This is a genomic window from Alphaproteobacteria bacterium US3C007 (assembly GCA_034423775.1).
GTDB classification, from domain to species: domain Bacteria; phylum Pseudomonadota; class Alphaproteobacteria; order Rhodobacterales; family Rhodobacteraceae; genus Thalassovivens; species Thalassovivens spotae.
The window spans coordinates 57672-173014 of sequence record CP139918.1 but is presented as its reverse complement, the minus strand read 5'-3'; the positions used below and the strand labels follow the sequence as shown (position 1 = coordinate 173014).

The window sequence follows — 115343 nt, the reverse complement described above, 5'->3', positions numbered from 1 at the left end:
AATATAGAAGTAATTACAACAAGAAGAAATCCCAATATAAGATTTCTCGCACCAATAACTTGTAATATTATGTTCACTAAAATACCAGTTTCTGATTATCTTCAAGCCAACGTAGAGTTTTTTCAAAATCTTGCTCACTGTGAACATCAATGGATGATGCCACATGGACTGGCAAACATTTATTTCCAAGGAACGTCCAGGGCTGAGCAATATTACTTACAGGGAGATTTCCGTCCTCAGTAAGCCTAATAGTCCAAAATGTGTGAGTCAAAAAATAGTTTTTTGGCAATTGTTGGCGATTAGTGCTGATTACGGTATCAAAGTTGAAATAGCTTGTAAGAGCGCCATCGACTAATTTCTTCGCTCGGAACGGATGATGGTCTTGCTCTTCAATCACAGGAACAGCGCTCGTAGCATATTGGTCATCATCTAATAAGTTATTGGCCTGTATTAAGTCCGCTGGGGAAATGGTTGCGCTATTCGCCATTAATACAGTGATCCGGCTCGGTTTTAGGCCATCATTTAACAACTCCTTTAAAAAATGGTCGATGACATCACGGTGCTGGGCTGTGGACGTCGCAAACTCATCTGGCCTGATTACAGCCTTGAAGCCATAAGCGGATGCGATATCCAATATTATTTTGTCATTTGATGAACAGTAAGTTTCATCAAATATACCAGACATGTTTGCCGCAGCACAGGGATAAGCACACATGGGTCGGCCATTAATAATCCTGTAATTTTTATCCTGTATCGTCGATCCTGCACGACCAGTTAATAAAGCTACATGCAAGTTAATTCTCCTTTTGCCCATTCTATAAACTCATTCAATCCAAAATTCGACAAAGATATTGGACCTTTGATTACTGGATCAAGGCATCTTATTGTGTCAACATCTTCACGAAATCCAGTTTCGTAAATTATTGGAATTGTATTTGGCTTTAAAATGTTTTGTATCATAGAAACCAATTGCTCTACAGAAGTACTTTTGCCAGTGCCTACGTTTGAAATCTGTGCAAAATTTTGCCCGCTTATCCAATGATCAACAACATCACTCACGTGAATGAAATCTCTAGTTCGAGCCTTTGAACCTTTCACAGTGATTGCATTTTGACTAATCGCCATGGCGGAAAAGATAGAAAGCATACCTTGATTTAGATTTTGTAGGTCTTGGCCCGGCCCATACACGTTAAATAAACGACTAATTCTATATCTGCCGGACGCAGAGAAAAATTTTCTAACAAGTTGTTCCGCTGCTAACTTGGTTATCCCATATGTCGATTTTGGCGAAGGCGGTGTTTCTACGTGTACGTTTCCATTACCATAAATAGCCATAGATGAAGCAAACGTTATTAGGCTATCAGAGCGTAGCGCGTACTCACAAATGTTCAAAGTGCCTAAAATGTTCGTTGTTATATCATCTTGGGGGTCTTGTTCAGATAATATGGACGAAGTTTGTGCGGCCAAATGGTAAACCTCATCTACTTTTACCAGATCGCGAAATGTACTTGAGTTTCGTATGTCTGCTTGAACATTCGTGACCTTGTTAGAATAGTCGAATAGGGCCGGCTTAATATCAATATTAATGATTTCATTTTCGCTATCAGTAACTAATTTCTTAATTAGATGCTGCCCTATAAAACCGTTTCCACCAGTTATCAAAATTCTAGGCACCGTTTAACCACCCCATGACTTGTTGTAATGCAGAATCCATATCGGCGCTGTAAGACTCATCTAATTCACCGTATCCCCAATCTGCTTGTATTAGTTTAGTTGCATACTTCTCGAAAGGATATAAGTGAGAGCACAGATCATCAACATAAAGACAATCAGATAAAGCTAGTCCCCGTTCCTGAAGCGCTTGAACTTTACTACCAGCCGCTGAATATACCGCCTGCCCGAAAATGTTCTCAGGTTTAAATTGAACATAACTTTTTAAAGTTGCTTTAATTGAGTCCTCATCTCGTGTCGATAATACATAAAAAATATCAGGATTTTCAGTAATTAGTTCTCGAATATCATACATAAACTTATACGGGGGAAAGTTTTCTTTTACGTAATTTTTTGTCAGACTTATTATTTTACGCTGTGCATAAAATGTAGCCTTGAATTGTTTTTTAAGCTCTTGATCAATGACTGTATTACCCACGTAATATGGTAGAAAATCAGTACTAGTATTAATATGCTTACGAAACTTCATAAACTCAGGAAATGAAAAAGTTTTTAACGAAAGATTATTCCAATTTTTGGGTATACTTTCGCACACTGCGTGCGCTTCGACTGCTGAGTCGAACAACACACCATCGAAATCTAAAATCACCTTACGCATGTTGAAGAAGCCTTTCTATATACATTTTTATATTTCATCTACATGACTTTCTTTCACAGAAAGCGTTAGCATTCAGTTTCAATTTGAAATTCACAGGCTGAGTGAGCTGAGAACACAGTCTATTAATGATTTTCCTAAGATTATAATTGAACAAAGTCTTACTATTACAACGTATGTACCTCACAATAGTATCCTTTAATCGATGTGCAGTATAGATTTCATAATTCCATGCATCTCAGTTTCGGCATATCCAAATTCCTGCCTTCAAAAATCTCTAAATCACTGATATAATTACAGAGCTGTGTCTGCGATGTAATTCATGATTTGAAGCCTGTAGATAACCATCCACCGATCCACAATCAAACCTCCGACCATTCAGGCGCACGGTTTCAACCAAGCCCTGCTGTGCATGGATATTAATTGCATCTGCCAATTGTATTTCCCCGCCTGATCCCGCCTTGAGGCCCCGCAAAGTTTCAAAAATATCAGGCGTTAGAACATAACGTCCGATCGAGGCCAGGTTTGAGGGTGCATCAGTCGCATCAGGTTTTTCAACCAAACCCACAATACCCGCACCCGCTCCATTTGGCACAACAACGCCGTATTTTGAGATATTAGGCCCATCAACCTCCATCACCGAAAGTTGTGATTTGCCACTGTTTGCATATGCTTGCGCCAGATCTGCCGTCACACCGGGTTCATAGTCCGCAAGAAAATCATCAGCCAGTAGCACTGCAAACGGATCCCCGCCAACCGCACGTTCCGCACATAGAACAGCATGGCCCAGACCCAGTTGTTCGGCCTGACGCACAAATATGCATTCCACACCTGCGGGAATGATATTACGCACCATATCGGCCTGCGCATCTTTTCCCTTGGCGCGCAACATGGTTTCCAATTCATTATTCGCATCAAAGTGATCTTCTATCGCGCGCTTATTTCGGCCAGTCACAAATATCAGGGTGTCGATACCTGCGGCAATCGCCTCTTCCGCGGCGTATTGGATCAAAGGTTTATCAACGATTGGCAGCAGCTCTTTCGGCATCGCCTTGGTTGCAGGTAGAAAGCGAGTACCAAAACCGGCAACGGGAAAGACAGCTTTCTTAATTTTTCTTGCATACATCATTCTGTGAAAAACACTTCACTATTTGGATCAGGATTTAAAAATTCACTCTGTAATGTGCACTCTAATCCTTGACTTAGTGAAAAAGGAGCTTGGAAGTTCTCCAAGCTCGCCTTTGCGCTTTTGAATTCAGTGGACGAAGTGAACTTCTTCACTCGGATTGCACTAACCGGCAAATGTTTACGGCTTAACATTGCGACTAAATCCGCAGTGTATCCCAAAATTAGACCCAACCAATAGGGTAACTGCGGACCGACACCAGGCTTGCCCGTTAAAGTAGCTCTTACTTGTGAAACAAGCTCATGCATCGTCAAGTCGGGTGTATCCACATAATTGTAAACACCATACTTCTGATCTGTTGCGATACACGTCTCCAAAAAAGCAACGATATTGCCAATATAAGCCATGGACTTTCTGTTTTCGCCTTTTCCAACCATAAGAAATTTCCCAGAGGCGATTTGATTTAGTAGATTAAATACATTCCCGCGGTTACCCTCTCCAAAAATCACAGTTGGGCGAACAATGATCAGCGAATTATTACCTCTAGCGCTCCACTGCCGAAATTTCTCCTCGGCTTGAAATTTCGTGCGACCGTATTCATTGTAAGGATTAATAGCACCGTTCTCATCCGTCCCAGGTTCCGTGAAACCGTAAACAGCGACGGTACTGGTAAAGACGATCTTATTGATACCCTTTTCCTTACATACTATTGCAACGTTTTCTGCGCCATCCACATTAGTGCGAAAATATGCAGACTTATCTCGTACATCATCCCGATGTACTGCTGCCAAATTAACTACCACATCACCGGTGATTGTTTTACGTAATGCCTCAACATCGCGCACATCCCCAATCTTACACTTCTCGGGGAACTGATTGCTCATCTTGAGGTCAATAATTTCGAAATCCTGTTGCTTCAATGCAAGCTGCCGGCACAAGTTCGTTCCGACAAAACCCGAACCGCCAATGACTGTAATTTTTTTTGAGGTCATTTTATTTATACTTCTTTTTTACGGCGTTTGAAAATTTTCATTTCCCCTCTGATTAAACCGTCTGGAATAATTTGTAAGTTTGCATAATACCAGATTTAACCTACACGGCCGCCTTCAGCGCATCGATCAAATCGGTGCGCTCCCAGCTGAAGCCACCATCAGCGTCGGGCGCGCGGCCAAAGTGGCCGTAGGCAGCTGTGCGTTGATAAATCGGTTTGTTCAGGCCCAGATGCGTGCGAATGCCGCGTGGGGTAAGGTCCATACAGTCTGACGCAGCCTTTTCTATCTGCTCTTCGCTGACCTGACCTGTGCCAAATGTATCTGCATAAATCGACAAGGGACGCGCAACACCAATCGCATAGCTCAGCTAGATCGTGCATTTCTCGGCCAAACCTGCTGCCACCACGTTCTTTGCCAGATAGCGCGCCGCATAGGCCGCGGAGCGGTCAACCTTTGTCGGGTCTTTCCCAGAAAATGCGCCGCCACCATGGGGGGCTGCACCGCCGTATGTGTCCACGATGATTTTACGCCCCGTCAGGCCCGCATCCCCATCAGGTCCGCCAATCACGAATTTCCCAGTTGGGTTCACGTGCCATGCAGTTTCTGCGCCAATCCATTCCTCGGGTAGGGTTTCGCGGATATAGGGTTCGACTACCAGACGCACATCATCGGATGTCATCGCTTCATCCAAGTGTTGTGTTGATAAAACGATGGATGTCACGCCCACGGGTTTGCCGTTTTCATAGCGCACAGTCAGCTGGGATTTTGCATCCGGTCCCAATGTGGGTTCTGTGCCATCTTTGCGCACCTCTGCCAAACGGCGCAGGATCGCATGCGAATACTAAATGGGGGCTGGCATCAACTCTTCGGTTTCATTGGTGGCATAGCCAAACATGATCCCCTGATCGCCTGCGCCTTCGTCTTTGTTATCTGCGGCATCCACACCTTGAGCGATATGCGCCGATTGTTCGTGCAGCAGGTTTGTCACCTCGACGGTTTCGTGGTGAAATTTATCTTGTTCATATCCAATATCTTTGATGCAAGCGCGCGCAATCTCATCAATGCGACCCATATAACTTGATAATTTCTCTTTGTTGGACAGGCCAACTTCGCCACCGATGACAACCCGGTTTGTTGTAGCAAATGTTTCTGCGGCCACCCGTGCCTCCGGCTCTTCCGCCAAAAAGGCGTCCAAAACCGCATCAGAAATGCGATCGCAGACCTTATCGGGGTGTCCCTCAGAAACAGACTCCGACGTAAATACATATGTGCTTCTTGTCATGTAAAATGCTCTCTTAATATCTGTAGTGTTCGGGCTTGAATGGGCCTTCTGGTATGACGCCGATGTAGTCTGCTTGATCTTTGGCGAGTGTTGTAAGCTTCACACCAATGCGATCTAAATGCAGGCGGGCAACCTTTTCGTCCAAATGCTTTGGTAGAATGTAAACATCATTGTTATATTCATCACCCTTAGTCCAAAGTTCAATCTGCGCCAAAACCTGATTTGTGAACGAAGCTGACATCACAAAAGACGGGTGACCAGTGGCGTTACCAAGGTTCAGCAGGCGACCCTCTGACAGCAGAATGATACGGTTGCCTGATGGCATTTCGATCATATCCACCTGATCCTTGATGTTGGTCCATTTGTGGTTCTTTAGGTGTGCAACTTGGATTTCATTGTCAAAGTGACCGATGTTTCCAACAATCGCCATGTCCTTCATCGCGCGCATATGTTCGATGCGAATGACGTCTTTGTTGCCTGTTGTGGTGATAAAGATGTCTGCCGTTGCAACTGCGTCTTCGAGTGTTAGAACCTCAAATCCATCCATCGCGGCCTGAAGCGCACAGATCGGATCAACCTCGGTTACTTTAACCCGCGCACCCGCACCGCGAAGTGACGCGGCAGAGCCTTTGCCCACGTCGCCGTATCCACAGACAACTGTGGTCTTACCCGCCATCATCGTGTCAGTTGCGCGACGAATGCCGTCGACGAGGGATTCTTTACACCCATACTTGTTGTCGAACTTTGATTTCGTAACCGAGTCATTCACGTTGATCGCAGGGAACGGTAGCTGGCCGGTTTTCACCAATTCATACAGGCGGTGCACACCCGTTGTTGTTTCCTCTGACACGCCTTTGATCGCATCGCGGGTTTTCGTGAACCAACCTGGCGATTGTTCCATGCGCTTTTTGATCTGCGCCTTAATCACGGCCTCTTCTTCGGACTGTGGCACGGGAATGATATCTTCGCCCGCTTCTGCACGTGCGCCCAATAGAACGTATAATGTCGCATCACCGCCATCGTCCAAGATCATGTTTGGGCCTTCTGGGAACATGAATGATTTATCCAAGTAATCCCAATGCTCTTCCAACGACTGGCCTTTGATCGCAAAGACAGGAACGTTCGCGGCGGCAATGGCTGCCGCTGCGTGGTCCTGTGTTGAAAAGATGTTGCAAGACGCCCAGCGCACATCAGCACCCAGTGCCACCAATGTTTCAATCAAAACCGCTGTCTGGATCGTCATGTGAAGCGAGCCGACGATGCGTGCGCCTTTTAGTGGCTTGCTTTCGCTGTATTCAGAGCGCAGCGCCATCAACCCAGGCATTTCAGTTTCCGCAATGTCCAATTCCTTGCGGCCAAAATCCGCTAAAGCTATGTCCTTAACAACATAATCACTCATCTGCTTTCCTGACTAATATCTGCTTTTGACCTACCCATAACACCCCATTATAGGTAGCCTTAGCCACGCGCCCCACCAAGCGAATCCGCAATTGCGCTCACATGCGCTTGAAGAGCATTTACTTCCCCCTTGCCCTCAACATTCAAGCGCACGAGCGGCTCAGTATTGGAGCGCCGCAAATTAAACCGCCAATTGTTAAAGGCCAGACTTACACCATCTGTTTCATCCAAGGAAAAAGCATCCGCCCGATAGGCTGACAAAACATTCTTAATAGCTTTACCCGCGTCATCAACTTTGAAATTCATTTCACCGGAACTTGGGAAAGCGGCAAATCGGTCTTTCACCCAATCACCCAGTGAGCGCTCGGAGCGGGACACAAGCTCTGCAATCAAAAGCCAAGGGATCATGCCACTGTCACAATAGGCGAAGTCACGGAAATAATGGTGCGCCGACATCTCACCACCGTAGATTGCACGTTCGGCCCGCATGGTTTGTTTAATGAATGCGTGCCCTGTCTTTGACTGAATGGCCACGCCGCCCTTGTGCGCGACAATGTCTTGCGTATTCCAAATCACTCTAGGATCATGCACAATCTTGGCACCCGCCTCTTTTTCCAAGAAAATGGATGCCAACAGGCCCACCACATATTCCCCCGGAACAAATCGACCCGCCCCATCAAAGAAGAAGCAGCGGTCGAAGTCCCCATCAAAGGCCACGCCCATGTCCGCACCCTCGCGCAGCACCACATCCGCCGTGGCGGCGTGGTTTTCGGGCAGCAGGGGGTTGGGGATGCCATTTGGGAATGTGCTGTCGGGCTCGTGGTGGACGCGGATCACGTCAAGTGGCGCGCCCTGCGCGGCCAACCGATTGATGATTGCGTCCACCGTTGGGCCCGCCGCGCCATTGCCGGAATTGATCACGATTTTCAGGGGCGACAGCGTCGCCACGTCGACGAACCCCAGGATGCGGTCCACGTATTTGTCACGCGCGGCGCCTGCCAGGTCGCGGGTTTCGCCCATGCGCGCGGGGCTGGCCCAATCTTGCGCACTGGCCAGCGCCTTGATCACCTGAAAATCGGCTGCGTCGTCCAGTGGCTGCGACGCCGATTTCACGATTTTCATCCCATTGTAATTGATAGGGTTGTGTGACGCGGTCACCTCAATTCCAGAGCAGGCGCTAAATTCTGTCACCGCCCAATACATTTCCTCGGTCCCAGCCATGCCGATGTCCAAAACATCCGCGCCGGCGTCCATTGCCCCCCGCGCCGCCGCCGCGGCAAAGGCGGGGCTGGTTTCGCGCGCATCAAATCCAATCACCACAGATTTTGCACTGAAATGCTGTGCTACAGCCCGCCCAATGCGATAGGCAATGCCTTCATCAATATTCACGCCGATTTCGCCGCGAATGTCATAGGCCTTGAAGCAGGTCAGTTCACTCACTGCTTACCACCCCTTGGCGCAGGTGTTGCCTCAGCGGCAAGACCCGCCTCCTCTTCAAGCGCTTTAATTTCCGCCTTTAGCACCTCAAATTCTTCGCGCTTGCGCTCGATAAAACTGTGCGTGAGGAGTGACTTTTCGCGAATGCCTTTTGGCGTCAGCAAATAGGCATACTGCCCCTTGCGTGGGTTTTTCTTGAAATTCCCTAGCTTCACGAAACCCTTTTCCACAAGGGCGGTGAGCACATAATAGGCTGACCCGTTTGAAATCCCAACCTCATCGGCCACTTGCCGCGTGGACATCTCGGGGTTCTGCGAAATCAACCGCATGACCTTTAAACGGGTCTCTGCCTGCTGCTCTTCGCGCCGACTAGCCAAGATGGGCCCTTATAACGGCTACCGCACCAAGCCTCGCGCAAATTGCAAGCTTAGCCGAAAAAAAATAACGATGTAGGTCAAGATTATACATGACTGTTCAAATTTGGGTCGTAGACCAAAACGTTCAATACTACAATATGGCAATCTCAAAAAGACATCAAATTTTGTATGCGAAAAAATCCATCAAGGTGAAACAGGTTTATAAATTGTTTATTTTTAATGATTTGAAGAGAAACCTCTCAACTACAGGTCATTCAGGTTAAGGCAAGTTAAAGAATACCCCTATTCAAAATACAGGTTTATCAATCTTCAGAAAACTGCTAGTATCGCTCAATAATGAACGATTAATCAACCTTGGTGGCGCGATGAAGCATTGGTACTTGATACAATTCAAACCAAACAGCTATCGCTTGGCCGAACGCAACTTGCACCGGCAAGGGTTTGAGACGTTTCTACCCATGCAAAAGATCACGCGCAGAAAAGCCTCTCGCTTTGTAAGTGATCTTAAGCCTCTGTTCCCGGGATACATGTTTGTCAGAGTAAACTCTGACTTGGCCCCTTGGCGCACAATCAACAGTACGATTGGGGTCTCAAAGCTTGTGAGCTTTGAGGGCAAACCAAAGCCGCTTCCACTTCAATTGATTTCTGGTTTGATGCTGAGATGCGATGCCTCTGGTACACTTCTCCCACCCAAAAGTTTGAGCGAGGGAGACAGCGTGGAAATGCTCACCGGACCTTTTGCTAATTTTATTACAACAGTCGACACAATTGATCCTGAGCAGCGCATTTGGGTTCTACTAGACTTCATGGGTCAAAAAACACGCATGCAGGTCAGTGCTGATCAATTACAACTCGCTACGTAAGCTCTTTCCTAATTTCCGAGCCTTTTCAAATCATTGAGATCTTTTCGGTCGTCCAACTGCGCGTCAGACCATACGCTTTTTATGTAAACACATAAGGAGCGCATTATGGCACCACTTTCTAAACTTACATTCACGTCCCATCGACGCACGCAGCCTAATCGGGATTCTGTTGACGAACGGCGCAGTAAAATTTGGAAGCGATCGAAAAGCAGTGGCAGTTAGTCCGCCAAGGCTAAGCCTAATCTATTTAAAACATAAGAAGGCCGGAATAGCTCTTACGTAAAAATCAGTATTTTTTGCGATCAGCAACATGCATTATGGCATCCAAATAGCCTTGCACACTTCCACAATCAAAACGACGCCCATTGAGGCTGACCGCTTCAACAGCATTATTGGCGGCTTGCGTATTAATCGCATCTGCCAGTTGGATTTCCCCACCGGCTCCCGCAGGTTGATTGCGCAGGATATCAAAGATGTCCGGAGTAAGAACATATCTGCCAATGCTGGCTAAGTTTGAGGGCGCTTTATCAGCATCAGGCTTTTCGACAAGGCCTGTAACTGATCCTGATTTACCATTTGGAACCACAACGCCATAATTGGAGATATCTGGTCCGTTGACTTCCATGACGCTGAGCTGCGTTTTGCCAATGGCGTTAAATGCCCGAGCGAGATCTGCGGTAACACCGGCACCCTCATAGGTGAGAAAGTCATCAGCCAGCAGCACTGCAAAGGGATCACTCCCTACTGCGCGTTCGGCACAGAGCACAGCATGACCAAGCCCAAGTTGCTCGGGCTGACGCACAAAGATGCATTCCACACCCTCAGGCAGGATGTTCTTGACCATGTCGGCCTGTTCATTTTTGCCTTTGGCTCGCAGAGCCATTTCGAGCTCTTGGTTGTTGTCAAAATGGTCCTCAATGGCGCGCTTGTTGCGACCCGTGACAAAGATCAGCGTATCAACGCCAGCCGCAATGGCTTCCTCAGCCGCATATTGGATCAGAGGCTTGTCGACGATTGGCAACAGCTCTTTGGGCATGGCTTTGGTGGCTGGTAAAAACCGTGTCCCAAAACCTGCGACGGGGAAGACGGCTTTGCGGAGTTTGGTCATAAAAAATACTCGATGTTGATGTAAACTTTAAAAGCTGCCTGACGGTAGGTCGTTACAGCTACAATTACGTACAAGGACTTACAACATAATTTTATTGGAGGCGGGTACCGGAATCGAACCGGTGTACACGGATTTGCAATCCGCTGCATAACCACTCTACCAACCCGCCTCGGTTGCCGTTGCGTGTTACACAAAGGGAAGAAGATGTGCAAGCGGTGTCGTGCTAGACGGGGTGCGATGATTACCTGCGCCTTGCGTATGCCACGGTTTGTCAAACTTATATTTAAACATTGATTTTATACGGTTACCTCCTGAAGCGTGTTTCTTTGTAACGTATTTATGCGCGCACAAACCCAGCAATCCAAAAAAGACTTTATTTAAAAATTGTTCAATATTATTGACGCTATAAAGGCGAGGATCTTATTAAAAAAATTTGAACCACGCAAATTTGGCCGTAGATTTTGAAAGTGGCTCAATTCTCTCCAAATAAGTCGCGCGTGTAGGTTTTATCAGCTACATCCTTTAGCTCGGAAGACATGCGGTTTGTCAAAATCACGTCGCAAGCCGCTTTAAAGGCCTCTAAGTCTCGCATAACCGGCGAGTTGAAAAACTGCTCTTGCGCGAGCGCAGGCTCATATATCACAACCTCAATTCCTTTGGCCTTAATCCGTTTCATAAGGCCCTGTATTGAGGATTGTCGAAAGTTATCGCTGTTCGATTTCATGGTAAGGCGAAAAATTCCAACTTTGCGAGGTGACCGCTTTAAGATATCTTCGGCCAGAAAGTCTTTACGCGTTGTGTTCGCATCTACAATTGCGCGGATGATGTTCTGCGGAACGCTGTCGTAATTTGCGAGCAATTGCCTTGTGTCTTTGGGCAGGCAGTATCCACCATAGCCGAAAGAGGGGTTATTATAATGCGTTCCGATCCGCGGATCAAAAGAAACACCTTCAATTATTTCTCGGCTATCTAAGCCTCGCGACATCGCGTAACTGTCTAATTCGTTGAAAAAAGCCACCCGCATTGCGAGATATGTGTTTGAAAAAAGCTTGATCGCTTCCGCTTCGCGGGTGCCCGTTAGCAGCAAGGTAGGGTCTTTTGAATCTGCGGCTGACTTGAGCAATTCTGCAAATATTTTTGCCTTTTCCGACTGGTCCCCCACAATAATACGGCTTGGGTTTAAGTTATCGTGTAGCGCAGAGCCTTCGCGTAAAAACTCTGGTGAGAAAAAAATATTTTGGCTCTGCAATTTGCTGCGCAATCCATCCACAAAGCCAACTGGAATTGTTGACTTTATCACCAAGCAGGCCTCGGGTGCGTGTTCCATGCACTCAGCAGCCACGTCTTCAACGGACCGCGTGTCGAAAAAATTCAGCTTCTCATCATAATTGGTGGGGGTTGCAATGATAACATAATCACTGCCAGGTAAAGCCTCGAGCAGATTTGTTGTCGCGCTTAGATTTAGATCACCCGCAGCAAGGAAATCGGGCAAGTCTTGATCCCCGATGGGAGATTTTCGGGCATTTAAAAGAGCCACCCGCTGGGGTGAAACATCCACGCCTATCACCTCACACTGTTGCGCCAGAACGGCCGCATTGGCGACCCCCACATATCCCAAGCCCACAACAACTATTTTCATTTCTTAAACCTTTCGAGTGCCGCGGCGTGTCACGCTTTGGATTGCACCTTTGATAATCGCGCAACTGAACGGTGTAAAGAAACGCATTGAGGGCAGGGCACGTGCAAGCTTTGCTGATAGAAGGAATGGCCCCAGCATTATCTGTCAGGCGCTTTCTTTAAGGAGGAAAGCTTTAAGCGCAACTGGCTTTTTTGTTTATCTTTTATGGCTTGCGCTGGGATCATGATGCTCAGCGTACGCCGCTCTAAAGCAAAAGAAACATCTGAGCTTATATCTTGGCCACCCGTTAAAAGGTGAACCAACCATGCAGCATGATATTGAGATTATACCGGGCACATCGGGCACTATGGGCCATGAACTGGGCTTGGTGTTGAATTACAAAATACCTGCCTCTGGCAAGCCGGTTGATTTATCGGGTGCAAAATTGGTGTTTATCGCCAGCGCGGGGGGCAGCGCGGTTCTCAGCAAAGCCACCCCAGATATCACCTGGGCCTCTGAGACAGGGCAGATCGTGGTGCCCTTTAGCGTTGAGAATACGCGGGCGCTGGGCGCGCATTCTTATTTGAAATACACGCTTGAACGGCGCGAGGGCGCGGCGCAACGGCTTATTCTGCACGGTCAGATCAACGTGACCAAAGTGTATAATGATGACTGACGCGGTTGTTGAGGTGATCGCGGCGCGGCGCGTGATCGAGATTGCGCAGCACCTCTCGACCAGCCTTGAGGTCTTTGCGCCCAAAGCCGAGCTGGTTGAGCTGCTGCTTGCGCCCGCAGCCGTGATCGAGTTGCAGCCACAAAAAGATGTACTGCTGGAAATTGTGACCTCTGGCCCGCAGGGACCACGCGGCGATAGCGGCGCAAAAGCCAGCCTGTCAGATCACCCCGATAACGCTTTGAGCGCAACAGCAGAGGGAACGCTGTTTGCGCCCTATTTGGAATATTCAACAATAGATTGGTAAACCCTATGGCCCGATTTCAAATTCACAAAGTCACTGCATTGCCATCGCCACTGGAAGCGCATGCGATCTATCTTGTGACCTCTGGCACGGATTACGTTGAAATCTATGTCACAGGGGCCAGCGCTTCAACGGTGCGCCGCCATATCAACGAAGCGGATGTGCAAAGCCTGATTGATGCAGCCGTTGGCGGGTTGGGCGCGATGGATATCGTGGATGATATTGCGGCCCGCGATGCGCTGGATCTCAGCGAGAATGCCATTGTGCTGGTGCTGGATGCCAGCGCCGATGCCACGATATCCAGCGGCGCGGCCACCTATGCCTATCGCGCCAGCCCCGATCTTTGGGTTAAAATAAGCGAGGCTGAAAGCATGGATCTGGCGCTGACATGGGCCAGCCTAAGCGGCAAGCCGAGCAGCGCGGTGGCCGAGATTGATGATGCTGTGGCCAAAAAGCACAGCCATGCCAATAAAACCCAGCTGGATAAAATCGATGAGGTGGAGGGCCGTCTGACCTATGCAGGATCGGCTGTCAGCACCGATTGGGCAACGATAGGCTGGTGAGCGCGTTTCGGGCGCATAAGCTGGTTGCCGCCTTGCCTGATCCGCTAGAACCCAACGCGCTATATCTGCTGCGCACGGGCGCAGGGTTTGATCTTTATGCGAGCGATCAAACCGGCAGCGCGGCGCATAAGCTGAACGCGGGTGACGGGGGCGGCACCGGCGGCGGCTTTACGCCCGCCCGCCAAAGCGCGGCCCATGCGGCGTATATTTATTTTGATCTGGGCAATCGGATCAATCGCTGGGATCGCGCTGCAGAAACCATGACAAGCGCGGCGGGGCTTTGGGCAGATCGGGAAGGGTTGAGCTACGCATGAGTATTCGCACGCATCTTACACAAACGCTGGGCGCAACGCATTTGCTGATGCTGGATAATGCCACCGCCTTGGGTGATGGTTTGCCGATTGCCTTTGATCCTTTGGGCGGCAGCTTTGAGGGCGCAAAGATTTGTGAAGGCATCAGCGCCAGCTATCGCGCCAGCGCCGATAAGTTTCAACGCGGCACCATCCCGCGCTGCGATGATATCAACAATAAAAAAGACCTCTATCAGCATCGCACGCTCTGTATTTGGTTTGCCAGCACCCGCGTGGATGCCCCAACGGGGATTTATGCCCAAGGCGGCGGGGGCAATAACTTCGCCATTCTGGTCGGGATTGCCCGCGCCATTACGGTGCAAGCAGCCGATGACGGACAACCGTTTTTGATCGCGCAATCAGCGTTTCTGGCTGAGGTGGATCGGCCCTATTTTATCTGTTTCATCTGGCAGCGCCCCAGGGAGCATGAGGGGGCGGGCACGCGGATTTTGCTTTATATCAACGGTGTGCACCAACACACGGTGGAACAGGATGGCACCGAGCCCTTTCCGGGGCATAACGCGGATATTGGCATTGGAAACTGTAAGGTTGGGCTAAAAAGCTATAACGGCGCGCAAATGCAAATGGGCGGGGTGATCAAAGATGTTGCCATGCTGGGCATGTTCAATGATCGCTCCTTCAACGCAGCTGAGTGCCGCGATCTGTTCGAGCGCAGCGTTGTGCCGCTTCACGTGATTGAAGGCAATGTGGCGCAGCAACAAGCGGCGCTGGATGCGCTTTCTGGTACAGAATTTGCCGGGCAGAATTGCGCCATTCGGATTGTTCAGGCAACCAATGCCACCGATTACCGGCTGATCCTTGATGATCTGCGCTTCATGCAAGATCCCAATTTGCGCGATATCGCAGTGCAATATGTTGGGCCGCATGAATTGACCTTACTCAACGCCAATGGATCAAACGCAGTTGAGATCTGCGCCCCGCCCGCGGTGGATTTGGATGGCATCACGGTTTTAGAGGGCGGTGGATCGGTGGCGCTGGTGGAAAAGGTGATCCGCGCCGCAACGCCGGGGCCCGTGACAGGCGATGGCGATTTGCTGATTATCACCAGCCCCGGCGCTTATGTTTTGAATGCCACGCGGATTCCGGTTGTGGAAAATATCAGCGGCGGGGCGGTGCAGCTTTCAGCGATCAACGGAGCGCAATCGCCAACAAGTTTGCTGGAAAGTTTTGGCAGCATCAGCTTGTCTTCTGCGATGCGTGTGCAGGATTTTGGCGGCGCAGCCACCAAATTGATCGTTTGGAATGCCGCAGATGTGGCGCAGGGCAAAGAGCTTTACCCCTATCAAGAGGCGATCAGCCACCGGTTTGACACCTCTGGGCTGACGCGGCTGCGGGTGGCGATTGCCAAGCCTGGGCATTATGCGCAGGTTAAAGAGATCAATGTGCGCGAGATTGATCAGCTTGAATTCATGGCGCTGAACGCAACGCCAAATATGGATGTAAACACCGATATCTCGGCGCTGATCACCGCGTCAGATATGGCGATCATTGCCGATCCTTACGGGGCAGGGTTTGATGTGCTGCGCGCCACGATTAGCGGCGATCATTTTAATATCACCACGCAGCAATGGCTGCGTTTTACCGATTATGCGGCGGGCACAAAGGAAGGGCTGACCGCCTTGGGGCTTTATGGCTTAAGCGGCGAGGATGTTTATCAGGCCACGCCATCGGGCTTGGCGGTGCTGCGCCCTGTGATCGAGGCGCGGGCCCGCGCCACCAATCGGGTTGAGGTTAAAGCCTATATCGATGCAAGCGGCGCAAAAGCGCTGTTCGCGGGCTATGAGTATGCGCCGCGCAACGCCGAGAATGTGGCCATTCAAACCACCAATGCCGAGCCTTTGGTGGATTACAATCAGATGCAGGCGATCATGCAGGGCGCGATTGCGCTGACCGAAGATTACGCGCAGATCGCCGCGCAAAATACCCAAAAATAAGAAGGAGCGGATATGGTTGACCGAATGATAAATGCAGGGACATGGAGCGGGGCGTTTATCTCGGCCTTTGGCGCTTTAACGATTAATCAATGGCTGGCGATTGGCGGCTTTTGCCTCGCTGCAGCCGGGTTTTTGGTAAACTTCTGGTTTAAATACTCGTTGCTGAAAATTGAGCGCGCGAAGCTGATCAAACAAAAATAGAAGCGCAAGTTGTAGATACAAAAACCCTTGTTGCCTTTATTAATAAAACCCCTTGATTATTGGCAGTTAGATCAACCAAAAGTAAATTATTTTTCACTCGGTTAAACCTAAATCATTGCGCATAGTGGTCACCATGGTGAAATAGGCACGCTCCTTTTCCTCATGGCTTGTCACTTTCGGATTCAAAACATCTTGTATTGCTTGGCGTACTTCTTAAGAACTGACCAAGTCGCAGCGGAAACGCCAGTGGTGAAATTCCATTTATGTTTCACGTGTGTAGAGAGCTCGGACATCGGATTGTGCTTTCAAAAATCCGACAAACGCGTCACGTTTTTCGGCAAACTGGCGCGCCTTAAAATCTCTTCGCGTTGAATACCATATTTGAATGAAAGTTGTGACCATGGATCCAAGTCCAAACGCAACTGTAAACTCAATTAAATTTTGCATCTTTGTGTTGCCTGCCTGCTTTCCGAAACTTACAATCGAAATGAAAATTAAATAGCCCTTTAGTATATATTTATATTCGTTATTATAATTTTGAGTAAGCTTTCAAAAATGCAGTAGACTTTTGATATAAAGGCTATTGGCTTGCGCTTGGGCATTTAAAAGCGAACATGTTTCATAGAGCGGTCAGGCCTGCCAAGTCCTCGGATTGTTGGATGTCATGCTTGCACGAGTGAAGATTTCTATATCTGGGGTGATATTGGCCGTTCTTGATTAAGCGCTTGAATGCTTTACTTGGGGATGAGGAAGGGGATCGGCTCTTTCCTATGTCAGTCGGCTTACGCTCTACTCTTGTCACAAAAGGCAAACCACATGAACATCTCGTTACCAAAGCTTTTGGATCAGGCATGGGGCCTTCTGGAGGAAGGGCAGGCGGATGGGCAGTCGCCCTTTCGGCTGATGTCCTTGGCCACGGTGGATAGAGAGGGCCAACCACAGGCGCGCCATGTGGTGCTGCGCGGCGTTGATCGTGCGGGCGAAAATTTGGAATTTCACACCGATATTGGCAGTTCGAAATGCGCCGAGTTGCAGGCCAATCCACAGGCTCAATTATTGTTTTGGGACCCTGATCGCGCCATCCAATTGCGGCTTCACGCCCGCATCGCGCTCCGCCAAGATGCCCATCGCGATGCGCAATGGCAAAACGTACCCGGACCCAGTCAAATTGCTTATGGCAAAACCCCGCGCACCGGCCTTGCGATCCGTGACGCCTTTGCCTATGCGCTCACTCCGTCGAAATCGCAGTTTATGGTTTGCAGTTGTGCGGTTCAAAAGCTTGAGGTTCTTTCGCTCAAAGAGCAACATTTCCGGGCGGTGTTTCAAGCTGACGACCGCTGGGCCGGAACATGGCTTTCGCCCTAATGTAATCGGTTAAAGCGATGTTTGAGGCGGCAATCCCGCAAAAAAATGGTAAGCGCCATTCTGGGATATAGAGGGTGGTTTTGTAAAACCTGAATGCGCCTGTATATAGCATCTGCACAAAGTTGGGCAGGGCCGCCAGAAAACCTTGTTAGATCGACGCTTCAGCCGCGTGAAATCCTGAGTATAAAAGCCCAGTAGACCAAGAGATAAGACAGAAAGCAGGGGTTAGAGCAGCAGCAATAATATCGCCTTAAGCGTTGTTTTCATTTATATGTTTAGAAGTGTCATTCTTTGCCCCAATGCGCAAACATATGGTGGGGTTGATCTGCGCCATCAGGCTGTAAAGCCTGCGAGAGCTGCCGTTAAATTTGTGCCCAATTCTGGGCAAATATACCCGCCTTCTTGAACCAAAAGGATCGGGCAGCCCAAAGCGCTGATGGCCTGTCCAATTCGGGTGAAGCCCTCGCTGCTCACTGCAAGGCCCTGAAAGGGATCGCCTTTATAAGCGTCAAGGCCCAGGGCAACCACCAAACAATCGGTGCCATAGGCTTGAATTTGCTCTAAAGCTTGCGCAAGGGCGGTTAAATAATCGGCATCATCGCTGCGGCGGGGAAGCGGCAGGTTCAGGTTATAGCCTGCGCCCAAACCAGCTCCGGTTTCAGCGCTGTGCCCCCAATAAAAAGGATAAAACCGCGCCGGATCTGCATGAAGTGACACTGTGAAAACATCGTTTCGGTGGTAAAAAATATTCTGCGTTCCGTTTCCGTGATGCACGTCTATGTCCAAAACGCTGACGCGCCGGCCGGCTTTGCTTAAAAGATCCGCAGCAATAGCGGCATTGTTCAAAAAGCAAAACCCGCCAGCCAATTCGCTCATGGCGTGATGGCCAGGGGGGCGGCATAGCACATAGGCGTGGCTGCCACCCTGCAGCATATATTCTGCCCCAGCGATCGCTGATTGAGCCGACCAATAAGCCGCCTCCCATGTATTGGCTGAAATCGGGCAGGCTGTATCGGCTTGATGAAACCCCGCCTGTCCCACCGCAGAGGCCGGATAAGAATCCACTCGGTTGGCGGGGTGGATATTTGGTATCACCTCATCACCACCGTCTTTCATTCGCGCCCACCGGGTGTAAATATTTTGCAAAAACGTCAAATAACGCGGAGAATGGATGGCGCCGATTGGGCCAAGCCCGTAATCTCTTGGGGCCTCAAACGCACAGCCGGCGGCTTCAGCGCCTGCCTTTAAAATTTCGATACGTGCGGGGGTTTCGGGGTTCTCTGCTTGGCGGCCATTAAACATGAAATGCGCTGGATTGTGCAAAGTTTGCCTTGGGTCTAAAAAACTTTTCATACGCATCCTCTTTTGGGCTGGGCCAAGCCTAACAGGCCCAACGCGGTGGGGATATCAAAAAATCGCAGATCGCTTTGATGCCTCCGTTTTGGCTGATACGTTCCTATCAGAGGCCACCATCTTTATTTAATAAAACCCAATTTCATCTATCCAAAGATCTGCTTGATGATCTTTTCCGTAGGCGACGATACCCAAGCTTGAAATGCTTGCGGGGTCGATTTCCGCCCCCAAGACCCAGCCGGATCGTTCAAAGCTGGAAAACGGTATGGAAAAGCTTTGCCAGTCTGAACTGCTGTCAAAGCTGGCCTGATAATAATGCCAGGGAAGCCGCGTTTGTTTTGTCCGCAGATGCAGGTAATAGCGTTCTCCATTGCCTTTAATTTTGAGCGTCACGCCTTTTGCATCAGGGTAGTTGGAGCCGTTGATCTCGCGGCGTATTTGGATGAATCCACCATTATTCTGCGTCGTGACCCAACCCGATAAATGCGCGCTAAAGCGGGCATCGGTTTTAACAAAATTTGCTTGGCCTTGTGATAAACCGCCCATCACTTGATCGGAAAAATAACGCCAGCGGCGTTCTGGCTGCTGTTCAAAGGCGTCGATCATGTTCGTATCGCTCCAGCTGGGGCTGATGAGCAGGCTAAAAACCAACCCGTAGATCCATTTTGTCATCTGCAATTCCCGTCACTTTCAGAACCTTAACGTGAGAGATCTAGCGCGCCCGATACGATCGCCAAGTCTGGGCGCCGCGCCGAGTTAGGCATCTGCGACGCGGTTTTCAAGCGATAGCTGCGCGCCAACTTGAACCTCAACAAGGTCACCCGGGCGTAAAAACGCTTTTGGATTGCGCGCGCCGCCCGTCCCATCTGGAGAGCCGGTTGCAATAACATCTCCCGCTTCAAGCGGAAAAAGATGCGAGAGATAGGCGATTTGCGCGGCGACTGAAAATACCATTTCTTTGGCGCGGCAGCTTTGGCGCAATTCGCCATTCACAAAGGTTTTGAGGCGCAATTCATCCGGATCATCCAGCTGATCTTTCGTAAGAATTGCCGGTCCCCAAGATCCAGACTGATAAAAGTTCTTGCCGGCATAAATGCTGTGCTTTTGCCAATCGCGCACCGAGCCATCATTCAAGGCGGAATAGCCTAATACATGGTCCAAAGCCGTTTCTGCGCTGATTTGAAACGCACGCTTGCCGATCACCACGGCAATCTCGCCTTCATAATCAAAGCTTTGGCCGGCCATGCCAGCGGGGGGCTGCAGCGGCTCGTGATGGGCTACCATGCTGCTTTGTTCTTTTCCAAAAAGAATAATATGCTCCGGGTCTGGCGGCGCGACCCCGTCAACCGGATAGGGCTTTCGATAATTGAGCCCAACGCAGATGATTTTTGAAGCATTGGGGATCGGTTGGCGCAATGTTACCGCTTCTAAATCGATGCCCGCCTCCAGTTGCGCTTTTAAAACATCCAGCGCATCATCGGCGATCAGGTCTTTTAGGCTGGGCCAGCGCCCTAGAACATTCGCAGTCGCAGGAAAAAACAAGCTTGGCCCAAGCACGCCATAAACAGGGGTATTCTTTACGAAAGCAGAGGCAAGCAGCATAGCGTTAACCTTTAAAACTGGCTTCTTTAAGTCGGACTTTGGCGACCAAATCATCATTCACAGGGGTGGGAAGGCCCAGTTCTTTGCTCAACACAGGAACCATACCATTAATCGCGTCGAGCTCAGAGGGTTTTTGGGCTAGGAAATCCAATAACATTGAGGGGCGCGCATCGGGCATCTGCGCCCCAAAAGCGGTTACATAGGCCACCGGATCTTCGAAGCTAAACGCAATATTTTTGGCTTGCCCCAACTGATAGGCCTCTTGCATTGCAGCCAGCGCAACCATCCAATGATCCTGATCCTCCATCAAAGCGCCAACGGTTTGCTCATAGACAGTGCAGGGCGCGCTGAAGGTGACGTTGCACAAAAACTTTTCCCAAATCAGTGTGTTAATGTTTTCAAAGGCTTTTGCGTTGAACCCGGCGTTTTGAAACAGCGCTTCCAGCGCGCTGAGGCGGGGGCTTATGCCGCCCGTGATTTCACCGATACGGATAAGCTTCATCGCATTGTGATGCGCGTGTCCGGGGCCTTTCATCGATGCACCAAAGCCATCAGCCACCCCGAGCAGCACGTTATGCATCGGCATATGCTGGGCAAGGCGCCGATCTGCACCCAAGCCATTTTGAATGGTTAAAACCAGACAATCGGGCCCGATGACAGGGGCAATGGCTTTCGCGGCCGCAGCAACGCCGGAGGCTTTCGTGGCAATCACGCAGATATCGCATTGTCCGACTTGCGATATATCAACGCTGGCCCGCAGCGCGTTTATAACCCGATCACCGCTTGCCCCTGACAAGCGCAAGCCGTCAGCGTTGATCGCCGCCACATGCGCCGCCCAGGGATCAATGGCCCATACCTCATGCCCGGCTTCGCTAAGCATACCGGCATAAATTGATCCCATCGCCCCCACACCAATAATCGCAATTTTCATATTTGGCGCCCCCGGCCTTTTTGTTCGCTTGATGGCGGCTGCCTGGGCAAGCCGCGTCATCTCGGGAGGTGAAGGTAACGGTCGTGATTTCTTTGTCCAGTTGCTTTTCAACTCTAACCGATAAAGATGCGATTTTTATGTTGGGTTTCGGCTCAAGGCAATATCTCGGGCAAAGGCTATATGAAATCTACAGTGCTGGCCGGAAAGCGTGATTTTTCAAACTCAAAATCAATGTGGCCGTTGCCCCTGCGCGTGCTTTATGTCAAAACGCCGGCAAATGTAGATTGATAGAGCGCCAATATGAGTGATTTTGCAGCCCGCCGTTTGATGATGGTTGATACCCAGGTCCGCCCTTCGGATGTAACCAAATTTCCGATCATCGATGCCATGTTAACCGTTCAGCGGGAATTATTTGTACCGCGGGACAAACGCGAAGCCGCCTATATTGGTGAAAATGTTGGTTTAGGCGATGGCCGCGTTTTATTAGAAGCGCGCAGTTTGGCAAAAATGTTGGATGCTTTGGACCTTCAAAAAACAGATTTGGTGCTCGATATCGGCGCTGGGCTTGGATATTCCGCCGCGGTGATGGCGCGGATGTCTGAGGCGGTTGTGGCGCTCGAAGATACCCCCGAGCGCATTGCAGAGGCGCAAGATGCCCTCACCGAAGCTGAGGCCGATAACGTTATTTTACAGCTTGGACACCTGGTTGAGGGGGCGGCGCAGCACGGTCCTTACGATGTGATCGTTATTGAGGGGGCGGTTGAGATGGTACCGCCAGGACTTGTAGCGCAGCTAAAAGAAGGTGGACGGATCGCGTGTATTTTCTCGGATGCTGCGTTGGGCACGGCCAAAATTGGGTATAAATTGAACGGTCGGGTGACGTGGCGTGCGCTATTTAACGCGGGCGCTCCACTCTTGCCGGGCTTTCAGGCCGCGCGTGATTTTGCCTTGTAAAGCGCGCGTCTTGGGCTAAACTTTTCTCAGGCAGGGTCGCTATGTATTGTAAGGGTCGATGTGCACGATGAAAGTTTTCAAAACACTAAGCTTGGTTATTTTATCGGTTGTGCTGGCGGCACCTGTAGGGGCTGGAAGCCTGCAACAAACCCTCGTGGATGCCTATAATAACAAGGGCCTTCTCACGCAAAACCGCGCTCTGCTGCGCGCGGCAGATGAAGATGTAGCGGTGGCGGCTGCGGCCTTAAAGCCAGTGCTGAGCTGGAGTTCGAGCTTGCAACGACAGTTTGGTTCCAGAAACACCGCGCCTCTAAATACCACGTCGGGTATATCCACGAATTCCGCAAACCTTGATGTGACAGCGGCGTTGACAGTCTATGATGGTGGGCAAAATAAACTTGCTATAGACGCCGCGAAGGAAGCGGTGCTTTCAACGCGCCAGTCGCTTATTTTGGTTGAACAACAAGTGTTGTTTTCAGCGATTGAGGCTTTTGTAAAAGTGCGCCGCGATATTGAAATCGTGGGCCTGCGTAAAAATAATATGCGCGTGATTAAAGAGGAATTGAGGGCTGCGCAGGATCGGTTTGACGTGGGTGAAATTACCAAGACGGATGTCGCTTTTGCCGAAGCACGCTTGGCTGCGTCAACCAGCGCTCTGGCCGCTGCGCAGGCAAATTTGGTTCAGGCAAAAGAATCTTATAAACAAGCTGTCGGCGCGGCGCCGGGAAAATTATCGGCGCCCAAAAAGGCGCCTAATCTTCCGCGCAAAGCCTCTGAGGTAAAAGCAAAGGCGTTGCGGGCGCATCCCGAACTGATCGCGCTGCAGCATGATATCAAGCAAGCCGAGTTAAACGTGCTGCGCGCAGAAGCAGGCACGGGCATGACGGTAAAGCTTTCAGGCTCGCTGGGCTATTCAGACAGCGAAGGGGATAATTTTTCAAATTCAAATTCTTTTGGCGTCTCTGCTTCTGGTCCGATTTACTCTGGTGGAAGGTTGTCGGCTTTGGTGCGCCAAGCCAAAGCGCGGCGTGATGCGCAGCGGGCCGGTCTTTACGTGACAAAAGCCAAGATTGAGCAACAGGCGGGAAGTGCGTTTGCTCTGTTGCAGATGGCCCGTGCGAGCCGCGCGGCAACCGATGAGCAAATTCGTGCCGCGGTGGTGGCGTTTGAAGGCGTGCGTGAAGAGGCTGCTGTGGGCGCGCGCACCACGCTGGATGTGTTGAATGCAGAACAAGAATTATTAGATGCCAAAGCAGACCGTGTGACCTCACTTACCGATGAGGTGATCGCCGGATACCGTGTGTTGATGCGTATGGGTCAGCTCACGGCAGAATCGTTAAATCTTCCAGTGCAAAAATTTGATCCGGCCGAATATTATAATTTGGTGAAATCTGCCCCTACCAAACGCAGCGCGCGGGGCAGCAAACTGGATCGTGTTTTAAAGGCGCTTTCGCCCTGAATTAAATACGCAGCGCGCCTTGCGTAGGGTGATTATGCGGCAGTTTCTGCCTTTCACTTGTGCGTAAACTCTATCAACGTTATATTTTTGTGAAGACTGGTAAAGGCGATCTGGATGGACGGACCTGTTTCACAAGCGAATCTGAGCGACCTGTTGGTATCGCTTAAGCAACTGATTGCGGATGAAGAAAGTGAAGCTGCGGATCCGGTTCTGCAGAAAAAAGCCGAAAGGTTGTTTTTAGACCCGTCCCTGCGGATCAATGCAGGCGGACATGAGCCGGCTGTCGAGCGCATTGTGCGCACGCTAAGTTTAAAAGATAAAGTCGCAAAACTGGAAGATTTAATCGATTTGGGTGCTGGCTCAGAGCCCGAGGTACAAAAAAGTATTCTGGCTGATGACGGCCCCGAGATTTCAACCTTTTCTTCTGCCATGCCACTGCATGCGCGCGATCACAGACGAAGAACACCGGAAAATTCAAGCGCGACACAGAGCACGGATAGCCTGTTGCAAATGGATAACGAAGATCTTGAACTGATGATTTCTGAAATCATTCGGCGTGAGTTGCGGGGTGTGCTGGGCGAAAAAATTACTAAGAATGTGCGCAACTTGGTTCAGCATGAGGTGCGCGCCGCGTTGAAAGCCAGTGACGGATAAGAGCACGCGGATAAAAACCCGGGGGTCATTTATAAAAAAAGGCGCCAGATCCGCAGACCTAACGCCTAAAATCTAATTCATGCCAGTAGTGTTTAGGCGGCTTCTGCTTGCTCGGCTGCGTTGCGGCGTTCGCTTTCTTCGCGTGATAGCGCAACAGAGGTTCTGACGCCTTTGCCGACAAATTCCATCAAACCGCTCACCACGCGCTCATTCGGGTCAATCCCAGCGCATGACAGTACTTCGCGCCCATCGCGCGAACGGGCCCAACGGGCAATCTGCTCTGGACCATTGCCATATTTCTTATCATCGGCAATCGCATCATCGAGAGCAGCCAAAACCACAGCTGCAAATAATTTGCGGGCCCGGTTGCCTTGCTCGCTGTTAAACGCTGTTGCGTCCACAAAATCTTTCATTTCGCGTCCTTTATTCTTGCTCTTGTATTTTTGACGTGGCGTTGCTTATGACCTATTTGAACCGATTCGGGTAGCTTTATTTTGCATATCTCCCATGCGCTCTGTGCATGCCTTGCGATTCAATACCGTCTCTTTGAATAGGTTGCCAAGCCCCTGTACCGTGGATATAGGGGGGCAAAGCTTAAATTCAACTTCTTTATATCAGGTGTGTGATGCCCAAAATAAATGGTAATGAAATTCGCCCAGGTAATGTTTTAGAGCATGAGGGGGGGCTATGGGCCGCCGTAAAAGTCGATCATGTGAAGCCGGGCAAAGGCGGTGCATTTGCTCAGGTTGAAATGCGCAATTTGCGCAACGGCTCAAAACTTAACGAGCGTTTTCGCAGCGCTGACAAGGTTGAAAAGGTCCGGCTTGAGCAAAAAGACCAGCAGTTTCTCTATGAAAGCGATGGCATGCTTGTGTTTATGGATGCCGAAACCTTTGACCAGATCGAACTTCCCGCCGAGCTTTTGGGTGAGCGGCGGCCGTTTTTGCAAGATGGCATGACAATCGTGGTTGAATTTTACGAAGAAGAAGCGCTAAATGCTTCGCTACCGCAAAAAGTGGTGTGCCAAGTCGCTGAAACAGAACCGGTGGTCAAAGGTCAAACAGCGGCAAATAGTTTCAAACCTGCTATCTTGGATAATGGCGTGAAAGTGATGGTACCGCCGTTTATTGCACAGGATGAAAATATCGTGGTGAATACAGAGCTGATGGAATATTCCGAACGCGCCTAAGCCGCTGTCATTTACGCTGCCTGAAGAGATGCGATAGCACGCTGAGACAGAATGCGATCGCCGGACCGATGCCAAAGGCAAAAAACAGCGTTCCAAGGCCAAGCGTGCCGCCAAGGGCAAAGCCTGCAAGAACCACCGTCATCTCTAAGGCGCTGCGCACCAAGGCCAAAGGGCGGCCACTTAGCGCTTGGAGCCCGGTCATTAAACCGTCGCGGGGGCCGGGGCCTAAATTTGCAATAAGATAGATGGCGCCCCCTAGCCCAGTGGTGAAGACACCCAGAAGTGCTAGAAAAATCTGCGGTAGAAAATCTTCAGACCTTGGCAGATACGGCAATAAAAAATCCAACATAAAGGCGACTATCAAGGCATTGAGCAGCGTGCCAAGGCCGGGTGTTTGGCGCAGCGGAACCCATAAAATTAAAACGCTGAGACTGATCAGGAAGGTTGTGATGCCAAGGCTGAGGCCAGCGGTTTTGGCGACCCCCTCGGCCAAAACCGTCCAAGGGCTGACGCCGATTCCCGCCGCCACCAAAAGCGCCTCTCCCAAGCCAAAAAGGATCAATCCGAAGACCAGACCCAGAAATGATCTGAAGGGCGGGCGCAAGGTTAAGGCGCGCGGGGCGCTCCACCACAAGCGCGGAATCGATTTTACGGTTAAAAATTTGAAGGTGATCGGCATGATATACAGCCTATCTCTTCAGGCGATCTGGAGGTAGCGGCTGCATCTGTTCGGATAGAGGCTTGTGACGCGGGCGCCAGCACATCGGGCGGTCGCGCAGATGGTAATTGAGATGTGTATAAAACACTAAATCTTCACTCCTCTGAGCGATCTAAAACCATGACGGGCACGCCGGCCGCGGTCATTTCATCGCTGATGCGGTCAAAGCGCAGATAGGCTAAGGCCTCAGTGCCGCTTTGGGCTCCGATAAACCCGACCTCTTTGCCTTTGGAAAGAATTGGGGTGTGAGGTGCAACCGCTTCGGCGCAGGTGACGCGGCGCAATCCTTTGCGCAATTGGGTTTTATGTTTCATTCTTGCGATGATTTCTTGTCCGACATAACAGCCCTTTTTGAAATCAACGCCGTTCATCTGTTCGAACCCCATTTCCAAAATATAGCTATCGGGTGTTAATTCGCTGGGGGCTTGGGGAATGCCCAAGCGAATGCGATGGGCCTGCCAATCAAATGGCATTTCTGGGGGCAAGTCTTGACCGTAAAGCCGCCAGCCCATCTTGGGGTGGCGCGGGTCTTGCAGCGCGCCCTCAGGCGCCCTCTCCACGCCGCGCACCACGCTCAAATCTGTTTTCTCAAGGTGAACGTCAGCGCGTAAGCGGTATAGCATCAACTTTTTTTGCAACGCGCCCGCCATCTCTTCATCAATATCCATCATCACATCTTCGCCATCCGCGAATAGAAAGAAATCATATTGAAATTTCCCTTGGGCGCTGAGCAATGCCGCATAGACCAGACCGTGGTCGGTTTTATGGATGTCATTGGTGATCAATCCCTGCAAGAAGCTGCGATTGTCTTTTCCCGAAATCCGAATAATGCAACGCGCATCGAGGTGTTTTTCTGCTAGCATGGTAGGGCCTCCAAATTGGTTGCAATATAAGGCGCCGCGTCGGAAAGCGAAACCAGGTTTTGCCTGATGTTACCGGGCGTAAAAGAGCCCTGATTGCCTTCATGTTGTTTTTAGCGGCACAGGCATAACTGATTTTTTGAACACCGTTTAAAACATATCCATGACGACAAGCCGGCCACATCTACTTTTTCTGGCATCGCATTAATTCGATACCAATTGTGAAGGGGAGTAAGGCTTAGCGCCATCAGTTTTAGCCCCGCAACCGCCCCTGTTCCAAAGTGATGGTGCGATCCATGCGCGATGCCAGCGCTGGGTTATGCGTTGCGATCAGCGCTGATAGCCCGGTTTGGCGCACGATGCTTAATAATGCGTCAAATACTTGCTCAGATGTGGCTTGATCCAGATTTCCGGTTGGCTCATCGGCCAATAACAATTTTGGGTTATTTGCCAAAGCTCGGCAAAACGCAACGCGCTGTTGCTCGCCCCCTGACAATTCGGCGGGCCGATGTTGGGCGCGGTTTAGCAATCCTACGGCCTCTAATAAGTGCAAAGCGCGGGTTTTGGCCGCAGATTTTCGCTGTCCATCCGCCATTTGTGGCAACATAATATTCTCGGCTGCGGAAAATTCAGGCAGCAAATGGTGGAATTGGTAAATAAATCCAATATCGCGGCGGCGAATGATCGTGCGGCGGCGATCCGATACGCCCGCCAGATTTTGCCCCGCCACCAGCACATCCCCAGTATCGGCTTGATCCAAAAGCCCTGCGATATGCAGCAATGTGGATTTTCCCGCCCCTGAAGGTGCGGTCAGCGCCACAACTTCGCCCTTTTTGAGCAGCAGATTGGCCCCCAAAAGCACGTCAATCTGATTGGATTTATTTTGGTTATAGGATTTCTTCAAATCCTTTAATTCCAATATTGCATCACTCATAGCGAAGCGCTTCCACAGGGTTTAAACGCGCCGCTCTGCGGGCGGGAAACAGGGTGATGAAAAAGCTAAGGCCCAAAGAAAGCCCGATGGCCGATAAAACATCCGAAAGGTATAATTCCGCGGGGATCGTGTAAAGGCCGCGGATGCTTGGATCCCAAACGCCGCCGCCAGCCAGATAGTTGACCAGAGAAAAAATCGTGTCGATATAGATCGCAAACAGGCATCCTAAAATCACGCCAAAGCCCGTGCCGATCAACCCGGTTCCGGCGCCGCAAATGAAGAAGATGCGCATGATCGCCCCTTCACTTAGCCCCATCGTACGCAATATTCCGATATCACGGCCTTTGTTTTTTACCAGCATCACAAGGCCAGAGATAATATTCATTGCTGCAATCAACACCAAGATCGACATAATAATGAACATCACATTATCTTCAATTTGCAAGGCGCGCAGGAAATTGCCCGATGCCTCCTTCCAGCTCCAAAGCTGCGCGCGGGGGCCTGCGGCGTGCAACAAATCGGGGATCAAGGCTTCTATCTGTTCTGGATTTGTGACCATCACCTCGATTTCATCTGCCGCGCCTTCCGTATTGAAATAGGCTTGAGCCTCTGAAAACGGCATATAAAGGCGCGTCTTATCAATATCATAGCGTCCTGCCGTGAAGATATAGGTGATCGGATAGCTTTTGACCCGCGGGCTGGTTCCAAAGGCCGTTTTGACACCATCGGGCGAAATAAGCTTTACGCTATCGCCCAAGCGGGCGTTTAAAAGCCGCGCGACGCCTGATCCAATCGCGATGCCGCGGTCAAAATCTTCTATCGTGCCTTGAAAGTTTTCGGGGGCCGCGATGCGGGGCAAGGTGTTCAGATCCTTTGGGGATAAGCCAAACACTTGAACACCGGTGTTCTTGCCGCCAAAGCTTGCCATCACTTGGCCTTTGACCAATGGCGCGGCGCGCGACACGCTTGCAAGCGCGCGCAATCGATCGGCCATGTCTTGATAGTCGTAAATTTTACGGTCCAACTGGCCCGCTTCATTGGCAATGGGAAGCTGATACACCGTGATATGGGCATTGGCGCCTAAAATAGTATCGACCAGCTCGCTGCGAAAGCCGGAGCGCACCGCCAATGTGGCGATCAGCGCAAATACGGCTAGCGTGATACCGATCAGGCTGATCCAAGTCATAACGCTTACACCGCCCTCGGCGCGGCGCGCGCGCAAAAAGCGCCAAGCGATCATCCATTCAAAAGCGGCAAACGGGGCGGGGTTGCGTGACACTTAAGCCTCTTTTTTGGTTTCCTCAGCAGTACACGGCTTGGCAAAAGATCACAAACCTTTGCTGCTGCTTTCGCAAAAAATATATCACTGGCGCAGAAAATCTAATTTTGCGGTGTGGCGGGTCATTGTGCTCTTGATGCTTGGGACAAAATATTCCTAAACTGCCCGTATGACCCATGCGCGTTTCACCCCCCTGCTATCGCAATTGCCGGCAAGCGTTCCTTTCGTTGGCCCCGAAACCCAAGAACGTGCGCGTGGAAGTGCGTTCGATGCGCGCCTTGGCGCCAATGAAAGCGTGTTTGGGCCATCTCCGAAGGCCATCGCCGCGCTGCAAAGCGCGAGCGCCGAGATTTGGAAATATGGAGATCCGACCAGTTTTGAATTGCGGCGGGCTTTGGCGCGCCATCATAAAGTCAGCCCTGAGAATATTGTGGTGGGTGAAGGGATAGATGGGCTTTTGGGTTATCTAGCGCGTATGGTGATCGGCCCGGGCGATGCTGTGGTGACCTCGGATGGTGCTTATCCAACTTTTAATTACCACGTCAGCGGGTTCGGCGGGGTTTTGCATAAAGTGCCTTATAAAGAGGATGCTGAAGATCTGCCGGCGTTGTTGGAAGAAGCTGGCCGCGTTGGGGCTAAATTGGTGTATTTTGCCAATCCGGACAATCCGATGGGCACATGGCATAGCGGCGCTTTCATTATGGAATGTTTGGCCCGCCTTCCGATGGAAACATTGCTGATCTTGGATGAAGCGTATATCGAGTTTGCTCCTGATGGTACGGCGGTGCAGGTCGCGATAGACGATCCGCGTATCATCCGCATGCGCACCTTTTCAAAAGGCTATGGTTTGGCGGGCGCGCGGGTCGGCTATGCGCTTGGTGCGCAAGACTTGATTGGTCAATTTGAAAAAATCCGCAATCATTTTGGCATGAACCGCGCGGCGCAAAGCGCCGCCGAGGCGGCGTTGAACGATCAGGCTTGGCTGCTTTCTGTACGCGACAAAGTCGAGGCGTCGAAACAAGAAATTGCGCGTATTGCTGACGAAAATGGGCTGAGCACCGTTGAATCAGCCACCAATTTCATGGCCATTGATTGCGGGCGCGACGGGGTGTTTGCCCAGGCTGTTTTGGCGCATTTGGTGCAGGCCGGCCTGTTCGTGCGCATGCCATTTGTCGCCCCGCAAAACCGTTGCATTCGCGTTAGTGCAGGCCGGTCAGAAGATATGGATTTGCTGCGCCGCGCGCTGCCTAAAGCTTTGGCCGCCGCTGCTTCAGCGGGCTGAGCCAATCACCCGGGCAGCAGCCTCTAGCGCCCCTGCTCCATGCGGCAGAGACAGGGCGCATAACCCTGCTTCAACGCTGCCCAAGAGCGCCATAATCATTTGTGCATTGACATGGCCCATATGGCCAAAGCGGAAAAACCCCTTTCCGTCTGGATCCGTGGGCGTTGACATGCCCAAACCGATGCCCACCGTAACCCCTGCGTTTTGTTCAAGCCATTGCCGAAGATTTTGCGTGGCGGGCACCCCCAGATGCATGGCCGTGACAGCATGGCTGCGCTGCGCGGGATCTGCGATATTCAGGGCCATCGTTCCCCCCGCTTGCCCCCAAATATCAACCGCGCTCCAAATCGCTTGCGCCAAGGTTTCATGGCGCGCCCAAATATGCGGCAGACCTTCAGCTTTCAACATATCAAGCGCGATGCGCAATCCGAATAGATGATGGGTGGGCGCTGTGCCGCAGAAATATTCGTAGAATAATTGCGGGGCAACGCGCGGTGCCCAATCCCAATAAGAACTGACTTGGCGCAAAGCCTTTTGACGTTTTGCGGCTTGATCGCTGAAAAACACGAAAGACAGGCCCGGCGGCACCATCAATCCTTTTTGGCAGCCCGCCACCATCACATCAACGCCCCAAGCATCAAATTCAAATCTATCACAGGCCAAAGACGCGATACAATCCACCGCCAATAGGGCAGGGTGGTCTACCGCATCCATCGCTTGTCGTATCTGCAAAATATCATTGCGCACGGAAGTTGAAGTATCGACATGGCAGATCAACACGGCTTTGATCTGCCGGTCGCGATCGTCTTTGAGAGCCTGCGCAATTTGGGCTGGCTCTGCCATGCTTTGCATTCCGAAATCGATCAACTCTACGCCAATTCCCATGCGGCGCGCCATCTCGGCCCAACCATGCCCGAAACGGCCCGTTGCCGCCACCAGCACCTTATCCCCAGGCTCGGCGATATTGGCCAAAGCCGCCTCCCATGCGCCATGGCCATTGGCAATATAAATCGCCACATGCTGGGTGCTGCAGGCCGCCCATTTCAGATCCTCAACAATGCTTTTTGTCAGATCGATTAGAGGTCCTTCGTAAATATTAGGCGCGGCTTGATGCATCGCTTGAAGCACCGCATCGGGGATCACGGAGGGCCCTGGAATTGCAAGATAGCCGCGGCCTTGGGATAATGTCATTGGTTTCATCTCATCGTTTTCTTCATAGGTAATTGTTTGACGGATAAGGTCAATCCATGGTTTGACTTGTCACTCTGGCGCAGACGATCTACACCTCGGCAACTTGCGTGAAAAGGGACCTTAATGCTGAAAAAGATTGCTCAGCGGCTGAAAGCCTCGCATCAGCGGTTGCGCCGCGCCTATGCGGCCAATTTATCTCCAACGCAGGATAACTTTTGGGCGCGGGTTGATTACTATTGGTTTGACCATGCCATATTGCGTACGTTTTGGACCAATTTTTTTGAAGTTGCACCCGGTGTTTACCGATCCAATCAACCCACTGAACGACGTTTGGAAGACTTCAAGAAAATGGGTGGTAAATCTGTTTTAAACCTGCGCGGTGAAGATAGTTATGCCCATTTTCTTTATGAATTATGGGCCTGCGAGAAATTGGACCTGACATTGGTCTCTCGAAAGCTTTGGGCGCGTGATGCACCCGCGCGCGAGGCGATTCTGGCTGCCATTGACGCGTTTAAAACGCTGCCCAAACCGCTTTTATTTCATTGTAAATCTGGTGCAGATCGCGCCGGGTTTACGGCGGCAATGTATTTGATGGTCTGCGAGGGGCGCCCGGTTGCAGATGCAAAAAAGCAGCTGGGGTTACGTTATATTCACCTGGATTTCACAGCCACCGGTGTGCTTGATTACATTTTGGCGGTTTATGAAGCGCGGGTTGAACAGCATCCTATTGATTTTGAAGATTGGATCCGAAGAGAATATCATCAAAAGCTGCTTCAACAGGGGTTTAATCTGCGGCGGCCGCTTTCAGAAACGCTGGACCTTATTGCGCAGTCACCATAACGCAATCTCAGCACGAAAAGACTAGGAGGCTTTATGCCAAAAATATCGATTGATGACATTGCAACCACGGCCAAAACTGCCTTGATCAAACATGGGGCGGATGAATCGATTGCGCTGCATGTTGCGCGCGCTGTGGCGCAAGCGGAAAGCGTGGGCAACCGTATATGTGGCCTCTATTATCTTGAAAGTTATTGCGTCCAGCTACAAAGCGGCCGCGTGCGCGGCGATGTGACCCCCGCGGTTAGCCAGCCAAAACCTGGCGTGGTGCATGTGGATGCGAAATTCGGCTTTGCGCAGCCTGCTTTTGCCGCCGGATTGCCCGCGGCGCTTGCGGCAGCGAGGCAAAACGGCGTGGTCAGCTTGGGGATAGGTCATGCGCATACATGTACGTCTTTGGGCTATTTTACCCAGCAAATTGCCGAGCATGGGATGATTGGTCTTGGGTTTACAAATGCCTCGCCCATCGTCGCCCCCCCCGGTGGTAAGGCCCGCACCATTGGCACCAACCCAATTGCGTTTTCTGTGCCCGATGGCCAAGGCGGTGTGGCCTTGCAATTTGACCAATCAACCACGGTTGTGGCTTTGGGCAAGATCACCATGGCAAAGGCGGCGGGTGAAAAAATTCCATTGGGTTGGGCCTTGGATAGCGACGGGCATCCGACAACGGATCCGGATGCCGCATTGGCGGGATCTTTGGTGTCTATTGGCGGCTATAAGGGCTGGGGCTTTGGCGTAATGGGCGAATTATTGGCCGCTGGCATGGCAGGCGGAATTTTGTCGCGCGATGTAAAGCCGCTTAAGGCTGCTGATGGCGCGCCGCATGATTTGGGTCAATATTATATTGTGATTGATCCGGGCCAAGGCCATGCGTTTTCCGAACGGCTAGAGGCGTTGGCCGAGATTGTGGCCCAAGAGCCGGGAACGCGCTTGCCCGGGCAGAATAAAAAGCCAAACCAGACGGTCGATATTCCCGAGGCACTCTGGGCTTTGAGCCTTGGATTGGCCGCAGGTTAGCTGTTTTTGGGATCCGCACGGATGGGGAATGCCCTTGGCCTTTTTTAGGGGTTCCTTTCGGTTTGGATTTCATGGCTTTTACAGATAGCTTCTAAGAAATAAGAAAGGCGATTGTTTTTGGCACGCGATAAAACCCAGCAAAACCTGAAGTATTTGATTTATGCATCAAAGCCATTTGGCTTTGATCAAAGCGTTTTAAACGGAATCTTGGTGACCGCCAAAACCAATAATCAACGGTTTCAAATCACTGGCGCGCTGATTTGCCGATCAGACTTATATTTACAGTTTTTAGAGGGCCCTGCTTCTGAAATTGATCGTATTTATCAAAATATCCGCCGCGATGATCGGCATGTTGAGATCACGCTTTTGGCCGAAGGTGGAGCGCAAGCGCGGCTTTTTCCTGATTGGGCGATGCGCGATGACCCAGTGCGTAGCTGGATGTGGAGCCGCGAAGAAATCGCGGATGGGGCTTTGGAAAACGTCTCTGCCAGCGAGGCGTTTGCACTTTTTTTGCGCCATGCAAAAGAATTGCTCTGACCGGTGACGTGACGCTGGCTGCTTTGCATTTGGAATTTGAACAATTGGATGCGCTTGGGCTGTTATGATTGGCCCGGGGAGATCCTTTCGTTAAACGTCAAGCTCTTCTACAAATTTTGCATTTTCTTGGATATATTGAAACCGCAATTCAGGCTTTTTGCCCATCAATTGTTCCACCAAATTGCCCGTTTCGCCAGGTTCATCTTCATCAATATTGACGCGGATCAATTTCCGGCTTTTGGGGTCCATCGTGGTTTCTTTGAGGTCTTTGGCATCCATTTCACCAAGCCCCTTAAAGCGGCTCACGTCAATTTTGCCTTTGCCGCCAAGGCCCTTTTCAAGCCAATGATTGCGTTCAACTTCATCCTCGCAATATACGCGCACCGCCCCTTGCGTTAGGCGGTAAAGCGGCGGGCAGGCCAGATAAAGATGGCCACTGTCGATCATCGGACGCATTTGCGTGAAGAAAAACGTCATCAACAGGGCCGCGATATGGGCTCCATCTACATCTGCATCGGTCATGATAATCACTTTATCATACCGCAGATCGTCCAGATTAAAGCGGGTGCCCAGCCCCACCCCCAGCGCTTGGGAAAGATCGTTAATCTCTTGGTTTGTGCCAATTTTATTGCTGGCGGCCCCCAGAACATTCAGAATTTTACCGCGCAATGGCAGCAGGGCTTGGGTTTTGCGGTCGCGGGCCATTTTGGCCGATCCGCCGGCGCTGTCCCCTTCGACCAAGAACAGCTCGGTGCCGGCCCGGTTGGTCGCAGAACAATCCACCAACTTGCCCGGTAGCCGCAGTTTTTTGGTGGCGGTTTTGCGCTGCGTTTCTTTTTCTTGCCGGCGGCGCATACGCTCTTCGGCGCGCAAGACCAGAAAATCCAGAATTGCACCGGCCGATTTGGTATCGGCCGCCAACCAATTGTCAAAATGATCGCGGACTGAATTTTCAACCAGCCGCTGGGCTTCATTGGTGGCAAGGCGATCTTTGGTTTGGCCAACAAATTCGGGCTCGCGGATAAAGCAGCTGACCAAGGCGCAGCCGCCGGTGATCAGATCTTCGCGGGTGATCTCTTTGGCTTTCCGGTTATTGGTCAATTCGCCATAGGCGCGAATGCCTTTCAAAACCGCAGCCCAGAAACCGGCTTCATGGGTGCCGCCCTCTGGTGTTGGCACTGTGTTACAATAAGATTGGATGAACCCGTCGCGCGATGGGGTCCAATTGATGGCCCATTCTACTTTACCGGGAACTCCGAAGCGCTCTTGAAAATCAACCGTTCCGGCGAACGGGTTTTCGGCATAGGTTGAAGCGCCGTTCAACGTTTCTGAGAGGTAATCGGCCAATCCGCCGGGGAAATGAAAATTGGCTTCGGTGGGCGTATCGCCATCTTCAATGGCTGATTTCCATCGAATTTGAACGCCGCTGAACAAATAAGCCTTTGAGCGCATCGACTTGAACAAACGCGCAGGTTTAAATTTTAGGCTGCCAAAAATCTCTGGGTCTGCGTGGAAGGTTACATTGGTTCCGCGCCGGTTTGGCGCAGCTCCAATTTTTTGAATGGGGCCTAAGGGAAGGCCGCGGCTAAATTTTTGCTCATACAGTTCTTTGTTGCGCGCCACTTGCACAACCATCCTGTCTGAAAGCGCATTCACAACAGATGCACCAACGCCGTGTAGACCACCCGAGGTTTGATAGGCTTTGCCGCTGAATTTACCGCCCGCGTGCAATGTGCATAAGATCACCTCAAGCGCTGATTTATCGGGGAATTTGGGGTGTGGATCAATCGGGATGCCGCGGCCATTATCCCGAATGGTGATCGAATAATCCGCGTGTAATTCAACATCTATGCGATTGGCATAGCCCGCGACCGCCTCATCCATTGAATTGTCGAGTACCTCGGCCACCAGATGGTGCAAAGCGCGCTCATCCGTGCCGCCAATATACATGCCGGGCCTTTTTCGAACGGGCTCTAAACCTTCTAAAACCTCGATCGAACTGGCGTTATAATCCTCGCCTTGGGCTTGGTTTAATAGATCACTCATCTGACTGCTCATTATTCTTTTTTAAACACTATGTCATTTCGACGGGTCTAGGGAAAGAGCTCATGCAGATAATTGAGTCGGCTTTTCCGTGCATAGGGGTTTAGGGAAGCTGCACGGAAAGCTGGGTTTGGTAAAAATCTGTATCGTTACAGTTTTGGCATAATACGGTTTTGTGACATGATTGTGCGGGTTGTAGCGACCCTGACGCTACTTTGCGTCAAAACGTTTTTTATTGATCATTAAAGTTTAAATATTTTGAGGATTTTATTCTTTATTCACTGGTATTTTTATAATAATTTGTCAGGATAAAGTTAAATAATGAGAAATATTTTGAGGTTTCAAACAAAAGACAAATGTGCCTTTTAACAGATGGTAAAGGTATATAACTACTCAGCTTTGTGGCGCATTCTGATTAATCCTCCCTCAATATTTGAATGAGAGAGCATATTGGTGTTGCAGGCTCTTCATGGCGGGAAGAGCAAGGCAGGGCGAGTAATGGCGGCCGGTATTTCGCTCACCTTGCCGGTTGTGTCGTGGCCCAAACAGAGAATAAATACAAATTGTCTCCCTGTTTGGGCTACATCGGCCTTGCAAATTTGACCTGTCTTGAGAATCTGCCTTGAAAACTTGCCTGGTGAAATATTTCAGAAATTTTGCGTCATAGCTTTGGGTATTGTTCTTTTACAAGCGGGCAATCGCTGCGTCTGAAGGCTGCCTGACGCGGGTGGCGATTTAAAGCTTGCTGCTGCGGCCCTATGGCCTATCAAGGTGCAGGAGGTTGACTTGACCCGCTATCAACATTTCCGAGCCATTTGTTCGTTGGGATTGCCGCTTATCCTTGGCAATATTGCGCAGATTTCTATCGGCGTCGTCGATACCGTGATGACTGGATGGTATTCTGTTGAGGCGCTGGCAGCCTTAGTTTTGGGCAGCTCTTTTTTCTTCGTTGTGTTCATATTAGGCGCAGGGTTTGGGCATGCTCTTTTGCCGCTGGTGGCAAGCGCAGCAGCGCGCGAGGATGCGGTTCAAATTCGCCGCGTAACCCGCATGGGATTGTGGTTGTCCATCATTTATTCCGCAGGGGTATTTTCGCTTTTTTGGTGTTCGGAATTTGTTTTTGTGGCGCTGGGGCAAGATCCAATGCTGGCAGACTTGGCGCAGAATTATCTGCGGATTTTAAGTTTTGGGTTGATCCCGGCTTTGGTGGTTTTGGTGCTGAAAAATTATCTTGCGGCCCTTGAGCTTACGCAAGTGGTGTTGGCGATTACGGTCGCGGCGCTTTTGCTCAATATTCCGCTGAACTATTTGCTTATCTTTGGCAAATATGGAGCGCCCGAACTTGGCGTAGGCGGCGCGGCGTGGGCGTCACTGGCCGTGCATCTGCTCAGCGCGCTGGCCATCGCGCTTTATGCGTGGCGGCGCTTGCCAGAGCATAAATTATTCCTACGGTTTTGGCGGCCTGATTGGAGCATCTTTTCAAAACTGTTCAAAATAGGAATGCCGATTGGATTGACGCATTTGGCGGAAGCGGGATTGTTTTACGCCTCTTCGGTTATGATGGGCTGGTTGGGGGTGATTGCGCTGGCGGCGCATGGCATTGCGCTCCAAATTTCAAGCGTTACGTTTGTGGTACATCTAGGCTTGGCTGCGGCGGCGACGGTGCGGGCGGGAAACGCTTATGGCCGCAAAGATTTTGTCGGTTTACGCGACGGCGCCGTGGTTGCAACTTTGGCCTCAATCGGTCTTTCTTTACTGACATTGATCCTGTTTGTAACCTTTCCAACGGCTTTGGTGGGGCTTTTCATCGATGCGCATGATCCTGCCCGCGATCAAATTCTTGCGCTGGGCGCGGTTTTACTTGTGGTGTCTGGGTTGTTTCAATTCGTTGATGGTGGCCAAGTGATGGCGTTAAGCCTTTTGCGCGGCATTCAAGACACGTCAGTGCCACTGCTGATTGCGGTGATTGGATATTGGGCTATCGGCCTTCCGGTTGGGTATGTTTTGGGGTTCTGGCTGGGGTTTGATGGCGTCGGTATTTGGGCGGGTATCGCCGTAGGGCTGGCGATCGTGGCCCTGACCCTAGGCCACCGATTTGTTAAGCTGTTGGGCCAGATGCTGCGCCGTGACGTTTTGCGCTCAAACTCTGATGCTGGTTCAGATTAGGCGATCGCAAAATTGTGCAATCCGGGCACAGGCTTCGCTCAGCTGGCTTTCCGAAGTTGCATAACTGATCCGGAAATTGGGCGATAAGCCAAAAGCGGCACCAAAAACCGCTGCAACGCCCGTATCCTCCAATAAGGCGATCGCAAAATCTTCGTCAGTCGCAATAACTTTTCCACTGGGCGTGGTTTTACCGATCAAACCGGCGATTGACGGATAGACGTAAAAAGCGCCCTCGGGGATCGGGCATGTGATACCTTCAATCGCGTTTAATCCGGCAACAACCAAATCGCGCCGACCTTTGAACAGGGTTTGGTTGTCTTGCAGAAATGCTTGCGGTCCCTCCAACGCTTCCAGCGCGGCCCATTGGCTGATCGAACAGGGGTTTGATGTTGTTTGGCTTTGTACTTTGCGCATCGCGGCGATCAAAGCCTCGGGGCCTGCGGCATAGCCAATGCGCCAGCCGGTCATGGCGTAGGCTTTTGAAACCCCATTGCAGGTTAAGGTGCGCGCGTAAAGTCGCGGTTCGACTTGCGCAGGCGAAACAAATTTGAAGCCGTCATAGGTAAGATGTTCATACATATCATCCGACATCACCATAACATCAGGGAAATCCAGCAAGACATCCGTCAACGCCTTTAATTCGGGTGCCGTATAGCCCGCGCCGGTTGGGTTTGAGGGCGAATTGAAAATAAACCATTTTGTATTTTCGGTGATGGCGGCGCGCAGCGCTTTTGCGGTCAACTTATAATTGTCTTTCACATCGGTGGCGACAACCACCGGGGTGCCGCCGGCGAGAAGCACCATATCAGGATAGCTGACCCAATAGGGCGCAGGGATAATCACCTCATCTTCTGCATTTAATGTGGCCATAAAGGCATTAAACAAGGTTTGCTTGCCACCGGTTCCGACCGAGATTTGGCTTGGACTATACTCTAAAGCGTTTTCACGGGAAAATTTCTTACAAATTGCCTGCTTGAGTTCGGGCATGCCGTCGGGTGCGGTATATTTTGTTTTGCCCGCTGCAATTGCTGCGGCTGCGGCCCGTTTTATATGCTCGGGCGTGTCGAAATCGGGTTCGCCAGCGCTGAGGCTGATAATATCCCTTCCTTGGGCTTTCAGCTCTTGCGCCAAAGTGGTCATGGCGATTGTGGGCGATGGTTTGACACGTTTTAACGAGAGCGATTGCATGGGCTGCGCCTATTTGAACTTAAGATTGATATACCATAGGGTGCCGCTGCGAGGCCTTCAAGCGCCCATCAAAATGTTAGGAAAACCTATGACGGATTTGGCAACAGACTGGTATGGTGGCCATATCGCCACGTTTGGCGATCGGCTGGCGGCAGCGCGTGATGCGGCGCAACTGAGCCAGCAGCAGTTGAGCAAACATCTTGGTGTTAGGTTGAAAACGCTAAAAAGCTGGGAAAATGACAGCTCAGAGCCGCGCTCAAATAAGCTGTCGATGATCGCTGGGGTTTTAAACGTGTCTTTGATTTGGCTTTTAACCGGCGAGGGGGAGGGGGTTCTGGCCCCGGATGATATGCCCCAACCCGCCCCAGAACTGGCCCAAGTAATGAGTGATATAAAAGATTTAAAAGAAATTTTGGCAGGCGCGGTAGAGCGTTTGGAGCAGTTGGAAAAACGGCTTCCAACGGTGTTGGGGACGCCGCGATGAGCGAATTGCCAGCCATTCGCTTAAAGCGATTGCAGATGCGATCGATGCGCCGTGGTATCAAAGAAATGGATTTGATTTTGTCGCGTTATGCGCAGGCAAAATTGGCTGTTTTTGACGCAGCGAGCCTGGATTGTTACGAAGATTTGTTAAATGAAAATGATCAGGATTTGTATCAATGGGTCTCTGGGCAAGCGCCTAGCCCCCCCCGTATTTCAGAAATGATTGAAGATATTCAAGCGTTTATCGCGCAGGCCCGCGGTTAGAGTCATCCCTTTAACGGATTGTTTGGACTTAGCGGCCAGACTGGCAGTGATTTTGATTTGAAGGCGGAGTTTTTTCATGAACAGTCCAACCCCGGTTGAGGCCAGCAAACAAGCGCTGTTTATGAGCAATTATCTTGACACATTATGTTTGGTTGAGCGCTTGCACCGCTTGCTGCTCGATGTGATCAAGGATGAATTTGAACGATTAGATATTTTTGACATCAACGCTGTTCAAGGCCTTTTGCTGTTCAATATCGGTGAAAATGAAGTGTCCGCCGGCGAGTTGAAATCGCGCGGCTATTATCAAGGTAGCAATGTCAGTTACAATCTGAAAAAACTGGTTGATATTGGCTATATGCATCACCAGCGTTGCCGGATTGATCGGCGGGCGGTCCGCGTCGGCCTGACGCAACGCGGCCAAAATATCCGCGATATCATTGCGCGTTTATTTGCCCGTCATGCGCAAGGCTTGATTGAAGGCAATACGCTTGAGGCGCAATCAGTGATGGATATTTCTCATATTTTAAAGCGGGTTGAGCGCTTTTGGAAAGATCAAATCCGTTATATTTATTGACCCTGTGGCCCCCCCCAAATGAGGGGCGCACCGAATATGATTTTGCTCCAGCACCGTAGAATTTGGTTCCGTTATTTTGTTGGATGAGCGGCGTTTACCAATGGCCGGTATTGCCCATAGACACCCACGGCTCGGCGGGCGGCAGCGCATCGCCCTTTTGCAGCAGTTCCACCGAGATATTATCGGGCGAGCGCACAAAGGCCATATGGCCATCCCGCGGGGGCCGGTTGATCACAACGCCATTCTCCTGCAAATACTGGCACATGTCATAAATATTATCCACCAAATACGCCAAATGGCCAAAATGCCTGCTGTCGCTTGGCAATCCTTCATCGCCATCCCAATTATAAGTCAACTCGACCGGGCAATCTTCTTGGCCCTCGGGCGCCATGAAGACTAAGGAAAACCGACCCTTCTCATAATCCGAGCGCCGCGTTTGAACCAACCCCAGTAATTTGAAAAATGCGATTGATTTATCAAGGTCTTTGACCCGAACCATCGTATGTAAATACCGCGTGCCCATGCGTAACTCCTTTATTTGATTAATCCTTTAACGCTATCATGACAACGGCCTCTGTCTAGAGGCAATCGCCGTGTTTAAGGCAGAAGTCATTTAAATTTTCCAATGCGAGGCCCACGCAAGCGGCTGTCAGCTGATTTTTTGACCATTTCCGCAGTGTTTTTCTGAAATCTCCTTCATATCGCGGTTTTTTGTTTGCTAACCTCAAGATATAGTAGGATCACTCGAGCAGTAAAAAGGATTCGTCAAATGCCCCTTTCACCCGATCAGCAGGCGGAAATCGCGGAACAGCGCCGCCATACGCAGCCGACTTTAAGGGCTGTCAGTCAGGGGATGGAGGATCACCTATACACTGCCTATCCCGTGCTAGATCACGGGTTTGTGCGCGTGATTGATTACATGGGCGATGATGCGGCGATTTGCCAAGCGGCGCGGGTGAGCTACGGCAAAGGCACCAAATCGGTTCAAAATGATGAAGGGCTTGTGCGCTATTTGATGCGGCATTGGCACTCAACGCCTTTTGAAATGTGCGAGGTGAAGCTGCATGTGAAGCTGCCGGTTTTTGTGGCGCGTCAATGGATCCGACATCGCACGGCCAATGTGAACGAATATTCGGCCCGCTATTCTATTTTGGACCGCGAATTTTACATTCCTGCGCCCGAATCCCTTGCATCGCAATCGGTGGTGAACAATCAGGGGCGCGGCGCGGCGCTCACTGGGCAAGAAGCCGAGCGGGTACTGCGCTATCTGCGCGATGATGCGATGCGCGCCTATGATCATTATGAAGAAATGATTTCTCAGGATGGTCAGGATGGCTTGGCCAGAGAATTGGCGCGTATGAATTTGCCTGCGAATATTTATACGCAATGGTATTGGAAGGTGGATTTGCACAACCTTTTGCACTTTTTACGTCTGCGCGCTGATGCGCATGCGCAATATGAAATCCGCGTCTATGCGGATGAAATTTGTAAACTGGTGGCCGATTGGGTGCCCTTCGCCTATCGGGCGTTTGAAGATTATCGTATGGGCGGTGCAACGCTCTCAAGCACTGCGCTGGATTGCGTGCGGCGGATGCTCAGAGGCGAGGCGGTCACGCAGGAAAATTCTGGGATGAGCGCTGGTGAATGGCGCGAGTTTCAAACAGCGCTGGCAGATTAGCCGAAGCAGACGCGCTACTGGGTGATCTCAACGGTTTGGAACAGTTTGCCTTTGGGTGTGAAAAGTAAGATTTTATTCTCTTGCGTCACCACAGCATACCAGTCGCGGGTTTGCGTGAACGCAATTGGTGTGACGCCGCTGGGCAGCGTAATTTCTGGGGGAACGTTCAGTATATCTTGCTGAAAACGAATGACAAACAAGATGATTAAGATTATCATTCCGCCAATCATCGTGGCGCTTAGCAGCGTCACCAGACGCCGCAAATAATCGAGATGCGGCACCGTATTTTCAGGCTCTGTAGGTTGCTCCATGACGACTACCCTTATTGAATTTCAGATCGCAGCGGACCCTCCTCAGCGCCTTGATAAAGCGCTTTTTCGCGATGCACCAGCGCAGGCTGAACTTTCCCGTACATATTTAACGCGTTTGATCCTGGCAGGTGCGGTTCGGATCAATCTGGCGCCACAAAACAATCCAAAAGCCAAAGTTGTGGAAGGGGCGCAGGTTCAGATTGAACTTCCCTGTGCTGCCGAGCTTAATTTAACGCCCGAAAATATTCCTTTGCGCGTGGTCTATGAAGATGACGCGCTGATCGTGATTGATAAACCCGCTGGGATGGTCGTTCATCCCGCGCCCGGATCGCCAACCGGTACGCTGGTGCATGCTTTGTTGCATCACTGCGCCGATAGCCTGTCGGGCATTGGCGGTGAAAAGCGCCCGGGCATCGTGCATCGCATTGATAAGGATACATCCGGGCTTTTGGTGGTTGCGAAATCGGATAAGGCGCATCACGGTTTGGCCAAACAATTTGAATTGCACAAAGTAGAGCGGGCTTATCGCGCGATTTGTTACGGGGTGCCAGATGCCAATGAGCCCCGGTTAAGAGGGGTGCGCGGGGTAAATTTTGAAGCGGGAAATGTGATGAAAATCACCACGCATCTGGCCCGCCATCGCACCGACCGCCAGCGTCAAGCGGTGTTTTTTGAAGGCGGCCGCCATGCCGTAACCCGGTCGCGATTGCTGGCAAGCTATGGATGCCCTGCGACCCTTTCGTTGATTGAATGCCGGCTTGAAACCGGGCGCACGCATCAAATTCGTGTGCATCTGGCGCATACTGGCCACGGCCTATTGGGGGATCCGGTTTATGGTGGCCGGCGAAAGATTGGGAAAAAAGCCTTGTCTGAGGCCAGCTTGGCCCTGGTCAGTGGTTTTTCACGGCAGGCTTTGCATGCGGCTGTTTTGGGTTTTGAACACCCGGTTTCCGGCGAGAATATGCGTTTTGAAGCGCCATATCCCACCGATTTCAAAACCCTTCTAGAGGCGTTGGAAAAGGATGGCTAAAGGCGCGGGGTCGCCAGCGCGACTGGCTTGGCTTTGCCGTTATTTTTTTCTGTAAACTTTTCCAGAAGCGCTGGCCCTGATCTTGAAATGCCAAAGCCCGGCTCTTATCTCTTACGCATAAGATGCGTGTATGAGGTAACCGATGGCAAATTATTCTAACCTTCCCGCCCCAACCCCAGAAGGGGGTTTGAGCCGATATTTGCAAGAGATCCGTAAATTTCCAATGCTTGAGCATGAAGAAGAATATATGCTGGGCAAACGTTGGGTGGAAAAACAGGATACACAAGCTGCGCATAAAATGGTGACCTCGCATTTGCGGCTGGCGGCAAAAATTGCCATGGGCTACCGCGGCTATGGGTTGCCGCAGGCAGAAGTGATTTCAGAGGCCAATGTTGGTTTGATGCAGGCCGTAAAGCGCTTTGATCCTGAAAAGGGGTTTCGCCTTGCCACCTACGCCATGTGGTGGATAAGGGCGAGCATTCAAGAATATATTTTGCGCAGCTGGTCTTTGGTAAAAATGGGCACCACAAGCGCGCAAAAGAAGTTGTTCTTTAACCTTCGCAAAGCCAAGTCGCGTATCGGCGCGCTGGAAGATGGGGATATGCATCCCGATAAAGTGCATAAAATTGCAACAGATTTGGGCGTCAGCGAAGAGGAGGTGGTGAATATGAACCGCCGTCTGTCCGGCGGGGATGCCTCTTTGAACGTACAAATCGGGGCTGATGGCGAAGGCTCGATGCAATGGCAGGATTGGCTGGAAGATGAAGACGCGGATCAAGCGGGCGATTATGAGGCCAAAGATGAGCTAGAGCTGCGTCGCGCCATGCTTGAACAAGCGATGGAAGTGTTAAACCCGCGTGAGAAAGATATTTTGATCAAACGCCGGCTTGATGAACAATCAATCACTTTGGAAGATTTGAGCGAAGAATATAGCGTAAGCCGAGAACGCATTCGCCAGATTGAAGTGCGCGCATTTGAAAAGTTGCAACAGGAAATGCGACGGCTTGCCCATGACAAAGGCATGCTCAGCGCCGTCTAGGGCTTTTGTGCATTGCTAAAACCCGCTAGCCTGAAGGAAAAGGCAATCGGGAGAATATGTAATGACGAAGACAGTGCGCTGGGGAATATTGGGGGCGGCTCATTTCGCCAAACAGCATATGGCGCCGGCGATGCAATTGGCCCGCAACACAGAATTGGTGGCGCTTGGCACGTCGGATGGTGCAAAAGCGGCGCCTTTCAAAGCGCTGGCCCCTGGCCTGAAAGTGCATAGCAGCTACGACGCCGTTTTGAACGACCCTGATATTGATGCGGTATATATTCCTTTGCCCAACCATCTGCATGTGGCATGGGTCAAAAAAGCCATTGCCGCTGGCAAGCATGTTTTATGCGAGAAACCAATCGCGATGCAGGCGTCGGATATTGATGAGCTTATTGCGCTGCGCGATAGCGCGGGTTTGATGCTGGTCGAAGCCTATATGATCGTTCATCATCCACAATGGCAATACGCAAAGGCACTTTTTGAAAGCGGTGTGATCGGGGATCTGGTACAGGTCGATGGCGTATTTTCGTACAATAATGCAGAAGATGTGGCTAATATTCGCAACCGCCCGGATACGGGTGGTGGCAGTTTGCCCGATATCGGCGTTTATACATTTGGCAGTGCGCGCTATGTCACGGGACAAGAGCCTGAGGCGATTTTGGATGCCACGATAACGTGGGAAAACGGGGTAGATGTTTGGGCTGGCGTCACTGCGCAATTTCCCGGCTTTCGGTTTATGGGCGTGACATCAATGCGTATGGATGCGCGGCAGGAAATGAACTTTCATGGAACCAGTGGGTTTATTCGCCTTACGGCGCCTTTCAATCCGCAGGTTTTTGGACAGGCAGAGGTTGAACTACACAAAGGGGGCGAGGCGAAACACGTGAAGCGCTTTCCAAATGAGAATCATTATACGCGCCAGCTTGAAGCGTTTCAGGCCAGCCTTCATGAGGGGAAAGATTATCCTTGTCCGTTAGAGTTTTCACAAGGCACGCAACGGATGATTGATCAGGTTTTCCGAAAAGCCCGCGGCTAAACCTTGGGCTGATTTGCTTTTTTTGAGCGCGTTTCTAGACGCCGTTTGCTGTTCGCATCGATAAATTCGAGCACCAAGGGGCGAATGTTGTTGCGCCAACTTTTGCCAGCAAAAATACCGTAATGTCCGGCATCGGGTTCTAAATGGCTGGCTTTCTTATCCGCTGACAGCCCCGTGCAAAGCGCCAACGCTGCGACGCATTGGCCCGGCGCTGAGATATCATCTTTGGCACCTTCTACGGTTTTGATGGCTACATCCGTTATCGCGCCAAAATCAATCGCCTTACCCGCGATGCTAAACGTGTTTTGCGCGATCTCGCGCGATTTGAAAATGCGTTCAACGGTGCTCAGATAAAATTCAGCGGTCATGTCCATAACTGCAAGATATTCGTCATAGAACTTGTTATGCGGATCGTGATCCGATGCCTCGCCGCGGATCACTTTCAAAACTTGATCGCGAAAGGCCAGCGTGTGGCGCTCGGCATTCATCGACATAAATGAGGATAATTGAAGTAACCCGGGATAAACTTTTCGGCCAACGCCAGCATATTTAAACCCAACGCGCTGGATCAGGGTCTGTTCAAGCTGCCCCATTGTGACGCGATGGCCAAAATCAGTGACATCGGTTGGGTTTGCATCCGGATCAATTGGCCCCCCGATTAAGGTCAGGCTGAGGGGCTGCGCCTTTGGATCTTCTTGCGCCAGATAGGCTGTGGCGGCCAGCGCCAAGGGCACGGGTTGGCACACGGCGATTACATGCGTGTCGGGTCCCAGATGGCGCAAATAATCCACCAAATAAAGCGTATAATCTTCAATATCGAATTTACCATCCGATACAGGAATGTCCCGCGCATTATGCCAATCGGTGATATAAACTTCACAATCGGGGATCAGGCTTTTCACTGTCGAGCGCAGCAAGGTCGCATAATGGCCCGACATGGGCGCCACCAACAACACTTTTCGCGGCGCGGTGGGCCGATCTTGTACGTCAAAATGCACCAAGTCGCCAAAGGGGGCTTTCAAAACGGCTTTTGGCTCTACCACATGATCCCGCCCATCTGCACCGGGCATGCTATCAATTCCCCAATCAGGCTTTACGCTCATCCGTTGAAAACTGCGCTCGGTCACTTGCCCCCAGGCGGCCATCCATTCAAGCGCAGGGTTGGGCATCATTGCGAAACCGGGATTTGAGGCAAAGGCTTGCGCGCTTGCGCCAATCCATTGGTTGGTATTGCGCATGGTTTCCATGAAATCATAATTCGCCATAAACCGCATTTTCTGCTCCAAACTTAACCATTTTGCCGCTTTGCATCGCCGCTTGGAATTTTTATCCGGCGCTGTTATGCTGCATAGCAGAAATATTAACTGAAAAATGCAAAAATGACAAGAAAAGACAATGCAGTTGCAGAAAAAGCTGACCAAATGAGTGACAATTTGGTCAAGCTGGAAGAGCTGTCGCAGCGCTTTTTAACTCTTGTGCAGAACAAACAGGCCGTAGCCCCGGCTTTGAGCGGCCCCGGCCCGGATTTGATGGTCAAAGCTTCGCATGCTTATTGGGAAGAGGCGGTGAAGAACCCGGCGCGATTAATGGCGCAGCAGGTTGAATATTGGGGGAAATCTTTAAGCCATTTTACAACGCTGCAGCAAAACCTTGGTGGAATGCAAAGCGTGGGTGGGGAATCATCAGCCACTAACTCGGATCCTCGGTTTTCCAATCCGATGTGGCAGAGCCACCCTTATTTTAGTTTTGTAAAAGACCAATATTTGCAGAATGCGGCAGCTTTGCGCAGCGCGGCGCGCAGCATGGATGGCTTAGCGGCCGTTGAACAAAAACGCCTGTCATTTTTTACCGATCAAATCATTGATATGATGGCGCCCACAAATTTTCTAGGCACCAATCCAGATGCGCTGGAGCGCGCGATCGAAACAGATGGCCAATCTTTGATTGATGGGTTGGAGAACCTAATCTCAGATTTAGAGGATAACCAGGGTGAACTGGTTGTGAAGCTGGCAAATGACAAAGTGTTCGAATTGGGGGTCAATATTGCCAATAGCCCGGGCAAGGTTGTTTTTGAAAACCGGATGTTTGAATTGCTGCAATACAGCCCCTCCAGCGAAGTTGTGCACGCGATTCCTCTTCTCATTTTTCCGCCTTGGATCAATAAATTTTACGTTTTGGATTTAAAAGCCCAGAACAGTCTTATCAAATGGCTGACAGAGCAGGGCTTTAGCGTGTTTGTGGTGTCTTGGGTCAATCCTGATGACAGTTACCGTGATGTTGGGTTGGAAACATATATCGAAGATGGGTTTTTGACCGCTATCCGTGAAGTGAAGGCGCGCAGCGCGCAGAGCCAAGTGAACGCAGTTGGCTATTGTATTGGCGGCACAACATTGGCGCTGACTTTGGCCTTGCTAAAAAAACGCGGAGATTCTTCGGTGAATTCGGCAAGTTTTTTCACCACGCTAACGGATTTTTCACAACAGGGCGAATTCACCCCATTCCTGCAAAATGATTTTATCGATGGGATTGAACAAGAAGTTGCGCAGCGCGGTATGCTGAAAAGCTTTGTTATGGCGCGCACGTTTAGCTTTTTGCGCGCCAATGATCTGATATATAAGCCAGCGATAAAAAGTTATATGATGGGCGAAGCGCCGCCGGCGTTTGATCTGCTGTTTTGGAATGGAGATGGTACCAACCTTCCCGGGCGGATGGCCGTGCAATATTTGCGCGAATTATGCCAAAGTGATGCTTTCGCCACGCAGGGCATAACGTTGTTGGGAGAGCGTTTACACTTAAAAGATGTCAAAGTTCCCGTGTGCGCAATTGGCTGCGAGACCGATCATATCGCGGCCTGGAAAGACAGTTACCGGGGCGTGCAGGGAATGGGCAGTCGCTCAAAACAGTTTATTTTATCCCAGTCAGGCCATATCGCAGGCATTATCAACCCTCCCAGTAAAAAGAAATATGGCCATTTCACGAATCAAGATTTAACCCTCTCTAGTGATCAGTGGCAGAAAACAGCAGATTTTAATTCTGGCAGCTGGTGGCCCAGTTGGAGCGCATGGCTGACCCGTCGGTCCGGTAAAAAAATCGCCGCGCGCCATTTTTCCGAAGCTGAGCGTGAAAACCTTCCCGATGCACCCGGGCGTTATGTGCGGCTCTAGCCGCTTTCAGCGGTGGTTGCGCAGCTTTTAACATTTTTATGCTGCACTGCAGAAAAAACTTGCAATGCTGCATTGCAGCATCTATATGTTGCTTAAGTGATCGCGGATATCGCCGCTCAGCTGAGGAAAGTAGAATGACAAATTTGAACGATATGACGGGTTTTTTCAAAGATATGATGGGTGCATTTCCTGTTGATACAAAGTCTTTCGAAGAAGCGATGAAAGGCACGACAGCCCTGAATGAGAAATTTGCCAGCGTGGCAGTGGAAGCTGCGGAAAAAAGCGCTGAAATCTCAAACAAATGGACAAAAGAGACATTGTCGCGCTTAAGCACAATTTCAAAAGCAAAAACAGATCCAGCCGATTACGTAAAAGTGATGACAGAGTTTGCCTCTGCGCAGGCTGAAGTTGCGGCCGAAAATATGGCAGCCTTTGCCGAAGTGGCAAAGAAAGTTCAAACTGACACGGTTGATTTGATGATGACCGCGGGTAAGGATTTTAGCGAAGATGCATCTGCTGCGGTTAAGAAAGCCACTAAAAAAGCGGCCGCCTAAGCAAATAGGACCACATGATAGTTTTGCCTTTCCTCCCAGAGGCAATTCACAGTAAAGGGTGTGCTTCGGCGCACCCTTTCTTTTCTTTTCGCAAGCGCGTAATGTTTTTCTGCACTGCTGCATTTTTGGGAGGTCTGCGTGTCTACAGCCAATAAACCTTTGTTGATCAAGCGCTATGCGAGCCGGCGCTTATACAATACGGAAACCAGCGATTATGTGACGCTTGAAGATATTGCAGGTTTCGTGCGTGACGGGCGCGACGTTCAAATCGTTGATTTGAAGTCCGGGGATGATTTAACCCGCCAATATTTATTGCAAATTATCGCCGAGCATGAAAGCCGCGGTGAAAGCGTTCTTCCAATCAATGTGTTGAATGATTTGGTGCGCAGTTACACGACGCAGGCATCGAGTATCGTGCCGCAGGTCTTGGCCATGTCTTTTGATATGATGCGCGATGGTCAAGCGAAAATTTTTGAAAATATGGGCGGGGGTAACGCTTTGTCGCAGGTACCCGGTTTTGATGCTTTGCGCGCGCAGCAAGAGGCGTTTGTGAAAGCGATGACATCGGGCTTCGCGGCCTGGCCAGGTGCGGCCGAGGATAATCCCGCAGCGGCAAGCCCTGCGCCACAGGCCGCGCCTACAACGTCAAGCGCGGCTGATGAAGATTTGCAGCAAATCAAAAGCCAATTGGCGGATCTTCAAGAAAAGCTGAGCAAGCTGGGATCTTAATGGTCTCAGCGAGGGGTAGCAGCCTGTCAGCAGCGCGGCAAAGGCCCTGTTAAAGTCCCAATCGGTCGCGCAGACTGTACCATGTCATGGCCAGTACAAGCAGCGGCAGGCGTGCGTAGCGGCCCCCCGGGAATGGAAGCTGAGGGATCTGCGACATCGTATCAAATCCGTTGGCTTGGCCCATAATTGCTTGTCCGATCAATTTTCCGGCATGCGTAGCGGTGCCCACACCATGGCCCGAATATCCCGAAGCTGTGATGATGTTTTTTGACATCCTTGCAAAATAGGGCGTTCGGCGCATAGTGATGCCAAGCGTGCCGCCCCATGCATATTCAAGTTTAACATCTTTGAGATGCGGAAAAATTTTCAACATCGGTGTGCGGACTTTGGCTGCAATGTCGGTGGGGAAGCGATAGCCGTAGCTTTCACCTCCGCCAAAGAGCAGCCTTCCATCATGCGACAATCGGAAATAATTCACCACGAACTTGGTATCTGCCACCGCCACATCTTGGGTTAACACGCGTGTGGTTGCCGGGCCCAGCGGTTCTGTTGCAGCAATGAAATTATTAATAGGCATCACGTGCCGGGCTATTTTTGGGTGGAGCTTGCCCAAATAGCCATTGCAGGCCAGAATTACCTGCGCGCAGGTGATCTGCCCGTTTGAAGTTGTAATGGTTGGCTTAACCCCATCTTTTAGATCGATGACGCGGGTATTTTCATAGATGCGAACGCCCGCGGCTGCGGCTGCTTTTGCCAATCCCAAAACATAGCGCAAAGGATGCAGATGCGCGCTTCCGTGATCCAAAACCCCGCCTTTATACAGCGCAGAAGGGCAGAGCGCTTGGCTTGCCGCTTCATCGAGCAGCGTGATTTTATCATAGCCATAGCGTTTTTGTAAAAACGCTGCACTACGATGAAGGTTTTGCCTGTCTGCGTTTGAAAACCCAAGCTCGGCGATGCCGGGTTTTAAAAAGCAATCAATTTTGTGCTGCTTAATCAAGGATTTGCTACAATCAATAGCCTCTTCCGCCAGATCCCAAAGGGCATCCGCCGATTGTGGCCCCAGCCAGTGCAGCAAGGTTTCTTGATCCAGCCTTTGCCCTGACCCTAATTGGCCACCATTGCGCCCCGACGCGCCAAACCCGACGCGCTGCGCCTCTAAAAGCGTGACTGCACAGCCCTGATTGGCCAAATGCAGCGCCGCTGATAAGCCGGTATATCCGGCTCCGATAATGCAAATATCCGTATTATCCGTTCCGTCAAAGCTGGGAAAGGGCGGTAAAAATTGCGTTGTCGCAGCATACCAACTGGGCGGGTATTGCCCGGGTTGATCATTGGCGTCGAGCAGGTTCATACGTTTAAAAGAAGATGTTCGCGTTCCCAAGGGCTAATGACCTGTAAAAACTCGTCATATTCGGCGCGTTTTACAATAGAATACACCCGCGTAAATTCGGATCCTAAAATTTCATGCAATTCGGACGCGTCTTCAAAAAGCCCAAGCGCTTCGCCCATGCCGCGGGGCAGGTCTTCGCGCCCCTCATATGCATCGCCGCGATATTGTTTCGAGGGCCGCAATTCATTTTTTATTCCCAAATATCCGCATGCCAAAGACACAGCGATCCCCAAATAGGGGTTGCAATCCATCCCCGCGATCCTGTTCTCAACCCGCCTTGCCTGAGGCTCAGAAATCGGAATGCGGATCCCCGCTGTCCGATTGTCACGCGCCCAAGATAGGTTAATTGGGGCGGCATGGTCTTTGACATAGCGGCGATAGGAATTCACATAGGGCGCCAGAACCGCAATCGCTGATGGCAAATGCGTTTGCAGCCCTGCGATGAAGTTATAAAACAAATCTGTTTCGCCACCTTGGGGGCCGGAAAACACATTTGCCCCCGTTTCGATATCGATGATCGAATGATGAAGATGCATCGCGCTGCCGGGTTCTTCGGCGATCGGTTTGGCCATAAAGGTGGCAAAGCAATCATGGCGCAGCGCCGCTTCGCGTATCAAACGCTTGAAATAGAATACTTCATCTGCAAGCCGCACCGGATCTCCATGGCGGAGATTGATTTCCAGCTGACCGGCGCCGCCTTCTTGGGTGATCCCGTCAATCTCAAACCCTTGGGCTTCCGCAAAATCATAAATATCGTCGATCACTGGACCGAATTCATCTACCGCAGTCATAGAATAGGACTGGCGCGCGGCGGCCGGACGCCCCGAACGCCCCATCATGGCTTCGATGGGTTTGGCCGGATCAATATTGCGGGCGACCAGAAAAAACTCCATCTCCGGAGCGACAACCGGTTCCCAACCTTCTTTTCTGTAAAGCTCGACAACCCGCTTTAGCACGTTGCGGGGAGAAAATAAGATTGGCTCATCTTTGCGATCATAAGCATCATGGATCACTTGCAGCGTAAAATCACCCGTCCATGGCGCGGCAGTTGCGGTGGAATAATCCGGTTTCAACAGCATATCGCGTTCGATAAACCCGCCTTCCCCCGCGGCTTCACCCCAGCCGCCCGTGATGGTTTGATAAAAGATTGAATCGGGTAAATAAAACGTGTTTTGCCGAGCAAACTTGGTTGCTGGCACAGCTTTTCCGCGCGCGATTCCGGGTAAATCAGCGATCACGCATTCGATCTCATCCAGCTTTTGATCTTTTAAATAGGCCAAAGCGGCGTTGGGCATTTGCTTAAAGATTTCATCAAGACTGGGCATCTTAACCTGCTTTCGATTTGAAAAATGTGGCAATTTTTTCCGCCAAAATATCGTTTGAATTCGGATCAGATAATTTGCTTTGGGCCGTTTCCAGCAATGTTTGCGGCACGTTTTTTTTGCCCCGGAACTGGATCAATCCGTGGATGAAGGCGCTGTCGAATTCTGGATGCGCTTGCAGCGAAAAAATAACGTCTTCATATTCGAGGAAGGCGTATTTGCAAAAGCCGTTAGAGCCTGTGCAGCGGGCTTTGGGGGGCAGAGTGACCACCTGATCTTGGTGCCAAGCGTTTATGCGCACCTTCTGGCCTTCAAATTGATAGTCGGTCAGGCCGATGCTCCAGCCGCCGGAAAATTTTTCAACATGCCCACCCATGGTTTGGGCGATGATTTGGTGACCAAAACATATTCCAACCAAGGGTTTTTTCGCAGCAACAATGCGCAAGATGAGCGCCTTTAAAGGTTTGATAAAGGGCAGATCTTCGTAAACTCCGTGGCGCGAGCCGGTGATCAACCAGGCATCGGCTTGAAATTCATCTTTTGGAAACTGCTCATTGACCACGCTGAACACGTCAAATTTAAAGCCATGCCCGTCTAATAAAGCGGCGCAGAGCCCGCCGTAATTCTCTGTCTGCGGGCGCATTTCGTCCGGGGTGTGGCCAGCCTGTAAGATGCCGATTTTCATAAAACCCTACTTGCCGTTCGGAAGGCGTTGTATCGTTGCAGGTGTAGGTTACACCGTTTCAAGATATATTTTCCAGTGCTCTTCTTGCGGAATATTCTTCAAGCCGTCAAGTTCTTGGCGCTTGGTTAAAGAAAAGTTTTCAATAAGTTGTGCGGGTAAGATCCGGGCAATCATCGGATCGTTTTCAAACATATCTATCGCTTCAGACCAGCTATGGATCAATTGTGGCAGATCTTGGCTGTAAGCGTTGCCCGTGATGGGCGGCGGCGGAGTAAGATCATCTTCGATGCCAAGCAGCGCTGCACCTAGTATAAGGCTCAGCGTCAAAAAAGGGTTTATATCGCCGCCTGCAACACGATGCTCGATCCGCCGGGCTCTATGTGCGCCTGCAGGAATGCGCAGCGCGGCCGTACGGTTTTCGTAGCCCCAACAAATTGATGTGGGGGCGTGGTTTTCCGGATCCATACGCGTATAGCTATTGGCATGGGGTGCAAAGCCAAGCGTGGCGGCACGCATCGTGGCAAGGCAGCCTGCGACGGCGTTTTGCAGCAGGGGTGATCCCTGTTTTGTGCCGTCATCAAAAATATTTTCTCCGGCCTCATCAATAACTGAGAAATGCAGATGTAAGCCATTTCCTGCATCGTTTGGGTAGGGTTTGGCCATAAAGCTGGCGGCATAGCCATGCTTGCGTGCCAGGCCTTTGAGCAAGGTTTTAAAAAGCCATGTATCATCCGCAATGCGCAACGCATCGCCATGTTGAAGGCTGATTTCGAATTGTCCGATACCCGCTTCAGAAGAGGCGGCTTGTGCGTTGATCCCCATCTGTGCACAGCTTTGATAAAGCTCTGAGAAAAAGGCTTCAAACGCGTCTAACTGTTGCAAGGATAGAATTGCGCTGGAGTCGATTTTGCGATTGCTGGCGGGGTCTTTTGGCGGCCTCAGGCTTTCAGCACTGTCATCGATCAGATAAAATTCAAGCTCGGTGGCGGCCACAACCTGCCATCCGCGCGCGGCGTAGCGGTCCAGAATTTGGGCCAAAGCGTGCCGAGGATCTCCTTCAAAAGGGCGTCCATCCTCTTCAAACATCCACATCCCTACCAATGCGCTTGGTTGGTCAAGCCAGGGCATTGGCACAGGCCCTCGATTGGTTGGCAGCAGATAGCCATCGCCGTCGCCAGATGCAAATAAGAGCGGGCTATTGATAATATCTGCCCCCCAAATATCTACGTTCAGCACAGATAATGGCATACGCAGATCGCCCGAGGCCAATTTTCTCTGATCTTTTTGGGGCATGCGCTTGCCGCGCATTTGGCCGTTTAAATCGCAGGTTGCGATTCGAAACGTATCGAGATTATCCAGATCCATTGGTCTGCCCTTGTTTGTTTATTTGAACCATTCACAGCCTCCTAACGAAGGGGTTGGACAGATTGTGTTTAAAGAGAATGGCTTGAAAAATCTAGCGAATTAGCGTTGGGCGCAGTTTCAAGCGCGCGGTTTGATCGGGGGGCAGGTGCCGGTTAAGGCGTTTGTTGATAAGGCCAAAAAGAACCAAAATCAAAAACGTCAGCAAAACGAAATACCCGGCTAAAATTGGATAGGGAATAAACGGGTTGAAGGTTTTATCGGCAAAATAGTTGGCGTAGTATAAAGCATCTCCGCGCTGCTGCCAGGCTGGAAAAGCTGAAAAAAACACCAGCGTTGTAGAGTGAAATAAAAAGATTGCCTCATTGGTATAACCAGGCCAGCCCAGCCGTAACATGGTGGGCCAGATGATCCGGCGAAACCGCGCCCATCCAGAGAGCGCATAGGCATCAGCAGCATCCAAATCTCCCTTGGGAATAGATTGCAGCGCGCCATAGAAAATTTCGGCAGAATAGGCGGCTGTGTTCAAAAACAGCACCACCAGCGCGCCCATCCAGGCCGAGGTTAAAGGCGCAAAGATCGGGACGTTGCTTTTCAAACCCAGAAATAAAAAATACGCGAAAAAAAGTTGGATAAACAAAGGCGAACCGCGGAATATAAAAATAAACCACTCACAGGGTTTGCGTAAAAGGCGGCGATGTGACGCTTTGCCAAGCGCCAGCGCCGTGGCCAAAAAGAAACCAGCTGCCAAGGCCAAAACGCCAAAATAAACGTTCCAGATCATCCCCGAGCCGATCAGCGTGAATTGTTGACACAGCGTGAAATCCGAGCGTGGCAAGAGCCGCTCGCCGATGCCCAGCGATCTAAGGCCATACTCTGCAATTGTGTCCCAACAGCTCATGCGGATCCTCGCGCTTGCGCTTGGCCGCCCAGCGTGGCCTGGCCTTTGTTGAGCCGCCGCATCAAGCGGGTTTGAACGCTTTCAGATAATTTTGTGAAGGCCAGATAGAATACCAGCAGCGCAAAGAAATACCACATACGGTAATCGCCATGTGGATAATCGGTGAATTTTGCGGTTTTTGTGCCACCCAATTCGCGGGCCCAATAAACGATATCTTCAATGCCAAGCAAAAACAGCAGGGGTGTGGCTTTTATTAAAAGGATCCAAATATTACCAAGCCCGGGCAGCGCATATACCCACATCTGCGGCACTAAAATGCGCCAGAAAACTTGCCTTTGGCTCATTCCATAAGCAGCGCCTGTTTCAAGCTGGGCTTTTGGCACTGCGCGCATCGCGCCATAGATAACGTTTGAGGCAAAGGCCCCGAACACAATGCCAAAGGTGAAAACCGCCAGTGCAAACCCGTAAAGATCATGCACCCAAGGGGCGGCGCTGGACAGCGGCAATTTGGCCGCATCGCAGACCACAAAATCATTGCCTTGGCGAATGGGCTCTGACCAATCGCGGCACAGTGCCTTGTGGCGCATCCATTCGAGAATTTGATCCAAAGCAATGACGAAAAACAGAAAATACGCGATATCGGGAACGCCGCGCACGATCGCGATATAGCTCCGACCGAGCAGGCTGAAAATAAGCGTGCTTGATCGCGCGGCCATTGCGCCAAGAAATCCCAGAGCCAGTACCACGGGAGCGGTGATCAATAATAGCAGCAAAACGGTGCCCACAGCCCAATACAATCCGACATGTTTGCCGGTTGTGAGGTAGCAGGCCCACCACTGCGCGTCTGCCAGCAGATCAGGGTTTGTACAAAATGAAAAAATAACATCCCCCAATTGGTGTTGGGATGGGAAAGACCGGACCTTTTGGCAAAAGCCAAGGCCCGATCAAAACGGTGTTTCGGCTTAAAATGTTTCGCCGATTTCCCACTTGGTAATCAAAGCGTTCAAGCTGCCATCGGCTTTCATCGAGTCAATCGCTGCGCTAAATTTTGCTTTCATTGCGCCATCGCTTTCACGAATGCCCATGCCAACGCCACCGCCCAGCATCACTTTATCACCCACCATCATCAGATCGGCGTTTTCATCCGCGATTGGGGCCAGATAGGCCAAATCGGCTAGAACCGCATCAGCTTCGCCATTGCGCACCGCGGCAATGGTTTCTTCTGGTGTGGCAAATTCCACCAAAGTGGCACCGGAAGAGGCGATATAGCTTGATTGAATGGTGTTTGATTGCGCTGCAATCACGCCGCCGCTTAAATCAGCTGACTCCGATATTGCCATATAGGCAGATGGATCAGGCTGCGTGTAATTGCTTGTGAAATCAATCACTTCATCCCGCTCGGCTGTGATCGACATACCGGCGATGATTGTGTCATAATTGCCGGATACCAAATTTGGGATAATGCTATCCCAATCATTGACAACCCACTCGCAGGTTAAAGAGGCACGCGCGCAGAGCTCGTCGCCCAATTCGCGCTCGAAACCGTCAACCTCGCCAGCATCATTGATGAAGTTATACGGAGGATAGGCTCCTTCTGTGCCCATACGCACAACATCGCCGGCAAATGCAATACCGGTTGACAGCGCCAATGCTGCCGCAGTTAAAAGACGGATAGTCATGATAGATCTCCCTTTGGTCATGTTAAGCCGCCACAGTCGAGCTTAAAAACTGTCGCAGCCGGTCAGATTTTGGTGCGTCGAAAACGGTTTTCGGCGCGCCTTGTTCTTCGATAAGCCCTTGGTGCAAAAATATAACATGATTTGACACATCAGCGGCCAATTTCATGTCGTGAGTAACGAGCAGCATCGTGCGCCCTTCGGCCGCAAGATCTTTGATCACGCGGATAACTTCTTGTTCCAGCTCAGGGTCAAGCGCTGAGGTAGGTTCATCAAATAGTAAGGCTTCGGGCTCCATGCACAGCGCCCGCGCAATCGCCGCGCGCTGCTGTTGCCCCCCTGATAATTGCGCCGGATAGGCATCGCATTTATCGCCAATGCCCACTTGCTCAAGATAGCGGCGGGCGCTTGTTTCAACCTCGGGGCGGGGGCGTTTGAGCACGGTGACGGGTGCCTCCATCACGTTTTCCAATATGGTCATATGCGCCCATAGATTAAACTGTTGGAACACCATAGATAGATTGGTGCGTATCTTTTGCACCTGCTGTTTATCGGCTGGCATACGGTTATATTTCCCGGCGCTCCAAAGCACGGCCTCGCCGTTAAACAGGATCTCGCCCTGTTGGCTATCTTCCAATAAATTCACGCAGCGAAGCAACGTGGATTTTCCCGAGCCGGAAGACCCGATCAGCGATACCACATCCCCCTTACGGGCGGTCAGGCTTACGCCTTTAAGAACCTGTAAATCTCCATAGGATTTGTGAAGTTTGGAGATCTCAATAACATTTTCTGGCTGTGGCAATATCAACTCGGCGTTTTGTTCAGGCTCGCACTACGCCGTAAAATAAAAGGTTATGCAATCAAAAAATATCTGCTCGCAGATGTTTTTGTGGTTTTTTAGCTGTGCGGGTGGCCTTGTTTCTTATGCCTGCATCACGCGGCGGCGTGCAGAGGCGCTATCGACATCTGTAACCCCCAGCAAACTGACAACCAGACGCAACAGCGCGTCTTCTTCAGCGTCGCGATTGCCATCAGCCAAGGCCACCTGCCATAAGGCTTCCACGACTGCGATCCGGTCTTCATAGGCAACGCGGTCTTTAATGGCGCGGGTAAAGCGCACGGTGTCAGGAGCCTCTTGTTCCAAAGTTTCTGCGCTTTCGCGCAGCGCGATCGCCTCTGGTTCGGCCAGTTCGTAGCGTGCCATAATCACCTGCGTTATGCGGTGGATTTCTGCGGCTGCATATTCATTATCCGCGCGGGCCAAACGCACCAGCAAAGCGGTCATAGCGAGGCGCGCATCATCGTCGTGAAGCGGCTCTGCTTGGGGTTCGAGCAAGGATTTTAAAAACGATCCGAACATATGTGATGCTTTCTGAGTAAAGGCCCTAATAGATCAGATAGGGCAGGAGATTAAATTTCAATAAAGGTAGCGCTGCGGTTCGTCTGCGCGCCGGTTACTGCGTTTGGCCCTTTTTAAAGCAAAAAGACAGGCGGTCCAATTCATCCATTAGCCCATAGGGCGGATTGATGAAGAAGAGGCCAGAGCCCACCATTCGATGGTTTTCTTTTGCGGGAGGAAAAACAACTTCATGGCGCAAACCTTCTGGATATATCGCTTCCAGTTGCGCCAACATTTCCGTATGGGCCGCGCTGCGCAGTACGGGATACCAAAGCATCACGCTGCCCACGTTCCATTTGCGCGTTACTTTTGTAAGCGCTTTGGGGATTTCAGCATAATCTTGTTTAAGTTCATAGCTGGGATCCATCAAAACCAAGCCGCGCCGCGGGGTGGGTGGGCAGAGCGCTTTCAGCAAATCCAAGCCATTCTGGAGGTAAAGCTTGGCTTTATATTGCGCCAGATTATCCCGTAAAGCGGCGTGTTCTTGCGGGTGCAATTCGGCCAGATGAAGATGATCCTCTTTGCGCAGAAGCGAGGCGGCAATCAAGGGCGAGCCCGGATAGGCATGCGGCCCATGCAGGGCGCGGCAATCTTGCAGGGCGCGCAGATAAGGGTGCGCCGGGTCAAACCACCCGGTTTTTAACGCCAGTGTGATCCCCGCCTCGGCCTCGCCCGTTTTCGCAGATTCGCGCGAAGTAAGGTCATATAATCCGCGGCCTGCATGACTTTCGAGATAGGTCAGAGGTTTAGGTTTTTTAAGCAGATAGCTCAAAACCCATGCCAAAGCCGCATGTTTGTGAATATCTGCCAAGTTCCCGGCGTGATAGCTATGTTGATAAGATAGCATAGCGGTGCGTTAACCGCGTCTGGGTGTTCGAAGAACGCCCCAAATCTCAGCCATATTCAAAGCCGTTTTCAAGCTCAAACCAATCGCGAGACGTCTTTTGCGGCACGGATGAAATCTTTGAACAGCGGGTGCGGATCAAAGGGTTTTGATTTCAGCTCGGGGTGGAACTGAACGCCGATAAACCAGGGATGATCTGTCCACTCGACAATTTCTGGCAACCGCCCATCCGGGGACATGCCGGAAAAGCGCAGCCCTGCAGCTTCAAGCTGGTCACGATATTTGATATCCACCTCGTAACGATGGCGATGGCGTTCATCGATCGCTTGCGTCCCATAAATATCAGCAACTTTTGAGTTTTCTAGCAAAGTGGCGTCATAGGCGCCGAGGCGCATCGTGCCGCCTTTGTCATCTGAGACGCTGCGCGCCACTTTGTGATTGCCTTGCACCCATTCTTTCAAATGATACACTACGGGCTCAAAGCGCCGTTTTCCGGCTTCATGGTCAAATTCTTCTGATCCTGCGGCTTTCAGTCCAACCACGTTACGCGCCGCTTCGATCACCGCCATTTGCATGCCAAGGCAAATGCCCAAATATGGCACGTTGTGCTGACGCGCAAATTCAGCGGCTTTGATCTTTCCTTCTGTGCCGCGCTCGCCAAACCCGCCTGGCACTAGGATCGCGTGGAACCCTTGCAGATGCGGCGCAGCATCTTGGCTTTCAAAAATTTCCGCATCGACCCATTGAATTTGCACGCGCACGCGATTGGCCATGCCGCCATGGGTAAGGGCTTCCGCGATCGATTTATAGGCATCTTCCAATTGCGTATATTTTCCCACAATGGCAACATTCACCGCGCCTTCTGGGTTGTAAATCCGATCGGCCACGTCTTCCCAACGCGCCAGATCCGGCTTCGGAGCTGGGGCAATCTGAAACGCGTCAAGTACCGCCTGGTCTAAGCCTTCGCGGTGATAGGCCAACGGCGCCTCGTAGATTGACTTTAAATCTTGCGCTGCGATCACGCTTTCCGGCCGCACATTACAAAACAGCGCCAGTTTTTCGCGTTCTTTTTCGGGGATCGGGCCCTCTGAGCGGCAGACCAAAATATCTGGGGCAATGCCGATTGAGCGCAATTCTTTGACGCTATGCTGGGTGGGTTTTGTTTTCAGCTCGCCGCTGGTTTTGATGAATGGCAACAAAGTTAAATGCATGAAAATGCATTCCCCGCGCGGCTTATCCTGCGAGAATTGGCGAATGGCTTCAAAAAAGGGCAAACCTTCGATATCGCCAACCGTTCCGCCGATCTCACAAAGCATGAAATCAACCTCATCCTCGCCAATTTTGATGAAATCTTTGATTTCATTGGTCACATGCGGGATCACCTGAATGGTTTTTCCCAAATAATCCCCGCGGCGTTCTTTTTCCAGTACTGTAGAATAGACCCTACCGGAAGACACAGAATCGGTTTGCCGCGCCGCGACGCCCGTGAAACGTTCATAATGGCCCAAATCTAAATCGGTTTCGGCGCCATCATCGGTCACAAACACTTCGCCATGCTCAAACGGGCTCATCGTGCCCGGATCTACATTCAGATAAGGATCGAGCTTGCGCAATCGCACGCTATAGCCGCGGGCCTGCAGCAAAGCGCCCAAGGCGGCCGAGGCCAACCCCTTGCCCAAAGAGGAAACAACGCCGCCTGTGATAAAAATAAATCTTGCCATATTTGGCTGTCTCCCGTGGTTTTCGCGGTGCAAAATCTGCCGAATGTGCCGCCTGAATTCATACGTGAAACAGGCAGGCTCACGGGAGTTAAGCAATAAAGGATTCGCTGCCGTTAGGCAATATCACCACAAGATAATGTTGTGGTGATATTATCACCTTCAAGGATTGGCTGCTCAGTCGGCGCTTGGAACCAAAGGCGCTTCGGCTGGGGCCGTCGGGGGCAAAAGCGCATCGGTATCCAGCGCGTCGCCTTGTTGCTCGCTTTGCACGGCGCTTGCGCCGCCAAGCCGGTCAATAACCGAAGATCCGGCTGATTTGCGCGCTGCGATCGCCGTTAAAGTTAACGATGTGATGATAAACGCCACCGCGAAGATCCATGTGAGCTTGGTTAAGGCCGATGCGGCTGCCCGCCCAGACATCACGCCATCACCACCGCCACCGCCGCCAAGACCAAGGCCGCCGCCCTCAGAGCGTTGCAGCAGCACCAAAGCGATCAGTGCTAAAGCCAGAAGCAAATGAATGGTCAGAACGACGTTTTCCATGTCAAACCCAATTTTGTAGAACTTCCGGCTAGATAGGTAAGTTTTAGCCTCGGGGCAAGGGGCAATAGCCGCTTGACCTGCGACAAACGTCTTGTCAGAGTGTTTTAATGCCCCATGATCACTCAGATGACGCGCATCCGCATAGTTTGCTGCCTTCAGATCCCGCCCTGCGGGTGAAAGCGCTAGAAAGCCTTTTGGTCGAAAAAGGACTGGTGGATCCGGCTGCGTTGGACGCGATTATCGAGACTTATGAGCATAAAATTGGCCCTCAAAACGGGGCGGCCGTTGTGGCGCGCGCGTGGCGAGAGCCGAAGTTTCGCACGGCGCTTTTCACAGATGCAACAGCCGCTGTTTCCGAAATGGGGTTTTATGGCCGCCAAGGCGAGCATATTGTGGCCTTGGAAAATACCGATAGGCAGCATAATCTTGTCGTATGTACCTTATGCAGTTGTTACCCGTGGCCCCTTTTGGGCATACCGCCAGGCTGGTATAAATCGGATGCATATCGCGCGCGCGCGGTGCGCGAGCCGCGTAAAGTTTTGGCAGAGTTCGGGCTTGAATTGGCGCGGGATGTCGCCTTGAAAACTTGGGATTCAACCGCTGAAATTCGGTATTTGGTTATCCCGCAGCAGCCCGCGGGTACGCAAGGGTGGAGCGCAGAGGCCTTGGCCGCATTGGTCACGCGTGATGCGATGATTGGCACTGCCATCGTTCCGAGCCCGGCATGAGCCGCGTGCACGATATGGGCGGGCGGTTTGGTGATGGCCCCGTTCGCAGAGACGCGGATCCCGAGCCGGTCTTTAAAGAAAAGTGGCAGGCCCATGCGTTGGCGCTGACGCTCGCCGCGGGAAGCCTTGGACGATGGTCGCTGGATGAATCACGCCACGCCCGCGAATGCTTAGAGCCGCGCGATTACATGCGGTTTTCCTATTATGAAAAATGGCTCGCAGGCTTGACAGATTTGCTGGTGGCAAAATTGATTGTCACCCCGGAAGAGCTGAGTTCTCTATCCGCGCAACCGGCCGCGCCAGAGCTGCAACAGCGGCGTTTGCCGGCTGCGAAAGTGGCGGCTGTCTTGTCCAGCGGCGGCCCTACATTGCGCGAAGAGGCCGGAAACGGTATTGCCTTTGAGCTTGGGCAAAAGCTGCGCGTGCGCAGAAGTGGCAACCTTGCTGTTGCGGGTGGGCATTCGCGTCTTCCCGCCTATGTTATGGGGCAGGTGGGCACCATCATCACGCTTCATGGCAACCATGTTTTTCCCGATAGCAACGCCCATCGCGCGGGTGAAGCGCCGGAGCCACTATATACGCTTAGCTTTGCTGCGAATGATCTGTGGGAAGATGCTGAGAGTGATCAGGATCAGGTGATGCTGGATTTGTGGCACAGTTATTTGGAACCGCTATGAGGGCTGATTTAAGCGCACCCGTCTTTGATCAACCATGGCAAGCGGACCTTTTTGCCGTGACCGTTTGTTTGAATGAACAGGGGCATTTCTCTTGGAGCGAGTGGACGGGTTGGTTCGGGACAGGACTGGCGCGACGCGGTTTGGAAAAGCAGTTAAACGGCGGCGAAGATTATTTTTTGGTTTGGTTGGAAACCCTCGAAGCCGTTTTGCAGCGGTTGGATATGGCCAGCATAGACCAGCTTGCGAGCGTGAAAAACGCATGGCAAAACGCCTATTTGGCAACTCCGCATGGGGCGCCGGTGCGCTTGCCCGATCGAAAATAATCTCTTAACAAAATTCGAGGTTCACTCTTGGGCAAAGCCTCGTTATACCGGCGCGGGTTTTAACTTATTTTGAAAGGTCCTTTATGGCAAACGTCGTTGTGGTCGGCGCTCAGTGGGGCGATGAAGGAAAAGGCAAAATAGTCGATTGGCTGAGCGAACGCGCCGATGTGATCGTTCGGTTCCAAGGCGGTCATAATGCCGGGCATACGCTGGTGATTGAAGGCCAAGTGTATAAGCTTTCGCTTTTGCCCTCCGGCATCGTTCGAGGCGGAAAATTATCGGTGATCGGCAATGGCGTGGTGTTGGATCCCTGGCATTTGCGCGAGGAAATTGCCAAATTGTCGGGCCAAGGGGTCGAGATCAACCCTGAAAACTTGATGGTGGCGGAAAATACCCCTTTGATTCTGCCCGTTCACGGAGAATTGGACCGGGCCCGCGAAGCACAAAACAACGTGGCTAAAATTGGGACAACGGGCCGAGGTATAGGCCCCGCCTATGAGGATAAAGTTGGACGGCGCGCGATACGCGTTGCGGATCTGGCCGATCCGGCCACGCTTGAAACCCGCGTCGATCGCATGTTGCAGCATCACGATACATTGCGCCGTGGTATGGGGCTGCCCGCAGTTGACCGCACAGCCTTATTGGCCGCGCTGCATGAGATTGCGCCAAGCGTGCTGAAATTCGCTGCGCCCGTTTGGAAGGTTTTGGCAGAAAAGCGCAAAGCAGGGAATCGTATTCTGTTTGAAGGCGCGCAGGGCAGTTTGCTCGATATTGATTTTGGAACCTACCCCTTTGTAACCTCATCAAATGTCATCGCGGGTCAAGCGGCGACAGGATCTGGCGTTGGGCCGGGATCCATTGATTTTGTTCTGGGCATCGTCAAAGCCTATACAACCCGCGTGGGCGAAGGGCCATTTCCCACCGAGCTTGACGATGCGGATGGGCAGCGGTTGGGAGAGCGGGGCCATGAATTTGGCGTTGTTACAGGGCGTAAGCGCCGCTGTGGCTGGTTTGACGCGGCTCTCGTGCGTCAAACTTGCGCCACATCTGGCGTGAGCGGCATCGCCTTTACAAAGTTGGATGTTTTGGACGGGTTTGAGACGTTGAAAATCTGCACAGGCTATACGCTTGACGGCACCCAATTGGATTATTTGCCGACAGCCGCGGATGAACAGGCCCGCTGCGTTCCAATCTATGAGGAAATGGCGGGTTGGAGCGAAAGCACCGAAGGCGCGCGCAGCTGGGCAGATTTGCCCGCCAATACAATTAAATACGTGCGCCGCGTGGAAGAGTTGATAGCCTGTCCTGTTGCGCTAGTTTCAACTTCACCCGAACGGGATGACACCATTTTGGTGACAGATCCTTTCGCGGATTAAAACGGTTTAGGTTCGGCTAACAGGGAGATAGGCTTTGGCGTTAAGTTATAAAGCCCGGCGGCGCTGGTCATTGTTTGTGTTGGTGATTGGATTGCCGCTCTACGTGGTGGCAGCGGTTAATCTGGTTGGCGTCTTTGAGCGCCCCTCAATCTTTGTTGAGCTGCTCGTCTATGTTGTGCTTGGGGTGGTTTGGGCGTTTCCATTGCGGTTTATATTTCGCGGTATCGGACAAGCTGATCCCGATCAGGATGATGCGCTATAGCGCGGCTTTAAACGGCGATTTGGCAGCACTGCCGGATGTTGTGACCCTGGTGAAGCAAGTCTAAGCAGCATTGCTGGGGGCATGAACTTACGCTGGTGATTGTTGTTTAAAGATGATCTGAAAAAGGATGATCCAGATGGAGCTGCAGTTTTCTTACCCGCATCCGGTCACGCTGGTTGGTGCAGCGCCGCTTGATGCGGATTTACTACGATTTGCGCTTAACTTTGCTCCCAAAGCGCTTGCTGCAGATGGGGGTGTGAACCATTTGCGCGCCCTTGGCGTTGACCCGCTCGCGGTGGTTGGAGATATGGATTCTGTTGCTTTGGAAAACCAGCAGATGTGGGAGCGCAACCTGTTTTTTCCAATAGCTGAACAAGACAGCACCGATTTTGAAAAAGCGCTGGCGCGCCTTGCCGCCCCGTTGATCTTTGGGGTCGGCTTTTTAGGCGGACGCTTTGATCACGCTTTGGCAGCGCAAACTGTCTTGGTGCGCTATCCCCACCGCAAATGCATTCTTTTGGGGTCGGAGGATATCGTATTTTTGGCACCGCCGCGGCTTTCGCTGGATTTACCATTTGAAACGCGGCTGTCTTTATATCCAATGGCACCGGTCAAAATCTTATCAGAGGGCCTATATTGGCCGACGCGCGACCTAACATTCCAACCCGATGGTCAAATCGGAACGTCAAATAAGGTGAGTGGTGCGCTTCGGCTTCAGCCAGAGAATGCCAAAATGTTGGTTATTCTGCCGCGATTACATCTTGCGCAGGTCGCTGCTGCGCTGGGCGCTGCGCCGTCTTGGCCTGCTCTTGGAACATAACGTATAGGCCAGAGGCCATCGTTATCACAATGCCCGCTGATGCGAGTGGGTTCGGAAGTTCTGAAAACAGCAGCCAGCCAAATAAGGTGACAATCGGGATTTCCAGATATTGCAGCGGCGCCGTAGTCGCCGAGGGCAGATAGCTGAGAGACCAGGTCATGCTGAGCAAGGCAAAGGTTCCCACAGAGCCAAAGCTGATCAACAAAATGATTTTATCCGAGCTGATGGTGGAAAAATCAAACAGGGGCACAGAGCCGTCTTTGAAGATCAGCAGCGCAGGGGCGATCAGAACCACCGCCATAACACCGTTCACGGTTTGAACTTTAATCACATCATTTTCTTGGGTGATGAAACGCGTTATCAACATGAAAATTGCGAAAATAAACGCCACCAGAAGCGGTAGAACTGCATAGAAACCTACCTCTTGAAATGACGGTTGGATAACCATCAACGTGCCAACGAACCCCACCACACAAGCCAGCAAACGTTCTTTGCTGACGTCTTCTTTCAACACGGCCCATCCGAGCAAGATCACCAGCAATGGCAGGATGAAAACAATGGCAACGGCATCGGCAAGTGGTAAATACTGAAGGGCCACCACCATTATTGCGATCCCTGTGATTTGTAGCACTGTGCGGATTGCCGAGAGGGTTAAAAACTTTCCAGAAAAATGCCAGCTGCCCCCGATGGCCAAAGCCATTGGCGCCAAGATGATCACTTGTATGGCGAAGCGAATGAAAATGAGCGGTCCCAGGGCGACGGTTTGGCCAAGGATTTTGGCTAAGGCGTCGCCGAGAGGGGCCAGTGTACAGAAAAGCAGCATAAAGCCGATACCGAAAAGGGTGCGATTTTGTTCCATACTTCTACTATAGGTTGAAGCGAGATCAATTGCAATCTAAAGTTGTTTTAATTTTTCAAGCTTCCGCTCACGGTAAAATACGTAAAGCCCAGAGCCGATAATAATGCTTGTACCGATGATGGCCGTCTGGTTGGGAATATCGTTAAAAATCAAATACCCAAAGAACAAGGCGCTCACGATTTCAAGATAGTGCAGGGGCGCCAAAGTGGTTGAGGGTGCAAACTTCAATGCATAGCTGATCAGCAGGTGTGAAATAGAGGCAAAGGCGCCCACAGCGAATAACCAAAGCCAATAAATTCCGACTGGCATTACCGGTGCGAAAAGGGGTGATTCTGTTGCAGATCCCCAGATCAAGAATGGCAAACATAAGATCGTTCCCGTCAAGGCGGTGTGAAATTGTAAGGGAATTGGGTGAAGGTTTTGCGATAAGCTGCGCGTCACCAACATGTAAAGCGCAAAGGTCAGAGCGGTTGCCAAAGGAAAGAAAGCCACGGCTCCAAAGGCAGAAAAACTGGGCTGTATTACCAAAATCACTCCGCAAAACCCCACAAGGCTAGCGGTTAATCTGCGCGAACCAACGGGTTCGGAAAAGAAAAACCGCCCCAAGAGTAAAAGAATAAACGGCTCGACAAAAACGATCGCTAATGCATCGGCGATCGGCATCACCGCAATCGCCGCAACGAAACAATAGGTTGAGGCAATTAAAAATACCGCACGGGCAATCAACGGCACCATCAAAGCCCGCGGCACTCGAAAAGAAAAGCCTAAAAGCAACGCCACCGGAAACATAATAACGCTCTGTACCGCAAAGCGCGCAGTGGTAATCTGTGCCACTGGAATTTTATCTGCCGCCAGTTTTGCGGCCACATCCAACAGAGGCGCGCAGGCGCAAAATCCAAGCATCATGGCGATGCCCAGAACAACCCGATCGGTGCTTAGTGCCGTAGGGGCGTTCGTCGATACAGACATTGGTCTTCCTTAGGCTGCTGCAGATTTACCTTTAAAAGGCATGGGTGATCCGCAGGGTTTTAACAATTGGGAACATTTACCGCCAAGCCGCCCAGCGAGGTTTCTTTATATTTGGCATTCATATCCTCGCCGGTTTGCCGCATCGTTTCAATACAGGCATCTAACGGAATCAGATGTTGACCATCGCCGCGCAACGCCAAACTGGCGGCGGAGACGGCTTTAATCGCACCGAGGCCATTGCGTTCGATACAGGGCACTTGCACCAGACCTGCAACCGGATCGCAGGTCATTCCCAGATGATGCTCTAAGGCAATTTCAGCGGCATTCTCGATTTGCTCTGAGCTTCCTCCAAGCGCGGCGCAAAGACCAGCCGCGGCCATTGCGCTGGCGCTTCCCACTTCTGCCTGACATCCGGCTTCGGCGCCGCTGATTGAGGCATTATATTTGACCAACCCGCCAATCGCGGCCGCCGTCAGCAGAAAAACTTCAATTTTAGCGCTATGCGCACCCGGCACATGATCCAGATAATAGCGGATCACCGCGGGCACAACGCCGGCCGCCCCATTGGTCGGGGCCGTGACCACTTGCCCTCCGGCTGCGTTTTCTTCGTTAACGGCCATCGCGTATACGCTCATCCAATCGTTGATCGTATGCGGAGGCGCAAGGTTTAACCCGCGCTCTGCCCGCAGCTGATCCACCACACCTTTGGCACGGCGGCGCACTTTTAAGCCGCCAGGCAAAATCCCCTCACTTGCAAGGCCGCGATCAATGCAATCTGACATCACGCCCCAAATCTGTGCGACGTTGGCTTTGAGCTGCGTTGGTGTAATGCGGGTTAATTCATTGGCCCGCTTCATTTCTGCGATGCTGCGCCCCGATGTGCGCGACATCTCCAACATTTCTTTGGCAGAGTGAAACGGATAGGGCACCGCGGGGCCGGTATCCACATCTTTGCCTTGCGCCAGTTCCGCTGCGGTCAATACAAACCCGCCGCCGATCGAATAATAGGTTTCTTGCAAAACGACATCCCCCTGCGCATCAGTGGCCATCACAACCATTCCATTGGCATGCCCGGGCAGATTTGGTCCGTAATCAAACACCAAATCTTCTTTCTTGTTAAACTTGAGGCTAGGTAAATCTGGCGGTGTAATTTCCCCGGTAGAGGCAATTCGTGCCAAAACGCTTTCGGCTTCCTCGGCTTTATAAGTGGCCGGGGTGAAACCCGCCAATCCAAGAATAGAGGCCCGATCTGTGGCATGTCCAATGCCAGTAAAGGCCAAGGATCCATGAAGGCGCAGTTTGATCCCGCCAAATTCAAAGGGCGATTGACGCATCATGGCCAAAAACCGCTCAGCGGCACGCATCGGGCCCATCGTATGTGATGAAGACGGGCCAATCCCAACTTTGAACAGATCAAAAACAGAGAGAAACATGATCATTCATCCTTTTAAACTGAGGTCCTGTAAACGGATGATGTTTCTATATCAAAACAGTATCGCGTTTCAAAGTTTGGGGCCAATGCGCCTCTCTAACTGTGCATCTGTTTGGATTTAGACAGAAAAACGACCTTTCGATAAGAAATTCGCCGCTGATAGGATAAAAAGCAGCCCAAAGCCGATTGGATTATCGCAAAAGCCCCCTCGCACATCGAGCAAGAGTGCTTTATGGGTGGCGCAGGTTTAAAAGGGAGATCGCGTTATGAACCAACCGCTGGCTGCTGCAGATGCGGCGAAATTCGCTGCTGCAAAGCGGGCGTCTGAATTGGTTGAAACGGGTATGAAGGTTGGCTTGGGCACCGGCAGCACCGCGGCGTGGTTGGTCCGCGCCCTGGCCGCGCGTCAACACGAGGAAGGTTTGCGCTTTCAAGCCGTGCCAACATCCACGCAAACCGCGGCACTGGCCGGTGCGCTTGGAATTCCATTAACCACGCTCGATGCAGCCGGTTGGCTTGATTTAACGATTGATGGGGCCGATGAGGTTGATGCGCAGTTCTCTTTGATAAAGGGCGGTGGCGGCGCGCTGTTGCAAGAAAAAATTGTTGCCAAAGCCAGCGATCGAATGGTGGTGATCGCTGATTCTGAAAAGCAAGTGGCGCAGCTGGGTAAGTTTGCATTGCCCGTGGAAGTGATCGGCTTTGGCAAAAGCGCAAGCGAAACTTTGATCAAAGAGGTCCTGAAAGATTTGGGGTTCGCAAATCCTGTTAGCAAATTCAGGCCGGGCCAAGCGGGCCTTTTTGTTACTGATGAGGGCAACCATATTCTGGATATTGAACTTCAGACTATTTCTAATCCCGCAGCCTTAGCGCAGGCGTTGAACCAAGTGCCGGGGGTGGTTGAAAATGGATTATTCATTGATATCTGCAGCGCATTGGTGATCGGCCATTCGGATGGGCGGGTATCATATACTGATGTTGCTACAGGCACCGAAGAGGCTGGCCAGATCGATCTAAATCAAGCCGCGCGCTTGGCCGAAATGGGGCGGTGAAGATGCGGTTTGATTTCAATTTGTTTGTTATTGGCGGTGGATCGGGCGGCGTGCGCGCGGCGCGCGTTGCGGCTGGTGAGTTGGGGTTGAAAGTCGGCCTTGCCGAGGAAGATCGTTATGGCGGCACCTGCGTAATTCGGGGCTGCGTGCCGAAAAAGCTGATGGTTTATGCCAGCGAGTATAGCCAGATACCCAGCCAAGCAAAAGCATATGGTTGGCAGATCGATAACGCCCGGTTTGAATGGCCGCAATTGCGCGGCAATTTGCATGCCGAGCTTGATCGGCTAGAGGGGGTGTACCGGCGCTTACTCAGCGAGTCCGGCGTTACAAGTTTTGACGCCCGTGCCCGGATCGTTGATCCGCATTGCGTTGAACTGGCAGATGGCACGCGCGTAACGGCAGAGCATATATTGGTGGCCACTGGCGGAAACCCTGTTTTGCCGGATATCCCCGGGATCGAGCATGCGATCAGTTCAAATGAAATGTTTTTATTAAAGAGCCTACCCAAAAGCATTTTGATCGTGGGCGGTGGATATATCGCCTGCGAGTTTGCAGGGATTATGAATGGGCTTGGCGTTGCAACCACGCAGTTTTACCGCGGAGACCAAATTTTACGCGGCTTTGATGACGAGGTCCGCAACCATTTGGCCGCGCAAATATTGCTGCGCGGAGTTAATCTGCGCCTCAACAGGAATGTTGCATCGATCGAAAAAACTGAGCAGGGCCTTTTGGTTGCCGATAGCAATGGCGAAACAGCCACGTTTGACCAAGTGATGTTTGCAACTGGTCGGCGCGCCAATAGTGAGGCTTTGGGCTTGGAAACGCTGGGGGTAAGGCAAAAGCCGAATGGCGCGATCGAGGTAGATGCCTATTCGCAAAGCTCAGTGCCCTCGATCTATGCGATTGGCGATGTGACCGATCGGGTGAACCTTACGCCTGTGGCAATCCGCGAAGCTATGGCGTTCACGTCCACTGTGTTCCAAGGCCAGCCGGTGGCGGTTGATCATGATTTGATCGCTACAGCCGTGTTCACCCAGCCAGAATTGGGCACGATCGGGCAGAGCGAGGCAGAGGCCCGTGCCAAAGGCCCGGTTGATATTTACACCACGCAGTTCAAGCCGATGCGCCAAGGCTTTGCGCAACAAGACGAAAAAACCTTTATGAAATTGGTTGTCGATCAAGCTTCCCAAAAGGTTTTAGGCTGTCATATCATCGCCCCCGGGGCCGGTGAAATGATTCAAATGGTAGCGATTGCGATCAAAATGGGGGCGACGAAAGCTGATTTTGATCAAACCGTGGCGGTTCATCCGACATTGGCCGAAGAACTGGTTACGATGCGCCATCCATCACGCAGCGGTTGAAATTGAAAAAAATACGCCCATGTAAAGAGATGGGGAAATTCACAAATATGCAAGGTCAAATAAGGGAACGAATTTAATGACTGGAAACTCAGGTGGCCCATGGGGCCGCGGCGGCGGCGGCGGTGAAAATGATGATCGCAACCGTCCCAATGGCAACGGCGGCGACGATCGTCGTCCGCGCAATGATGGCCCGCAAATGCCGCCGGAATTGGATGATATGCTGCGCAAAGGCCAAGAGCAGCTAAAGGTTTTATTGGGCGGCGGTTCGGGCGGAGGATCCAACGGATCTTCGCAGCAATCCGGCCCCGGCATGGGCCGCAGCGGCTATTTATTGATCGCGGCTTTATTGGTGGCGTTTTGGAGTTTTTCCAGTTTTTACACTGTGAAGCCGGAAGAAAAGTCGGTTGAGTTATTCCTTGGCAAGTTTTCCTCTATTGGCAATCCGGGTTTGAACTTTGCCCCTTGGCCACTAGTCACCCGTGAAGTGTTGCCGGTAACCCGAGAACAAAATGAAAGCATTGGCGTGGGTGGCCGCGGCAGTGACGCGGGTTTGATGCTGACGCGCGATGAGAATATCGTGGATATTGATTTTGAGGTGGTCTGGAATATTAGCGATCCCGCAAAATATTTGTTTAACTTGCGCGATCCACAAATGACGATTCGCGCCGTGTCTGAATCTGCGATGCGCGAAATTATTGCCCAATCTGAATTGGCCCCGATCCTGAATCGTGACCGGGGTTTGATCGCTGCAAATCTTGAAACCCTCATTCAAGAAACGCTCGACAGTTACGGTAGCGGCGTCAGCTTGGTGCGGGTGAACTTTGATCGGGCAGACCCGCCCGAACAGGTGATTGATGCGTTCCGCGCGGTGCAAGCCGCCGAGCAAGAGCGCGACCGTCTGGAAAAGCAAGCGGATGCTTATGCGAACCGCGTCTTGGCGCAAGCCCGTGGTGAATCTGCGCAGGTCTTTGAAGAAGCCGAAGGGTACCGTGCGCGCGTGGTGAATGAGGCGACGGGTGAAGCCAGCCGCTTTAGTGCGGTTTTGGAAGAATATAGCAAAGCCCCCGAGGTAACCCGCAAACGGCTGTATCTGGAAACCATGGAAGAGGTATTAGGTGGGCTTGAGAAGGTGATCATCGATGATCAAACGGGCGGTCAGGGCGTGGTGCCCTATCTGCCATTGAACCAATTGCGTCAGGAGAAAAACTAATGCGTAAGTTAAGTTTTATTGTTCCAGTCGCTGTCGTTTTGATCGCGCTGTTCATGTCAACCGTGTTCATCGTTGATGAGCGGAATAAAGCACTGGTTTTGCAATTTGGCCGCGTGGTTGCGGTGAAAGAAGATCCTGGTTTGGCGTTTAAAATTCCCTTTATTCAAGAAGTTGTCTTCTATGATGATCGGATTTTAAGCCGCGATGTTGACCCGCTGGAAGTGACGCCTTTGGATGATCGCCGTTTGGTGGTGGATGCGTTTACGCGGTATCGGATCACGGATGTGAACCAGTTTCGTGAAGCCGTTGGCACCGGCGGTGTGCAAGTTGCAGAAAGCCGTTTGGACAGCATTTTGAAAAGTGAAATGCGTGAAGTTCTGGGCTCGGTTAGCTCGAACGATATTCTCAGTTCGGATCGGGCTGTTCTGATGTCGCGGATCCGCAACGCGGCGATTGAAAAAGCGCTGCCGCTGGGCATCGAAGTGGTTGATGTAAGATTGAAGAGAACCGATCTACCGCGCGCCAACTTAGATGCGACCTTTGCCAGAATGCGCGCCGAGCGCGAACGTGAAGCCGCAGATGAAATCGCTCGCGGGAACGAAGCGGCGCAGCGGGTACGGGCCTTGGCGGACAGAACGCAAGTTGAGATCGTATCTGAGGCGAAGCGCGAATCTGAAATCATCCGCGGTTTGGCGGATGCAGAACGAAACGCAATCTTTGCCAGCGCGTTCGGGGCAGATCCGGAATTCTTCGAATTTTACAGATCTTTGGCGGCTTATCGAACCGCGTTGAAGGGTCAGAATTCGACGATGGTTATGTCGCCGGATTCCGAGTTTTTCAACTATTTGAAATCGGATGTAATCGCTAAATGATCGAAATCTGCCTATGGGCGATTGGATTGATTTTAGTTTTCGAGGGGCTGGTCTATGTGCTGGCCCCTTCTTTGGTTGAAGCGATGTTGCAATATTTGCAAGCCTTGCCGCTTTCGCAGCGCCGGTTCATTGGGGCCGTCATCGCTTTGCTGGGCGCTATTATTTTATGGGCTGCGCGGATAATCGCCTAGCGCACCGCATCAGCACACGTTTGTTCACATTTAGCTGAAGATTGGCTGTGGCCCTTGTCTGTTGGGGGGGGCGGGCTTATTTAAAGGCGGAGGCCGGATATTTTGACAATCTCCAAAAGATCCGCGGTCGAGCAAACCACATTGAGCAAATGACAAGGAGTTGCATTTATGAATATTAAGCGAGGCAGCGCATATGTGCCCGTTATAACCGCAAAAGCCCCGGGGCAGATAAGCTTTAAAGCCGTGAAACTGGCCTTTCTGGTGACAATTTTGGTTCTTTTACAAAGCCTAATGGCGGCGGCGCGCAGCGCTCCGGAAAGCTTTGCTGATCTGGTTGAAGAGATTAGCCCCGCTGTGGTCAATATTACGACAACGACAAAAATGTCGGAAAATGTAATGCCACGCGGCGTGGTGCCCGAGGGCAGCCCATTTGAGGATCTTTTTCGCGATTTTAATGAGCGTGGCCCCTCGCGGCCTGGACCGCGCAGAGGCTCGGCGCTTGGGTCAGGCTTTGTGATTTCAGAAGATGGCTATGTGGTGACCAATAACCACGTGATCGAAGGTGCTGATGAGATTATGGTTGAGTTTTCCGATGGGGCAGAGCTTTCTGCAACATTGGTTGGAGTTGATAAAAACGTTGATATCGCGGTTTTGAAAGTAGAGGCAGAGGGTCCGCTTGCTTTCGTTGCCTTTGGCAATAGCGATGTGGCGCGCGTGGGCGATTGGGTGATGGCCATCGGCAATCCTTTAGGGCAGGGGTTTTCGGTATCAGCGGGGATAATTTCGGCTAGAAATCGTGAGTTATCAGGTAATTATGACGATTATATTCAGACGGATGCAGCGATTAACCGCGGCAATTCGGGCGGCCCTTTGTTCAATATGAACGGGGATGTGATCGGTGTGAATACGGCCATCCTCTCGCCGAATGGCGGATCGATAGGGATTGGCTTTTCCATGTCGTCCAATGTGGTTTTGCCCGTTGTTGATCAAATCCGGGAATTTGGCGAAGTGCGTCGGGGCTGGTTGGGCGTGAATATTGGCAATGTCACCGATGAAATGGCGGATGCGCTTGCGATGGATGAACCATCTGGTGCCATCGTGTTGGATGTTTTTGATGGCCCGGCGAAAGCGGCAGGCCTGCAAGTGACCGATGTGATCGTGATGTTTGACGGGCAGGCGGTTACCGATTCTGGATCCCTGGTCAAATTGGTTGGCAAATCGCCCGTGGGCAAAGTTGTAAAGACGATCGTATTGCGCGACGGGCAGCGTAAAACGCTGGACGTGATTTTGGGGCAACGGCCGGGTGAAGAGGCAATTTTGGCAACCGCGCCAGTGCCAGAGGAAACGATAGAGGTGCCAAAAGCCGAGCTGCTTGGTTTAACGCTGTCAAACATCACGGATGAGTTGCGCGAAGAAAATGCTTTGGATGGCAGCGTTGAAGGGTTGTTAATCACCAATGTCGATGAAAGTTCGGATGCCTATGAAAAAGGGATCCGCGCAGGCGATATCATCACCGATGCGGGCCAGCAAACGATCAGCGATGTTGCCGAACTTGAAGCGCAAATTGTTGCAACGCGTGAGGCGGGTCGGCAATCGGTTCTCGTGTTGGTGCGGCGGGAAGGTCAACCGCGTTTTGTTGTGCTAAGCGTCGAATAAAAAAGAGAAAAAAGATACACGGGGCAGATTATATTCTGTCCCGTGCCTTAATGAGGGCGGTTAAGCCGAATGCGTCTCGCCTTGTGCTTTATCCTGCGTAAGCAAGTGATCCAGCAAAGGTGAGATATCTTCAATCTCTCGGGCAATCACATGCGTTACACCCGCTTCGCGCTGCAAATGCCCCGTGACCCGCATCAGCCGCGCCGACAGAATAGCCCGCCGAAATTGTTCATATACTTTACGCCAAACCACGATGTTAATCGTGCCTGTTTCATCTTCTAAGGTGATAAAAATTACCCCTTTCGCAGTGCCGGGCCGTTGCCTTAAAATGACCAATCCGGCCACGCATATGCGATCAGCGGTGGCAGCATAGGGCAGGTGATCCGCCGGGCAGGCCGAGGGAGGCTTTGGATATCTGGGAAAATGAGGGTTTTGCATGAGAACAAAAATAGAACATTTAACTTTTATGACAAGTTGTAAATTTTCGCTCTCGCAAAATGGCGCTACTATGCGTATCAGCATGATTCAACAAAGCGAAGTGTTTAAGGCAGGCTGCAAATGGCAAAGATAACATATATTGAACATAATGGCACAGAACATAGCGTAGAGGTGGCCAATGGGCTCACCGTGATGGAAGGCGCTCGGGATAATAATATTGCTGGAATTGAAGCGGATTGCGGCGGCGCCTGCGCCTGTTCAACCTGCCATGTTTACATTGATCCAGCATGGGTTGAAAAGCTGCCAACGCGTGAGGCGATGGAAGAGGATATGCTCGATTTCGCCTATGAGCCTGATCCCGAACGTTCGCGCCTGACCTGCCAGTTAAAAGTGACTGATGCGCTTGACGGATTGGTTGTGCAGATGCCCGAAAAGCAAATTTAAGCCAATCTTCAAGTTCTGAGCATCCTGAAAAAACCGGATCGGGCGCTTACAGGGCCCGCCATCCGATATCGGTGCGGTGGAAGCCGTCTGGCCAATCAATCTTTTCCAGCAGCTCATAGGCGCGGCTTTGCGCCGCGCTCAGCGTTTCCGCGCGCGCAGTGACGTTTAAAACCCGCCCACCATTTGCGCGCAGCGTCGTGCCCTCTTGTTTCGTGCCAGCATGAAACACCATCTGTTGGGAATCAAAGGCCAGATCGTCTAAGCCTTTTATCTCGCTGCCCTTTTGATAGGCGCCCGGATAGCCTTGGGTTGCCAAAACGACGGTGAGCGCGTGATCATCTGCCCAATTTATTTTGGCGGTGTTCAGTTGCCCCTGCGCCGTTGCCAGCATCAGATCAAGCGCTTGCGCGCCAAGACGCATCATCAGCACTTGGCACTCAGGATCGCCAAAGCGGACGTTATATTCCACAAGGCGGGGTTGCCCTTCTTTGATCATTAGTCCTGCATAAAGCACGCCTTGATAAGGGATACCGCGCCGGCGCATTTCGGCCATCGTGGGGCGGATAATCTCATGCAATGCTTTCTCAGCAATCTCCTGTGTCAGCACCGGCGCTGGCGAGTAGGCCCCCATGCCGCCGGTATTGGGGCCGCTATCACCATCGCCCACGCGCTTGTGATCTTGGGCGCTGCCCATCGGCAACACATTCTCGCCATCGCAGAGCACAAAGAAAGAGGCTTCTTCACCTTCCATGAACTCTTCAATCACGACTTCTGCGCCTGCGCTGCCAAATTCACCCGTGAACATGTCATCCACGGCAGAACAGGCAGTTTGGATATCTTCGGCGATAATCACGCCCTTGCCTGCGGCCAAGCCATCGGCCTTTACCACGATTGGTGCCCCTTGCGCGGCGATATAGGTTTTCGCGCTTTGCGCATCGCTAAAATGCCCATAGGCTGCGGTTGGCGCTTTGGCGGCATCACAAATTTGTTTGGTGAAGTTTTTGCTGGCTTCCAGCGCCGCGGCGGCTTTGCTAGGGCCAAAGGTTAAAATATCAGCCGCTCGCAACGCATCCGAAACACCCAGCGCCAGCGGAGCCTCTGGGCCGATAATCACAAAATCAATTTCCTGCTGCTGTACGAATGTCAGGATTGCAGCCGCATCCTCAATATCTATGGCAACGCACTCCCCCAACGCCGCCATGCCGGGGTTTCCGGGCGCCATCCAGAGCCGATCACATTTTGGGTTCTGCTGTACGGCCCAGGCCAAAGCATGTTCGCGCCCACCGCTGCCCAATATTAAGATATTCATTGCGCCTGCTCCTCTTGGCCTTTGCTTAACGGCGTTTTAAGCTGGCCTTCAGCAAGACACAAGTGAGGCGTTTATGTCAGATTTAATCGATGATCCGGTCGCTGGTTTTAACCAGCCAGAATTTACTGTTTCGGAAATTTCTGGTGCAATCAAACGTCTGATCGAAGGTGAGTTTTCGCATATCCGCTTGAAGGGCGAGATTGGACGCGTGTCCTATCCGAGATCGGGCCATGTCTACCTAGATCTGAAAGATGAAAAATCTGTGATTTCGGCGGTGGTCTGGAAGGGCGTTGCCGCGCGCTTGCCAATGCGCCCCGAAGAAGGGCTCGAAGTGGTTGCAACCGGGCGGGTGACCACCTTTGCTGGCCAGTCAAAATATCAATTGATTATAGAGGATCTTAAACCGGCCGGTATGGGCGCATTGATGGCGATGTTGGAAAAGCGCAAAGCTCAGTTGGCGGCGGAAGGTTTGTTTGATGCCGGGCGTAAAAAGCCTTTGCCGTATTTGCCCGACGTGATTGGCGTGGTGACATCGCCTTCCGGAGCGGTGATCCGCGATATTTTGCATCGATTGCGCGACCGCTTTCCCCGCAAAGTGCTGATTTGGCCGGTGGCTGTGCAGGGCGAGCGCTGCGCGGGCGAGGTCAGCCGCGCCATAGCTGGCTTTAACGCGCTTGAGGCAGGCGGAGCAATTCCACGCCCCGACTTGCTGATTGTGGCGCGTGGTGGCGGCTCGTTAGAAGATCTTTGGGGTTTCAATGAAGAAAGCGTGGCGCGCGCCGCCGCTGCGTCAGACATTCCGCTTATCTCGGCTGTGGGCCATGAAACCGATACCACGTTGATTGATTATGTTTCAGATAAGCGGGCGCCAACCCCCACAGCAGCGGCCGAACTGGCGGTGCCCGTGCGCCACGAGCTGGCGGCTTGGGTGAACGCTCAGGATGCGCGCATGAGCCAAGCTTTAAGCACATCTTTTGGGCGAAACCGGCAACGTGTGGCTGATTTGGCGCGGGCCCTACCGCGATTAGAGACGATTTTGGAAAACCCCCGGCAAAGGCTGGATTTTCTGTCAGAGCGTTTACCCACCGCCTTGCGCGGCTTGGTGCAAAGCCGGCGTTTAGCGCTTTCTGAAACCGCAGGCCGCCTTAATTTTGATGGGTTAAGGCAGCGTCTGAAAACGGCGGGTTTGAAATTGCACGCCTGCGAGCATCGTTTGGATCCGGCATTGCGTCATGGATTGCAACGCAAGCAAGATATTTTGACGCAAAAAACGCAGCAATTACATCCGCGCGCGCTGCGCCGTGACATCGCGCAAGGGCGCAAAGATCTTGCGCAGTTGGCGCGCCGGTTACGGGATGCAACCGATGTAGCGCTGTTAAAATCAAAGCAGCAATTGGACGGGTTGGAGCGCTTGCGCGAAACGTTGGGCTATAAGGCGACGTTGCATCGCGGCTATGCGGTTGTGCGCGCGCAAGACACAGTGATTACTTCGCGCCAAGCCGCCAAAGCAGCCTCTGGATTAGAAATTGAATTTGCCGATGGGCGTTTTGCTGTGGGCGAGCCGCGCGCCAAGCCAGCACGGGCGCATTCTAAATCTTCCGATCAAGGGTCGTTATTCTAGAGGCCTAATCGCCGTTTTGCCGTTTGTTGGCGCTTTGCTAAGAGTGTGGTGAAACCTTCAATCTTCGGGTTTCCTGCGTTTTGAAGCTCAGGATTTGCAGTGAAGAATTTTCGCTGAGCGGCAAGATTATTGTCTGTGACGCAAATCTTTTTTATAAATAGGCGTTGCCCAACGGACCTACGCGAGATGGCTGCATGATTTGCCCAAAGCGCGGTTTTCATCGCGCTTGCACAGAGTAGAATGTTTCCGATCCGCGCCTTTTTTTCGGATATTGTTAAGCTTAGAACGTATCTGCACAGCGCTATGTCGTTTTTGGGCTTCATAAAACCGGCCAAGCACAGCTAGGGTGGCGCGAGAAGCTCAGGAGCAGATCGCATGGCATTGGATGAACGTAAAGGCGTTTGGAAATCGGGCAAAGGCAAGGGGCGTCATACGCCGAAGGGCCGCCAATATGAAGATCAAGCGCTGCAAGAGGTGCAAGTGTTGCTGGGCCCGCAACCTCGCGAGCGGGATTTACTGATCGAGTTTTTACATCTTATCCAAGATGAGTATGGGCATTTATCCGCGGCGCATTTGCGGGCCTTGGCGGAAGAAATGCGCCTGTCGATGGCTGAAATATACGAAGTGGCCAGTTTTTATGCGCATTTTGACGTGGTCAAAGAAGGCGAAACACCGCCTCCTGCCTTGACCATTCGAGTTTGCGACAGTTTGAGCTGCGAATTGGCGGGGGCTGCGAATTTACAAAAGGCTTTGCAGGATGGGTTAGATCCAAGCCAAGTGCGGGTGCTGCGCGCGCCCTGTATGGGGCGTTGTGATACCGCCCCCGTGCTAGAGCTTGGCCATAACCACATTGATCACGCCACAGTTGAGGCCGTCGAGCGGGCGATTGCGGCGCAGGCCACGCACCCAATAATCCCAGATTATGAAACCCTGTCTGAATATCAACAAAATGGCGGCTATCGCGCGCTGCAAGAGCTTCGCCAATCTGGGGATTGGGAGGCGCTGCAGGATAAGGTTCTGGCCTCTGGTTTGCGCGGGCTTGGTGGTGCGGGTTTCCCGTCGGGTAAAAAATGGGGCTTTGTTCGGGCCAATGAAGGCCCGCGGTATTTGGCTGTGAATGGTGATGAAGGCGAGCCGGGCACATTTAAAGACCGCTATTATCTTGAGCGCATGCCGCATCTCTTTCTTGAGGGTATGTTGATGGCGGCATGGGCAGTTGAGGCGGAAAAGGCCTTTATTTATATGCGCGATGAATATCCGGCTGTGTTGAAAATTTTAGCCGATGAGATTGCTGCGCTTGAAGCGGCGGGTCTTGTGCCTGCGGGCTATATTGACCTACGGCGCGGCGCTGGAGCTTATATCTGCGGCGAAGAAAGCGCGATGATCGAAAGCATTGAGGGCAAGCGTGGCATGCCCCGCCATCGCCCGCCTTTTGTGGCGCAGGTTGGCATTTTTGGGCGTCCGACGCTGGTGCATAATGTCGAAACTCTGCATTGGGTGTGCCGGATCGCCCGCGAAGGTCCGCAGATTCTTAGCAGCGTAGAAAAAAACGGTCGTACAGGTTTGCGCTCATATTCTGTGTCAGGGCGGGTCCAAAACCCTGGCGTTTACCTTTTGCCCGCCGGCTCTACGATTACCGATATAATCGCGGCAAGCGGCGGGATGGCGCAGGGGCATGCGTTCAAGGCCTACCAGCCGGGGGGGCCGTCTTCTGGCCTATTGCCCGCCTCAATGAATGATATTCCGCTGGATTTTGATACGCTGCAACCGCATGGATCCTTTATTGGCTCAGCCGCGGTTGTTGTTCTGTCAGATCAGGACCGGGCCCGCGATGCGGCGCTGAATATGCTGCGGTTTTTTGAAGATGAGAGCTGCGGCCAATGCACCCCCTGCCGCGTTGGCTGCGAAAAGGCAGTGAAGCTGATGCAGTCTGAGAGCTGGGATCAACCATTGCTGGGGGAATTGTGCACCGCGATGCAAGATGCCTCGATTTGTGGTTTGGGGCAGGCGGCGCCAAACCCGATCTTAATGACGATGAAGCATTTCTCTGACGAGATATAACTAACTTTTCCAGGCGCCTTAAGGCGCTTTTTACGGCTTTACGCTGGCGATAAGCGGGCAATGTCGTTGAAGGCAGGTAGAGCCGTAAGCCTGCCTCTGCTTTGTCCCCTCTTCCATCTGGCGCTGATGTCGCTTAGGTGAAGGAGAAGACGCGGAGGCAGCCATGGCATTTTTTAAAAAGCTTAAAGATCGTTTGTTTCGATCATCCTCAAAGCTGGAAGACGGCTTAGACTCAATTGTGGCCGAGGGTGGAAGCCTTGAGCAGAATATTGTGGAAAACCTGCAAACAAGCGCCGAGGCCTCTGTACTGGTTGATACAGAGCAACAGAGCGCATCAATCGATGAAGCCGATCCAAGCCTGGGCGGAAAAAAGCCTTTAGATGACCATTTTGCAGCGCAGAGCGATCAGCACATATCTGCGCCCTCTTTTGCGCCGCAAGCCAAGCCTATAGAGGCGGTTGATGCGCCCTTGACCGACAGCGCCCCTGCGCAACAAGGTGAGAGTTTGAAGGCCACTTCTTCCCTAACATCAGCGCAAGGCTCTGCGGGCCGCGCCATGCCGCCGACGGTCGATCCTATGACAGAAGAAATGGCGCAGGATCAGGCGCAAATAATGGGTAAAACAGATACGGATTTGGGTGTTGATGCAGATCGTATCGCCGCGGCGCCTGCTGCGGGTGAAAGAGACACAGACACCGTTGTTAACCAAGCTGCTGCCAGCCAAGCTGCGCAGCCCCTTTCAAATGAAACCGCGCCGGAAGAAGGCTCTGCCTCTAAACCTACAGCCGCGGCGCAAAGCGGCCAAAACCAATCGGCCCCGGGGTTTTTTGGACGCTTAATGGGGCGGGTGCAATCGGCGGGCGTTCTAAAACGCAAGCTGGATGATGAGATGCTCGAGCAGCTCGAAGAATTGCTGATCACCTCGGATATGGGCGTGGATACGGCTTTGCGGGTGACGGGCAATATTGCAGAGGGCCAATTTGGCAAAAGGCTTTCGGTAGCTGAGCTGAAATCTATGTTGGCGGATGAGATTACGCGCATTATGGATTCCGTCGCGCGGCCTATGCCACTTTATGCACAAACCCCGCAGGTGGTGTTGGTGGTCGGCGTCAATGGCTCGGGCAAAACCACCACGATTGGAAAATTGGCCAGCCAGTTCAAGGCGGCGGGTAAGTCTGTGGTCATTGCCGCGGGCGATACGTTTCGCGCCGCCGCAGTGGAGCAATTGCAAATTTGGGGTGAGCGGGCTGGTGTTCCCGTGCTTACAGCCCCAGAAGGCTCTGATCCGGCCAGTTTGGCCTTTGACGCGATGACGCAGGCGCAGGCTGATGGCGCTGATTTGCTGCTGATTGATACGGCCGGACGGTTGCAAAATCGCGCAGATTTGATGGAGGAATTGGCGAAAATTGTGCGGGTGATCCGCAAAAAAGATCCAGAAGCACCGCATAACACCCTGTTGGTGTTGGACGCGACAACTGGCCAAAACGCGCTGAGCCAAGTGGAAATTTTCAAATCGATATCGGATGTTTCTGGTTTGGTGATGACCAAGTTGGATGGAACCGCAAAGGGCGGTGTGTTGGTGGCCTTGGCGGATAAATTCGGCTTGCCCATTCATGCGATCGGCGTTGGGGAACAGATTGATGATCTAGCGCCTTTTGATCCGGCAGAATTTGCTAGCGCCCTGACTGGAGCGGACCTGTCTTGAGCGATAGATTGCACGCCTGTGGTGATCAGGGGTTAGGGCGCCGCTGCCTCGGCTACAGCCGTTGAGGTTTTCGCAGTGAGCGCTTGGATTCTGACGGTTGAGGGGACGGAAGTAGGCCACCAGCTTGCGATGGTGTTGGCCCTTTCAGCGGCATTTTTGCACGCGGTTTTTGGCGCTTTGCAAAAAGGGCAACACGATCCTTGGCTGTCACGCGGCGCGATTGATATCTGCTATTTTATGATGGCAATGCCCATTGCCGTCTTTGTCTTGCCTTGGCCCGAGCCGGGGCTCTGGCCCATATTTTTGGGAATGGTGATCATTCATTTGATCTATAAGCTGATGCAGGCGGCAGCCTATAGCCGTGGGGCTTACACGGTGGTTTACCCCGTGGTGCGCGGCACCGGGCCGGTATTTACGGTTTTGGGGGCTTATTTGATTTTCGGTGAAACCTTCACGATGCTGCAATGGGTGGGGGTGGCGGTTTTGGTGCTGGGGCTATTTGGCTTGGCGCTTTATAACGCGGTTTATCTGATCGAAGATCGAGCGACCTTGCGCGCCGCTTTGGGCTTTGCGCTGGTGACGGGGCTGTTTGTTGCGCTTTATACCACCTATGATGCGTATGGCATTCGCGCGGCGCAAGATCCCTTTGTTTTCTTAATATGGTTTTTTGTTCTAGATGGTCTGTCGATGCCGCCCTTTGCCTATCTGAGATGGCGTAAAATGCGCAATCGACCAGATCTATTTCCTTTGTTTTTGCGCGGCATGATTGGGGCTTGGGTGGCGTTTTTTAGCTTTGGGTCGATTATGTTGGCGACACGTCTGGACAAAGTTGGAGAAGCCGCGATATTGCGGGAAACGTCAACGGTGTTTGCGGCTTTGATCGGATGGTATTTTCTGAAAGAAGCGGTAGGCCCAAGGCGCGTTGCGTTGATTTTGTTAATCGCCGCTGGGGCCGTGATCGTGGAAGTTGCAGGATAGGAGTTCCGCTATGTCGGAGAAAAACAATTCACCTCTTTTGTCATCCTTGCTTGAAATTGGGCCGGTGATCATTTTCTTTGCCGTGTTCATTTGGCGCAAGGGCGAAGTGATGGTGATTGGTGGGGTTGAATATTCTAGCTTAATTCAAGCCACCGCAATTTTTGTACCTTTGATGATAGCCTCTACCTTTATCGGCTGGTTGGTGAATGGGCATCTTTCCAAAGTGCAGGTTTTGACGCTTGTCTTGGTTATTTTCTTCGGGGCGTTAACCGTGCTGTTGAATGATGAACGGTTCTTTAAAATGAAGCCGACTTTGATTTACGTGCTGTTTGGCGCGGCGATCACCTATGGGCAGATGCGGGGAAAGGGCTATTTAAAAGCGTTGTTGGGTGAGCGGATCCCAATGGAGGATATTGGCTGGCAGCTTATCAGTCGCAGATTGGCGATGTTTTTCTTTGCTTTGGCAGCTCTAAATGAAATTATTTGGCGCACGCAATCCAGCGAAACATGGGTTTATTTCAAAACCTTCGGACTGACATCGGCCGTGTTTATTTTCATGATTCTACAATATCCAATCTTAAAGAAATATGGCCAAATGGACGAGCTTTAAGCACGGCGATACATCGGGCTTTTCAGCTCTACGTTGAAACCTACTAGGTTTGACGGAATAAAAGCTTTTGGGCCTCTCGGTCTTCTTCCAATTGCGTTGTGCGGCGCGCGGCCTCTAAAGCCCGCCCAGCTTGAACGCCGGGGCGCTGCTTTACAATCTCAAGCCATCGGCTGAAATTTGGCTTGTCATCAAGGGTTTGCTCTTGGCGCCGCCAGAGCGAAGCCCAAGACCAAATTGCCATATCCGCGATGGAAAAGAAATCACCTGCCACGAATTCGGATACTGAAAGCTGCTTATCAAGCAGGGTGTAAAGCCGTTTGGTTTCGGCCCGATAGCGGTTTTGCGCATAGGGCAGAATTTGGGGCGGATCCATGGCTGGGGCATATCTTAAAAAATGATGGGCTTGGCCCGCCATTGGCCCGACGCCGCCCATTTGCCACATCAGCCATTGATCTACCGCGATGCGTTGGCGCTCGGTCTCGCCGTAAAACAGCCCGGTTTTTCTGGCTAAATATTGTAGGATTGCACCCGATTCAAACAGCGAAATCGGGGCTCTATCCGGCCCGTCTGGATCAACAATCGCGGGCATTCTACCATTTGGTGAGAGTTTCAAAAACGCCGCGTCAAACTGTGCCCCTGCGTTAATATCAATAAGATGGACCTTATACGGCAATCCCATTTCTTCTAAGGCAATCGAGATTTTCCAACCGTTTGGGGTGGGCCAATAGTACAGATCAATGGGATTTGTCACGATACACTCCTTGCATGCGTATTTATAGTAAGGGCCTGTTCTGCACCGCAAGCATAAACGCCTTTGAAAAGCGAATTTTCAAAGCAACGCGCTTTGTTGGGATCCGCCATGCTGCAAATAAAGGAACCCCAACATCCCCATTTGGCGTTTCAGGCCGGGCATGGCTGCATACGCGCAGGCAAGCCTAGCAAAGCTTGCCAAATTCGGTTCTGATGCTTGACCCAAATAGAGCGCTGGGGTACCCACGGGCAAGTGGTGATTTGAGTCCAGATTGCGGGCCACGTAAAACATATTCCGCTAAAAGGTCAGGAGAAAGCCCCCCTTTCGCTTGGCTGCGTTTGACGGGGATTTTGACGCCGCGCATGTGGCAGGAGTTTATAATGAAAAAGAGTTTGAAAAGCCGCACCAAAATGGTGCATGCGGGCCATCGGCGCAGCCAGTTTAATGAGGTCAGCGAAGCGGTTTTTTTAACCCAAAGCTATGTTTATGACAGCGCCGAGCAAGCTCAAGAACGCTTTGATGGCGACGATGAGGGTCATTTTATTTATGCGCGGTATGGCAACCCGACTGTGGCAATGTTTCAAGAGCGTGTGGCTTTGTTGGAAGGGGCCGAGGCAGCCTTTGCCACCGCCTCTGGTATGGCGGCGGTCAGTGGGGCGCTGCTGGCTACGGTGAAGGCGGGCGATCATGTTGTGGCGGCGCGCGCGCTTTTCGGCTCTTGCCTTTATATTTTGGAAGAAATCCTACCACAAAATGGTGTTGAGGTCACTTTTGTTGATGGAACCGATTTAGAGCAATGGGCGCAGGCGGTGCGCGCGGATACGAGATTGGTGTTTTTTGAGACTATTTCAAACCCGACTTTGGAAGTGATCGATCTGTCAAAGGTTGCGCAAATCGCGCATGCGAACGGCGCGTTGGTGATGGTGGATAATGTGTTTTCAACGCCGGTTTTTTCGCGGGCTTTGGAGCAGGGGGCCGATGTGGTTATTTATTCAGCCACCAAGCATATTGATGGGCAGGGGCGCATGCTTGGCGGCGTGATTTTATCAGATGCTAATTTCATTTCGGGTACGATAGAGCCCTATATGAAGCATACGGGCGGCGCGATGAGCCCGTTCACGGCTTGGGTTATGTTAAAAGGTTTGGAAACAATTGAATTGCGGGTGCGGGCGCAAGCTGAAACGGCGGCCTTGATTGCCCAAGATCTATCGGAGCATTCAGCCTTAACCCAATTGATCTATCCGGGGCATCCTGCGCATGCACAATATGAGCTGGCGCAAGCGCAACTTGGCACAGGTGGCACGCTGATCTCGGTTGAATTAAAAGGTGGCCAGAGAGCGGCGTTTGCCTTTTTGAACGCGCTGCAAATTATTTTGATTTCAAATAATCTGGGAGATGCAAAATCAATCGCGACGCATCCTGCCACGACGACGCATCATCGCCTACCGGCCGAGCAGAAACAGCACTTAGGTATCAGCGCTGGGTTAATTCGGATCAGCATTGGTTTGGAAGATAGTGAGGATTTGATTGATGATCTGCGACAAGCCTTGGCAGCTGCTCAAGCCGCGTGTAATGTGTAAAGTTAAAGTGACAAAAGTGATCCAGCGAGGTGGGTCACCCGTATAGGATATGATGAAATGAAGATCTTGTTTGGTTTCAATCTATAACGCGATCTTATGCAAAAAGGGCATAGCATGAATATTCATACCCGGAACGTGAACACACAGCCTGATCAAAACGCCGTTGAAGAGGCGTTAGATATATTGCGTAACTGGGTAGGTCACGCGGATGAAACCGAAATTGCGTCGCTGGATGCAGACTTGCTTGCGCAGATACTGCCTCAGCAATATCCTGAGTTTTCTGCAAGTTATAATTCTGATTTTACGGTCAATGAAGCTTATCGCGACAGTATGCCCGATTTGCAAAACGGGCCCACAGCGCTGATCCGCGGCGCGAAACAGCAGATCCAGCATGTTGGGATTTCAAATTTCCGGCTGCCGATTTGTTACCAAACCCGCAATGGCTCAGACCAGACCTTGCAGACATCGGTCACCGGTACAGTCAGCCTTGATGCCGATAAAAAGGGCATCAACATGTCACGGATCATGCGCAGTTTTTACCGCCATGCTGAGAAAAGTTTTAGTTTTGATGTGATGGAGCATGCGCTTGATGATTACAAAAGCGATTTAGAAAGCTTTGACGCGCGGATCCAGATGCGTCTGTCTTACCCGATGAAAATGGACAGTTTGCGCTCGGGACTGCAGGGCTATCAGTATTATGATATCGCGTTGGAACTGGTTGATCAGGGTGGCGTGCGCAATAAGATTTTGCATTTGGATTATGTGTATAGCTCAACATGCCCTTGTTCACTGGAATTGAGCGAACATGCGCGAAAAGAACGCAACCAATTGGCGACACCGCATTCGCAGCGCTCAGTGGCACGTCTCTCTGTGGTGCTGAGCGGCGAAGACTGCTTATGGTTCGAAGATATTATCGATCTATGCCGTAAAGCGGTGCCCACGGAAACCCAGGTCATGGTGAAGCGCGAGGATGAACAAGCTTTTGCCGAATTGAATGCCGCCAACCCGATTTTTGTTGAAGATGCGGCGCGTTTGTTTTGCGCTGGCCTGAAAGCGGATGGGCGCATTGGGGATTTCAGGGTGATCGCCAGCCACCAAGAAAGCCTGCACAGTCATGACGCGGTGTCTATACTGACCGAAGGCAGTACTTTCGCGCAAACCTCGCTTGATCCCAAAATGCTCGCGAGTTTAATTCACAGCGGATAAGCGCAATTTCGTTTCCGCTCTTGACAGAATTGGCCTGATTGTCCAACCGTCATCGCTATGATCGATTTGCGACCTGTCGGCTATGTGATTGGAATGCTTCTTGGCATTCTGGGCGCCTCAATGATGTTCCCGCTCTTGGTTGATATTGCCGAGGGCCGCGGCCAATGGCCTGTTTTCATGTATAGTGGCATTCTGACAGCCCTGTTTGGCAGCTTGCTTGCTATGGGCTGTTCAACGGGGGTTAAGCAAGGGCTTAGCATCCAGCAAACCTTTTTGTTAACCACGGGCGTGTGGGTCGCTTTGCCTTTATTTGGCGCGCTGCCCTTTGTCTTTGGAGCCACCGAGGCCCGCTATGTTGATGCGTTCTTTGAGGCCATGTCGGGGCTTACAACAACCGGATCTACGGTGTTTACCGGATTGGAAGATTTGCCGAAAGGTCTGCTGCTTTGGCGGGGTATTTTGCAATGGTTGGGCGGTATCGGGATCATCGTTGTGGCCATGGTGTTTCTGCCTGAACTGCGCGTTGGTGGCATGCAAATTTTTAAAGCCGAGGCCTTTGATACTTTGGGCAAGATCTTGCCACGGGCCACAACCATCTCGATACAGATTTCGATCATCTATATCGCGATTACGATGGCCTGCACTTTGGCGTATTTTGCAGTTGGGTTGTCGGCCTTTGATGCCACTGTGCATGCGATGACCACCGTCGCTACGGGTGGATTTTCAAATTATGATCGTTCATTTGCGGCTTTTTCAGGGGCGGCGGAATACGTGGCGGTGGTTTTTATGATTTTGGCGGCGCTGCCATTCGTGCGCTATGTTCAACTGATCAATGGGCAAAAAACCGCTTTGCTACAAGACCGGCAAATCCGCGGATTTTTGATCGGCTTGGGGCTGATTGCGCTGACCAGTTGGATCGTTTTAACGTCGCAAACCAATATGCTCGCGACAACAGCCCTGCGCAAAGCCCTGTTCAACATCACCTCAATTATCAGTGGCACCGGATATACAAGCGCGGATTACATGCAATGGGGCGGATTTATGGTCACGCTGTTTTTCCTTGTTGGATTGATCGGAGGTTGCGCTGGCTCCACCAGCTGCTCCATCAAGATCTTTCGGTACCAACTGGCCTTTGCATCTATCTCGACCCAATTGCGCAGAATTCGATCGCCCAACGGCGTGTTTCAACCCCGTTATGATGGCCGCAAAGTTGACGAAGATGTGCTGACCTCGGTGATGTCTTTTTTCATGCTGTTTATGGTAACCTTGGCGGTTGTGGCAACGCTTCTGGGCCTGACGGGACTCGATTTTATCACGTCGCTATCTGCGGCCAGCGCAGCTTTGGCAAATATTGGCCCGGGGCTCGGGGATCAAATCGGACCCGCAGGAAATTTTGCGGGTTTGAATGATGCATCAAAGTGGATTTTATCGATCGCCATGCTTATCGGGCGGTTGGAGCTATTGGCGGTTTACACGCTGCTAACCCTAAAATTTTGGAGAGCGTAATATTGCGCAAAAATCTATGGCGCCGCTTGGGACGCAAATTTCTTATGTTCTAGAAGCACGGGTCTCGATGTGGTTTTTGGAATTCCGGGGGTGCATAACCAAGAATTATATCGCGAATTGGAAGAGGCCGGGCTGCGCCATATTCTGGCCCGTCATGAACAAGGGGCGGGGTTTATGGCCGATGGCTATGCGCGGGCCACGAGCCGCGCGGGCGTTGCGTTCGTGATCACCGGCCCTGGGCTGTGCAACATTATGACGGCTTTGGGGCAAGCTTATTCGGACAGCGTGCCGTCATTGGTGTTTTCGTCCTGTTTGGATGATATCGAAACCCGCAAGGGTCAATTGCATCAGATGAAAGACCAGCTTGCGGCCGCGGCAACCGTTTGCGATTGGTCAGAACTGGCGCAATCTGACGTGCAGGTCTATCGCCTTATAGATCAGGCTTTTGCAGAATTTGCGCACCAGCGGCCGCGCCCCAAGCATATTCAGATACCGATCACGTCTTTGGCCGCGCCGGCTGCGCAACCGCTGCCCCGCGCCCCAGCGCCCGTGGCGGGAGATATCGCAAAAGCAGCCGAGATGCTGCGCTTGGCGAAAAAGCCGTTGGTTATTTTAGGGGGGGCGCGCGCGGTTTCCGTGATGCCGTTATTGCAGCAGCTGGATGCTGCAAGCTTTACCACTTACGCAGGGCGGGGGGTGGTTGATCGCGCTTATCCGCTTCATTTTGTATCTTTACTGGCGCGTTCCGGCGCGAAATCGGTTCTTGGATCGGCGGATTTGGTCTTGGTGATTGGCAGCGAATTGTCCGAAGGCGACCTTTGGCGCGCCGATCTGGGCCATAAGGCACCTTTAATTCGGGTGGATCTAGACCCGGAGGTGTTGACGGACAGCCATCAAGCAGAGCTGGCAATTTTGATGCGGGCAGAGGCATTCGTGCCCGCGCTTTTATCACAGCTGCAGGGGCATAAAGCGCAAACGGTTTGGCGCGCGCAACAGATCCAGACGCAGCGTCGAGCTTGGCAGCGGCAAGTGGATTTGGAACGCCCAGGTATCCTACCAATCTGTCGGGCTCTGCAGGCTGCGTTGCCCCAAGATACGATGATCTTTTCGGATATGACCTAATTTGCCTATTTTGCAAAAGAAATTTGGCCGATGTCGAAACCGGGCCATTGGCATCATCCGACAGGATTTGGAACTTTGGGATATGCGCTGCCCGCTGCTATTGGAGGTGCGATTGGCCGCCCCGGTTTGCCGAGAGCAGCGATTATCGGAGATTACGGATTTCAATATTCCCTGCCGGAATTGGGCGTTGCAGCTGAGCTCGGATTATCGCTTCCGATTATCCTATGGGACAACACCAAGCTGCAGGAAATTGAAGATAGTATGATCTCTGCGCAAATTGCGCCTCAGGCTGTGCAGGCGTTAAACCCGAATTTCTCAACCTTGGCGGAAGCTTATGGATGCGCCGCCTGCAAGCCCAGCTTGCTGGCTGATTTGCCTGGTATAATAGAGGCTGCTTTCTGCGCAGGCCGCCCCACATTAATTCATCTAACCCCTGATATCGATTGACGGGTTTATTGGGCCCAACAACTGACCAAAGCGGCAAGTGGCCTGGCCGCGCGGGTGATTTGAACGTCCAATAATGGCTCCGAGGACAGCCCGGTATTTGCGATCAATCCGGCATTGAACAAAAGCTCTTTGAGCGGTTCTGCTTTTAAAGCATGATGGGTTTTGCCCGGTAAACTGCGCGTTCCCGGCCGAGGTGCCAAAAGCAATCCCGCCACCGCACCACTGCGATCGAGCAAGGGCCCCCCGGCATCGCCGGGCAGCGCGTCTAATGAGAGCCGGAGCCTATTCTCTTCTCCGCCAAGACCCTTGAGATCTTCAATTTTTGCCGCTGTAACGCTGGCGCCGCCCAAGCGCCCTTCGAAAGAATGACCTGCCAATAAAAGCGGATCGCCAAACGCCGCCGCGCGCCGGGCAAATTTCGCAACAGCAATGGGGGATAGCATCGTTTGAGGCTGCAACAACGCCACGTTTCCGCTGATATCCATTGCCAAGACCTTGGCCTCATAGGAATCTTCTAACGTGACCCGGCCACATTGGGTTAAATCCAACGCATCTGTCAGAACATGGCCTTGATTTGATACATAAATACCCGAGCGTACAAAGATGGGTTTTTTGGTATTTAACCCATAGACTTGATCGGGCATCTCTCCATAGGCGCGCCCTAAATCGGGATCCAACGCACCGCTAAGCACGCCAAAGCTTTGCCGCATTTCACGCAATAAACGCTTTTGCTGGCTTTTTTGTTGCGCCGGCCATACCAAAACAAAGCCTTTTATGCTGCCCTCAACCAACTCGGCCTGCGCGAAAGAAATTATCGCACGATCCTCGCCCCTGATCGAAAAGCGATCATCATAAAGCCGGCGTGGTCCATTCTCGGGGATGATTTCGGTTGATCCCAAGGCTTTATAGATGGCGCGCAAAGCTTTGGAATCGCCCGCTTGCGAAATCAGATAGATCGCCGCGGCGCTATCATCTTTGGCTTTGAAATGCGCAAGCGGAGGCGCATAGCGTTCAAATTCCACCAAGCCCATTGGCATTTTCAAGCTGATGCCGGCTTCTAGATCGGTCATTAGCCTCAGATCAAGATCTTCAAGAACCGCATTATATTGCGCCAAAAGCTCTTGTCTTTGTTGGCTGGTTAAAACCCCCGTCGCGTCAAACCCGTTATCCTCTTGCCATGCCTGCATAGAGCTGCGGGTGCCTTGCCCGAATATGCCATCAATAACCGATGTGTAATAGCCTTCGCTTTTCAGCGCGGTTTGTAGGTTTTTCTTTTCGGGCATGCTCAATTGGGATTCTGTTAGCCGCGCCTGTTCCAGGGTTTCGTCTTCCAAATCTGTTTGCGCGTTTGAATCCTTAAGCGGTTCGGTGATGATGCGGCGTTGCGTGCGACCCGTCCCGTCTTGTGGGGCCAGCGTCGCCGTTTCCACACCGCTTCCGCTTTGCAAGCTGCTTGGCCAGATTTGCGCCCCATAGCTCGACCCGGAGGTGACGAAACTATCGCTTGGAATGGCCAAGCGTGATTGCAAATCGCGCCGCTGCGCGTCTGCAATTTCTTCGCTGAACGGGCCCATCGCGATCACATACCAGCCTGATCCAAGCGAAAAGGCGCTAATATTGGGCAGCTTGGCGGAATAGGCCCGTGCCCGATCTTCAATTTCAAGCAAGCTTGGCCGGGTTTCGATTTGAATCCAAACCGGTGTTTGGGCCATCACAAAATTCGAAAACGTTATGCTCAAAACGGCACACCATAATACTACCCGATAAAAAATCACTGCGACCCCTATTGCTTGCCCTGTTTGGGTTTATAGTCCAATTTTAAGATGCTCATTGTTTAAGGGAGTAGCGCTTATTTGGAAAGTCCTTTCAAGCAGAGTTTTTGCCTAGTTTAATGACTTTTTACGCGCTCAGCTCGCCATGTTCCGTTTGTTTGTTGACCCCTGTCACGGCTTTGCCTAGGTAGGGCGGGCGCATAACTCAATGAAAAAGATACAAACCCATGACCCAATCGCCTCCGCGTTGTTTTCAAGATATCATACTTAGGCTGCAAGCCTATTGGGCAGCGCAAGGCTGCGCCATCATGCAACCTTATGATATGGAAGTGGGCGCGGGCACGTTTCACCCGGCGACCACGTTGCGTTCACTGGGCGCGCGGCCTTGGGCAGCGGCCTATGTGCAACCTTCTCGGCGGCCCACCGATGGTCGCTATGGGGAAAACCCGAACCGGTTGCAGCATTATTATCAATATCAAGTGTTGATAAAGCCCAGCCCCCCCGAATTGCAGGCGTTATATTTAGGTTCGCTAGAAGCGATTGGCATTGATATGGCGCTGCATGATATTCGGTTTGTCGAGGATGATTGGGAAAGCCCGACCCTGGGCGCATGGGGGCTAGGTTGGGAAGTGTGGTGCGATGGGATGGAAGTGTCGCAATTTACTTATTTTCAACAGGTTGGCGGGCATGATTGCCACCCGGTCTCGGGCGAATTGACCTATGGTTTAGAGCGATTGGCGATGTATGTGCTGGGCGTCGATCATGTGATGGATATGCCCTTTAACGCGCCGGATGCCCCGATCCATCTGTCATATGGCGATGTGTTCAAACAAACCGAAGAAGAATATGCGCGGTGGAATTTTGATGTTGCCAATACCGATCAATTGCTGCGTCATTTTGAAGAGGCCGAGGCGGAATGCGCCGCGATTTTGGAGCAAGAGCATATTGACCCAAAAACCCAAAAGCGCATCATCATGGCGCATCCGGCCTATGATCAATGCATCAAGGCCAGCCATCTGTTCAATCTGTTGGATGCGCGGGGCGTGATTTCGGTCACCGAACGCCAAGCCTATATTGGCCGGGTGCGCGCGCTGGCCAAGCAATGCGCCGATGCGTTTGTGTTAACCGCCGCTGGGGGCCAAACACAATGACCGGCAAACTTCTTGCATTGAGCATTATCCTTGCCGCGATGGTGGCGGGTATTTCGATTTATTACCTGCAGATCTATGCGTTTTACGATGAGGTTGTGGCAGATGGGGAAACGGATGTGGTGTTAACCCGGCGTGGTGACGGCGCAGTGACCCCGATCGCCTATCAAGATTTTCAGGCGATTGACTCGAGCAGCTCGCCAATCCGGTATCGGGCGTGTTTTACAACTTCTGAACCTTTGGTGGCGCTTCAAAGCAAATTTGTGACGCTTGAGACAGCCGAACCCCTAGTGGCTCCAAAATGGTTTGACTGTTTTGACGCCGCGTTTTTAGGGGCGCAAATCGAACAAGGTAAAGCGCGCGCGTTCTTAGCAGTGGAAAACTTGACTTACGGGATCGATCGCATCGTGACGATCCTACCGGATGGACGGGGCTTTGCCTGGACCAAGATTAACCGCTGCGGCAAGGTGGTATTTGATGGGAAAACCGCCCCCGAAGATTGCCCCAAGCCTGTCGAAAGAGACTGACATGCCCGATTTATTGATAGAATTATTTTCCGAAGAAATTCCGGCCCGTATGCAGGCGAAAGCCGCTAGTGATTTGCAAAAGGCGATGACGGATGGTTTGGTCGAGGCCGGGCTAACCTATGCCGGCGCCGCCGCTTTCGCCACGCCCAGACGTTTGACGCTGACAGTGCATGGCCTGCTGGCGCAAAGCCCCAGTCTGCGCGAAGAGCGTAAAGGCCCGCGCGTTGATGCCCCCGAACAAGCTCTTGCTGGGTTTTTGCGCGGTGCAGGCGTGGCCCGCGAGGCGTTAAGCGTGCGCGCTGATAAGAAAGGTGATGTGTATATCGCCACGATCGAAAAGCCGGGGCGCCCGGCGGCTGAGATTATTGCCGAAACGCTTGAAAAAACTGTGCGGCAGTTTCCATGGCCAAAATCGATGCGCTGGGGCTCTGGCAGCCTGCGTTGGGTGCGCCCATTACATTCGATTCTCTGCCTTCTCAGCGATGAGGCGGGTGCGGATGTTATTCCTATTGAGATTGAAGGCGTGAGAGTTGGCGATACGACTTACGGGCACCGCTTTATGGCACCAGATCCGATTTCCGTAACCGGTTTTGAGGATTATCAAGCCAAATTGAAACGGGCGTTTGTGCTGTTAGATGCACAAGAGCGCAAAGAGGCGATTTGGCAAGAGGCCTCAAATCAGGCCTTTGCCGTAGGTCTTGATCTTGTGGACGATCGTGGGTTGTTGTCTGAAGTGGCCGGATTGGTCGAATGGCCGGTTGTTTTGATGGGCAAAATCGACGCGCAATTTCTGTCATTGCCCGCTGAAGTGTTGCAAACATCGATGAAAGAGCATCAAAAATTCTTTTCTTTGCGCAACCCGAAAACAGCGCAGATAGAAGGGTTTATCACGGTTGCAAACCGAACCACTGCGAATCAAGGCGCAACAATTTTGGCAGGCAATCAAAAGGTTCTGTCCGCGCGCCTGGCAGATGCGAAATTCTTTTGGGAAAACGATCTCCGCTTGGCGCAGAATGAAGGTATGAGCCGTTGGGTTGATCGTTTATCGAATGTGACGTTTCACAACAAACTGGGAAGCCAAAAACAACGCGTCGATCGCCTGGTGCAATTGTCAGCAGATCTTGCGCCGCTGATTGGCGCGGATCCGGCTTTGGCCGCGCAAGCCGCCAGCGTGGTGAAGGCCGACCTGTCTTCAGAAATGGTGTATGAGTTTCCCGAATTGCAAGGGCTTATGGGCAGTTATTACAGTCATGCGGCGGGTTTACCCGATGATGTGGCAAAAGCCTGTATCGAGCATTATGCGCCACTTGGCCCTAGCGATCAGGTGCCGCAAACGCCACTGTCTGTAACGGTGGCTTTGGCGGATAAAATTGATCTTTTAACAGCTTTTTGGGCGATTAATGAAAAGCCAACGGGCAGCAAAGACCCTTTTGCTTTACGGCGTGCAGCACTTGGGGTGATCCGATTATTGATTGAGAATAACGTATCTCTTTCCTTGCTTTCGGTGCTACAAAAAGCCTATCCGAACGCAGATTTGCAAGATTTATTAGGGTTTTTCCACGATCGGTTGAAAGTATTTTTGCGCGATCAAGGGCTGCGCCATGATATTATTGATGCCTGTATCGCCGTGTCGGGCAATGATAACCTGACGGTGTTGGTAAAGCGCGCACAGGCTTTATCGCAATTCTTGAAAACCGATGATGGTGACAATCTTCTGCAAGCCTTTCGACGCGCAAATAACATTCTTAGCCAGGCTGAGGCAAAGGATGGCGTAGAATATTCTTACGGCGCCGATGTGAAATATGCCGAGAACGCGCAAGAGCGCGCTGTCTTTGAAATATTGGACCGACAAGAGCCGCTTATAGAACAGGCTATGAATGCTGCTGAGTTTTCAAATGCGCTGGCTGGTCTTGCTGCGCTGCGCGCGCCGCTTGACGGTTTTTTTGAGGCGGTTCAAATAAATGCCGAAAATGCGGTGATCCGCCGAAATCGGCTGAACCTGCTAAGCCGGATCCGGGCGCTGGGCGTTCAAGTTGCAGATTTAAGTAGGGTTGAAGCGTAATTTAAGCGGGGCGGTGGCGCAAAAGGCCGTGTGACCTTTGGCTTGAAACTGGCTTTATTCTGGCTATGCTGCAGAAGAGAAAGAAGGGTGCCGCAGTGCAGCAAAAGCAATTGGATATCACGCTTGTGACCCCCACTGCGGCTATGTCGGCAGAGGCATATGGCGGCCGTGCAAAATGTTTGCAGCGCCTGGTTCGTTTGGATTTGCCGGTCCCCCAGACGGTTGCCTTGTCTTTCAAAGCCGTGCATGAGATCGCATCGGGCATTCCTGCTGATGTAAATGCCATCCTTGGCTATTTTGATCATTCGGATTTGATTTGTGTGCGTCCGTCATCGCAAAGCGCCGATTGGGGTGGCCCGGGCGCAGTGCTGAATATCGGAATGAATAAGGCGCGTTATGCTGTGTTATGCGATACGCTGGGCGCAGAGGCAGCAGCGATATTATATTTAAGTTTTGTGCAGGCCTATTCTATTCACGTGGCCCGCCTAGACGCTGATATCTTCGATCATATCAAAGGCCAAGATCACGCAGCCCTCGAACAGGCTTTGCGGGCCTATGAGGAAGAGGCAGAGGAAGTGTTTCCGCAAGAGCGCGATGCGCAATTAACCCAAGTACTGGCATCAATGGCGCGCGCCTGGGAAGGCACATCGGCACGGTTGCTACGTCAAGCCAAAGGCGCTCCGGCGGGGGCTGGGCTTGGCTTGGTGGTGCAGCAAATGGCGTTTGGGCTGGGGCAGGGCGAATGCGGCTCGGGGCTGTTGCAATTGGTGAGCAGCGCGACCGGCCAACCCCAAGTGACCGGGCGCTACAAACGCCAAAGCCAGGGCCGCGAAGGTCTAAGCGGCGATCAAGGGGCAATTTTTCTGACCAGCGACCCGCGCGGGGCCTCTTTGCAAGAGGCTGCACCAGAGATTTTTGAAACTTTGATCGAGCAGGCCAAACTGATGCGCATTCGGTTGCGCGAAGAAATGCAAATTGAATTTACCATCCAAGATGGGCAGCTTTACATGCTGGATGGCGTGCGCGTGCAGCGGCGTGCCCCGGCAGCGGTGCGCATCGCTGTAGCCTTGGCAGAAGATGGTATTATTTCGCAAAAAGAGGCGTTGTTGCGCGTGGATCCAAGGTCTTTGGGCGAATTACTGCACCGCCAAGTGGATCCAGATGCAGCGCGCGATGTGCTATGTGAGGGGATGGCGGCCAGCCCCGGCGCTGCGGCTGGAAAGATTGTGTTTACCTCTGAAGCCGCGCAGGCCAGCGCGGCGCGCAATGAAGCCTGCGTTTTGGTGCGCCGCGAAACCAGCCCCGAAGATATTCGCGGGATGCATGCCGCCAGCGCCGTTTTGACTGAACGTGGCGGGATGACCAGTCATGCTGCGGTGATCGGCCGCGGCATTGGGCTGCCTTGCGTGGTCGGGGCCAACGAGATTTCGCTTAACCTGTCCGAAAAAACCTTAACCACGCCCAATGGACAGGTGTTTCAAGAGGGCGATGTGATCACGGTGGATGGCACCAATGGTCAGATTTTAGCCGGCCAACCTGCGATGATTGAAGCGGCTTTGAATGACGCCTTTCAATCTTTGATGACATGGGCTGATACGCATAGTGACATCAGGGTGCGCGCCAATGCGGACACCCCGGCCGATGCGCAAACGGCGCGGAATTTCAACGCTCATGGCATAGGTCTTTGCCGAACCGAGCATATGTTTTTTGAAGCCGATCGGCTGACCTTGATGCGCGAAATGATCTTTGCTGATGACAGCGATGAGCGGCGCGCCGTGTTGGATCGTTTATTGCCAATGCAGCGCTCAGATTTCATCAAATTGTTTAAAATCATGCAAGGTATGCCGGTTTGCATTCGCTTATTTGATCCCCCTTTGCATGAGTTTCTTCCCTCAGATCGGGCTGGGATCCGCGAATTGGCCGATGCGCTTGATCTGCCGATTTCGCATGTGAGCCGCCGCATTGAAGATATGGCGGAATATAATCCGATGCTGGGTTTGCGGGGGGTGCGCTTGGGCGTAACGGTGCCTGAAATTTACGAAATGCAAGCGCAGGCGATTTTTGAAGCGACGATTGAGGCCAGTCAAGATGGTGACCCGGTGGTACCGGAAATTATGATCCCCTTGGTTAGCGCAAAGCGTGAGGTAGAGCTGGTAAAGGGTAATATTGACTCTGTCGCTGCGAGGGTTCGAACCTCGTCAGGCGTTGATTTTGCATTCAAGTTGGGGGTTATGGTCGAAACGCCGCGCGCGGCGTTGCGCGCCAATGAAATTGCCCAGCATTCTGCTTTTCTGAGCTTTGGAACCAATGACTTAACGCAGATGACCTATGGGCTGTCGCGCGATGATGCGGGGCGCTTTATGTCGCGCTATGTCCAAAAACAAGTGTTTTTGGAAGATCCGTTCCATGTGCTTGATACGGATGGCGTGGGTGAGTTGTTACAATTGGGCGCTGAACGGGCCCGAAAAGCCCACCCTGATGTGACAATTTCGATTTGCGGCGAGCATGGCGGCAATCCTGAATCAATCGCTTTTAGCCGCGCGCATGGGTTTGATTATGTGTCATGTTCGCCTTTTCGGGTGCCCAGCGCCCGATTGGCAGCGGCGCAGCTTGCAATTCAGGAAGAAACCGCCTATTCGGGCGCTCAATAACTCATCCTGACGCCTCATCAGGCGTAGTGTTGTGAAATATTTGACGTCTTATTTGCCTATTTGGAGATATGCTTTGAGCTTGTTCAAATCGCTTTTGGTATTCGTTTTTATAGGGCTTGCGGCCAGTGCGGCGCAGAGTGATACCCCCAAAGAAATGGTGGTGCTGGGTCTGCAGGTCGATCAGCAGTTTCGCCAAAATCTTCCTGCTTGGAGTTTTAACCAGTTCTTGTCGCGGCAAAAAGCCTCTCAAAACATGTTATACTCGGCCACCTATATGGAGACATTACCCGTTGCGAAGGGCGGTAAGCAATGGAGCTGTTTGGCAGAAGCGCTTTATTTTGAAGCCCGTGGAGAATCGATTGCAGGCCAATTTGCTGTCGCAGAGGTGATCATGAATAGGGCGGATAGTCGGGCGTTTCCAAACACAGTATGCGGTGTTGTTAATCAGGGGATAGAACGCCGACATGCCTGTCAATTCAGCTATAATTGCGATGGGCTGGCAGAACGCATTCACGATAAAACGGCCTATCAGCTGGCGGGTAAAGTGGCTGATCTTGTGCTGAATGGGGCGCCGCGGCGCCTGACATCGGGGGCCATGTTTTATCATGCTAAATCGGTTGCGCCACGCTGGGCAAAAAAACTAGATCGCACAACCACCATCGGAGAACATCACTTTTATGCCCATGAGGCCGGAAAAAGCTGAGAAAACTTTACCGGAAAAATGACGCAACTGACGGCTTTGGTGACGCCTCTGATCGCAGCCAAAGAAAAGATCCCTTGTATCGCTGTGATGAAGCTGGAAGAGAGGCCCCGCATGACAGAAGAGATCAGGCTGGCGTTTGCCCATCCGTTGGAACGCGCGCAAGCCAGCGCTGAAGGCAAATATGACCGGATTTCCCTGCGCGACCATATTGTCGAGGTTGAGATCGGTGCGTTTCAAAGCGAACGGGGCGTCACGCAACGGGTGTGTTTCAATGTGGTGGTGGAAGTGCGGCCCGCGGCAGAATATAGCGATGATGTAGATCAAATTTTATCCTATGATCGGGTGACCGAGGCCATCGCAGCCGAGCTGAATTTTGAGCGGTTGAATTTGTTGGAAACCTTGGCAGAGCGCATAGCAGGGCGCATCTTAAGCGAAAAGCAAGCTGTGCGGGCCTTTGTGCGGATTGAAAAGCTTGATCGGGGCCCGGGTGCGCTGGGGGTTGAAATCGTACGCTCGAGCACGTCTGCCTTGCCCGCCTTTAAAGAGGCGGAAGAAGATCGCCCCAGACCACGGATCATACATTTGTCGAATTTGGCGGTAACCTCGCCCTTTTTGACCGGCTGGCTCGATGCATTGGAACATAACCCACAGCCAGTGATTTTATGCGTGGGCCTGCCGGAGTTGCCCCAGCCTAAGGCAGAAAATGCGCAAGTGGCACGGCGTATTGGTTTGCTGGCGATTGAGCAGAATGCCTGGTTGCTTGCGGCGCAGGATCCGCGCTGCGTTGTGGTTGCCACGCATACAGAGCTGGATTGGGCGATGAAAAATGGTCAAATCAGCGTTTGGGCGCCGTCAAAGATGGTGCTTGATGCGACGCACCCACCGCAAGGTGATCTGCAAAACAGCCTATCCTTAACGCGTTGGCTTGTGGATCTTTTGGAGGCGCAGGATGGTTTGTATATCGGCGCTGAGGCGCCGGTTGACCCTGCGTTGCGCTTGCGAAGCCAGCCGATCCAAGCGCTGCTTTTGTAAGCTTGCAATAGGTCAGGTTTTTGCGCATCACTGCACTATGACAGAGTATTATCGCCCTTTGCTGTGTAGATCCTATCCGCGCCCCGCCGCTGCGCTGATTTGCGCAGGCGGAAATGCGTGGTTTCAATTCGTTGAAAAAATCACCCGCGAGGGTGGCAGCGAAGTGGTTGATGCCAACAGCCTGCCGGCTGACTGGAAGAGCAAATTGACGCGGCCCCGGCCAAACTTTTGCGGTATGGATTTTCGCCGCGCGAATATCATGGGTATTTTGAACGTAACGCCTGATAGTTTTTCGGATGGCGGCGCGTTCTTAGATGCGAGCCTTGCGGTTGAGCAAGCGGTTCAAATGGCCGAGGACGGGGCCGATCTTATCGATATTGGCGGCGAGTCTACGCGGCCGGGGGCGGTTGAAATTTCGGTTCAAGAAGAAGTTGCGCGGATAACACCGGTTATCGAGGCGCTTGCGCAAAAGGTAAGCGCGGCGATCTCTGTTGATACGCGCAAATCCGCGGTGGCTGATGCGGCCTTTCAATCGGGCGCGCGTGTGGTCAATGATGTGTCCGGTTTTACCTTTGATCCCGATCTTTTAACGGGCTGTGGAGAGAATATGCGCCCGGTTTGCGTGATGCATTCACAAGGCCTTCCGGGAATGATGCAGAATAATCCGCAGTATGATGACGTGGTTTTAGATGTGTTTGATTTTTTGCAGGCGCAGATCGCAAAATTGGTGGCTGCAGGGGTGTCAGAGCGATGTATCTTAGCTGATATCGGAATTGGTTTTGGCAAAACGCTCTCGCATAATTTGGCGCTTCTCAATCGGATTAGTTTGTTCCACGGTTTGGGGGTGCCCTTGTTATTGGGCGTGTCTCGAAAGGGTTTCATTGGTCAGATTGCCGGTGTAGAAGACCCCCAACAGCGATTGGCTGGATCTCTTTCGGTGGCGCTTGCTGCCCGGGCGCAGGGGGTTCAGGTGTTTCGCGTTCATGAAGTCAGACAAACCCGAGAGGCGTTTGATCTTGATAAAGCGGTAGAAAAGGGCGAGGCCGATGGGGCGTAAATATTTTGGAACCGACGGTGTGCGCGGCCCAGCGAATAGCTTTCCGATGACCGCCGATATTGCGTTGAAACTGGGCGCAGCGGCGGGCCGATATTTCCAAAACTCAAAAAACCTTTCTAAGCGGGTCGTAATTGGAAAAGACACGCGGCTTTCTGGATATATGTTTGAAAATGCGCTCACGGCAGGGCTGACCTCAACGGGAATGAATGTCTTGTTGCTAGGGCCTGTTCCGACGCCGGCGGTTGGATTGTTGACGCCGTCGATGCGGGCTGATTTGGGGATTATGATTTCGGCAAGCCATAACGGGTTTGAAGATAATGGCATCAAATTCTTCGGGCCAGACGGGTATAAATTATCCGATGAGGTGGAAAATCAAATTGAAACCCTGCTTGAAGAAGGGGCAAACGGTTTGGCCCCTGCCGATCAAATAGGCCGTGCGCAGCGGATTGATGATGGTTTGTTTCGTTACGTAGAGCGCGCCAAGTCAAGTTTTCCCAGCGGAGTGCGGCTGGATGGTATGAAAGTGGTGATCGATTGCGCCAATGGGGCTGGATATAAAGCGGCTCCGGAAGTTCTTTGGGAATTGGGGGCCGAGGTTATCCCCGTTGCCGTCAATCCAAACGGAAGAAACATAAACCATAATTGTGGCTCCACCAAGCCGCAGGTGGCGGCAGAAACGGTTGTGGCACATGGCGCTGATTTGGGAATCTGTCTTGATGGTGATGCCGATCGGGTGATTTTGATCGATGAAAAAGGCCGGGTTGCAGATGGAGATCAATTGATGGGTCTTTTGGCGCAAAGATGGGCGTCTGAGGATCGGTTGCGGGGCAATGCTTTGGTCGCCACTGTGATGTCGAATTTAGGTTTAGAGCAGTTTTTGCAAGGCCATAAAATTGATCTTTTACGTACCAATGTCGGGGATCGTTACGTTGTTGAAAAAATGCGTCAGGGCGGGTTTAACCTGGGCGGTGAGCAATCTGGACATATCATCATGACAGAGCACGCGACCACCGGCGACGGTTTGATGGCCGCGCTGCAATTTTTGGGTGAAATGAAGCGCAGCGATACCTCTGCGAGCGATTTGGCAAATGTGTTCCAGCCTGTGCCGCAACTTTTGAAAAATATTCGCTTTTCTGCGGGTGACAGGCCACTTGACGCTGAACCTGTGCAAAAAACCATCGCTGCTATGGAAACAAAGCTTGCCGGTCAGGGGCGGTTGTTGATCCGTAAATCGGGTACGGAGCCTCTGATCCGGGTGATGGCTGAATGCACCGAACCTGCGTTGCTTGAACAGGTTGTGGATGAGGTTGTTGGGGCTGTTGAAGCCGTCTGCCAAGCGTGAGAAACTTGCATGTTGCGCCCTGTTTTTTTGTTTGGCTACAGGGCTGAGCGTGTAAAAAACGCGTCCAACTTAGCATGCGCATGCCTATCTTTAATCTTTAGGATTTGGCTCCAAAGAAAAGCCTATTTAGTGCTTTATACTGGCTGAGGTAAACGCCAATGATGATCAAAAGCAACGCCGCCAGCAAGCGGATTTGAAACGGCTCATTCAACAATATAATTCCAAAAACAACAGACCAAAGCGGCACTTGATAATTGGTCAAGCTCATGAAGACAGGACCAGCGGTTCTGATCACCAACACCCGCAAAAGATTTGCCAGCGCGGTCGGAAACAGGCCTAAAAAAATCAATAAACCCCATCCGGTGCTGCTTATTGCAGGCGGCGGCCCCTCGATGACAAAGGCTGTAATAACCACAAAGCCACTGCCAATTAGCAAGCTTACAGCCGCCAAGCCTATGGGATCCATTGGCGCCAAGCGCCGCATCACAACCGAACTTATCGCATAGCAACTGGCGGCGCCAAAGCAAGCGATGCGTCCGGGCCATTCTAAATCTGCGCCTGTCATGTCTAAGGCTTTTGAGCCAATTAGAACCAACACTCCCACAAATCCGATGCCAAAGCCGATCGAGCGGCGCAATGTCATTTTTTCACCTGGTATCAATAAATGAGAAAGCGGAAGCACCAAAAGGGCAACCGCTGCCATGGTAACGCCTGAGAAGCTTGATGTTACATATTGCTGCGCCCAGCTGATCAATTGAAACGGGATTGCAGTGCTGAGTAATCCCACGCAAATCAATCCACCCCAGCTGCGTGTTTTATCCAGGTGCAAGCGGCGGCCGCGCAATTGCCAAAGCGCCCCGGTGACACCGGCCGCAAACACGATGCGCCCGGCTGTCAGCCAAAACGGCGTAACATGCTCAAGGGCCAGTTCGATGACCATAAAGGTGCTGCCCCAGATCACGCCCAGAGCGGCAACCATAAGCCAGCTGGCTTTCGTAATATACGGGGTGTCATTCATATTTTGGGGCAGTCCTGTTCAGGAAAGGCAATTGGGCGCCCATGCCCCAATGTGATCAGGGGCGCCCAAATCTTGTTTAGTTGCGGTCTTTATCAACCATTTTACCGGCAGAGATCCATGGCATCATGCCGCGCAAGGTTTCGCCCACGGCTTCGATTTGATGCGCATCATTCATCCGGCGGGTGCCCTTAAAGAAAGGCTGGCCAACCGCGTTTTCTTGCATGAAATCGCGCACAAACTTGCCCGTTTGAATATCGCTGAGGATAGATTTCATCCGCGCTTTGGTTTCATCATAAGGCAAAACGCGCGGTCCGCTGACATACTCACCATATTCAGCCGTGTTTGAAATTGAATAGTTCATGTTGGCGATGCCGCCTTCATAAATCAGATCGACGATCAATTTTACCTCATGCAGGCATTCGAAATAGGCCATTTCAGGCGCGTATCCGGCCTCTACCAGTGTTTCAAAGCCCATGCGGATCAGTTCAACCAAGCCGCCGCATAAAACCGCCTGTTCGCCGAATAAATCGGTTTCACATTCTTCGCGGAAATTCGTTTCAATGATGCCAGAGCGCCCGCCACCGATTGCCGAGCAATAGCTAAGACCGATTTCCAAAGCTTTGCCTGATGCGTCATTATCAACGGCCACAAGGCAAGGCACGCCGCCGCCTTTGGTGTATTCGCCGCGCACGGTATGGCCAGGGCCTTTTGGAGCCATCATGATCACATCAACGCCAGGTTTGGGATCGATCAATCCAAAATGTACGTTCAAACCATGCGCGAACGCAATCGCCGCGCCTTCACGGATATTGTCATGCACATATTTCTTATAGGTCTTGGCTTGCAGCTCATCGGGCATGGTAAACATGATCAGATCACACCAGGCCGCCGCTTCCGCGATGCCCATGACGGTCAAGCCTTCTCCTTCGGCCTTTTTCGCCGAGGCCGAGCCCTCGCGCAGCGCAACAACTAAGTTTTTGGCGCCGCTATCGCGCAAATTTAGCGCATGTGCATGGCCTTGTGATCCATAGCCCAAAATTGCTACTTTTTTGTCTTTGATCAGATTAATATCGCAATCGCGGTCATAATAAACGCGCATAAGAAACCCTCCATTTGCATTTCAATCCGCAGCGTTATATCGATATTTTAAGAATACGGGTTTCTTATTTGGTGTTTATATGCTAAATATAGTATAAATCATTCTAAATTTTTTATAAAAAAGAAAAAATCATGCTTGATGCCACTGATCGGCGCATATTGCGGGTTTTCCAAAGCAACCCGTCGCTTTCAATGTCTGATTTGGCCGCATTGGCTGGAACAACGCCAGCGGTTTTATCGCGCCGGCTTTCTCGGCTGCGTGACACACATGTTCTATTGGGCCAAGAGGCGCTTATCGATTGGTCAGCGCTGGGCTATAGCGTGGAAGTGTCTTTAAGGGTGGCTTTGGATAAAACCCAAGCCACCGCCTTTGAGGTGTTCTGCGCGGCGGCGCGATTGGTGCCAGAGGTCACCGAAATCCAAAGTTTTCTTGGCCGGGTGGATATTCGCTTATCGGTGATTGCCCGCGACATGGCGCATTATCAATCGATTTACCGCAATCATATTCTCGCCCTGCCGCATATTGCCGATATCGAAGCTTTGATGCATGTGGCGCGGATTAAATCGGATGAAGTGTTGCCCGTATGATCGAGATCGATGCCATCGACAGAGCGCTTTTGCGCGCATTGGTTGAAGATGCGGGGCAAAGCGCTGGCGCGTTGGCCCGCGTTTTGGGGATGTCGCAGCCTGTAATATGGCGGCGGATAAAGCGTTTGCGCGACACGGGGGTGATCAAGGGAACGCGGCTGCGGCTTGATAAAGCGGCTTTAGGATTCGGGGTGACGGTGTTTTTGGGCATAAAGCTTGCCACTAAGGGCCGCGTGAGTTTGGACGATTTTGAACGGGCTGTGACGGGTATTCCTGAGGTGCAGAACGTTGAGCATGTTTTGGGGCTCTATGATTATCGGCTACGGGTTGTGGCGCGCGATATATCTGATTTCGAACGTATTTTACGTCGCCGTATCATGACCTTACCGGGGGTTGGTGATGTTGAGGCAAATGTCTTGCTTAGCGAAGAGCGCCGCCCGGGCCCGCTAGATGCTTTGGAAATCTAATCGGGTGTGGCTAAGCCGTTTCGCTTTATCTCGCGCTGGAGGCTGTGACAGAAGGCCCCGCTTAGCAACTAGACTTTGCCTTTAGGGGCGCGCTGCCCTATTTATAAGCAAAATTGGAGGAAAACCGCGATGCCTGCTTTGCTAAATACAGTAGATCCCGAGGGACTAGAAGAATTTTCAGTCGTCTTTACGGATAGATCGTTAAACCATATGTCGACGGTTTTTCAATCCGTGATGACCGATATTTCTGCTATGCTGAAACAAGTTTACAATGCGGATGCAGTGGCTTTGATCCCCGGCGGTGGCACTTTCGGGATGGAGGCAGTGGCCCGCCAATTTGGCCGCGATGCGAATGTCTTGGTGGTGCGCAACGGCTGGTTTTCTTATCGATGGTCGCAAATCTTTGAAGCCACATCTGGCGCCGCGGCTGTTGAGGTGATGAAAGCCCGACAAGCTGGCAATGGCACGCAAGAGCCGTTTCGGCCCGCTGCGATCGAAGAGGTGGTTGCAAAAATCCACGACACGCGACCAGATATTGTGTTTGCACCGCATGTTGAAACCTCAGCGGGGGTGATCTTGCCGCCCGAATATTTGGCGGCTTTGTCTTCAGCGGCCCATGAGGTTGGGGCTTTGATGGTGTTGGATTGTATTGCATCCGGCTGCGCTTGGGTGGATATGCAGGCCAGTGGCGTGGATGTGCTTATTTCAGCGCCTCAAAAAGGCTGGTCCGCATCGCCCTCAGCGGGGTTGGTAATGCTGTCTCAGCGCGCGGTCGAGCGCATGGAACATACGGCCTCTGACAGTTTCGCGATTGATTTGAAGAAATGGCATGGCATCATGCAAATATATGAAAATGGCGGCCATGCCTATCATGCGACGATGCCAACTGACGCGTTGCGCGCGTTTCGTGATACGATGCTTGAAACCCGCGAATTCGGATTTGATAAACTGGAAGCGGCGCAGTGGGAATTGGGAAATCAAGTGCGTGCGATGCTGAAAGCGAAAGGGATTGTGTCGGTGGCAGCTGACGGGTTCGGCGCGCCAGGTGTTGTGGTAAGCTATACCAGCGACCCGAAAATACAAAACGGATCAAAGTTTTCGGCGCTTGGCATGCAGATCGCCGCCGGAGTTCCATTGGCCTGTGATGAGCCGGAAAATTTCATGACCTTCCGGCTTGGGCTTTTTGGCTTAGATAAATTATACGATGTCGATGCAACGGTGGCGCGGCTTCAACGGGTGCTCGATCAAGTGCTGTAGGCGGCGCCTGTTTGCAAGCCAAGACGCATCATCGCTTTGCGCAGCGGCGCTGGGCTGTGCAGCGCATTTAGGCCAAGCGCCCGCGCATCGCGCAGCGCCTGAGCCTGCGCCTGCGAGGCTGAATTTAGCAGGGAAACACCGGCAACGCGCAGGCGCAAATCACCAATGCGTTGGCGGTGGTAGCGATCCAGCATTTCAGCATCCCCCAAACGCGCAGGCTCGGCTTTGGCCAGCGTGAGCAAGGCATCGATATCCCCCAAACTCATATTCAAACCTTGCGCGCCAATGGGGGGAACAACATGCGCCGCTTCGGCGATCAATGCCACGCGCTGTCCGCTTAGACGGTTTGCCAATTGGCTGATGATCGGCCAAAGGCTGCGCCGGGTCACCAGACGCAAAGGCCCAAGATGGTTGCAAGACCGCGCGCCCATTTCTGCTTCAAAAGCCTCGGTGGGCATGTTTGATAAGGCCAGCGCATTCGGCCCGGTTTCCATCCAAACCACCGCAGAAGAGGGTTGCCCCTGATAATCTGGAAGCGGCACCAGCGTGAACGGGCCACCGCTGCGATGGATTTCCGTTGACACGTTTTGATGGGGAATAGGATGCGTAACCGCAAACGCCAATGCTTTTTGTCCAAACCGCGTGGTGCTCACAGAAATTCCAGCCTGGTTTCGGATTTCAGAGCTGCGCCCATCTGCTCCAAGAACCAAACGGGCCTTGACCTGCGTGCCATTGCTTAAGCTGATTTTGGCCTCTTGATCGCGGGTGAACAGCTTTGTGCTGGCTACGCCGGGTAAAAATTGAACCCGCGGTTCTGCCTCTAAAGCCTGAGAAATTTCGCGCCGCGACAGCCAGTTTGGAACGTTCCAGCCGAAGGGTTGCTCTGAAATGTCAGAGGCTTTAAAATCTTTGATTTGGCGCGGTTCGGGCGTTGTTTCAGGACCGCCTGCATCAATAATGCGCATTACGTCAAGCGGCATGGCATGATGTTCAAGCACAGACCAAAGGCCAATATTGTCTAAAAACGCCTTTGAGGGTTGCAGGAAAGCAGTTGTTCGTAAGTCAGAATTATCTTCGTTTCGGGATATAACGGGTGGGATCGGATCTGCGCATATGACCGAAAAGCCAGCCCTGCCGAAGGCGATCGCTGCAATCAATCCTGCCAGACCACCACCAGAGATAAATATATCAGCTTTTTCCATCACGCACCTGCCTTTCTTGCGTTCCCAACACATAACCTGATATCAGGACAAGTCCAACGGAAGCGACGGGCTTAGACGATCTGCCGCAGAAACTGCACGAGATCATCCGTTTGGTAATCAATATGGGGTTTATTCCCGGTTTGAGAGGCATTCACCAAGATCGTTTTCAAGCCCAGCTGATGTGGCACGTCTAAATTGCGAGGATCATCTTCAAACATGGCGGCTTGTGTCGGCTGCAAGTCTTCGCCGTCGAAAATAATGGCATAGGCCTGTGAGGCGGGCTTGGGATGATAAGCCGCGTGCTCAACCCCATAAAACGCATCAAATTGTCCCGCCAAGCCCAAAGCATTCACCACGTGCCGGGCGTACGGCGCGGTTCCGTTCGTATAAATAATTTTGCGCCCCGGCAACGCCTCAATGGCTTTCGCCAACGCGTCGCTTTTGGGAAGGTTCGAAAAATCGATATCATGTACCTGTTCTAGGAATGGATCGGGGTCTATATCATGTTCCTGCATCAAACCGGCCAAGGTTGTGCCATAGCGCCGCCAATAAGCATCGCGCAGCGTATCCGCCGCTTCCGGGGTCAGCTGAAGGTTTGATACGATGTAATCCCGCATTTTCACTTCGATTTGATCAAATAGCCGGATAGAGGGCTGATAGAGTGTGTTGTCCAGATCAAAGACCCAATGGCGGATGTGGCGCAGCTTCTGCGGCATGATGGTCAATCCTTCTTGTAAAAGCTGCCCTGTTGGGGTTGCTTTCCAAAACCGTAAATCGCTAAATTAGGCACTTATCACCGGAGTGCAATATGGCCCTTAACCGATTACATCAAAAAGACGCATATACGCTGATTTTAGAGGCGATTGATATGGGGGTTTTTAAACCAGGTGATCGGTTGGTTGAAAGCGATTTGGCAGAGCGCTTCGGCGTCTCACGTACGCCCATTCGCGAGGCGCTGCAGCGGTTGGAAACACAATCGCTTCTGAATCGGGATGGCCGCAGCCTTTTTGTCTCGTCTCTGGATCACAATCAAATCGCAGATCTGTATGTTGTGCGCGCTGAATTAGAGGGGCTGGCGGCAAAATTGGCGGCGCGCACTGCGACCAATGAAGAACAGCGGGTGCTGGTTGAAATGGTCGAGCAAGATTTTGAACTGGTCGATGATCCTTCAGCTTTGGCGCGGGCCAATCGGCGGTTTCACAAGCAAATTCATCTTTCAACGCATAACCGGTATTTGGTGCAGCAGCTCGATCTCGTTCACCGTTCAATGGCGCTGATGGCGACCACGTCGCTTGCCGCAGATGGGCGCGGCTTAGAGGCGATGAAAGAACATCAGGCGATTGTTACAGCGATTGTCACACGCGATGAAGACGCGGCGTATCAGGCGTTGAAACATCATTTATCTTCCGCTTTTGTCACCCGTTTGAAACAAAAATCTGAGGCGACATAGGGGGAAGATAAGCCACCCCAGCTTTGACTCAATTGATCACCATGCGCGGTTTTCGCCCAATAAAAGCGGTTTACGATCAGCTCATAGAGCGCTTTATACGCCGATAGGGTGGCCATTGTGAAATATACAAGTTGCAGCGGCAGCCAACGTTTGAGACCTTTATGCCCTGATTTTTCCACCGCCATAACCCCGATCGCACCATCGACCAGCAAGGCCAATGCAAATAGCGCACCGATTGCATTGCTATAGCCGTGGGAAAGCGCCAGATCTTGCCGCGCCATCAGCCCTGCCGCCACGCACCAGAATATCCAAAAAAGCGGCGCAAAAAGGAAGGTGGCAATCGCAGGAACGAATAATGCGTGCACCCCAACCCAGCGCCAAATACCCAGATCAGCCAGCAGCCGCTTTGGAGATCGATTATGGCACCAATAGGTCATAATATAGCCCTTTTGCCAACGTGAGCGCTGTGTGATCCAAGTTCGCGGCGTTTTGGTGGCCTCTTCAAAGGTTTTGCTATCGAGCAACGCGCATCGTAGGCCCGCTCGTGACAACCGCAGGCCCAGATCAGCATCTTCGGTAACGTTAAAAGCATCCCAGCCCTTTAAATCAATCAGGGCCGCGCGCCGGATATACATGCTGGTTCCCCCAAGCGGAAGCGCAAACCCAAGCCGTGCCAACCCGGGTAAAATAACCTGAAACCATGCCGCATATTCCAAAGCAAAACAGCGTGTTAGCCAATTTTTATGCGCGTTGTAAAAATCCAAACGCCCTTGAAGGCAAACGAGACGGGGATCGGCCATAGCGAACTGGTTGGCAACTTTTAAAAGCTGATCTTTTTCCGGGGCATCTTCGGCATCCAAAACGCCGATAATGTCACCGCTGCTGAAGCCAAAGGCAAAGTTTAACGCGCGTGGTTTGGTTTTTACACGCCCTTTTGGCACCGTTATAACGCAGCACCAACTTGGCAGATCGGTCGCTAATAATGCGGTTTGGGTTTCCACATCATCATCTTCCAAAATCAACATAACCTCAAGATGCGTGCGCGGATAGTCAAGCCTTTGCAAGTGATAGAGAAGGTGATGCAGGATCCTTGGTTCTTCGAGCAACGGGATCAAAATTGTGATACGGGGCAGAACTTGGGGCCGGTTGGATGGCGCTGCAGAGGCTGGTTTGTGGCCAAGCGCGCCAATAAAAATTGTGATTTTCAAGATGGTTGACAGGCTTAAGCTTGCCAAGGCCACGCCCAAGAAAATGTGGAATAGGCTCACTATCGCAGTGAGCTCGCTGCGCAGCAGCAAACCCGCCAAAACGCAACACAGGGCGATAAGATATGGGAGTTTCAGATTGAGTGATCGGCAGCTTTGATGGCTGGGCAAACCTGTTTCTGCCTGCTCAAGCAATTGCGCGGAAAAAAGCTGAAGCGTTTGGCTTCGAATTTGTGCAGGGCTGGCGAGAACAAGACTAAAATCACCGCATATCTGGCGCAATTCTCTAAAATTTTTGTAAAAATCCTGAACATTTGCGCAAGCAATCTGCCAATGGCCATTTGTAAACCGCCAAGGAACCAATCCTGTCTTTAACCAGAAACCTGCTGCCGATTTAGGAAAAACTGAAGGCTTATCGGGGGTTTCCGCGTGGTTTAGACCCTGCTGCTGCGCCAAGGCTTTTGCTATATTGTAATGAGAGACTGTTTTTTCTGATACCAAAAGCTCGCCCAAAGGGCAGGGGTGTAGGCTTTGTTGGTGCAAGGCAAGCCTGAGCTTCGGCGCAGAAATTTTGCCTTGTTCAAGAAGTATCTGCCCCAGTTTTTTACCAAATTCAGGCATCTAAACAGAGGTTAAGGTTGAGGTCGCGGCGGCAGGCCTTTGCAAGCTGAATTTATGTGCCATAAGGCACAGAACGCCAAAATAATTAAGATTAACCTAAAGGTTTACGCGTTAACCTTTGCCTTCATCGAGGCAGCGAAACGTTCAAACAGATAAAAACTATCTTGCGGACCCGGGCTCGCTTCGGGATGATGTTGAACCGAAAACACCGGGCGGCTCTGCATTTTTAACCCGCAATTTGATCCGTCAAACAACGAGATATGCGTTTCAACCACGCCCTCAGGCAGCGATTGCCCATCGACAGCAAACCCATGATTCATCGACGTGATTTCAACTTTACCACTTTCTTGATCGCGCACAGGATGGTTGGCACCGTGATGACCATGGTTCATCTTTATGGTTTTTCCGCCAAGCGCCAAAGCCAGCATTTGGTGGCCAAGACAAATACCAAATATTGGCAAATTGGTGCTTTCAAGGATTTCTTGTATCATCGGCACGGCATAGCGGCCGGTTGCAGCGGGATCGCCTGGGCCATTTGATAAAAACACCCCATCCGGTTGTAACGCCAAAACCTCTTGTGCCGTCGTTGTTGCTGGCATCACGGTGACATCACAGCCTGCAGAGGCCAAACAGCGTAAAATGTTACGCTTGGCCCCATAATCAATCGCCACAACTTTATGTTGGGCGCGCTGCTGAGGCTTGTGCCCATCTTTCCAGGTCCAACGTTGCTCATTCCAGTGATAGGTTCGGCGGCACGTGACCTCTTTGGCCAAATCCATGCCTTCCAGCCCGTTGAACCCGCGGGCTTTTGCGATCAAAGCCTCGCGGTCTATGTTACCTTCAGGATGATAGGCTATGGCGACATGCGGAGCCCCTTGTTGGCGGATTACGCGCGTTAAGCGGCGGGTATCGATGCCGCCAATCGCAATGCGGCCGCGGGCGCGCAGCCAATCTGATAATTCTGTTTGTGCGCGCCAATTTGAGGCGCGCGTTGGATCCCATTTCACCACCATCCCCGCGGCAACCGGATCCACCGCTTCATCGTCTGAATTATTCACCCCGACATTGCCGATATGTGGAAAGGTAAAGGTTATGATTTGGCCGCAATAAGACGGATCAGTCATAATTTCCTGATACCCTGTCATTGCGGTATTAAAGCACAATTCTGCCACAGCTTCCCCTGGGGCACCAAAGCCATTGCCATAAAATACAGTGCCATCGGCCAATGCGAGGCAGGCGGTCGGCTCAGATCTGAAAGAGGAGGCCATTTTTTCACTTTCTTGAGGAGTAAATTTGCGGCAACCTAATGAGTTGTGCCGTAAGCGTCAAGCGGCTCTGCCTCGGCGATTCCTTGCTGATTTTTAATCTGTGCTTGCTCTTGGCTGTGGTTTTCTCTACTGCTTGCGGCCGTCACGATATTAGAGGTGTTTTATGGACCTTCGCGCCCGAATACTTGCGTCAATGAAGCAAGCGATGAAAGAAAAAGATGCCGAGCGTCTTTCGACCGTGCGCTTGATCAGCGCGGCGATCAAAGACAGAGATATCGCGGCGCGCGCGGATGGCAATGATGACGGCGTTGACGAAACCGAAGTCATGGCAATCCTTGGCAAAATGACTCGGCAGCGTCAGGAAAGCGCCCGCACATATGAAGAGGCTGGCCGGTTGGATTTGGCCGAGCGGGAAATGGCTGAAATTAAGGTTATTGAAGAGTTTTTGCCCAAACAGTTGAGCGCGGAT

114 protein-coding genes, 1 tRNA gene, 2 pseudogenes and 1 riboswitch (2 of these 118 cut by a window edge) are annotated in these 115343 nt (G+C 51.8%); of the genes and pseudogenes, 64 read left to right on the top strand and 53 right to left on the bottom strand.

Annotated elements, in window-relative coordinates:
* The 9 genes and pseudogenes from UM181_00875 to UM181_00835 form a co-directional block, all read right to left on the bottom strand.
* Positions 1-77, bottom strand: the start of a protein-coding gene (locus UM181_00875) for an ABC transporter ATP-binding protein/permease (protein ID WQC63196.1). 1471 nt of this gene lie to the left of the window's left edge; 77 of the gene's 1548 nt are visible here — the first part of the coding sequence; its start codon is at positions 75-77; its stop codon lies beyond the left edge, outside the window.
* Complete coding sequence (locus UM181_00870; GenBank protein WQC63195.1) at positions 77-793, bottom strand: CMP-N-acetylneuraminic acid synthetase; 717 nt, start codon at positions 791-793, stop codon at positions 77-79. Before UM181_00870 ends, UM181_00875 begins: the two co-directional genes overlap by 1 nt.
* The gene (locus tag UM181_00865; protein WQC63194.1) at positions 784-1674 is read right to left on the bottom strand and encodes an NAD-dependent epimerase/dehydratase family protein; all 891 of its coding nucleotides are present in this window, start codon (positions 1672-1674) and stop codon (positions 784-786) included. The genes UM181_00870 and UM181_00865 overlap by 10 nt, the downstream gene beginning before the upstream one ends.
* Complete coding sequence (locus tag UM181_00860; GenBank protein ID WQC63193.1) at positions 1667-2329, bottom strand: hypothetical protein; 663 nt, start codon at positions 2327-2329, stop codon at positions 1667-1669. The genes UM181_00865 and UM181_00860 overlap by 8 nt, the downstream gene beginning before the upstream one ends.
* 274 nt (positions 2330-2603) lie before the next feature.
* Positions 2604-3455: a UTP--glucose-1-phosphate uridylyltransferase GalU gene (gene galU / locus UM181_00855; GenBank protein ID WQC63192.1), complete on the bottom strand. Its 852-nt coding sequence runs from the start codon at positions 3453-3455 to the stop codon at positions 2604-2606.
* Entirely contained in the window at positions 3452-4444 is a 993-nt protein-coding gene (locus UM181_00850) for an NAD-dependent epimerase/dehydratase family protein (protein WQC63191.1), read from the bottom strand. Before UM181_00850 ends, galU (UM181_00855) begins: the two co-directional genes overlap by 4 nt.
* A 100-nt stretch (positions 4445-4544) precedes the next feature.
* A pseudogene (metK, locus tag UM181_00845) lies at positions 4545-5726 on the bottom strand (methionine adenosyltransferase).
* A 13-nt stretch (positions 5727-5739) separates the two neighbouring features.
* A complete protein-coding gene (gene ahcY, locus UM181_00840) occupies positions 5740-7125 on the bottom strand; it encodes an adenosylhomocysteinase (GenBank protein WQC63190.1) in 1386 nt (461 codons plus the stop codon).
* Positions 7126-7184: 59 nt separating this feature from the next.
* Positions 7185-8890, bottom strand: a pseudogene (locus UM181_00835) (MarR family EPS-associated transcriptional regulator).
* Between the two features lie 413 nt (positions 8891-9303).
* On the opposite strand from UM181_00835, the gene UM181_00830 reads away from it, so the two are divergent.
* Complete coding sequence (locus UM181_00830) at positions 9304-9801, top strand: transcriptional activator RfaH (protein ID WQC63189.1); 498 nt, start codon at positions 9304-9306, stop codon at positions 9799-9801.
* Between the two features lie 286 nt (positions 9802-10087).
* On the opposite strand, the gene galU (UM181_00825) is transcribed toward UM181_00830, so the two are convergent.
* From galU (UM181_00825) to UM181_00815, 3 genes are all read right to left on the bottom strand, one after another.
* On the bottom strand, positions 10088-10909 hold the full coding sequence (gene galU / locus UM181_00825; GenBank protein WQC63188.1) for a UTP--glucose-1-phosphate uridylyltransferase GalU: 822 nt from the start codon (positions 10907-10909) through the stop codon (positions 10088-10090).
* Between the two features lie 95 nt (positions 10910-11004).
* Positions 11005-11078: transfer RNA gene (locus UM181_00820), tRNA-Cys, on the bottom strand.
* A 303-nt stretch (positions 11079-11381) separates the two neighbouring features.
* A complete protein-coding gene (locus UM181_00815) occupies positions 11382-12548 on the bottom strand; it encodes a nucleotide sugar dehydrogenase (protein WQC63187.1) in 1167 nt (388 codons plus the stop codon).
* A 304-nt stretch (positions 12549-12852) separates the two neighbouring features.
* On the opposite strand from UM181_00815, the gene UM181_00810 reads away from it, so the two are divergent.
* The 6 genes from UM181_00810 to UM181_00785 are packed head-to-tail and all read left to right on the top strand — an operon-like array spanning position 12853 to position 16573.
* Positions 12853-13203, top strand: coding sequence for a hypothetical protein (locus UM181_00810; protein WQC63186.1), 351 nt, complete (start codon positions 12853-12855; stop codon positions 13201-13203).
* On the top strand, positions 13196-13507 hold the full coding sequence (locus tag UM181_00805; GenBank protein ID WQC63185.1) for a hypothetical protein: 312 nt from the start codon (positions 13196-13198) through the stop codon (positions 13505-13507). Before UM181_00810 ends, UM181_00805 begins: the two co-directional genes overlap by 8 nt.
* A 5-nt stretch (positions 13508-13512) precedes the next feature.
* Positions 13513-14067, top strand: a complete 555-nt coding sequence (locus tag UM181_00800; GenBank protein ID WQC63184.1) for a hypothetical protein — start codon at positions 13513-13515, stop codon at positions 14065-14067.
* A complete protein-coding gene (locus tag UM181_00795) occupies positions 14064-14381 on the top strand; it encodes a hypothetical protein (protein WQC63183.1) in 318 nt (105 codons plus the stop codon). Before UM181_00800 ends, UM181_00795 begins: the two co-directional genes overlap by 4 nt.
* Positions 14378-16372, top strand: a complete 1995-nt coding sequence (locus tag UM181_00790) for a hypothetical protein (GenBank protein ID WQC63182.1) — start codon at positions 14378-14380, stop codon at positions 16370-16372. The genes UM181_00795 and UM181_00790 overlap by 4 nt, the downstream gene beginning before the upstream one ends.
* Before the next feature lie 12 nt (positions 16373-16384).
* Entirely contained in the window at positions 16385-16573 is a 189-nt protein-coding gene (locus UM181_00785) for a hypothetical protein (GenBank protein ID WQC63181.1), read from the top strand.
* A 261-nt stretch (positions 16574-16834) separates the two neighbouring features.
* Here UM181_00785 and UM181_00780 read toward each other — a convergent pair whose 3' ends face one another.
* Positions 16835-17020 carry a hypothetical protein gene (locus UM181_00780; protein WQC63180.1) on the bottom strand — a complete coding sequence of 62 codons (186 nt, stop codon included), beginning with the start codon at positions 17018-17020 and terminating at the stop codon, positions 16835-16837.
* 369 nt (positions 17021-17389) lie between these two features.
* Here UM181_00780 and UM181_00775 point away from each other — a divergent pair, with 369 nt between their 5' ends.
* Positions 17390-17938 (top strand): pyridoxamine 5'-phosphate oxidase family protein, encoded by a 549-nt coding sequence (locus UM181_00775; GenBank protein ID WQC63179.1) that lies wholly within the window; start codon positions 17390-17392, stop codon positions 17936-17938.
* A gap of 333 nt (positions 17939-18271) precedes the next feature.
* Here UM181_00775 and UM181_00770 read toward each other — a convergent pair whose 3' ends face one another.
* The 4 genes from UM181_00770 to UM181_00755 all read right to left on the bottom strand — a co-directional run bounded on the left by UM181_00770 (position 18272) and on the right by UM181_00755 (position 21824).
* A complete protein-coding gene (locus tag UM181_00770) occupies positions 18272-19291 on the bottom strand; it encodes a histone deacetylase family protein (GenBank protein ID WQC63178.1) in 1020 nt (339 codons plus the stop codon).
* A gap of 126 nt (positions 19292-19417) precedes the next feature.
* Positions 19418-19963: a CIA30 family protein gene (locus tag UM181_00765; GenBank protein ID WQC63177.1), complete on the bottom strand. Its 546-nt coding sequence runs from the start codon at positions 19961-19963 to the stop codon at positions 19418-19420.
* An 84-nt stretch (positions 19964-20047) separates the two neighbouring features.
* Entirely contained in the window at positions 20048-20893 is an 846-nt protein-coding gene (locus UM181_00760) for a fumarylacetoacetate hydrolase family protein (GenBank protein ID WQC63176.1), read from the bottom strand.
* Between the two features lie 4 nt (positions 20894-20897).
* Positions 20898-21824 (bottom strand): 2-dehydropantoate 2-reductase, encoded by a 927-nt coding sequence (locus UM181_00755; protein ID WQC63175.1) that lies wholly within the window; start codon positions 21822-21824, stop codon positions 20898-20900.
* 126 nt (positions 21825-21950) lie between these two features.
* Between UM181_00755 and UM181_00750 the strand changes: the two genes are divergently transcribed.
* From UM181_00750 to UM181_00735, 4 genes are all read left to right on the top strand, one after another.
* Positions 21951-22112, top strand: a complete 162-nt coding sequence (locus tag UM181_00750; GenBank protein ID WQC63174.1) for a hypothetical protein — start codon at positions 21951-21953, stop codon at positions 22110-22112.
* A 12-nt stretch (positions 22113-22124) separates the two neighbouring features.
* On the top strand, positions 22125-22778 hold the full coding sequence (locus UM181_00745; GenBank protein ID WQC63173.1) for a protein-L-isoaspartate O-methyltransferase: 654 nt from the start codon (positions 22125-22127) through the stop codon (positions 22776-22778).
* A gap of 67 nt (positions 22779-22845) precedes the next feature.
* A complete protein-coding gene (locus tag UM181_00740; protein WQC63172.1) occupies positions 22846-24237 on the top strand; it encodes a TolC family outer membrane protein in 1392 nt (463 codons plus the stop codon).
* A gap of 114 nt (positions 24238-24351) precedes the next feature.
* Entirely contained in the window at positions 24352-24891 is a 540-nt protein-coding gene (locus tag UM181_00735; protein ID WQC63171.1) for a hypothetical protein, read from the top strand.
* A gap of 92 nt (positions 24892-24983) precedes the next feature.
* Here the strand turns inward: UM181_00735 and UM181_00730 are convergent, their stop codons facing one another.
* Entirely contained in the window at positions 24984-25304 is a 321-nt protein-coding gene (locus UM181_00730; GenBank protein WQC63170.1) for a DUF6280 family protein, read from the bottom strand.
* Positions 25305-25516: 212 nt separating this feature from the next.
* Between UM181_00730 and efp the strand changes: the two genes are divergently transcribed.
* Positions 25517-26080 (top strand): elongation factor P, encoded by a 564-nt coding sequence (efp, locus tag UM181_00725; protein WQC63169.1) that lies wholly within the window; start codon positions 25517-25519, stop codon positions 26078-26080.
* Between the two features lie 7 nt (positions 26081-26087).
* Here the strand turns inward: efp and UM181_00720 are convergent, their stop codons facing one another.
* From UM181_00720 to UM181_00705, 4 genes are all read right to left on the bottom strand, one after another.
* Positions 26088-26759, bottom strand: coding sequence for a hypothetical protein (locus tag UM181_00720; GenBank protein ID WQC63168.1), 672 nt, complete (start codon positions 26757-26759; stop codon positions 26088-26090).
* A 134-nt stretch (positions 26760-26893) separates the two neighbouring features.
* Entirely contained in the window at positions 26894-27661 is a 768-nt protein-coding gene (locus UM181_00715) for a folate-binding protein (GenBank protein ID WQC63167.1), read from the bottom strand.
* Positions 27662-27911: 250 nt separating this feature from the next.
* On the bottom strand, positions 27912-28592 hold the full coding sequence (locus tag UM181_00710; GenBank protein ID WQC63166.1) for an ABC transporter ATP-binding protein: 681 nt from the start codon (positions 28590-28592) through the stop codon (positions 27912-27914).
* Positions 28585-29871 (bottom strand): lipoprotein-releasing ABC transporter permease subunit, encoded by a 1287-nt coding sequence (locus tag UM181_00705; GenBank protein ID WQC63165.1) that lies wholly within the window; start codon positions 29869-29871, stop codon positions 28585-28587. The genes UM181_00710 and UM181_00705 overlap by 8 nt, the downstream gene beginning before the upstream one ends.
* A gap of 169 nt (positions 29872-30040) precedes the next feature.
* On the opposite strand from UM181_00705, the gene UM181_00700 reads away from it, so the two are divergent.
* Positions 30041-31153, top strand: coding sequence for a pyridoxal phosphate-dependent aminotransferase (locus tag UM181_00700; protein WQC63164.1), 1113 nt, complete (start codon positions 30041-30043; stop codon positions 31151-31153).
* On the opposite strand, the gene UM181_00695 is transcribed toward UM181_00700, so the two are convergent.
* Positions 31142-32344, bottom strand: coding sequence for an aminotransferase class V-fold PLP-dependent enzyme (locus UM181_00695; protein WQC64799.1), 1203 nt, complete (start codon positions 32342-32344; stop codon positions 31142-31144). The genes UM181_00700 and UM181_00695 overlap by 12 nt on opposite strands.
* A 123-nt stretch (positions 32345-32467) precedes the next feature.
* On the opposite strand from UM181_00695, the gene UM181_00690 reads away from it, so the two are divergent.
* The 3 genes from UM181_00690 (at position 32468) to UM181_00680 (ending at position 34735) form a co-directional block, all read left to right on the top strand.
* A complete protein-coding gene (locus tag UM181_00690) occupies positions 32468-33184 on the top strand; it encodes a tyrosine-protein phosphatase (GenBank protein WQC63163.1) in 717 nt (238 codons plus the stop codon).
* 33 nt (positions 33185-33217) lie between these two features.
* Entirely contained in the window at positions 33218-34198 is a 981-nt protein-coding gene (locus tag UM181_00685) for an Ldh family oxidoreductase (GenBank protein WQC63162.1), read from the top strand.
* 117 nt (positions 34199-34315) lie between these two features.
* Positions 34316-34735 carry a BLUF domain-containing protein gene (locus UM181_00680; GenBank protein WQC63161.1) on the top strand — a complete coding sequence of 140 codons (420 nt, stop codon included), beginning with the start codon at positions 34316-34318 and terminating at the stop codon, positions 34733-34735.
* Positions 34736-34825: 90 nt separating this feature from the next.
* Here the strand turns inward: UM181_00680 and parE are convergent, their stop codons facing one another.
* Positions 34826-36781: a DNA topoisomerase IV subunit B gene (parE, locus tag UM181_00675; GenBank protein ID WQC63160.1), complete on the bottom strand. Its 1956-nt coding sequence runs from the start codon at positions 36779-36781 to the stop codon at positions 34826-34828.
* Positions 36782-37564: 783 nt separating this feature from the next.
* Between parE and UM181_00670 the strand changes: the two genes are divergently transcribed.
* Positions 37565-38944 (top strand): MATE family efflux transporter, encoded by a 1380-nt coding sequence (locus UM181_00670; protein ID WQC63159.1) that lies wholly within the window; start codon positions 37565-37567, stop codon positions 38942-38944.
* Here the strand turns inward: UM181_00670 and UM181_00665 are convergent.
* Positions 38936-40132: a pyridoxal phosphate-dependent aminotransferase gene (locus UM181_00665; GenBank protein WQC63158.1), complete on the bottom strand. Its 1197-nt coding sequence runs from the start codon at positions 40130-40132 to the stop codon at positions 38936-38938. The two genes, UM181_00670 and UM181_00665, sit on opposite strands and share 9 nt — an antisense overlap.
* A gap of 88 nt (positions 40133-40220) precedes the next feature.
* On the opposite strand from UM181_00665, the gene UM181_00660 reads away from it, so the two are divergent.
* From UM181_00660 to UM181_00650, 3 genes are all read left to right on the top strand, one after another.
* Positions 40221-40616 (top strand): helix-turn-helix domain-containing protein, encoded by a 396-nt coding sequence (locus UM181_00660; protein WQC63157.1) that lies wholly within the window; start codon positions 40221-40223, stop codon positions 40614-40616.
* Positions 40613-40879 carry a succinate dehydrogenase assembly factor 2 gene (locus UM181_00655; protein WQC63156.1) on the top strand — a complete coding sequence of 89 codons (267 nt, stop codon included), beginning with the start codon at positions 40613-40615 and terminating at the stop codon, positions 40877-40879. The genes UM181_00660 and UM181_00655 overlap by 4 nt, the downstream gene beginning before the upstream one ends.
* Positions 40880-40955: 76 nt before the next feature.
* Positions 40956-41453 carry a winged helix DNA-binding protein gene (locus UM181_00650; protein ID WQC63155.1) on the top strand — a complete coding sequence of 166 codons (498 nt, stop codon included), beginning with the start codon at positions 40956-40958 and terminating at the stop codon, positions 41451-41453.
* Between the two features lie 94 nt (positions 41454-41547).
* On the opposite strand, the gene UM181_00645 is transcribed toward UM181_00650, so the two are convergent.
* A complete protein-coding gene (locus UM181_00645; protein WQC63154.1) occupies positions 41548-41976 on the bottom strand; it encodes a VOC family protein in 429 nt (142 codons plus the stop codon).
* Between the two features lie 246 nt (positions 41977-42222).
* Here UM181_00645 and thyX point away from each other — a divergent pair, with 246 nt between their 5' ends.
* Positions 42223-43131, top strand: a complete 909-nt coding sequence (gene thyX / locus UM181_00640) for an FAD-dependent thymidylate synthase (protein ID WQC63153.1) — start codon at positions 42223-42225, stop codon at positions 43129-43131.
* Between the two features lie 14 nt (positions 43132-43145).
* Here thyX and UM181_00635 read toward each other — a convergent pair whose 3' ends face one another.
* Positions 43146-43442 carry a DUF6476 family protein gene (locus tag UM181_00635; GenBank protein ID WQC63152.1) on the bottom strand — a complete coding sequence of 99 codons (297 nt, stop codon included), beginning with the start codon at positions 43440-43442 and terminating at the stop codon, positions 43146-43148.
* Here UM181_00635 and UM181_00630 point away from each other — a divergent pair.
* The 3 genes from UM181_00630 (at position 43441) to UM181_00620 (ending at position 46547) form a co-directional block, all read left to right on the top strand.
* Positions 43441-44472: an RluA family pseudouridine synthase gene (locus tag UM181_00630; protein ID WQC63151.1), complete on the top strand. Its 1032-nt coding sequence runs from the start codon at positions 43441-43443 to the stop codon at positions 44470-44472. The genes UM181_00635 and UM181_00630 overlap by 2 nt on opposite strands.
* Before the next feature lie 142 nt (positions 44473-44614).
* On the top strand, positions 44615-45511 hold the full coding sequence (gene rpoH, locus UM181_00625) for an RNA polymerase sigma factor RpoH (GenBank protein WQC63150.1): 897 nt from the start codon (positions 44615-44617) through the stop codon (positions 45509-45511).
* 61 nt (positions 45512-45572) lie between these two features.
* Positions 45573-46547, top strand: coding sequence for a Gfo/Idh/MocA family oxidoreductase (locus UM181_00620; GenBank protein ID WQC63149.1), 975 nt, complete (start codon positions 45573-45575; stop codon positions 46545-46547).
* Here the strand turns inward: UM181_00620 and phaZ are convergent.
* Positions 46544-47821 carry a polyhydroxyalkanoate depolymerase gene (gene phaZ, locus UM181_00615; GenBank protein ID WQC63148.1) on the bottom strand — a complete coding sequence of 426 codons (1278 nt, stop codon included), beginning with the start codon at positions 47819-47821 and terminating at the stop codon, positions 46544-46546. The genes UM181_00620 and phaZ overlap by 4 nt on opposite strands.
* A gap of 105 nt (positions 47822-47926) precedes the next feature.
* Here phaZ and phaC point away from each other — a divergent pair, with 105 nt between their 5' ends.
* From phaC to phaR, 3 genes are all read left to right on the top strand, one after another.
* Positions 47927-49711, top strand: coding sequence for a class I poly(R)-hydroxyalkanoic acid synthase (gene phaC / locus UM181_00610; GenBank protein ID WQC63147.1), 1785 nt, complete (start codon positions 47927-47929; stop codon positions 49709-49711).
* Between the two features lie 134 nt (positions 49712-49845).
* Entirely contained in the window at positions 49846-50265 is a 420-nt protein-coding gene (locus UM181_00605) for a phasin family protein (GenBank protein WQC63146.1), read from the top strand.
* A gap of 138 nt (positions 50266-50403) precedes the next feature.
* Entirely contained in the window at positions 50404-50994 is a 591-nt protein-coding gene (phaR, locus tag UM181_00600; protein WQC63145.1) for a polyhydroxyalkanoate synthesis repressor PhaR, read from the top strand.
* A 49-nt stretch (positions 50995-51043) separates the two neighbouring features.
* Here the strand turns inward: phaR and UM181_00595 are convergent, their stop codons facing one another.
* The 12 genes from UM181_00595 to secG all read right to left on the bottom strand — a co-directional run bounded on the left by UM181_00595 (position 51044) and on the right by secG (position 62840).
* Entirely contained in the window at positions 51044-52348 is a 1305-nt protein-coding gene (locus UM181_00595) for an FAD-binding oxidoreductase (protein ID WQC63144.1), read from the bottom strand.
* A complete protein-coding gene (locus tag UM181_00590) occupies positions 52345-53712 on the bottom strand; it encodes a glutamine synthetase family protein (GenBank protein ID WQC63143.1) in 1368 nt (455 codons plus the stop codon). Before UM181_00590 ends, UM181_00595 begins: the two co-directional genes overlap by 4 nt.
* 1 nt (position 53713) lies before the next feature.
* Positions 53714-54394: a type 1 glutamine amidotransferase gene (locus UM181_00585; GenBank protein WQC63142.1), complete on the bottom strand. Its 681-nt coding sequence runs from the start codon at positions 54392-54394 to the stop codon at positions 53714-53716.
* A gap of 48 nt (positions 54395-54442) precedes the next feature.
* Complete coding sequence (locus UM181_00580) at positions 54443-55759, bottom strand: glutamine synthetase family protein (GenBank protein WQC63141.1); 1317 nt, start codon at positions 55757-55759, stop codon at positions 54443-54445.
* Positions 55760-55850: 91 nt separating this feature from the next.
* A complete protein-coding gene (locus tag UM181_00575) occupies positions 55851-56657 on the bottom strand; it encodes an ABC transporter permease subunit (GenBank protein WQC63140.1) in 807 nt (268 codons plus the stop codon).
* Entirely contained in the window at positions 56654-57538 is an 885-nt protein-coding gene (locus UM181_00570) for an ABC transporter permease subunit (GenBank protein WQC64798.1), read from the bottom strand. Before UM181_00570 ends, UM181_00575 begins: the two co-directional genes overlap by 4 nt.
* 81 nt (positions 57539-57619) lie before the next feature.
* The gene (locus UM181_00565; GenBank protein WQC63139.1) at positions 57620-58336 is read right to left on the bottom strand and encodes a transporter substrate-binding domain-containing protein; all 717 of its coding nucleotides are present in this window, start codon (positions 58334-58336) and stop codon (positions 57620-57622) included.
* 22 nt (positions 58337-58358) lie between these two features.
* Positions 58359-59135 carry an ATP-binding cassette domain-containing protein gene (locus UM181_00560; GenBank protein WQC63138.1) on the bottom strand — a complete coding sequence of 259 codons (777 nt, stop codon included), beginning with the start codon at positions 59133-59135 and terminating at the stop codon, positions 58359-58361.
* Between the two features lie 120 nt (positions 59136-59255).
* The gene (locus tag UM181_00555) at positions 59256-59693 is read right to left on the bottom strand and encodes a TerB family tellurite resistance protein (GenBank protein ID WQC63137.1); all 438 of its coding nucleotides are present in this window, start codon (positions 59691-59693) and stop codon (positions 59256-59258) included.
* A gap of 94 nt (positions 59694-59787) precedes the next feature.
* The gene (gene rlmJ / locus UM181_00550; GenBank protein ID WQC63136.1) at positions 59788-60579 is read right to left on the bottom strand and encodes a 23S rRNA (adenine(2030)-N(6))-methyltransferase RlmJ; all 792 of its coding nucleotides are present in this window, start codon (positions 60577-60579) and stop codon (positions 59788-59790) included.
* 74 nt (positions 60580-60653) lie between these two features.
* Positions 60654-62297 carry a CTP synthase gene (locus tag UM181_00545; protein ID WQC63135.1) on the bottom strand — a complete coding sequence of 548 codons (1644 nt, stop codon included), beginning with the start codon at positions 62295-62297 and terminating at the stop codon, positions 60654-60656.
* A 174-nt stretch (positions 62298-62471) separates the two neighbouring features.
* Positions 62472-62840 carry a preprotein translocase subunit SecG gene (secG, locus tag UM181_00540; GenBank protein ID WQC63134.1) on the bottom strand — a complete coding sequence of 123 codons (369 nt, stop codon included), beginning with the start codon at positions 62838-62840 and terminating at the stop codon, positions 62472-62474.
* Positions 62841-62947: 107 nt separating this feature from the next.
* On the opposite strand from secG, the gene nthA reads away from it, so the two are divergent.
* The 6 genes from nthA (at position 62948) to UM181_00510 (ending at position 67026) form a co-directional block, all read left to right on the top strand.
* Positions 62948-63568, top strand: a complete 621-nt coding sequence (nthA, locus tag UM181_00535; GenBank protein ID WQC63133.1) for a nitrile hydratase subunit alpha — start codon at positions 62948-62950, stop codon at positions 63566-63568.
* On the top strand, positions 63565-64245 hold the full coding sequence (gene nthB / locus UM181_00530; GenBank protein WQC63132.1) for a nitrile hydratase subunit beta: 681 nt from the start codon (positions 63565-63567) through the stop codon (positions 64243-64245). Before nthA ends, nthB begins: the two co-directional genes overlap by 4 nt.
* Positions 64242-64568 carry a nitrile hydratase accessory protein gene (locus UM181_00525; protein WQC63131.1) on the top strand — a complete coding sequence of 109 codons (327 nt, stop codon included), beginning with the start codon at positions 64242-64244 and terminating at the stop codon, positions 64566-64568. Before nthB ends, UM181_00525 begins: the two co-directional genes overlap by 4 nt.
* 83 nt (positions 64569-64651) lie before the next feature.
* On the top strand, positions 64652-65944 hold the full coding sequence (locus tag UM181_00520; GenBank protein ID WQC63130.1) for an adenylosuccinate synthase: 1293 nt from the start codon (positions 64652-64654) through the stop codon (positions 65942-65944).
* A 34-nt stretch (positions 65945-65978) separates the two neighbouring features.
* Entirely contained in the window at positions 65979-66206 is a 228-nt protein-coding gene (locus UM181_00515; GenBank protein WQC63129.1) for a DUF2842 domain-containing protein, read from the top strand.
* A gap of 136 nt (positions 66207-66342) precedes the next feature.
* Entirely contained in the window at positions 66343-67026 is a 684-nt protein-coding gene (locus UM181_00510) for a thiamine diphosphokinase (protein ID WQC63128.1), read from the top strand.
* Here UM181_00510 and UM181_00505 read toward each other — a convergent pair.
* Genes UM181_00505 through UM181_00495 form a run of 3 tightly spaced genes read right to left on the bottom strand, consistent with a single transcriptional unit; the run spans position 66947 to position 70287 of the window.
* Positions 66947-67885, bottom strand: a complete 939-nt coding sequence (locus UM181_00505) for a DMT family transporter (GenBank protein ID WQC63127.1) — start codon at positions 67883-67885, stop codon at positions 66947-66949. The genes UM181_00510 and UM181_00505 overlap by 80 nt on opposite strands.
* Positions 67886-67921: 36 nt before the next feature.
* The gene (locus UM181_00500; protein WQC63126.1) at positions 67922-68854 is read right to left on the bottom strand and encodes a DMT family transporter; all 933 of its coding nucleotides are present in this window, start codon (positions 68852-68854) and stop codon (positions 67922-67924) included.
* Between the two features lie 59 nt (positions 68855-68913).
* Positions 68914-70287 carry an L-serine ammonia-lyase gene (locus tag UM181_00495; protein WQC63125.1) on the bottom strand — a complete coding sequence of 458 codons (1374 nt, stop codon included), beginning with the start codon at positions 70285-70287 and terminating at the stop codon, positions 68914-68916.
* 265 nt (positions 70288-70552) lie between these two features.
* Between UM181_00495 and rpiA the strand changes: the two genes are divergently transcribed.
* From rpiA to UM181_00465, 6 genes are all read left to right on the top strand, one after another.
* Entirely contained in the window at positions 70553-71338 is a 786-nt protein-coding gene (gene rpiA / locus UM181_00490) for a ribose-5-phosphate isomerase RpiA (protein ID WQC63124.1), read from the top strand.
* A 2-nt stretch (positions 71339-71340) separates the two neighbouring features.
* Positions 71341-72699: a glutathione-disulfide reductase gene (gor, locus tag UM181_00485; protein ID WQC63123.1), complete on the top strand. Its 1359-nt coding sequence runs from the start codon at positions 71341-71343 to the stop codon at positions 72697-72699.
* A 76-nt stretch (positions 72700-72775) separates the two neighbouring features.
* A complete protein-coding gene (gene hflK, locus UM181_00480) occupies positions 72776-73909 on the top strand; it encodes an FtsH protease activity modulator HflK (GenBank protein ID WQC63122.1) in 1134 nt (377 codons plus the stop codon).
* Positions 73909-74781 (top strand): protease modulator HflC, encoded by an 873-nt coding sequence (locus UM181_00475; GenBank protein ID WQC63121.1) that lies wholly within the window; start codon positions 73909-73911, stop codon positions 74779-74781. The genes hflK and UM181_00475 overlap by 1 nt, the downstream gene beginning before the upstream one ends.
* Positions 74778-74972: a DUF2065 domain-containing protein gene (locus tag UM181_00470; protein WQC63120.1), complete on the top strand. Its 195-nt coding sequence runs from the start codon at positions 74778-74780 to the stop codon at positions 74970-74972. Before UM181_00475 ends, UM181_00470 begins: the two co-directional genes overlap by 4 nt.
* Before the next feature lie 291 nt (positions 74973-75263).
* The gene (locus UM181_00465) at positions 75264-76628 is read left to right on the top strand and encodes a Do family serine endopeptidase (protein WQC64797.1); all 1365 of its coding nucleotides are present in this window, start codon (positions 75264-75266) and stop codon (positions 76626-76628) included.
* A gap of 60 nt (positions 76629-76688) precedes the next feature.
* Here UM181_00465 and UM181_00460 read toward each other — a convergent pair whose 3' ends face one another.
* Positions 76689-77066 carry an OB-fold nucleic acid binding domain-containing protein gene (locus UM181_00460; GenBank protein WQC63119.1) on the bottom strand — a complete coding sequence of 126 codons (378 nt, stop codon included), beginning with the start codon at positions 77064-77066 and terminating at the stop codon, positions 76689-76691.
* Between the two features lie 120 nt (positions 77067-77186).
* Here UM181_00460 and UM181_00455 point away from each other — a divergent pair, with 120 nt between their 5' ends.
* Positions 77187-77510, top strand: a complete 324-nt coding sequence (locus UM181_00455) for a 2Fe-2S iron-sulfur cluster-binding protein (GenBank protein ID WQC63118.1) — start codon at positions 77187-77189, stop codon at positions 77508-77510.
* Positions 77511-77556: 46 nt separating this feature from the next.
* Here UM181_00455 and purD read toward each other — a convergent pair whose 3' ends face one another.
* A complete protein-coding gene (purD, locus tag UM181_00450) occupies positions 77557-78819 on the bottom strand; it encodes a phosphoribosylamine--glycine ligase (protein ID WQC63117.1) in 1263 nt (420 codons plus the stop codon).
* Positions 78820-78892: 73 nt separating this feature from the next.
* Between purD and xseA the strand changes: the two genes are divergently transcribed.
* The 5 genes from xseA to UM181_00425 all read left to right on the top strand — a co-directional run bounded on the left by xseA (position 78893) and on the right by UM181_00425 (position 85794).
* Complete coding sequence (gene xseA, locus UM181_00445) at positions 78893-80440, top strand: exodeoxyribonuclease VII large subunit (GenBank protein ID WQC63116.1); 1548 nt, start codon at positions 78893-78895, stop codon at positions 80438-80440.
* A 375-nt stretch (positions 80441-80815) separates the two neighbouring features.
* Positions 80816-82501 carry an NAD(P)H-dependent oxidoreductase subunit E gene (locus UM181_00440; GenBank protein ID WQC63115.1) on the top strand — a complete coding sequence of 562 codons (1686 nt, stop codon included), beginning with the start codon at positions 80816-80818 and terminating at the stop codon, positions 82499-82501.
* Positions 82502-82664: 163 nt separating this feature from the next.
* Positions 82665-84206: a signal recognition particle-docking protein FtsY gene (ftsY, locus tag UM181_00435; GenBank protein WQC63114.1), complete on the top strand. Its 1542-nt coding sequence runs from the start codon at positions 82665-82667 to the stop codon at positions 84204-84206.
* 75 nt (positions 84207-84281) lie between these two features.
* Positions 84282-85184, top strand: a complete 903-nt coding sequence (locus tag UM181_00430) for a DMT family transporter (GenBank protein WQC63113.1) — start codon at positions 84282-84284, stop codon at positions 85182-85184.
* Positions 85185-85194: 10 nt separating this feature from the next.
* Positions 85195-85794, top strand: coding sequence for an inner membrane-spanning protein YciB (locus UM181_00425; protein WQC63112.1), 600 nt, complete (start codon positions 85195-85197; stop codon positions 85792-85794).
* Between the two features lie 43 nt (positions 85795-85837).
* Here UM181_00425 and UM181_00420 read toward each other — a convergent pair whose 3' ends face one another.
* Positions 85838-86545 (bottom strand): glutathione S-transferase N-terminal domain-containing protein, encoded by a 708-nt coding sequence (locus tag UM181_00420; GenBank protein ID WQC63111.1) that lies wholly within the window; start codon positions 86543-86545, stop codon positions 85838-85840.
* A gap of 242 nt (positions 86546-86787) precedes the next feature.
* Positions 86788-86866, top strand: a riboswitch (SAM riboswitch).
* 59 nt (positions 86867-86925) lie between these two features.
* On the opposite strand from UM181_00420, the gene metZ reads away from it, so the two are divergent.
* From metZ to UM181_00395, 5 genes are all read left to right on the top strand, one after another.
* Positions 86926-88125, top strand: coding sequence for an O-succinylhomoserine sulfhydrylase (metZ, locus tag UM181_00415; GenBank protein ID WQC63110.1), 1200 nt, complete (start codon positions 86926-86928; stop codon positions 88123-88125).
* A gap of 114 nt (positions 88126-88239) precedes the next feature.
* Entirely contained in the window at positions 88240-89331 is a 1092-nt protein-coding gene (folE2, locus tag UM181_00410; protein WQC63109.1) for a GTP cyclohydrolase FolE2, read from the top strand.
* A gap of 57 nt (positions 89332-89388) precedes the next feature.
* On the top strand, positions 89389-90837 hold the full coding sequence (locus UM181_00405; protein ID WQC63108.1) for a TrkH family potassium uptake protein: 1449 nt from the start codon (positions 89389-89391) through the stop codon (positions 90835-90837).
* 69 nt (positions 90838-90906) lie between these two features.
* Positions 90907-91959 carry a thiamine pyrophosphate-binding protein gene (locus UM181_00400; protein WQC63107.1) on the top strand — a complete coding sequence of 351 codons (1053 nt, stop codon included), beginning with the start codon at positions 90907-90909 and terminating at the stop codon, positions 91957-91959.
* 30 nt (positions 91960-91989) lie between these two features.
* Positions 91990-92406, top strand: a complete 417-nt coding sequence (locus UM181_00395) for a thiamine pyrophosphate-dependent enzyme (GenBank protein WQC63106.1) — start codon at positions 91990-91992, stop codon at positions 92404-92406.
* Positions 92407-92411: 5 nt separating this feature from the next.
* On the opposite strand, the gene UM181_00390 is transcribed toward UM181_00395, so the two are convergent.
* Complete coding sequence (locus UM181_00390; GenBank protein WQC63105.1) at positions 92412-94145, bottom strand: serine protease; 1734 nt, start codon at positions 94143-94145, stop codon at positions 92412-92414.
* Between the two features lie 260 nt (positions 94146-94405).
* On the opposite strand from UM181_00390, the gene UM181_00385 reads away from it, so the two are divergent.
* The 8 genes from UM181_00385 to glmM all read left to right on the top strand — a co-directional run bounded on the left by UM181_00385 (position 94406) and on the right by glmM (position 104700).
* Positions 94406-95329 carry a glycine--tRNA ligase subunit alpha gene (locus tag UM181_00385; protein WQC63104.1) on the top strand — a complete coding sequence of 308 codons (924 nt, stop codon included), beginning with the start codon at positions 94406-94408 and terminating at the stop codon, positions 95327-95329.
* Positions 95326-95853 (top strand): DUF6446 family protein, encoded by a 528-nt coding sequence (locus tag UM181_00380; GenBank protein ID WQC63103.1) that lies wholly within the window; start codon positions 95326-95328, stop codon positions 95851-95853. Before UM181_00385 ends, UM181_00380 begins: the two co-directional genes overlap by 4 nt.
* Before the next feature lies 1 nt (position 95854).
* Positions 95855-97915: a glycine--tRNA ligase subunit beta gene (gene glyS / locus UM181_00375; GenBank protein ID WQC64796.1), complete on the top strand. Its 2061-nt coding sequence runs from the start codon at positions 95855-95857 to the stop codon at positions 97913-97915.
* A 65-nt stretch (positions 97916-97980) separates the two neighbouring features.
* The gene (locus tag UM181_00370) at positions 97981-100566 is read left to right on the top strand and encodes a putative PEP-binding protein (protein WQC63102.1); all 2586 of its coding nucleotides are present in this window, start codon (positions 97981-97983) and stop codon (positions 100564-100566) included.
* A 31-nt stretch (positions 100567-100597) separates the two neighbouring features.
* On the top strand, positions 100598-101269 hold the full coding sequence (locus UM181_00365) for a cell wall hydrolase (protein ID WQC63101.1): 672 nt from the start codon (positions 100598-100600) through the stop codon (positions 101267-101269).
* A gap of 111 nt (positions 101270-101380) precedes the next feature.
* Positions 101381-102301: a dihydroneopterin aldolase gene (locus UM181_00360; protein ID WQC64795.1), complete on the top strand. Its 921-nt coding sequence runs from the start codon at positions 101381-101383 to the stop codon at positions 102299-102301.
* A gap of 37 nt (positions 102302-102338) precedes the next feature.
* The gene (gene folP / locus UM181_00355; protein ID WQC63100.1) at positions 102339-103358 is read left to right on the top strand and encodes a dihydropteroate synthase; all 1020 of its coding nucleotides are present in this window, start codon (positions 102339-102341) and stop codon (positions 103356-103358) included.
* Positions 103348-104700, top strand: a complete 1353-nt coding sequence (gene glmM / locus UM181_00350; protein ID WQC63099.1) for a phosphoglucosamine mutase — start codon at positions 103348-103350, stop codon at positions 104698-104700. The genes folP and glmM overlap by 11 nt, the downstream gene beginning before the upstream one ends.
* A gap of 97 nt (positions 104701-104797) precedes the next feature.
* Here the strand turns inward: glmM and UM181_00345 are convergent, their stop codons facing one another.
* Positions 104798-105718: a DMT family transporter gene (locus UM181_00345; protein ID WQC63098.1), complete on the bottom strand. Its 921-nt coding sequence runs from the start codon at positions 105716-105718 to the stop codon at positions 104798-104800.
* Positions 105719-105794: 76 nt separating this feature from the next.
* On the bottom strand, positions 105795-106817 hold the full coding sequence (gene ilvC / locus UM181_00340) for a ketol-acid reductoisomerase (GenBank protein WQC63097.1): 1023 nt from the start codon (positions 106815-106817) through the stop codon (positions 105795-105797).
* Positions 106818-106948: 131 nt separating this feature from the next.
* On the opposite strand from ilvC, the gene UM181_00335 reads away from it, so the two are divergent.
* The 3 genes from UM181_00335 (at position 106949) to UM181_00325 (ending at position 109128) form a co-directional block, all read left to right on the top strand.
* The gene (locus UM181_00335; GenBank protein ID WQC63096.1) at positions 106949-107404 is read left to right on the top strand and encodes an Lrp/AsnC family transcriptional regulator; all 456 of its coding nucleotides are present in this window, start codon (positions 106949-106951) and stop codon (positions 107402-107404) included.
* Complete coding sequence (locus UM181_00330; GenBank protein WQC63095.1) at positions 107401-107871, top strand: Lrp/AsnC family transcriptional regulator; 471 nt, start codon at positions 107401-107403, stop codon at positions 107869-107871. The genes UM181_00335 and UM181_00330 overlap by 4 nt, the downstream gene beginning before the upstream one ends.
* Before the next feature lie 129 nt (positions 107872-108000).
* Positions 108001-109128 carry an aminotransferase class V-fold PLP-dependent enzyme gene (locus UM181_00325; GenBank protein ID WQC63094.1) on the top strand — a complete coding sequence of 376 codons (1128 nt, stop codon included), beginning with the start codon at positions 108001-108003 and terminating at the stop codon, positions 109126-109128.
* Here the strand turns inward: UM181_00325 and UM181_00320 are convergent.
* Positions 109116-110330: a UbiH/UbiF family hydroxylase gene (locus UM181_00320; GenBank protein ID WQC63093.1), complete on the bottom strand. Its 1215-nt coding sequence runs from the start codon at positions 110328-110330 to the stop codon at positions 109116-109118. The two genes, UM181_00325 and UM181_00320, sit on opposite strands and share 13 nt — an antisense overlap.
* Positions 110331-110401: 71 nt before the next feature.
* Positions 110402-111046: a pyrimidine 5'-nucleotidase gene (locus tag UM181_00315; protein WQC63092.1), complete on the bottom strand. Its 645-nt coding sequence runs from the start codon at positions 111044-111046 to the stop codon at positions 110402-110404.
* 92 nt (positions 111047-111138) lie between these two features.
* Here UM181_00315 and UM181_00310 point away from each other — a divergent pair, with 92 nt between their 5' ends.
* A complete protein-coding gene (locus tag UM181_00310; GenBank protein ID WQC63091.1) occupies positions 111139-111780 on the top strand; it encodes a GntR family transcriptional regulator in 642 nt (213 codons plus the stop codon).
* On the opposite strand, the gene UM181_00305 is transcribed toward UM181_00310, so the two are convergent.
* A complete protein-coding gene (locus UM181_00305) occupies positions 111726-113606 on the bottom strand; it encodes a glycosyltransferase (GenBank protein WQC63090.1) in 1881 nt (626 codons plus the stop codon). The genes UM181_00310 and UM181_00305 overlap by 55 nt on opposite strands.
* A 104-nt stretch (positions 113607-113710) precedes the next feature.
* Complete coding sequence (gene carA / locus UM181_00300) at positions 113711-114874, bottom strand: glutamine-hydrolyzing carbamoyl-phosphate synthase small subunit (GenBank protein WQC63089.1); 1164 nt, start codon at positions 114872-114874, stop codon at positions 113711-113713.
* A 163-nt stretch (positions 114875-115037) separates the two neighbouring features.
* Between carA and UM181_00295 the strand changes: the two genes are divergently transcribed.
* Positions 115038-115343, top strand: the 5' portion of a protein-coding gene (locus UM181_00295; GenBank protein WQC63088.1) for a GatB/YqeY domain-containing protein. It continues 156 nt past the right edge of the window; the window shows 306 of its 462 coding nt (coding positions 1-306); the start codon lies at positions 115038-115040; its stop codon lies beyond the right edge, outside the window.

Excerpts from the sequence above, each read along its gene's own strand:
- UM181_00860 (WQC63193.1), bottom strand. The coding sequence starts at position 2,329 with ATGCGTAAGGTGATTTTAGATTTCGATGGTGTGTTGTTCGACTCAGCA.
- galU (WQC63192.1), bottom strand. The coding sequence starts at position 3,455 with ATGATGTATGCAAGAAAAATTAAGAAAGCTGTCTTTCCCGTTGCCGGT.
- UM181_00850 (WQC63191.1), bottom strand. The coding sequence starts at position 4,444 with ATGACCTCAAAAAAAATTACAGTCATTGGCGGTTCGGGTTTTGTCGGA.
- ahcY (WQC63190.1), bottom strand. The coding sequence starts at position 7,125 with ATGAGTGATTATGTTGTTAAGGACATAGCTTTAGCGGATTTTGGCCGC.
- UM181_00830 (WQC63189.1), top strand. The coding sequence starts at position 9,304 with ATGAAGCATTGGTACTTGATACAATTCAAACCAAACAGCTATCGCTTG.
- galU (WQC63188.1), bottom strand. The coding sequence starts at position 10,909 with ATGACCAAACTCCGCAAAGCCGTCTTCCCCGTCGCAGGTTTTGGGACA.
- UM181_00815 (WQC63187.1), bottom strand. The coding sequence starts at position 12,548 with ATGAAAATAGTTGTTGTGGGCTTGGGATATGTGGGGGTCGCCAATGCG.
- UM181_00810 (WQC63186.1), top strand. The coding sequence starts at position 12,853 with ATGCAGCATGATATTGAGATTATACCGGGCACATCGGGCACTATGGGC.
- UM181_00805 (WQC63185.1), top strand. The coding sequence starts at position 13,196 with ATGACTGACGCGGTTGTTGAGGTGATCGCGGCGCGGCGCGTGATCGAG.
- UM181_00800 (WQC63184.1), top strand. The coding sequence starts at position 13,513 with ATGGCCCGATTTCAAATTCACAAAGTCACTGCATTGCCATCGCCACTG.
- UM181_00790 (WQC63182.1), top strand. The coding sequence starts at position 14,378 with ATGAGTATTCGCACGCATCTTACACAAACGCTGGGCGCAACGCATTTG.
- UM181_00785 (WQC63181.1), top strand. The coding sequence starts at position 16,385 with ATGGTTGACCGAATGATAAATGCAGGGACATGGAGCGGGGCGTTTATC.
- UM181_00780 (WQC63180.1), bottom strand. The coding sequence starts at position 17,020 with ATGCAAAATTTAATTGAGTTTACAGTTGCGTTTGGACTTGGATCCATG.
- UM181_00775 (WQC63179.1), top strand. The coding sequence starts at position 17,390 with ATGAACATCTCGTTACCAAAGCTTTTGGATCAGGCATGGGGCCTTCTG.
- UM181_00770 (WQC63178.1), bottom strand. The coding sequence starts at position 19,291 with ATGAAAAGTTTTTTAGACCCAAGGCAAACTTTGCACAATCCAGCGCAT.
- UM181_00765 (WQC63177.1), bottom strand. The coding sequence starts at position 19,963 with ATGACAAAATGGATCTACGGGTTGGTTTTTAGCCTGCTCATCAGCCCC.
- UM181_00760 (WQC63176.1), bottom strand. The coding sequence starts at position 20,893 with ATGCTGCTTGCCTCTGCTTTCGTAAAGAATACCCCTGTTTATGGCGTG.
- UM181_00755 (WQC63175.1), bottom strand. The coding sequence starts at position 21,824 with ATGAAAATTGCGATTATTGGTGTGGGGGCGATGGGATCAATTTATGCC.
- UM181_00750 (WQC63174.1), top strand. The coding sequence starts at position 21,951 with ATGCGATTTTTATGTTGGGTTTCGGCTCAAGGCAATATCTCGGGCAAA.
- UM181_00745 (WQC63173.1), top strand. The coding sequence starts at position 22,125 with ATGAGTGATTTTGCAGCCCGCCGTTTGATGATGGTTGATACCCAGGTC.
- UM181_00740 (WQC63172.1), top strand. The coding sequence starts at position 22,846 with ATGAAAGTTTTCAAAACACTAAGCTTGGTTATTTTATCGGTTGTGCTG.
- UM181_00735 (WQC63171.1), top strand. The coding sequence starts at position 24,352 with ATGGACGGACCTGTTTCACAAGCGAATCTGAGCGACCTGTTGGTATCG.
- UM181_00730 (WQC63170.1), bottom strand. The coding sequence starts at position 25,304 with ATGAAAGATTTTGTGGACGCAACAGCGTTTAACAGCGAGCAAGGCAAC.
- efp (WQC63169.1), top strand. The coding sequence starts at position 25,517 with ATGCCCAAAATAAATGGTAATGAAATTCGCCCAGGTAATGTTTTAGAG.
- UM181_00720 (WQC63168.1), bottom strand. The coding sequence starts at position 26,759 with ATGCCGATCACCTTCAAATTTTTAACCGTAAAATCGATTCCGCGCTTG.
- UM181_00715 (WQC63167.1), bottom strand. The coding sequence starts at position 27,661 with ATGCTAGCAGAAAAACACCTCGATGCGCGTTGCATTATTCGGATTTCG.
- UM181_00710 (WQC63166.1), bottom strand. The coding sequence starts at position 28,592 with ATGAGTGATGCAATATTGGAATTAAAGGATTTGAAGAAATCCTATAAC.
- UM181_00700 (WQC63164.1), top strand. The coding sequence starts at position 30,041 with ATGACCCATGCGCGTTTCACCCCCCTGCTATCGCAATTGCCGGCAAGC.
- UM181_00695 (WQC64799.1), bottom strand. The coding sequence starts at position 32,344 with ATGACATTATCCCAAGGCCGCGGCTATCTTGCAATTCCAGGGCCCTCC.
- UM181_00690 (WQC63163.1), top strand. The coding sequence starts at position 32,468 with ATGCTGAAAAAGATTGCTCAGCGGCTGAAAGCCTCGCATCAGCGGTTG.
- UM181_00685 (WQC63162.1), top strand. The coding sequence starts at position 33,218 with ATGCCAAAAATATCGATTGATGACATTGCAACCACGGCCAAAACTGCC.
- parE (WQC63160.1), bottom strand. The coding sequence starts at position 36,781 with ATGAGTGATCTATTAAACCAAGCCCAAGGCGAGGATTATAACGCCAGT.
- UM181_00665 (WQC63158.1), bottom strand. The coding sequence starts at position 40,132 with ATGCAATCGCTCTCGTTAAAACGTGTCAAACCATCGCCCACAATCGCC.
- UM181_00660 (WQC63157.1), top strand. The coding sequence starts at position 40,221 with ATGACGGATTTGGCAACAGACTGGTATGGTGGCCATATCGCCACGTTT.
- UM181_00655 (WQC63156.1), top strand. The coding sequence starts at position 40,613 with ATGAGCGAATTGCCAGCCATTCGCTTAAAGCGATTGCAGATGCGATCG.
- UM181_00650 (WQC63155.1), top strand. The coding sequence starts at position 40,956 with ATGAACAGTCCAACCCCGGTTGAGGCCAGCAAACAAGCGCTGTTTATG.
- UM181_00645 (WQC63154.1), bottom strand. The coding sequence starts at position 41,976 with ATGGGCACGCGGTATTTACATACGATGGTTCGGGTCAAAGACCTTGAT.
- thyX (WQC63153.1), top strand. The coding sequence starts at position 42,223 with ATGCCCCTTTCACCCGATCAGCAGGCGGAAATCGCGGAACAGCGCCGC.
- UM181_00630 (WQC63151.1), top strand. The coding sequence starts at position 43,441 with ATGACGACTACCCTTATTGAATTTCAGATCGCAGCGGACCCTCCTCAG.
- UM181_00635 (WQC63152.1), bottom strand. The coding sequence starts at position 43,442 with ATGGAGCAACCTACAGAGCCTGAAAATACGGTGCCGCATCTCGATTAT.
- rpoH (WQC63150.1), top strand. The coding sequence starts at position 44,615 with ATGGCAAATTATTCTAACCTTCCCGCCCCAACCCCAGAAGGGGGTTTG.
- UM181_00620 (WQC63149.1), top strand. The coding sequence starts at position 45,573 with ATGACGAAGACAGTGCGCTGGGGAATATTGGGGGCGGCTCATTTCGCC.
- phaZ (WQC63148.1), bottom strand. The coding sequence starts at position 47,821 with ATGCGGTTTATGGCGAATTATGATTTCATGGAAACCATGCGCAATACC.
- phaC (WQC63147.1), top strand. The coding sequence starts at position 47,927 with ATGACAAGAAAAGACAATGCAGTTGCAGAAAAAGCTGACCAAATGAGT.
- UM181_00605 (WQC63146.1), top strand. The coding sequence starts at position 49,846 with ATGACAAATTTGAACGATATGACGGGTTTTTTCAAAGATATGATGGGT.
- UM181_00595 (WQC63144.1), bottom strand. The coding sequence starts at position 52,348 with ATGAACCTGCTCGACGCCAATGATCAACCCGGGCAATACCCGCCCAGT.
- UM181_00590 (WQC63143.1), bottom strand. The coding sequence starts at position 53,712 with ATGCCCAGTCTTGATGAAATCTTTAAGCAAATGCCCAACGCCGCTTTG.
- UM181_00585 (WQC63142.1), bottom strand. The coding sequence starts at position 54,394 with ATGAAAATCGGCATCTTACAGGCTGGCCACACCCCGGACGAAATGCGC.
- UM181_00580 (WQC63141.1), bottom strand. The coding sequence starts at position 55,759 with ATGGATCTGGATAATCTCGATACGTTTCGAATCGCAACCTGCGATTTA.
- UM181_00575 (WQC63140.1), bottom strand. The coding sequence starts at position 56,657 with ATGAGCTGTTGGGACACAATTGCAGAGTATGGCCTTAGATCGCTGGGC.
- UM181_00565 (WQC63139.1), bottom strand. The coding sequence starts at position 58,336 with ATGACTATCCGTCTTTTAACTGCGGCAGCATTGGCGCTGTCAACCGGT.
- UM181_00555 (WQC63137.1), bottom strand. The coding sequence starts at position 59,693 with ATGTTCGGATCGTTTTTAAAATCCTTGCTCGAACCCCAAGCAGAGCCG.
- rlmJ (WQC63136.1), bottom strand. The coding sequence starts at position 60,579 with ATGCTATCTTATCAACATAGCTATCACGCCGGGAACTTGGCAGATATT.
- UM181_00545 (WQC63135.1), bottom strand. The coding sequence starts at position 62,297 with ATGGCAAGATTTATTTTTATCACAGGCGGCGTTGTTTCCTCTTTGGGC.
- secG (WQC63134.1), bottom strand. The coding sequence starts at position 62,840 with ATGGAAAACGTCGTTCTGACCATTCATTTGCTTCTGGCTTTAGCACTG.
- nthA (WQC63133.1), top strand. The coding sequence starts at position 62,948 with ATGCCCCATGATCACTCAGATGACGCGCATCCGCATAGTTTGCTGCCT.
- nthB (WQC63132.1), top strand. The coding sequence starts at position 63,565 with ATGAGCCGCGTGCACGATATGGGCGGGCGGTTTGGTGATGGCCCCGTT.
- UM181_00525 (WQC63131.1), top strand. The coding sequence starts at position 64,242 with ATGAGGGCTGATTTAAGCGCACCCGTCTTTGATCAACCATGGCAAGCG.
- UM181_00520 (WQC63130.1), top strand. The coding sequence starts at position 64,652 with ATGGCAAACGTCGTTGTGGTCGGCGCTCAGTGGGGCGATGAAGGAAAA.
- UM181_00510 (WQC63128.1), top strand. The coding sequence starts at position 66,343 with ATGGAGCTGCAGTTTTCTTACCCGCATCCGGTCACGCTGGTTGGTGCA.
- UM181_00505 (WQC63127.1), bottom strand. The coding sequence starts at position 67,885 with ATGGAACAAAATCGCACCCTTTTCGGTATCGGCTTTATGCTGCTTTTC.
- UM181_00500 (WQC63126.1), bottom strand. The coding sequence starts at position 68,854 with ATGTCTGTATCGACGAACGCCCCTACGGCACTAAGCACCGATCGGGTT.
- UM181_00495 (WQC63125.1), bottom strand. The coding sequence starts at position 70,287 with ATGTTTCTCTCTGTTTTTGATCTGTTCAAAGTTGGGATTGGCCCGTCT.
- rpiA (WQC63124.1), top strand. The coding sequence starts at position 70,553 with ATGAACCAACCGCTGGCTGCTGCAGATGCGGCGAAATTCGCTGCTGCA.
- gor (WQC63123.1), top strand. The coding sequence starts at position 71,341 with ATGCGGTTTGATTTCAATTTGTTTGTTATTGGCGGTGGATCGGGCGGC.
- hflK (WQC63122.1), top strand. The coding sequence starts at position 72,776 with ATGACTGGAAACTCAGGTGGCCCATGGGGCCGCGGCGGCGGCGGCGGT.
- UM181_00475 (WQC63121.1), top strand. The coding sequence starts at position 73,909 with ATGCGTAAGTTAAGTTTTATTGTTCCAGTCGCTGTCGTTTTGATCGCG.
- UM181_00470 (WQC63120.1), top strand. The coding sequence starts at position 74,778 with ATGATCGAAATCTGCCTATGGGCGATTGGATTGATTTTAGTTTTCGAG.
- UM181_00465 (WQC64797.1), top strand. The coding sequence starts at position 75,264 with ATGGCGGCGGCGCGCAGCGCTCCGGAAAGCTTTGCTGATCTGGTTGAA.
- UM181_00460 (WQC63119.1), bottom strand. The coding sequence starts at position 77,066 with ATGCAAAACCCTCATTTTCCCAGATATCCAAAGCCTCCCTCGGCCTGC.
- UM181_00455 (WQC63118.1), top strand. The coding sequence starts at position 77,187 with ATGGCAAAGATAACATATATTGAACATAATGGCACAGAACATAGCGTA.
- purD (WQC63117.1), bottom strand. The coding sequence starts at position 78,819 with ATGAATATCTTAATATTGGGCAGCGGTGGGCGCGAACATGCTTTGGCC.
- xseA (WQC63116.1), top strand. The coding sequence starts at position 78,893 with ATGTCAGATTTAATCGATGATCCGGTCGCTGGTTTTAACCAGCCAGAA.
- UM181_00440 (WQC63115.1), top strand. The coding sequence starts at position 80,816 with ATGGCATTGGATGAACGTAAAGGCGTTTGGAAATCGGGCAAAGGCAAG.
- ftsY (WQC63114.1), top strand. The coding sequence starts at position 82,665 with ATGGCATTTTTTAAAAAGCTTAAAGATCGTTTGTTTCGATCATCCTCA.
- UM181_00425 (WQC63112.1), top strand. The coding sequence starts at position 85,195 with ATGTCGGAGAAAAACAATTCACCTCTTTTGTCATCCTTGCTTGAAATT.
- metZ (WQC63110.1), top strand. The coding sequence starts at position 86,926 with ATGAAAAAGAGTTTGAAAAGCCGCACCAAAATGGTGCATGCGGGCCAT.
- folE2 (WQC63109.1), top strand. The coding sequence starts at position 88,240 with ATGAATATTCATACCCGGAACGTGAACACACAGCCTGATCAAAACGCC.
- UM181_00405 (WQC63108.1), top strand. The coding sequence starts at position 89,389 with ATGATCGATTTGCGACCTGTCGGCTATGTGATTGGAATGCTTCTTGGC.
- UM181_00395 (WQC63106.1), top strand. The coding sequence starts at position 91,990 with ATGTCGAAACCGGGCCATTGGCATCATCCGACAGGATTTGGAACTTTG.
- UM181_00385 (WQC63104.1), top strand. The coding sequence starts at position 94,406 with ATGACCCAATCGCCTCCGCGTTGTTTTCAAGATATCATACTTAGGCTG.
- UM181_00380 (WQC63103.1), top strand. The coding sequence starts at position 95,326 with ATGACCGGCAAACTTCTTGCATTGAGCATTATCCTTGCCGCGATGGTG.
- glyS (WQC64796.1), top strand. The coding sequence starts at position 95,855 with ATGCCCGATTTATTGATAGAATTATTTTCCGAAGAAATTCCGGCCCGT.
- UM181_00370 (WQC63102.1), top strand. The coding sequence starts at position 97,981 with ATGCTGCAGAAGAGAAAGAAGGGTGCCGCAGTGCAGCAAAAGCAATTG.
- UM181_00360 (WQC64795.1), top strand. The coding sequence starts at position 101,381 with ATGACAGAAGAGATCAGGCTGGCGTTTGCCCATCCGTTGGAACGCGCG.
- folP (WQC63100.1), top strand. The coding sequence starts at position 102,339 with ATGACAGAGTATTATCGCCCTTTGCTGTGTAGATCCTATCCGCGCCCC.
- glmM (WQC63099.1), top strand. The coding sequence starts at position 103,348 with ATGGGGCGTAAATATTTTGGAACCGACGGTGTGCGCGGCCCAGCGAAT.
- UM181_00345 (WQC63098.1), bottom strand. The coding sequence starts at position 105,718 with ATGAATGACACCCCGTATATTACGAAAGCCAGCTGGCTTATGGTTGCC.
- ilvC (WQC63097.1), bottom strand. The coding sequence starts at position 106,817 with ATGCGCGTTTATTATGACCGCGATTGCGATATTAATCTGATCAAAGAC.
- UM181_00335 (WQC63096.1), top strand. The coding sequence starts at position 106,949 with ATGCTTGATGCCACTGATCGGCGCATATTGCGGGTTTTCCAAAGCAAC.
- UM181_00330 (WQC63095.1), top strand. The coding sequence starts at position 107,401 with ATGATCGAGATCGATGCCATCGACAGAGCGCTTTTGCGCGCATTGGTT.
- UM181_00325 (WQC63094.1), top strand. The coding sequence starts at position 108,001 with ATGCCTGCTTTGCTAAATACAGTAGATCCCGAGGGACTAGAAGAATTT.
- UM181_00320 (WQC63093.1), bottom strand. The coding sequence starts at position 110,330 with ATGGAAAAAGCTGATATATTTATCTCTGGTGGTGGTCTGGCAGGATTG.
- UM181_00315 (WQC63092.1), bottom strand. The coding sequence starts at position 111,046 with ATGCCGCAGAAGCTGCGCCACATCCGCCATTGGGTCTTTGATCTGGAC.
- UM181_00310 (WQC63091.1), top strand. The coding sequence starts at position 111,139 with ATGGCCCTTAACCGATTACATCAAAAAGACGCATATACGCTGATTTTA.
- UM181_00305 (WQC63090.1), bottom strand. The coding sequence starts at position 113,606 with ATGCCTGAATTTGGTAAAAAACTGGGGCAGATACTTCTTGAACAAGGC.
- carA (WQC63089.1), bottom strand. The coding sequence starts at position 114,874 with ATGGCCTCCTCTTTCAGATCTGAGCCGACCGCCTGCCTCGCATTGGCC.